The sequence below is a fragment of the Ruegeria sp. HKCCA5426 genome, assembly GCF_013034585.1.
Taxonomy (GTDB): domain Bacteria; phylum Pseudomonadota; class Alphaproteobacteria; order Rhodobacterales; family Rhodobacteraceae; genus Ruegeria.
Genome location: NZ_WQGH01000014.1, coordinates 1 through 89,550 on the forward strand (window position 1 = coordinate 1; position 89,550 = coordinate 89,550).

80 protein-coding genes are annotated in these 89,550 nt (G+C 55.6%); 64 read left to right on the top strand and 16 right to left on the bottom strand.

Annotated elements, in window-relative coordinates; all coding sequences use genetic code 11:
• Positions 1 to 139: 139 nt before the first annotated feature.
• Both GOV87_RS18325 and GOV87_RS18330 read right to left on the bottom strand, forming a co-directional pair.
• On the bottom strand, positions 140 to 1,012 hold the full coding sequence (locus GOV87_RS18325) for an amidohydrolase (protein ID WP_171212736.1): 873 nt from the start codon (positions 1,010 to 1,012) through the stop codon (positions 140 to 142).
• The gene (locus GOV87_RS18330; RefSeq protein ID WP_371808186.1) at positions 1,009 to 2,010 is read right to left on the bottom strand and encodes an ester cyclase; all 1,002 of its coding nucleotides are present in this window, start codon (positions 2,008 to 2,010) and stop codon (positions 1,009 to 1,011) included. The genes GOV87_RS18325 and GOV87_RS18330 overlap by 4 nt, the downstream gene beginning before the upstream one ends.
• Before the next feature lie 163 nt (positions 2,011 to 2,173).
• Here GOV87_RS18330 and GOV87_RS18335 point away from each other — a divergent pair, with 163 nt between their 5' ends.
• The 16 genes from GOV87_RS18335 to GOV87_RS20690 all read left to right on the top strand — a co-directional run bounded on the left by GOV87_RS18335 (position 2,174) and on the right by GOV87_RS20690 (position 18,127).
• Positions 2,174 to 3,220, top strand: coding sequence for an ABC transporter ATP-binding protein (locus GOV87_RS18335; RefSeq protein WP_171124870.1), 1,047 nt, complete (start codon positions 2,174 to 2,176; stop codon positions 3,218 to 3,220).
• A 74-nt stretch (positions 3,221 to 3,294) separates the two neighbouring features.
• Positions 3,295 to 4,506 carry an ABC transporter substrate-binding protein gene (locus GOV87_RS18340; protein ID WP_171124868.1) on the top strand — a complete coding sequence of 404 codons (1,212 nt, stop codon included), beginning with the start codon at positions 3,295 to 3,297 and terminating at the stop codon, positions 4,504 to 4,506.
• A 67-nt stretch (positions 4,507 to 4,573) separates the two neighbouring features.
• Positions 4,574 to 5,596 carry a carbohydrate ABC transporter permease gene (locus GOV87_RS18345; RefSeq protein ID WP_171124866.1) on the top strand — a complete coding sequence of 341 codons (1,023 nt, stop codon included), beginning with the start codon at positions 4,574 to 4,576 and terminating at the stop codon, positions 5,594 to 5,596.
• Between the two features lies 1 nt (position 5,597).
• Positions 5,598 to 6,752, top strand: coding sequence for a carbohydrate ABC transporter permease (locus tag GOV87_RS18350; RefSeq protein WP_171124864.1), 1,155 nt, complete (start codon positions 5,598 to 5,600; stop codon positions 6,750 to 6,752).
• A gap of 127 nt (positions 6,753 to 6,879) precedes the next feature.
• Positions 6,880 to 7,410 carry an ester cyclase gene (locus tag GOV87_RS18355; protein WP_170566240.1) on the top strand — a complete coding sequence of 177 codons (531 nt, stop codon included), beginning with the start codon at positions 6,880 to 6,882 and terminating at the stop codon, positions 7,408 to 7,410.
• A 10-nt stretch (positions 7,411 to 7,420) separates the two neighbouring features.
• The gene (gene hisD / locus GOV87_RS18360) at positions 7,421 to 8,752 is read left to right on the top strand and encodes a histidinol dehydrogenase (protein ID WP_171127097.1); all 1,332 of its coding nucleotides are present in this window, start codon (positions 7,421 to 7,423) and stop codon (positions 8,750 to 8,752) included.
• The gene (locus GOV87_RS18365; RefSeq protein ID WP_171124858.1) at positions 8,749 to 9,804 is read left to right on the top strand and encodes an ester cyclase; all 1,056 of its coding nucleotides are present in this window, start codon (positions 8,749 to 8,751) and stop codon (positions 9,802 to 9,804) included. Before hisD ends, GOV87_RS18365 begins: the two co-directional genes overlap by 4 nt.
• Positions 9,801 to 10,565: an SDR family NAD(P)-dependent oxidoreductase gene (locus GOV87_RS18370; protein ID WP_171212737.1), complete on the top strand. Its 765-nt coding sequence runs from the start codon at positions 9,801 to 9,803 to the stop codon at positions 10,563 to 10,565. Before GOV87_RS18365 ends, GOV87_RS18370 begins: the two co-directional genes overlap by 4 nt.
• On the top strand, positions 10,565 to 11,608 hold the full coding sequence (locus GOV87_RS18375) for a LacI family DNA-binding transcriptional regulator (protein WP_217351012.1): 1,044 nt from the start codon (positions 10,565 to 10,567) through the stop codon (positions 11,606 to 11,608). Before GOV87_RS18370 ends, GOV87_RS18375 begins: the two co-directional genes overlap by 1 nt.
• Positions 11,605 to 12,594, top strand: coding sequence for an ester cyclase (locus GOV87_RS18380; protein WP_171124854.1), 990 nt, complete (start codon positions 11,605 to 11,607; stop codon positions 12,592 to 12,594). Before GOV87_RS18375 ends, GOV87_RS18380 begins: the two co-directional genes overlap by 4 nt.
• A gap of 154 nt (positions 12,595 to 12,748) precedes the next feature.
• Positions 12,749 to 13,708, top strand: a complete 960-nt coding sequence (locus GOV87_RS18385; protein ID WP_171124852.1) for a cupin — start codon at positions 12,749 to 12,751, stop codon at positions 13,706 to 13,708.
• Positions 13,705 to 14,061 carry a trans-aconitate 2-methyltransferase gene (locus tag GOV87_RS18390; RefSeq protein WP_171212738.1) on the top strand — a complete coding sequence of 119 codons (357 nt, stop codon included), beginning with the start codon at positions 13,705 to 13,707 and terminating at the stop codon, positions 14,059 to 14,061. Before GOV87_RS18385 ends, GOV87_RS18390 begins: the two co-directional genes overlap by 4 nt.
• Positions 14,062 to 14,135: 74 nt before the next feature.
• Positions 14,136 to 15,260 (top strand): cobalamin-independent methionine synthase II family protein, encoded by a 1,125-nt coding sequence (locus GOV87_RS18395; protein WP_171212739.1) that lies wholly within the window; start codon positions 14,136 to 14,138, stop codon positions 15,258 to 15,260.
• Positions 15,257 to 15,952, top strand: coding sequence for an alpha/beta fold hydrolase (locus GOV87_RS18400; protein WP_171127102.1), 696 nt, complete (start codon positions 15,257 to 15,259; stop codon positions 15,950 to 15,952). The genes GOV87_RS18395 and GOV87_RS18400 overlap by 4 nt, the downstream gene beginning before the upstream one ends.
• Entirely contained in the window at positions 15,949 to 16,644 is a 696-nt protein-coding gene (locus GOV87_RS18405; RefSeq protein WP_171212740.1) for an RraA family protein, read from the top strand. The genes GOV87_RS18400 and GOV87_RS18405 overlap by 4 nt, the downstream gene beginning before the upstream one ends.
• Positions 16,645 to 17,971: 1,327 nt before the next feature.
• Positions 17,972 to 18,127 carry a hypothetical protein gene (locus GOV87_RS20690; RefSeq protein ID WP_171212741.1) on the top strand — a complete coding sequence of 52 codons (156 nt, stop codon included), beginning with the start codon at positions 17,972 to 17,974 and terminating at the stop codon, positions 18,125 to 18,127.
• Between the two features lie 181 nt (positions 18,128 to 18,308).
• Here GOV87_RS20690 and GOV87_RS18415 read toward each other — a convergent pair whose 3' ends face one another.
• Complete coding sequence (locus GOV87_RS18415; RefSeq protein ID WP_170412909.1) at positions 18,309 to 18,806, bottom strand: lactoylglutathione lyase family protein; 498 nt, start codon at positions 18,804 to 18,806, stop codon at positions 18,309 to 18,311.
• A 559-nt stretch (positions 18,807 to 19,365) separates the two neighbouring features.
• On the opposite strand from GOV87_RS18415, the gene GOV87_RS18420 reads away from it, so the two are divergent.
• The 3 genes from GOV87_RS18420 to GOV87_RS18430 all read left to right on the top strand — a co-directional run bounded on the left by GOV87_RS18420 (position 19,366) and on the right by GOV87_RS18430 (position 21,581).
• Positions 19,366 to 19,887 carry a glutathione peroxidase gene (locus GOV87_RS18420; protein ID WP_171123528.1) on the top strand — a complete coding sequence of 174 codons (522 nt, stop codon included), beginning with the start codon at positions 19,366 to 19,368 and terminating at the stop codon, positions 19,885 to 19,887.
• Between the two features lie 138 nt (positions 19,888 to 20,025).
• Positions 20,026 to 20,925, top strand: coding sequence for a hypothetical protein (locus tag GOV87_RS18425; protein WP_254447413.1), 900 nt, complete (start codon positions 20,026 to 20,028; stop codon positions 20,923 to 20,925).
• Between the two features lie 143 nt (positions 20,926 to 21,068).
• Positions 21,069 to 21,581 carry a GFA family protein gene (locus tag GOV87_RS18430; protein WP_171134973.1) on the top strand — a complete coding sequence of 171 codons (513 nt, stop codon included), beginning with the start codon at positions 21,069 to 21,071 and terminating at the stop codon, positions 21,579 to 21,581.
• 123 nt (positions 21,582 to 21,704) lie between these two features.
• Here GOV87_RS18430 and GOV87_RS18435 read toward each other — a convergent pair whose 3' ends face one another.
• From GOV87_RS18435 to GOV87_RS18465, 7 genes are all read right to left on the bottom strand, one after another.
• Positions 21,705 to 22,649 carry an aldo/keto reductase gene (locus GOV87_RS18435; protein WP_171212742.1) on the bottom strand — a complete coding sequence of 315 codons (945 nt, stop codon included), beginning with the start codon at positions 22,647 to 22,649 and terminating at the stop codon, positions 21,705 to 21,707.
• A gap of 376 nt (positions 22,650 to 23,025) precedes the next feature.
• Positions 23,026 to 24,306 carry a serine hydrolase gene (locus GOV87_RS18440; RefSeq protein ID WP_171212743.1) on the bottom strand — a complete coding sequence of 427 codons (1,281 nt, stop codon included), beginning with the start codon at positions 24,304 to 24,306 and terminating at the stop codon, positions 23,026 to 23,028.
• 456 nt (positions 24,307 to 24,762) lie between these two features.
• A complete protein-coding gene (locus GOV87_RS18445; protein ID WP_171212744.1) occupies positions 24,763 to 25,749 on the bottom strand; it encodes a zinc-dependent alcohol dehydrogenase family protein in 987 nt (328 codons plus the stop codon).
• 83 nt (positions 25,750 to 25,832) lie between these two features.
• The gene (locus GOV87_RS18450) at positions 25,833 to 26,678 is read right to left on the bottom strand and encodes an enoyl-CoA hydratase/isomerase family protein (RefSeq protein WP_171124931.1); all 846 of its coding nucleotides are present in this window, start codon (positions 26,676 to 26,678) and stop codon (positions 25,833 to 25,835) included.
• A 92-nt stretch (positions 26,679 to 26,770) separates the two neighbouring features.
• Complete coding sequence (locus tag GOV87_RS18455) at positions 26,771 to 27,559, bottom strand: SDR family NAD(P)-dependent oxidoreductase (RefSeq protein WP_171124929.1); 789 nt, start codon at positions 27,557 to 27,559, stop codon at positions 26,771 to 26,773.
• 12 nt (positions 27,560 to 27,571) lie between these two features.
• Positions 27,572 to 28,537 carry an LLM class oxidoreductase gene (locus GOV87_RS18460; RefSeq protein ID WP_171212745.1) on the bottom strand — a complete coding sequence of 322 codons (966 nt, stop codon included), beginning with the start codon at positions 28,535 to 28,537 and terminating at the stop codon, positions 27,572 to 27,574.
• 12 nt (positions 28,538 to 28,549) lie between these two features.
• Positions 28,550 to 29,326 (bottom strand): CmcJ/NvfI family oxidoreductase, encoded by a 777-nt coding sequence (locus GOV87_RS18465; RefSeq protein ID WP_171212746.1) that lies wholly within the window; start codon positions 29,324 to 29,326, stop codon positions 28,550 to 28,552.
• Between the two features lie 107 nt (positions 29,327 to 29,433).
• On the opposite strand from GOV87_RS18465, the gene GOV87_RS18470 reads away from it, so the two are divergent.
• The 8 genes from GOV87_RS18470 to GOV87_RS18505 all read left to right on the top strand — a co-directional run bounded on the left by GOV87_RS18470 (position 29,434) and on the right by GOV87_RS18505 (position 40,909).
• Positions 29,434 to 30,345 carry a LysR family transcriptional regulator gene (locus GOV87_RS18470; protein ID WP_171212776.1) on the top strand — a complete coding sequence of 304 codons (912 nt, stop codon included), beginning with the start codon at positions 29,434 to 29,436 and terminating at the stop codon, positions 30,343 to 30,345.
• 394 nt (positions 30,346 to 30,739) lie between these two features.
• Positions 30,740 to 31,786 carry a GFA family protein gene (locus tag GOV87_RS18475; RefSeq protein WP_171212747.1) on the top strand — a complete coding sequence of 349 codons (1,047 nt, stop codon included), beginning with the start codon at positions 30,740 to 30,742 and terminating at the stop codon, positions 31,784 to 31,786.
• Between the two features lie 455 nt (positions 31,787 to 32,241).
• A complete protein-coding gene (locus GOV87_RS18480) occupies positions 32,242 to 33,333 on the top strand; it encodes an SDR family oxidoreductase (RefSeq protein WP_254447414.1) in 1,092 nt (363 codons plus the stop codon).
• Positions 33,334 to 33,705: 372 nt separating this feature from the next.
• Positions 33,706 to 34,488 (top strand): DeoR/GlpR family DNA-binding transcription regulator, encoded by a 783-nt coding sequence (locus GOV87_RS18485; RefSeq protein ID WP_171126973.1) that lies wholly within the window; start codon positions 33,706 to 33,708, stop codon positions 34,486 to 34,488.
• A 77-nt stretch (positions 34,489 to 34,565) separates the two neighbouring features.
• On the top strand, positions 34,566 to 36,254 hold the full coding sequence (locus GOV87_RS18490) for a Na/Pi cotransporter family protein (RefSeq protein WP_171212748.1): 1,689 nt from the start codon (positions 34,566 to 34,568) through the stop codon (positions 36,252 to 36,254).
• Positions 36,255 to 36,611: 357 nt separating this feature from the next.
• A complete protein-coding gene (locus tag GOV87_RS18495) occupies positions 36,612 to 37,634 on the top strand; it encodes a putative 2-aminoethylphosphonate ABC transporter substrate-binding protein (RefSeq protein ID WP_171126971.1) in 1,023 nt (340 codons plus the stop codon).
• A 135-nt stretch (positions 37,635 to 37,769) separates the two neighbouring features.
• A complete protein-coding gene (locus GOV87_RS18500; RefSeq protein WP_371808269.1) occupies positions 37,770 to 38,900 on the top strand; it encodes a putative 2-aminoethylphosphonate ABC transporter ATP-binding protein in 1,131 nt (376 codons plus the stop codon).
• Entirely contained in the window at positions 38,900 to 40,909 is a 2,010-nt protein-coding gene (locus GOV87_RS18505) for a putative 2-aminoethylphosphonate ABC transporter permease subunit (protein ID WP_171212749.1), read from the top strand. Before GOV87_RS18500 ends, GOV87_RS18505 begins: the two co-directional genes overlap by 1 nt.
• A 33-nt stretch (positions 40,910 to 40,942) precedes the next feature.
• On the opposite strand, the gene GOV87_RS18510 is transcribed toward GOV87_RS18505, so the two are convergent.
• The gene (locus GOV87_RS18510) at positions 40,943 to 41,833 is read right to left on the bottom strand and encodes a LysR substrate-binding domain-containing protein (RefSeq protein WP_171126969.1); all 891 of its coding nucleotides are present in this window, start codon (positions 41,831 to 41,833) and stop codon (positions 40,943 to 40,945) included.
• A gap of 118 nt (positions 41,834 to 41,951) precedes the next feature.
• On the opposite strand from GOV87_RS18510, the gene GOV87_RS18515 reads away from it, so the two are divergent.
• From GOV87_RS18515 to GOV87_RS18535, 5 genes are all read left to right on the top strand, one after another.
• Complete coding sequence (locus GOV87_RS18515) at positions 41,952 to 43,139, top strand: 2-aminoethylphosphonate--pyruvate transaminase (protein ID WP_171126968.1); 1,188 nt, start codon at positions 41,952 to 41,954, stop codon at positions 43,137 to 43,139.
• Positions 43,140 to 43,158: 19 nt separating this feature from the next.
• Complete coding sequence (gene phnA / locus GOV87_RS18520; RefSeq protein ID WP_171212750.1) at positions 43,159 to 44,406, top strand: phosphonoacetate hydrolase; 1,248 nt, start codon at positions 43,159 to 43,161, stop codon at positions 44,404 to 44,406.
• A gap of 18 nt (positions 44,407 to 44,424) precedes the next feature.
• The gene (gene phnY / locus GOV87_RS18525) at positions 44,425 to 45,867 is read left to right on the top strand and encodes a phosphonoacetaldehyde dehydrogenase (RefSeq protein WP_254447415.1); all 1,443 of its coding nucleotides are present in this window, start codon (positions 44,425 to 44,427) and stop codon (positions 45,865 to 45,867) included.
• A gap of 99 nt (positions 45,868 to 45,966) precedes the next feature.
• Complete coding sequence (locus GOV87_RS18530; protein ID WP_171212752.1) at positions 45,967 to 47,322, top strand: aspartate aminotransferase family protein; 1,356 nt, start codon at positions 45,967 to 45,969, stop codon at positions 47,320 to 47,322.
• Complete coding sequence (locus GOV87_RS18535; protein ID WP_171126964.1) at positions 47,319 to 48,158, top strand: EamA family transporter; 840 nt, start codon at positions 47,319 to 47,321, stop codon at positions 48,156 to 48,158. Before GOV87_RS18530 ends, GOV87_RS18535 begins: the two co-directional genes overlap by 4 nt.
• On the opposite strand, the gene GOV87_RS20695 is transcribed toward GOV87_RS18535, so the two are convergent.
• Positions 48,115 to 48,348, bottom strand: a complete 234-nt coding sequence (locus GOV87_RS20695; protein WP_171212753.1) for an HAD hydrolase-like protein — start codon at positions 48,346 to 48,348, stop codon at positions 48,115 to 48,117. The two genes, GOV87_RS18535 and GOV87_RS20695, sit on opposite strands and share 44 nt — an antisense overlap.
• Before the next feature lie 362 nt (positions 48,349 to 48,710).
• Positions 48,711 to 49,046 carry a hypothetical protein gene (locus GOV87_RS18545; protein WP_171212754.1) on the bottom strand — a complete coding sequence of 112 codons (336 nt, stop codon included), beginning with the start codon at positions 49,044 to 49,046 and terminating at the stop codon, positions 48,711 to 48,713.
• A gap of 528 nt (positions 49,047 to 49,574) precedes the next feature.
• Between GOV87_RS18545 and GOV87_RS18550 the strand changes: the two genes are divergently transcribed.
• The 16 genes from GOV87_RS18550 to GOV87_RS18625 all read left to right on the top strand — a co-directional run bounded on the left by GOV87_RS18550 (position 49,575) and on the right by GOV87_RS18625 (position 68,345).
• Positions 49,575 to 50,591: a substrate-binding domain-containing protein gene (locus GOV87_RS18550; RefSeq protein WP_171124768.1), complete on the top strand. Its 1,017-nt coding sequence runs from the start codon at positions 49,575 to 49,577 to the stop codon at positions 50,589 to 50,591.
• Between the two features lie 94 nt (positions 50,592 to 50,685).
• Entirely contained in the window at positions 50,686 to 52,215 is a 1,530-nt protein-coding gene (locus GOV87_RS18555) for a sugar ABC transporter ATP-binding protein (protein WP_217360902.1), read from the top strand.
• A 14-nt stretch (positions 52,216 to 52,229) separates the two neighbouring features.
• Positions 52,230 to 53,225, top strand: coding sequence for an ABC transporter permease (locus GOV87_RS18560; RefSeq protein ID WP_171212755.1), 996 nt, complete (start codon positions 52,230 to 52,232; stop codon positions 53,223 to 53,225).
• On the top strand, positions 53,225 to 54,205 hold the full coding sequence (locus GOV87_RS18565) for a sugar-binding transcriptional regulator (RefSeq protein WP_171212756.1): 981 nt from the start codon (positions 53,225 to 53,227) through the stop codon (positions 54,203 to 54,205). Before GOV87_RS18560 ends, GOV87_RS18565 begins: the two co-directional genes overlap by 1 nt.
• Positions 54,195 to 55,190 carry an aldo/keto reductase gene (locus tag GOV87_RS18570; RefSeq protein WP_171212757.1) on the top strand — a complete coding sequence of 332 codons (996 nt, stop codon included), beginning with the start codon at positions 54,195 to 54,197 and terminating at the stop codon, positions 55,188 to 55,190. The genes GOV87_RS18565 and GOV87_RS18570 overlap by 11 nt, the downstream gene beginning before the upstream one ends.
• A gap of 33 nt (positions 55,191 to 55,223) precedes the next feature.
• Positions 55,224 to 56,945 (top strand): glycerol-3-phosphate dehydrogenase/oxidase, encoded by a 1,722-nt coding sequence (locus GOV87_RS18575; protein WP_171212758.1) that lies wholly within the window; start codon positions 55,224 to 55,226, stop codon positions 56,943 to 56,945.
• Complete coding sequence (locus tag GOV87_RS18580) at positions 56,936 to 57,778, top strand: class I fructose-bisphosphate aldolase (protein ID WP_171124751.1); 843 nt, start codon at positions 56,936 to 56,938, stop codon at positions 57,776 to 57,778. The genes GOV87_RS18575 and GOV87_RS18580 overlap by 10 nt, the downstream gene beginning before the upstream one ends.
• The gene (locus tag GOV87_RS18585) at positions 57,771 to 59,291 is read left to right on the top strand and encodes an FGGY-family carbohydrate kinase (protein ID WP_171126957.1); all 1,521 of its coding nucleotides are present in this window, start codon (positions 57,771 to 57,773) and stop codon (positions 59,289 to 59,291) included. Before GOV87_RS18580 ends, GOV87_RS18585 begins: the two co-directional genes overlap by 8 nt.
• A complete protein-coding gene (locus GOV87_RS18590) occupies positions 59,288 to 60,298 on the top strand; it encodes a zinc-binding alcohol dehydrogenase family protein (protein ID WP_171124747.1) in 1,011 nt (336 codons plus the stop codon). The genes GOV87_RS18585 and GOV87_RS18590 overlap by 4 nt, the downstream gene beginning before the upstream one ends.
• Positions 60,299 to 60,317: 19 nt before the next feature.
• Positions 60,318 to 61,931, top strand: coding sequence for a GMC family oxidoreductase (locus tag GOV87_RS18595; RefSeq protein ID WP_171212759.1), 1,614 nt, complete (start codon positions 60,318 to 60,320; stop codon positions 61,929 to 61,931).
• 3 nt (positions 61,932 to 61,934) lie between these two features.
• Complete coding sequence (locus GOV87_RS18600) at positions 61,935 to 62,219, top strand: putative quinol monooxygenase (protein ID WP_171126955.1); 285 nt, start codon at positions 61,935 to 61,937, stop codon at positions 62,217 to 62,219.
• Between the two features lie 356 nt (positions 62,220 to 62,575).
• A complete protein-coding gene (locus tag GOV87_RS18605) occupies positions 62,576 to 63,592 on the top strand; it encodes a substrate-binding domain-containing protein (RefSeq protein WP_217351022.1) in 1,017 nt (338 codons plus the stop codon).
• A 208-nt stretch (positions 63,593 to 63,800) separates the two neighbouring features.
• Positions 63,801 to 65,327, top strand: a complete 1,527-nt coding sequence (locus GOV87_RS18610) for a sugar ABC transporter ATP-binding protein (RefSeq protein ID WP_171212760.1) — start codon at positions 63,801 to 63,803, stop codon at positions 65,325 to 65,327.
• Entirely contained in the window at positions 65,324 to 66,352 is a 1,029-nt protein-coding gene (locus GOV87_RS18615) for an ABC transporter permease (protein WP_171212761.1), read from the top strand. The genes GOV87_RS18610 and GOV87_RS18615 overlap by 4 nt, the downstream gene beginning before the upstream one ends.
• A complete protein-coding gene (locus GOV87_RS18620) occupies positions 66,352 to 67,374 on the top strand; it encodes an ABC transporter permease (protein WP_171124735.1) in 1,023 nt (340 codons plus the stop codon). Before GOV87_RS18615 ends, GOV87_RS18620 begins: the two co-directional genes overlap by 1 nt.
• Positions 67,371 to 68,345 carry a sugar-binding transcriptional regulator gene (locus tag GOV87_RS18625; RefSeq protein WP_171124733.1) on the top strand — a complete coding sequence of 325 codons (975 nt, stop codon included), beginning with the start codon at positions 67,371 to 67,373 and terminating at the stop codon, positions 68,343 to 68,345. Before GOV87_RS18620 ends, GOV87_RS18625 begins: the two co-directional genes overlap by 4 nt.
• 251 nt (positions 68,346 to 68,596) lie before the next feature.
• Here the strand turns inward: GOV87_RS18625 and GOV87_RS18630 are convergent, their stop codons facing one another.
• Complete coding sequence (locus GOV87_RS18630; RefSeq protein WP_171124731.1) at positions 68,597 to 69,232, bottom strand: TetR/AcrR family transcriptional regulator; 636 nt, start codon at positions 69,230 to 69,232, stop codon at positions 68,597 to 68,599.
• Between the two features lie 127 nt (positions 69,233 to 69,359).
• Here GOV87_RS18630 and GOV87_RS18635 point away from each other — a divergent pair, with 127 nt between their 5' ends.
• The 7 genes from GOV87_RS18635 (at position 69,360) to GOV87_RS18665 (ending at position 77,397) form a co-directional block, all read left to right on the top strand.
• Positions 69,360 to 70,412 carry an extracellular solute-binding protein gene (locus GOV87_RS18635; RefSeq protein WP_171126952.1) on the top strand — a complete coding sequence of 351 codons (1,053 nt, stop codon included), beginning with the start codon at positions 69,360 to 69,362 and terminating at the stop codon, positions 70,410 to 70,412.
• A 2-nt stretch (positions 70,413 to 70,414) separates the two neighbouring features.
• Positions 70,415 to 71,260 carry an ABC transporter permease gene (locus tag GOV87_RS18640; protein ID WP_171124726.1) on the top strand — a complete coding sequence of 282 codons (846 nt, stop codon included), beginning with the start codon at positions 70,415 to 70,417 and terminating at the stop codon, positions 71,258 to 71,260.
• The gene (locus GOV87_RS18645) at positions 71,257 to 72,030 is read left to right on the top strand and encodes an ABC transporter permease (protein ID WP_171126950.1); all 774 of its coding nucleotides are present in this window, start codon (positions 71,257 to 71,259) and stop codon (positions 72,028 to 72,030) included. Before GOV87_RS18640 ends, GOV87_RS18645 begins: the two co-directional genes overlap by 4 nt.
• Entirely contained in the window at positions 72,027 to 73,076 is a 1,050-nt protein-coding gene (locus tag GOV87_RS20700; protein WP_171212762.1) for an ABC transporter ATP-binding protein, read from the top strand. Before GOV87_RS18645 ends, GOV87_RS20700 begins: the two co-directional genes overlap by 4 nt.
• Positions 73,076 to 73,810 (top strand): MBL fold metallo-hydrolase, encoded by a 735-nt coding sequence (locus tag GOV87_RS18655; RefSeq protein WP_171124720.1) that lies wholly within the window; start codon positions 73,076 to 73,078, stop codon positions 73,808 to 73,810. The genes GOV87_RS20700 and GOV87_RS18655 overlap by 1 nt, the downstream gene beginning before the upstream one ends.
• A 248-nt stretch (positions 73,811 to 74,058) precedes the next feature.
• Positions 74,059 to 75,684 carry a bifunctional aspartate transaminase/aspartate 4-decarboxylase gene (locus GOV87_RS18660; protein WP_171212763.1) on the top strand — a complete coding sequence of 542 codons (1,626 nt, stop codon included), beginning with the start codon at positions 74,059 to 74,061 and terminating at the stop codon, positions 75,682 to 75,684.
• Between the two features lie 39 nt (positions 75,685 to 75,723).
• The gene (locus tag GOV87_RS18665) at positions 75,724 to 77,397 is read left to right on the top strand and encodes an aspartate:alanine exchanger family transporter (RefSeq protein ID WP_171212764.1); all 1,674 of its coding nucleotides are present in this window, start codon (positions 75,724 to 75,726) and stop codon (positions 77,395 to 77,397) included.
• 153 nt (positions 77,398 to 77,550) lie between these two features.
• On the opposite strand, the gene GOV87_RS18670 is transcribed toward GOV87_RS18665, so the two are convergent.
• Positions 77,551 to 78,609 (bottom strand): LacI family DNA-binding transcriptional regulator, encoded by a 1,059-nt coding sequence (locus tag GOV87_RS18670; RefSeq protein ID WP_171212765.1) that lies wholly within the window; start codon positions 78,607 to 78,609, stop codon positions 77,551 to 77,553.
• Positions 78,610 to 78,790: 181 nt separating this feature from the next.
• Between GOV87_RS18670 and GOV87_RS18675 the strand changes: the two genes are divergently transcribed.
• The 7 genes from GOV87_RS18675 (at position 78,791) to GOV87_RS18705 (ending at position 86,022) form a co-directional block, all read left to right on the top strand.
• A complete protein-coding gene (locus tag GOV87_RS18675; RefSeq protein ID WP_171212766.1) occupies positions 78,791 to 80,107 on the top strand; it encodes an ABC transporter substrate-binding protein in 1,317 nt (438 codons plus the stop codon).
• 123 nt (positions 80,108 to 80,230) lie between these two features.
• Complete coding sequence (locus GOV87_RS18680) at positions 80,231 to 81,178, top strand: carbohydrate ABC transporter permease (protein ID WP_171124711.1); 948 nt, start codon at positions 80,231 to 80,233, stop codon at positions 81,176 to 81,178.
• Positions 81,175 to 82,113: a carbohydrate ABC transporter permease gene (locus GOV87_RS18685; RefSeq protein ID WP_171212767.1), complete on the top strand. Its 939-nt coding sequence runs from the start codon at positions 81,175 to 81,177 to the stop codon at positions 82,111 to 82,113. Before GOV87_RS18680 ends, GOV87_RS18685 begins: the two co-directional genes overlap by 4 nt.
• Positions 82,110 to 82,298, top strand: coding sequence for a hypothetical protein (locus tag GOV87_RS18690; protein WP_171212768.1), 189 nt, complete (start codon positions 82,110 to 82,112; stop codon positions 82,296 to 82,298). Before GOV87_RS18685 ends, GOV87_RS18690 begins: the two co-directional genes overlap by 4 nt.
• A 4-nt stretch (positions 82,299 to 82,302) precedes the next feature.
• On the top strand, positions 82,303 to 83,400 hold the full coding sequence (locus tag GOV87_RS18695; protein WP_171212769.1) for an ABC transporter ATP-binding protein: 1,098 nt from the start codon (positions 82,303 to 82,305) through the stop codon (positions 83,398 to 83,400).
• Complete coding sequence (locus GOV87_RS18700; RefSeq protein WP_171212770.1) at positions 83,393 to 84,388, top strand: ABC transporter ATP-binding protein; 996 nt, start codon at positions 83,393 to 83,395, stop codon at positions 84,386 to 84,388. Before GOV87_RS18695 ends, GOV87_RS18700 begins: the two co-directional genes overlap by 8 nt.
• Before the next feature lie 11 nt (positions 84,389 to 84,399).
• Positions 84,400 to 86,022 carry a dihydroxyacetone kinase subunit DhaK gene (locus GOV87_RS18705; protein ID WP_171212771.1) on the top strand — a complete coding sequence of 541 codons (1,623 nt, stop codon included), beginning with the start codon at positions 84,400 to 84,402 and terminating at the stop codon, positions 86,020 to 86,022.
• 50 nt (positions 86,023 to 86,072) lie between these two features.
• Here the strand turns inward: GOV87_RS18705 and GOV87_RS18710 are convergent, their stop codons facing one another.
• Entirely contained in the window at positions 86,073 to 86,837 is a 765-nt protein-coding gene (locus tag GOV87_RS18710) for a DeoR/GlpR family DNA-binding transcription regulator (RefSeq protein WP_171212772.1), read from the bottom strand.
• Positions 86,838 to 87,018: 181 nt separating this feature from the next.
• Between GOV87_RS18710 and pyk the strand changes: the two genes are divergently transcribed.
• Together pyk and gap are read left to right on the top strand one after the other, a co-directional pair.
• A complete protein-coding gene (gene pyk, locus GOV87_RS18715; RefSeq protein ID WP_171212773.1) occupies positions 87,019 to 88,467 on the top strand; it encodes a pyruvate kinase in 1,449 nt (482 codons plus the stop codon).
• Between the two features lie 17 nt (positions 88,468 to 88,484).
• Positions 88,485 to 89,486, top strand: coding sequence for a type I glyceraldehyde-3-phosphate dehydrogenase (gene gap / locus GOV87_RS18720; RefSeq protein ID WP_171212774.1), 1,002 nt, complete (start codon positions 88,485 to 88,487; stop codon positions 89,484 to 89,486).
• The last annotated feature ends 64 nt before the right edge of the window (positions 89,487 to 89,550 follow it).

The following is an 89,550-nucleotide window of genomic DNA, read 5'->3' on the forward strand; positions in this document are numbered from 1 at the left end:
CTCTGTTCAGCTCATCACTTTCTGCGTCAGCAACACGTTGTTTTTCAACAGAATCGGCGGAAAGCGGCCATTCGCTGCGGCTGCAAAGCTGACACTCTTGAAACTACGCGGAAGCCTTTTAGTTCGCGTGCGTCCTACCCTAATCGATGTAGTAAAAGTGCCTTGATGAGTTGCAGAAAACGTCGATGTGGTTCTCCCTCGGAATAAGGAGTTGATATCGATGAGCAAGCTCTTCGTAAGTAGACGAAAGGCTATCAACCGGAAAATTTGATCCGAACATGCAACGATCTGCGCCGAATTTTGACAAGCAGGTCGAAACGATGTGGGAGACGCTTTCTGCGCTCCAGTTGTGGTCAAACATCCCGAGGCCAGAAAGCTTACAATAGACCTGTGGCAGGTTCGACAGTGCCGTCAGCGCGTCCGCCCATTTCTGTATCCCCGTTGCGGACCGGTCATGGGGCGAGCCAGCATGGCAGAGCGCGATCTGCGTATCCGGGGCCTTCGCAAGCACACTTGCGGTTTGTTTCATCAGCTCGGGCAACAGTTGAAGATCAAAGGACAAACCGCGCTCGCCCAGTTGCCTCAGGCCAGACAGGAACCTTGGGTCCTGAAGCAGCGCATTCGTGCCCGTTTTTGCATCCTCTCCCGGGGCGCGGCCAATGATTTGACGCACGCCGCGCACAGACGGCAACGTTTGGAGGCGGTCAAGCTGTTCGCTCAAATCACCAGCAGTCAGGTCGCAGAAAGCAATCTGAACCAACGGCCAATCCGGGGACTGATCGGCCACTGACTGCACCCATTGCGCCTCGGCCCAAGGATCGGCTGCGCCGACCTGAACGTGAACCGATGCGGTGAAGCCTTGAGCCTGGGCATCTGCGCGAAACTCCGGCAACAGATAGTCCCGTTGAATCGAGGCTGGGTCGCCGAAAAAGCGGACGGCACCTTTTTCCATGAGCCAGGGATAGGTTACGGCCGTAAGGTCCCACAGATGGTGGTGCGCATCTATTCTCATGGTGTTTCGATTCCTGTGGTGCGGCCCAGAATGTCTACCCCTTGCCCTTTCCAGAAATGCAGCAAGTCGATGAAAATCCAATTCTCGGCCAGCTTGTCGCCTGCGCGGCGATAGATATCAATCACCCTGAACTCACCGGGTTTTCTGGTGGCTGGCATTCCCATAAACCCACCCGAAGGAATTGCAGTGAAATTGGGCCAACCAAAAAAGCCGCCATAGTGCCCCTCGGCCAAACGGCAGATATGGCTGGTTTTTGTCCGGTCTGTGAAAGTGGCCCGGAAGGGGCCCGAATGTTGCCTTGCGTATCGGTCGATTGAGTAGGTCGCGCCAATCCCCTCTGGGCCCCACCAGATCATGTCATCATGCCAGGCTCGGGCCAGTTCATCCTCAATAGATAACCCGCTGTCCCATTGGCCGAGATCCGATATCATTGCGTTGATGACTGCTAAGGTCTTTTCGCCCTCGTCGACAGGTTGTTTGTTCCATAGCAGACCGTCATGGGTCATTGGTCCGGGCTGAACCAGATGCGCCGCCGTTTGTGGTGGAAAGGGGTTCTGTCCGGCCTGAACCATCAGATGCGGTATATCAAAATACATTGCCGTTTCGACAATCCTGTCACCGACAATTTTGTAAAATGCGCAATAGCGCAGGAAAGCCAACTTGCCAGTGGGGCGGATGCCCAGCCACGGCTGGTCGAACAACCCCATCAGATGCCCCATGGATACAACCCAAACATCCGCATCGTCCCGCAGCGAGTTTTGCCCTGCAAATAGGATATCTATGCGGTTTTGCAGCCGTGTCAGGCTGCTTTTCAACGGTTGCCAGAAATACCGGGCAACTTGGTTGGCACCGATGATCTGGTTGAAGGGATGAAAGCCGCGCCAGAGCAAATCAGGGGCGCAGAATTGGCTCAGGACATTTGAGGTTTCTTCCTGTGTCGCGGTTTCCAGCGCGTTGTGAAATGCAGAGACAAGGCTTTTTTCTGTCTGAAAGGTCACGGTATTTACCATTGCGATCAAGTTTTACGGTTGGTTTACAGCCGTTGTGAGTCGGGTGTTCCGCGCATTCTTGCATACGTATGCAAAAATGTCTTGCCAGAATTGATAAGTGCATATTACAGTTTTGCAAACGTATGCAAAACGAATCCTTGCAGGGGGCATCATGGCGGAAATTCAATTGCGCAACGTCGGCAAGCGCTGGGGCTCGTTCGTTGGGGTTCATAATTTCGACCTGACAATTGCGGATCGTGAGTTTCTGGTTCTGCTGGGGCCGTCGGGCTGTGGCAAAACCACGACGATGAGGATGATTGCCGGGCTTGAAGACGTGACCGAGGGTGAAATTCTGGTTGATGGCAGAGTCGTCAACGATCTTGAGCCCAAGGATCGGGACGTGGCGATGGTGTTCCAAAGCTACGCTCTGTATCCGAACATGAACGTCTATGAAAACATCCGCTTTCCTCTGAAAGTGCGCGGGATTGATCCCTCGACCCATGACGAAAAAGTTCGCCAGGCCAGCGCGATGGTGGAATTGGATGACTTCCTGCATCGCAAACCTGCCGAACTGTCTGGTGGACAGCGTCAGCGCGTGGCGTTGGCCCGCGCCATTGTGCGCGAGCCGAACGTGTTCCTGATGGATGAACCGCTGTCCAATCTGGACGCCAAGCTGCGGGTGTCGACGCGGGCGCAGATCAAGAACCTCAGCCATGAACTGGCGGTGACGACGATCTATGTGACCCACGACCAGATCGAGGCGATGACGCTGGCTGACCGCGTTGTCGTCATGAAACAGGGCGTAGTTCAGCAGGTCGGCAGCCCGACCGAGATTTACGACCGGCCTGCCAATACATTTGTCGCCAGCTTTATCGGCTCGCCTGCGATGAACCTCATGGACGGAGAGGTGTCGGGCGGTGTGTTCCGCGCCGAGAACGTCCAGATTCCGGTCGATGCCCCCGATGGCCCCCTGACCTTGGGTTTCCGGGCCGAAGACGCGGGCCTTGCCGAAGGACAGGGCGAAATTACGGCTCCGATCTACACGCTCGAACTGCTGGGTGACGCGACCATGATCTCGGTCCGCGTCGGTGGTGCGCTGGTGTCCGTGAAAGCCGACAAAGCATTCCGCGCCGAGATCGGCGAAAGCGTCTCGTTCTCGGTGCCGAAAGACATCTGTCACCTCTTTGAAGCTGAAAGCGGTGCGCGGATCGGGGCATAGCCCCACAACAGCCCAACCGGGCACACAACCGGTCCGGACGTCGACGACGGACCGATCCTGACAGGGAGAAACGCATGAAACTCAAAACAATCCTCTTGGCCGGTGCCATGTCCTTTGCCGCCGCAGGCGCGTGGTCGGACTGTGCCTTTGAAAACGATGTCCCGCTAAAGTCGCTCTCGGCCGGGTTTGAAGCCTGGAAAGCCGTGACCGACGCGATGGCCGAGTGCGGCAATTTCAGCGCCTCGCTCGATCAGGAATTCCGCGAAAAACAGCCCGAAGCGTTTGCGGCTGATCCCGCGCTCTACCAGATTGGCGGCGTCTCGAACGCCACGCTGGTGCCGCTGCTGAACGCGGGCACTATCCGGCCGCTGGATGATCTGGTTGAGAAATACGGACAGGACCTTCTGCCGAACCAGTTGATCAAGGTGGACGGCAAAACCATGGCGATTGCTATGATGGTGAACGCGCAGCACCTGATGTATCGCGACGACGTTCTGGCCGAGCTGGGCATCGAAGAACCCAAGACCTATGCCGACGTTCTGGCCGCAGCCGCCAAGATCAAGGAAGCGGGCGCCATGGACTATCCGATTGGCGGTACGTTCAAGACCGGTTGGAATCTGGGTCAGGAATTCGTCAACATGTACCTTGGCGAAGGCGGCCAGTTCTTTGGCGACGGCAACATGCCCGCGATCAACAACGAACAGGGCGTAGCCGCGCTTGAGACAATGAAGGCCATGACCGAGTTCATGGACCCGGAATATCTGGTGTCGGACTCGACCTATGTTCAGCAGCAGTTCCAGCAAGGCAAGATTGCGATGGCGAACCTTTGGGCCAGCCGCGCGGCTGCCATGAACGACGAAGCCGAAAGCCAGGTGGTTGGTAAGGTTACGATGGCCGCAGCCCCGATGGGATCGGCTGTTCCTGCGACCACGATTTGGTGGGACGGTATCGTGCTGGCCTCGAACATGAGCGATGAAGAGGCCGACGCCGCCTTCCGTGTCGCACTGGAAGGTATGGATGGTGACATGGTCAGCGCCAACAACGACACGGCGGTCTGGCTCAGCACTGCGTATACCCCGGGCGATCTGGCCGCCGGTGCCGCGGCCTCGGCCGAAGGTGGCGCCAAAGCCTATCCTGCGTCCGGTCCGATGGGCATCATGCACACCTCTCTGGGCAATGGTCTGGCGGACTATCTGACCGGTGCCAAGGATGCGCAAACCACACTGGCCGACATTGAGGCGGATTACATCACCGCTGCGAAAGAGGCTGGTCTGATCAGCAACTGATCCTCTCTGGGGAGGGCCCTGTGCCCTCCCGCTTTTTCCACCCGAGAACCATGAGAAAGGCAGAGCCATGAATTTCCGGACATTTGCCGCCTTTGTCGGCCCCTCTGTCTTTATGATGCTTCTCTTTATCGCGTTCCCGCTGGTCAGCGTGTTCAAGCAGAGCTTTTACGTCACCCAGCCGATCTATGAGACGGTTGAGAAGGAAACCTGCACGCCGGGCTTTCTCACGCAGACCTGCGTGACCGAGCTGGTGTCGCAGCCGAAACTGGATGAACACGGCGAGATTATCACCCAGACCCAGTATGTCGGATTGCAAAGCTACCGTAACGTGCTAGAGCCCGAGCGAGCTTGGCGCGCGATCAGCGACGGGAATTGGCAGGTTCTATCCACGATCAACTTCTGGAAAGCGCTGCGCTTCACGCTGACCTTCACGCTGATCACGCTGCCTTTGGTGGTCGGATGCGGTCTGGGTATCGCGGTTTTGATCAACAATGCGGCCCGGTCGATACGAGGCCCCGTGATCTTTATCTCGCTGCTGCCCTTCATCATCACGCCTGTGATCGGCGTCTTGTCGATCAACTGGCTGTTTCGCGGCGACGGGATCATGACAGCGTTGATCGAATGGTGGTTGAACCGCGACATCGCGTTGTTTGCCCAGGCGTGGACGATCGAAATCCTGATGATGCTTTACCGCGTCTGGCACGTCGCGCCGTTTGCCGCCATCGTCTTCTATGCGGGTCTTCAGACCGTCAATCAGGACAGTCTGGAAAGCGCCGTCATCGACGGGGCAACGCGCTGGCAGCGGATGAAGTACATCGTGATCCCGCATCTGATGCCGCTGATCATCTTCGTGTCGATGATCCACCTGATGGACAGCTACCGGGTGTTTGAAGAGATCGTCGGCTTCTCGAGCCAAGGCTACGTCATCTCGCTGCAATGGCTGACCTTCGATTATCTGACGCCGGATCAGGCGGGTAACCGGTCGATCAGTCGGGCCTCGGCCAACTCGATGTTGACCATGATCGGTGTTGTCATCCTGCTTATCCTGCCGCTGCGCCGTACATGGCGCGATCACAAAGGAGGCCACTGATATGTCCTCACGCGCGCTTCGCCAGCCTTTCAGCCTGCGGCTGACCTCGAACATCTTTCTGGCGCTTTGGTGCCTGATTGCGGCCTTCCCGATCTTCTGGATCGTGGTGATGAGCTTCAAGTCACCCGTCGATGCCTTTGACAGCAACGCGCTGAACGTGATTTTTGGCCCCGCGACCTTGGGCGTCGGAAAGGGATTGTCCCTGCTGGATATCATTCTGGGTATCGCGATGATCTGGGGAACGATCACTCTGGCAACCAAAAAGCTGCCGTCGATGATCAAATCCTACACCAAGCCCAGGCAGGAGTGGTTTGGCTGGCTGATCGGCGTGCTGGCTTTGCTGGTTGGCTTCCTATTGGTGTTTTTTGTTGTACTTCCCGCCATTCTGAATGTGCTGAATCCAGTATTCGGTCCTTTGGGGCGGGACGTGCTGGGCCTGACCACCGAACATTACAAAACGGTCTGGATTGACCGGGGGTTCTCGAACAACTTCAAGAATTCTCTGATCGTTACGACCGGGGTGGTTACCGTGTCCCTGACCGTCGGAACGCTGGCCGGGTACGGTCTGGCACGGTCCGGGTCCACGCTGGCATTCTGGATTCTGATTGTGGCTTTGGTGTTCCGCGCACTGCCGCATTCGGTTCTGGTTGCGGGCTACCTGCCAGTTTTCATCAATTCGGCCGAATGGCTCAGCCCCATTCTGGGGGAAAACGCGCCGACCCTGTATGGCAAACCCTTCGCGGTCATCGCGGTTCTGGTTGCGATCAACCAACCCTTTACAATCTGGATGCTGCGGTCCTTCTTCCAGAATATCCCTGCCGAACTGGACGAGGCCGCCCGCGTCGATGGGTGCAGCCATTTTCAGGCGTTCCGCCGTGTGATCATGCCGGTGATGTGGCCGGGGGTCATCACAACCGGACTGTTCAGTTTCCTTCTAGCCTATAACGACTTTCTCGTCACCGCGCTGCTGCTGGATGCACAAAACCAGACGATGGTTCCCGCTATCGTCGGCATGTTCAACCGTGAGACCACGACCACCGATCAGGTTGTCGCCGTGGCCGCCGCCGTGTCGATCACCGCGCCGCTGATCTTCCTTGTCCTGATCTTCCAGCGTCAGATCGTCAGCGGTCTGACAGCAGGGGCGGTGAAAGGCTGATGAGCAACCACGCCCGCCATAACGCCATGTCGCGCCACCCGGCGCTGAACAGGATGCCCAGAGATTTTCTGAGTGTCGGGGGTCACGCCCCCAACACCACTCTCTGGCAACCTGAAAGGATATGGAAATGAAAGGTTCGCGCCCCGAACAAGCGGTTTTGACCCGTGACACTGACCTGAGCAAAACAGACGACACGCGCCGGGTTATCGAAACCATGGTGGATGGTCTGAATGACCATCGCATTGACGACATTGGCGAGTTTTTCGCGCAGGGCTTTCGCTGGATGGGCAATCAGGGCTGCGGCACGAAGACCGGCCTGCAGGAATTCCAGAACAACTGGCAGCGCCCGTTTCAGGCGGCGTTTTCCGACAAGGTCTGCATTGATGAGGCCCGCCTTTACATGGGGGAATGGGCTGCCGCCTTCGGCCGTCAGGAAGCAACCCATTCCGGCGAGTTTCTGGGCATCGCCGCGACAGGAAAGCGGGTCGAGATCCGGTACATGGATTTCTGGAAAGTCGTCGACGGCAAGATTGTCGACAACTGGGTGAACGTGGATTTTGCCCATGTCGCAGCCCAACTGGGCGTTGACCTGTTCAACGGTCAGGGCTGGGAAGCATTTGACCGAGGGGAAAAACTTCCACCTCGGCCCGAAAACTGAGGATTGAAAAATGGCAATCGAGTATCTCAAACGCGGTAAATCTGACGCTGACCGGGCCGAAGATGACGCCAAAACCCGTGCCGTGGTCGAAGCGACGCTGAAAGACATTGAAACCCGCGGCGATGTCGCCGTGCGCGAGCTGAGCGAGAAATTCGACAATTATTCACCGGCCTCGTTCCGGCTGTCGCAGGACCAAATCGAAGACCTGATCAGCCAGCTTTCCGACCGTGAGCTGACGGATATCAAGTTCGCCCAAGAGCAAGTGCGTAACTTTGCGCAGGCGCAACGGGATTCGATGCTGGATATCGAGGTCGAAACCCTGCCGGGCGTTATACTGGGCCACAAGAATATCCCTGTGCAGTCCGTTGGTTGTTACGTTCCCGGCGGTAAGTTCCCGATGGTGGCTTCGGCGCATATGTCGGTGGCGACGGCGTCCGTTGCGGGGGTTCCACGCATTATCGCCTGCACGCCTCCGTTTCAGGGCAAGCCAAACCCTGCGGTCATCGCGGCCATGCATCTGGGCGGAGCACACGAAATCTATGTCATGGGCGGCATTCAGGCCATTGGCGCAATGGCGCTTGGCACTCAGACAATCAACCCCGTTCATATGCTGGTCGGCCCCGGCAACGCCTTTGTCGCCGAAGCCAAACGCCAGTTGTTTGGCCGTGTCGGCATCGACCTGTTCGCAGGCCCGACCGAAACCATGGTGATTGCAGATGAAACCGCGGCCGATGCGGAACTGTGCGCGACCGACCTGCTGGGTCAGGCTGAACATGGATATAACAGCCCCTGCGTGCTTTTGACCAACTCGCGCAAACTGGCCGAGGAGACTTTGGCCGAAGTTGATCGGCTGCTGGACATTCTGCCGACGGCGGACACCGCCAAAGTGTCGTGGGCGGAATATGGCGAGGTCATCGTTTGCGAAACCTATGACGAGATGCTGAAGGTGGCCGACGACATTGCCTCGGAACATGTGCAGGTGATGACGGATCGTGACGATTGGTTCCTTGAGAACATGACCTGCTACGGGGCGCTGTTCCTTGGGGCTCGCACCAATGTGTCGAACGGGGACAAGGTGATTGGGACGAACCACACCTTGCCCACAAAGAAAGCAGGGCGATACACGGGCGGTCTTTGGGTCGGCAAATACCTGAAAACGCACTCGTACCAGAAGGTTCTGACCGACGAAGCGGCAACTCTGATCGGTGAATATGGCTCGCGCCTGTGCATGCTGGAAGGGTTTGTGGGGCACGCTGAACAATGCAACGTGCGCGTTCGCCGGTATGGGGGCATCAACGTGCCATACGGAAAGGCCGCGCCGTATAGGGATGCGGCGGAATGAGTGACCAGCACAGTCTGCACAAAGACCTGATCGCCCCGCTGAGGGCAGCGATGTACGACTTTTCCGAAGCCGGGGTGCGTCGCGTCCTGGCTGATCTTTGTGCGCCCGATGCCTTGTTCCGCCTGTGTCATCCGTTCGGAGACATGACCGGCAGCGAAACCTACTACGATGGCGTTTACAAGGGCTTGCTGACGGCGTGGCCCGATCTGGAACGGCGCGACTATATCGTCATGGCCGGACCGGATGAGTTTGGCGCTGATTGGGTCGGTTGCGGCGGGTACTACACCGGCACCTTCACCGGACCATGGCTGGATATCCCGCCAACAGGTCATCAGGTCACGATGCGGTTTCACGAATTCTATCGGTTCGTGGACGGTAAAGTGGTCGAGATGCAGGCGCTTTGGGACATCCCCGAGGTGATGATGCAGGCAAATGCGTGGCCCATGGCCCCCAGCCTTGGCCGCGAATGGCACGTGCCCGGTCCTGCGACCCAAGATGGGTTCGTGCCCGGCCCCTATGATGCGGCCAAGGGCAAGGAAACCTGTCAGCACATCATCGACATGCTGGAATACCTCAAGAAACACCCATCAGAGGGCGGTCCCGAAGTGATGGAGATGGAGCGGTTCTGGCATCCCCGTATGAACTGGTACGGCCCGTCCGGGATCGGCACAGGGCGGGGTATTTCCGGGTTCCGCAACTGGCATCAGATCCCCTTCCTGAATGGCATGCCAGATCGCGGGCAATATGTGGATGACATCACCTATCACTTCTTCGGAGATGGAGAGTATGCGGCCGTCACTGGTTGGCCCAACATGATCCAGACTGTGACCCATGACGGCTGGATGGGCATTGCGCCTTCAGGCAAAAAGATCACCATGCGCAGCCTCGATTTCTGGCGTCTCGAAGACGGCAAAATTCGCGAAAACTGGGTGCTGGTCGATCTTCTGGATGCTTTTCGGCAGCTTGGCGTTGACGTCTTTGCCCGTCTGCGGGAATTCAATAAGGCCCGCAATCTGGGCCGTATCGAAATACCTGACGGAATGAGCCAATGACAGACCTGCCCCGAACGCCATCCTTTTCCCTGAACGGCAAAACCGCCCTGGTGACCGGAGCGTCATCGGGCATCGGGCAGGGATGTGCCGTTGCTCTGGCCGAGGCCGGGGCACATGTGGTGTGTGCGGCGCGCGGGGCAGATCGGTTGCAAGACACGGTGGCCGCGTTGCAATCGAACAGCTGGTCCGCAGAAGCATTGGTCGTGGATCAAACGGATCTGGAGGCGCTGAAAACCCTGTTTGCGTCCCGTGTGTTTGACGTCGTCGTCAATTCCGCGGGATTGGCGCGGCACAGCCGGGCGACCGAGACAACGCCCGAGGATTTCGACGCGGTCGCAAATCTGAACCTGCGATCCGCGTATTTCCTGTCGGCCTATGCAGGCAAGGCTTTGATCAACGCGGGCAAACGCGGCTCGATCGTCCATATCTCAAGCCAGATGGGTCATGTCGGCGGGATTGACCGGGCGGTCTATTGCGCGACCAAGCACGGGCTGGAGGGTATGGTTAAGTCGATGGCCATCGAATGGGGCAAACAGGGCGTACGGATCAACACCGTGTGCCCGACCTTCATCCGCACGCCGCTGACGCAATCGACCTTCGACAATCCCGACCGCGCCGCGTGGATCATGGACATGATCAAGCTGGACCGCGTGGGCGAGGTCGAGGACATCATGGGTGCCGTGCGCTACTTGGCGTCGGACGCGTCGGCGCTTGTGACCGGCACCTCCATGTTGATTGACGGCGGGTGGACGGCAGACTGATGGCTGAGAAAATTACATCCCTTCAGGTCGCGCAGCGCGCAGGCGTCAGCCAGTCCGCCGTCAGCCGCGTCTTCACGCCCGGAGCATCCGTCAGCAAGAAGACCGAGGAAAAAGTGCGCAAAGCCGCTGAGGAGTTGGGATATCGCCCAAACGTGCTGGCCCGCGCCATGGTCTCTGGCAAAAGCCGCATCATCGGTTTGGTGGTCGGTTATCTGGACAACTACTTTTATCCCGAAGCGTTGGAGAAACTGTCGAACGGTTTGCAGGAGCATGGCTATCACGTTCTGATATTCATGGCCTCTCGGTCGGCTGGCAACATAGACGACGTGATGGAGGAGATTCTGGATTATCAGGTCGACGGCGTCGTTCTGGCCTCGGTCCCGATGTCTTCCGATATCGCGACGCGGTGCCAGCAGGCAGGTGTCCCGGTTGTCCTGTTCAACCGTAGTCAGGATATCGAGGGGATCACTACCGTCACGTCGGATAACTACGCAGGCGGCCGAAAGGTGGCCGAGTTCCTTCTGGCGGGTGGGCACGAACGGATCGGCTATATCTCGGGGTGGCAGGGCGCCTCGACTCAGCGTGACCGCGAGGCGGGTTTTCGGGCGGTGTTGTCCGAAGCGGGTCGATCCGTGTTTGCGGTGCAGGACGGGATGTTTCACACCGAAAACGCCCAAGCCGCTGCGCGTCAGATGTTTGATGTAGACCCCGACGAACGCCCCGACGCGGTATTTGTGGCCAACGACCACATGGCATTGGCCGTGATGGACGTAATCCGGTTTGAACTGGGGTTGCGCATCCCCGAAGATGTCTCGGTCGTTGGTTATGACGACGTTCCTCCGGCTGGATGGCCAGCGTATAACCTGACAACGATCCGACAACGGGCCAATCTGATGGTCGCGGAAACCGTCGCGGCCCTGCTGGACCACATTCAAAATCCCGATGCAGCCGAGCCACGCAAGGTCGCGATTGACGGCCCGCTGGTCGTGCGAACCTCGGCGCGGCTGCCGCGGGGCTGGACTCCACAAAGGACAGAAACATGAAGGGCTTTGATCCGAAATTCCGGGATTTCCCGGACTATATCGTCGGTATCACCAAGGAAATCTGGGAAGATCGCGGTATCGCGACCTTGCACGACTACTACGGTGAGGACATCGTGGTCCGGTCGCCCGGTTCCGTCGTTTTGGGGAACCAGAACGTGATCGGCGCGACCATGGCGACCTTGGCAGAGTTCCCGGATCGCCAGCTTCTGGGCGAGGACGTGATCTGGTCCGGCACCCCGGAACAAGGCATGCTCAGCTCTCATCGCATTCTGTCCACGGCCACACATTTGAGCGAAGGCGTCTATGGCAAGCCCAAGGGAAGCAGACTGCAATACCGGATCCTCGCGGATTGTCATGCGAAAGATAACAAGATCGATGACGAATGGCTGATCCGGGATCAGGGGGCGATCGTCCGTCAGTTGGGCTGGGATCCCAAGGGCTATGCGGCCGATCTGATCGCGCGGGAAAGCGGCCCTGAAAAATGCGTCCGGCCCCTGACCCCATCCAACGATGTCGAAGGTCCCTATAAGGGAAAGGGAAACGACAACGCGTGGGGCCAGCGCCATGCCGATCTGCTGACCCGGATGATGAACGCGGATATGGGCGCGGTCGAGCGTGACTATGACAGGGCCGTTCAATCCGAATACCCAGGTGGTGTGACAGGGCATGGGTGGGATCCGGTTGACCGGTTCTGGATGTCATTGCGTGCCGCGATGCCCAACGCCACGTTCACCATCCATCACCAGATCGGGCGCGACGATCCCAACATGCCGCCGCGCTCGGCCCTGCGGTGGAGCCTGCACGGAACCCATGACGGTTGGGGCACATTTGGCGCGCCGACAGGGGCCGAGCTTTATGTTCTTGGCATCAGCCATGTCGAGTGGGGAGAGCTGATTGGCGGCGACATCAGGGTTCGGCGCGAGTGGACCCTGTTCGATGAAACCGCTGTTTGGAAACAGGTGCTGCTGGCCACAGGGGACGTGTAATGCCGCAAAGCCTTGCCTTGCTCGACACCAGCGAAGGAACCCGGCGACTGCATTGTCACCGGGCGTCTTTGCGGGCAAGGCGGCTGAACAATCGTCCTCCGGGCGCAATGGGTTCGATCGACCTGCCGCACTGCTATTCGTTTCGGAGACTATCATGAGCACAATACAACACCGCATCGTTCGATATGGCGAACTTCGGCCCTGCAAAACCGCCTTTATCGACGCCCACACACCGGGATCGGACCAAAAGGAAAACTTCACGATCATCGGCGGCGGGGTGTCCGAGTCGCCTGATCAGCACGTCCACATCACCGATAAGATCGGGTTCAACATTGGCGCGGCGGGACAGCCGCCCAAGTGCCGCAACTCGCTGCACAGCCATACAACTGCCGAGGTGTTCTTTGTTGCCAAGGGCTGTTGGCGCTTTTTCTGGGGTCGCTATGGGACAGCGGGCGAGTTCATCGCCGAAGAGGGTGATATCTTCAACATTCCCACGGGTATCTTCCGTGGTTTTGAAAATGTCGGCCAGGACTACGGCATGATCATGTCGATCCTTGGCGGGGATGATGCAGGCGGCGGGGTGACATGGGCTCCGCAGGTGATCGAGGACGCGCAGGCGCATGGGCTGATGCTGGGTGACAACGGGGTTCTTTATGACTCCAAGAAAGGGCAGGAACTGCCTCACAACGTGCATCCTATGCCGGTGCTGACCGACGAACAGTTGAAAGACTACCCTGAGGTTCCGGTCGAAGATGTGGTTGGCAAATACGTTGCTCGTTACTGGGACCTGATGGCGCTGTCAGCCAATAAACCGGCCCAAGTGATCGGTGAAAACGGTCTGATTAAGGATAAGCCCGGGTTCGAGGTCGACTTCCTTGGGCGTGGATCTAGTGTGACCGATCCGGTTGTCGCTGAGAAACCGGTTGTTCTGATGCCCGCAAGCGGACACTGGCGGGTTTCGGTCGAGGGGTTTGAAACCACAATATCAAATGGGGATACTGCCTTGGTTCTGCCGGGGGAACGCTATAGCGTTGAACCGTCGATGACCGGGCAGGCGGGTCTGTACCGGATCAAGGCGACTGACGACCCGGCAGGAGCAACCTGGACTGGATGATCGCGGATCCCAAAGATACCCACGCCGTCTACGAGCGTCAGGCCAAGGCTTATGACGATCAACGGTCGCGTGAGCGCTGGCCAAATGCTGATTGGCGCCAGGCGGACGGGCGTACTTTTGAGTTGGATCAACTTTTCGATGGGATCATTGCCTGGAACAATTTCTCCCACCTGACTGCAGACCAACAAAAAGAAGGTATCGCCCGCGTGGCGCGCCATGGTGGAATGTTGTTGCAGACCGTTGGCCCCAAAGCGGGGGTAGAGCACGGCACGGTTGGAACAGAAAGCGTTTATCACGCCTCGTTGTCTCCGACCGGCTATCCCGTGTGCCTTGATAAAGTGGTCTGCGTATGACTGGGCTCCTTGCAAAGAAAAAGGAAACCGAAAGCCACAGCGTGCTGATGGCGCGAAAGAATTAGGAGGGCTCAATGTCGGTCCAAACTACTCATGTCGGGTCTTTGCCGCGTTCGCAGGACGTGGTGGATTTCATCTTTGCCAGGGAACGGGGCGAACCCTATGACGCAGCCGCGTTTGATGCCTGCATGTCCGACGCCGTAACTGAAACGGTGAGCAAGCAAGTTGAAGCCGGGGTGGACATTGTCAGTGACGGCGAGACCTCAAAGATTTCATACGCGACTTACGTAAAGGACCGTTATACAGGCTTTTCCGGTGACAGCCCGCGTAACGCCCCCGCCGACCTGAAAATGTTCCCCGGCTTCCTGCAACGGTTGGCTGATGACGGTGGCACACCACAATACGCGCGCCCCATGTGTACCGGAGAGGTGCGCTCGAAGGGGCAGGGCGAACTGGAAAAAGATATAGCCAATCTCAAGGCCGCGATGACGCAGCATGGGGTGAAGCGCGGGTTTATGAACGCTGCGTCGCCGGGCGTGATCTCGCTTTTCTTGCAGAACGATTTCTATTCGACGCGAGAGGCCTATCTGGCCGCCCTGGCCGATGCGATGAAAGAGGAATACGAAACTATCGTTGCAGCCGGTTTGGACTTGCAAATGGATTGCCCCGATTTGGCCCTGTCTCGCCATATGCTGTTTACTGATTTGTCTGATGAGGAGTTTGTCAGGGTCGCCAACATGCATGTTGAGGCCCTGAACCATGCGCTGCAGAACGTGCCGCAGGATCGCGTCCGGGTGCATATCTGCTGGGGTAACTACGAGGGTCCGCATTGCTGTGATATTGCGATGGACAAGGTTTTCAGCACGCTGATGGCCACCAAGTCGCGTTATGTCCTGTTCGAAACGTCCAACCCGCGCCACGCGCATGAATGGACCGTATTCCGCGACCGTAAAGCCGAAATCCCCGGTGACAAGGTTTTGGTGCCGGGCGTGGTCGATACCACCACCAATTTTGTCGAACATCCAGAGCTTGTCGCCCAACGGATCGACCGATTCACCAACATCGTCGGTACGGATCGTGTGATCGCAGGCAGCGATTGCGGCTTTGGTACTTTCGCCGGGTTCGGCGCGGTGGACCCGCAGATTGCCTACGCCAAGCTCATCGCACTGTCCGACGGCGCAAAGCTGGCCAGTGCATGACGCCGCTTATCTTCTTACCGGGCATGATGTGCGATGCCCGCCTCTTCGGTCCTCAGATCCAGGCTTTGTCGGGCAGGGTGCCCGTGATGACCTTCCCATTGAGCCAGCACGACAATGTAGAGGCGATGGCGGTCGATACCCTGAATCATGCGCCACCAAACTTCGCCCTCGCTGGCCTGTCCATGGGCGGTATCGTGGCGATGGAGGTGGTGCGTCAAGCACAAGACCGGGTCACGCAATTGGCTCTGCTCGACACCAACCCGCTGGCCGAAAAGCCCGAGGTCAAAGCCCGCCGCGCGCCGCAGATGGCGGCTGTAAGTGAGGGTCGACTATGGGATGTGATGCGGGATGAGATGAAGCCCAACTACCTTGCTGACGGTCCCCGGCAAGGGGCTATTCTTGACCTGTGCATGGCAATGGCAACCGATCTGGGCCCGGATGTGTTTCTGCGCCAGTCGCAAGCGCTGATGGGCCGTCCAGACCAATGCGCGACCCTTTCATCCTACGCCGGCAAAACACTGGTCCTGTGCGGGCGGGACGACGGACTTTGCCCGGTTGAACGTCACCAGATGATGCATGACCTACTGCCGCAAAGCACGTTGGAGATCGTCGACGGGGCAGGTCACTTGCCCACACTGGAAAAACCCAAGGAAACCACAGCGGCCTTGATCCGCTGGCTGGAGGACACATGACACCATCCTTATTGTCTCTGCTTCGCAAGGTCGACACGCCCACCGTCTGCAACGCCATTGAGGTGGCGCAGGGCAAACGCGGGTTTGACCGGTTCACGCGTGGCACCATGCTCAGTTCGGCACCGAACGAACCGGCAATCGTCGGCTATGCGCGCACCGCTAAAATTGCAGCGGTCCATCCGCCGACCGAGCCACAGGAGCTCATCAAATGCCGACGCATGGCCTATTATAAATATATGGCCGAAGGCCCAAACCCATCAGTCGCGGTGATTGAGGACGTAGATTACCCGGACTGCATCGGAGCTTATTGGGGTGAGGTCAACACTACGGTTCACAAAGGCTTTGGCATGTCTGGCGTGGTGACCAATGGTGTCATGCGCGACCTCGGAGACCTGCCCGAAGGTTTCCCAGTTGTCGCCGGTTCGATCGGGCCGAGCCATGGTTTCGTCCATGTCCGCGAGATCGACACGCAGGTCTCGGTATTCGGTCTGACGGTCAATTCGGGAGAACTGATGCACGCCGACCGACACGGTGCTCTGGTGGTTCCCGAGGATGTCGTCGATCAATTGGAAGCCGCAGTCCAAAAGCTATTGACAACAGAGCACATTATCCTCGACGCGGCGAGCCAGCCGGGATTTGATTTTGAAGTATTCGAAACCGCTTGGTCAACCTTCGAGAAAGCGAGGGTATGAATTTAGGTCACTTCGTCTTTGCGTCAGCAATGGTTTGCCAAAAGTGAGCCTAAGTGAGGGTTAGTACTGAGGCTATCAAAAACCACTTTAGAATTAGAGCATGCCGCGCTGCGGCAAAAGCTGAGCCCCGAAGGTCGGCTTTGGGCAGTTTTCATACATCCCAACAAGCTGACTTATCGGCAGCTTTGTCCGCAGAGCGGACATTCATGCAAGCTGTGGCGGATGGCTGTTTCGAGCCCAGTGCGGTCTTTCGGTATTGAACAGGACGCCCGCTTACTGAAGTGACCTTATCTGAGCCTCGTTTCAACAATTCCCATTCCATGGGTAAGAAGTGCCGCAGGCCACAAATCCTAGCCGCTCAAACGTGGCATATTTCGCTCCTAAGTTTGGTTTGGGCAATTGCCTTGAAAAACTTTTCTGCGAAAAAACACTGTAGATTGAACCGGGAAATTGGGAGACACGTATCGCTATCCGGGCGTTACCCGTCAGTCATCGAAGCGGAATTAGTTTCGTTTTGACGCAGTTTACCCAATCTCGGTTACGCACTTGGCCCGAAGATAGACCAGCCTGTGGCACGAACTGGTGGACCTGAGATCTATGCAGGTAAGGATATGGCTAGCGCGCTTCGACACATGAAGATCAGCGGAGACGAGTTTGTCGCAGTATTGGACGACGCCGTGAACGCACTAGAGGCAAACGACGTTGGTCAACGGGAGCAAGAGGAGGTCTTTTGGGCAAGTCATTGGGATTTGAGTATTGCGTGAACGGAGTGCGTACAGAAAAGTGAAAATACGGTCATTGGATTATTTTTGTGTGGAGCAAGTATCGCCCGGGTCTTGTTGAACGTCCACTGATGGTACCAAATGACAGGAGGTTGAGAGCATTTTCTTGGTCTCATTCTAACCGTCGTACTGCGTACGATCGCGGAGGGAAAAAGTGGTGTGTTATATGGCAAAACTATCTGCAGGAACCTTCTTCCTTGCTGTGGCAGTTTCAGCCACTAACGGTGCGGCAGCCACAGCGGTGGAGTGTAGCAACGCCGGAGGGTTAACTGAAAGGATAGATGGAGAAGCGGTATGTTCTTTTCCTAGCAGAACTTGCCCAAGTGGATGGAAAACATATCAGTCGCTCAGAAAATGGCGCCCCAAAACTTGTGGAGGTACGCAATGCACGGGCAAAGATGAATGCACAACGAAGCAGGGTTGGTCAACAAGTCCACCAATGTGTGTCTATGAGAGCGGTAGAAATTCTGAAGGCGATTGCACCAAGAAAAACAAATGCGAGGCCGATCGAGTTGTTCGGGTAGCCTGCACCAAATGAGTTTGAGGTGTTACTCCAGCCACCGGTGGCTGTTTCCTATGAACTGACGCCGTTGGGCCGCAGCTTACTCGAGATGCTAAAACCGCTCGTATTCTGGTCGCATGAACAGATGGACGAAGTCAGACAGTTTCGCATGCAGTTCGACCGCGAACAGGCAAGTTAACTTCAAAGCGGACCTAATACTGACAACCTCGGACGTCTGCTTTGTCCGCAAAGCGGTCGTTGAAGCGAATTGAAACTAGCGATCGCTCAGACCTCAAAGCAGTCGCTCAAAAACTTGAGAGGCGCTGCAACGCTGAGAACGGTTATTTGGAGCCAAAGCAGTCTTCAAATTGAACTGTTTCTCAATTGTAAGCACCGGACGAATAGGTCAATTCATAGGAATGGCTGTACAGTTCGAACACAATACCGAATGGATCTTCAACATAGACCATCCGGTAAGGTTTATCGCCCGGATAATAGTAACGAATGGGCATCCGCTGCTTTCCACCTGCCGCTACGATTTTTTCCACCAGACCTTCCACGTCGGGATCTTGGATGCAAAAGTGAAATGTCCCATTGCGCCGGTAGTCCATGTTGTTTTCAGGCGCATAATTCCCGTCGAACTCGAAAATCTCAATCCCAACGCGATCCGCAGTCGCCATGTGAGCTATGCGCAGTTTTTTCCATTCTGGTCCAAAGACGTCCGTGCACATTACACCAATATCGCTATCATCCTCGAGAACGTCTGTCGGCGGCATGATGACGTAGAAGCCAAATACCTCGGAATAAAATTTTACGGCTTCATCAACGTCTGGCACAGAAAGCCCTATGTGAGAAAAGGATCGAGGTGTGTGCGACATTGTAGTTCCTTTCAACTATTTTGGACCAAGGTTCAGTTTCAATAAAATGATCTGCAAGTAGAAGTCTGCCTAACAAAGGAAAAGTCAAATTGTGATTGCCGAATTCACAGCTTCTGCCAGCAAATTGATTGACACTTCAGCGTTGATCCGCGGGTAAATATTTGCCCGGAATTGAGAGCGGCCACGTCAGCAATGCAGGCGTTGTTTAGGCTGCAGAATACGTCTTCTTCACTATTGCGTTTGGAGCCCGTCGCAACGCGGATGTTCAAAGTGCAAAGGTGCCAAAAACAGTATTGCGCTTCGCAAAATGTCGAGCGCATTCAAAGTTCTGGTATGATTTTCTGCGTCTCAGCAACGACCGATTTCAAAGACATTCGGAAGAAGCCGTTTTAACATTGCCACTGAGGAACCAGATAATTTCTGATCATGGACTTGTATTGAGCTTTCGCACATCCCCAATTTCTATCTCGGAGTTGCGCGCGGCCCGCTCGCTATGTCCACAAAATGAAATCCGTCCGCATTGTTCTTCCGTATCCAAATATGAAACTGGAGGTTTGGAATGTTGCGGATAATTGTGCTTTGCGGCTTGCTATTGCTAGGCGAACAAGTGCGCGCCCTTGAACTTGACGCGAAGTTTGACTCGATTGACGGGGGAACCTTGTCTTTGTCAGATTGGAACGGTCAACCGGTTCTAGTTGTCAATACGGCATCCCAATGCGCGTTCACCCGTCAATACCGGGGGCTTCAAGACCTTTATGATAGGTATCGCAACCACGGATTGGTTGTTGTCGCGGTCCCTTCGGATGACTTCAAGCAAGAACTGGCCACCAACGACGAAGTGCGCGATTTCTGCGAACTGCAATACGGAATCGATTTGCCGATGAGCGTGATAACACACGTGACCGGCCCTGACGCTCACCCTTTCTTCCGGTCCTTGAAAGAGGAGGAAGGATTCATGCCAAGGTGGAATTTCAACAAGGTCTTGATCGGCCCCGATGGCACAGTCGTAGAAACCTACAGGTCAACCGTTGATCCGCTTTCGGCGTCCATTACGAACAAGATCGAGGAACTCCTGCCATGAAAAACCGCTCCAGACGGATCACACTACCCATTCGTCACAAAACGCAAGCACCCAGATGATTGTGCGGGTATCGGACTTGAACCGCTCGTCGAGCAATGGCATCCCAAAAGGAAACCAGTCTCACGTGGAAAATGTCAGATGAAAAATCTTCTTCTAACGTGCTGCTTTGGATTTGTTTTTCTTGGGTTCACCGTGTTTCCGTCGGCTGCCCAGCCTCGGTTAGGATGGGCGTACCAGGTTGATGGGCTTGCCGCGTTTCAAGGGGATGCGGATTTGAGTGGCGGTGGGAAGTTCTCTGCAAGTCGAGCGTTTCTACGTGCTACCGCACTTTACAATCTAGAAGGCGGAAGCAGCGTTGGGCTTTCCACCAGCTTTGGCAAGCTGGATTATAATTTCAGCCAATCTAACAACCAGCCTTGGGAAAACATCCGGGACCTTCGCGTAGCTGTTCCTGTCCGGTTTCGTGCGGGGGATACAACAACGGTTTTTGTTTCGCCACAGATCAGGTGGGACTACCAAAGCGGGGCCTCCTCATCTGACGGTAGAATCTACGGTGTTTTTGCAGGTATTGCATGGCAACTGAACGAGCGCCTAACGATAGGTCCGGCCTTTGGCGCGTTTTCTGAATTTGACGAAAGCGGTACTGATTTTTTTCCGGCTCTGCTTATCGACTGGGACATAAATGACCGCTGGAATTTGAACACTGGCTCTGGTGTCGGAGCAACGCAAGGCCCCGGGTTGTCGCTGAGCTACGCTCTAAATGAGGCTATCGACCTTTCGTTGACCGCACGCTCAGAGAGAATTCGTTTCAGGTTGGATGGGGATGGCCTCGCCCCGGATGGGGTGGGTGAAGATAAGAGTATTCCTGTGGTTCTTTCTCTTGGGTACAATCCGAATCCTGGAATTTCATTGAGTGTATTTGCGGGAGCAGAATTTGATGGCCGCCTAACGCTAGATGATGCGAACGGAGTAGAAATCAGTCGGCAAAGGTATGACACTGCACCATTGGTTGGGCTGGCGTTTAGGGTCAGGTTCTGATCGCAGCATTGAGCCTGTTTGCCAGATGTGTGCGGAGGTTTTTTCGCGGCTGAGCTGAACCACTGCATTGTCCGCAACTCGGTCACAGGTGGATGCTGCAGCGAGAGGCGGCTTCTTTGAGCCCAAAGGAGACTGTTCAGCGAATGTATGTTAACCTTGGAAGGCAATCTCAAAATATAATTCTACGCATTTCCTTAGGAGGAGAAGTGACAGACTATCCAAACAAAGCCGAAGGGGGGTGCTTTTGCGGGAATATCCGATTTGAGGTTGCTGTAGGACCCGACTACGTCGCGTACTGTCATTGTAAGTCCTGTCGGAAGTCCACCGGTGCGCCGGCTGTTGTCTATGTCACGTACCAGCAAAAGGATGTGATATTCACGAAGGGAAAACGAAAGAAGTTTGCTTCAAGCGAAGGCGTTTCACGTACCTTCTGCAAGGACTGTGGGACGCCTATATCTTATGAGGCCGAGTGGAACGGGAACAACGTTATTGGTTTCTTCGTTGGAACGATGGACGAACCCGACTTCTTTCCGGCGCAAAAGCACGTGGCGCATAGGGAGAGGCTGACCTGGTTTGATGCGTCCGACAATCTGCCAAGGTTTCTGGAGTTTCCCCGTAAAGACCAAGTGCCTGACAGCAAAAATCCTGCAGTTTAGAGCATTATTTGATTATATTGCGGTATTGCCTGCATAGCAGCCATTCAGGCGAAACGCGGCGAACAACTGTTCCGAGCCCAAAGCGGTCAATTGGAAGAATAGTATTCTATCTTCAAATCGACTCTATGCTTCTGGGTCGCTCGAAGTTTTGTCGAGCTCAGCGAGTTCCTCCCAAACGCCTTCAGGGATGGACCACTCTGCCCATTCCATCGCCTGTTGAACATGCTGAGGCCACGTAACTCCGCAAATCGTCGAAGTGATATCTTCGTCTTTTAACGAGTATTGCAAGGCTGCAGCACCGACTGGAACATCGTAATGACCGCATATCTCTTCGACTGCTCGTATTGGCGCAAGTATGTCATCATCTGCTGGTCGATAAACGTAGAAGCGGTGGATCGCACTGCCTCGGGCCAATACACCTCCTGAAAAAGGTGCTGCGTTCAATATCGAACAGCCTCGTGATTTTGCGAATTCAATCAGAGGTGCCGCATTGTTATTTACTAGCGTGTGCCTGTTGTGTGTCAGGACTACGTCAAAATCCCAACCCTCCAAAATTGGCATCATCAAATCGACACGTCCCGCAGCAATTCCAACGGCCTTTGCCAAACCTTCGTCTTTGATACGAAACAACTCTTCAATCGCGCCACCGCTTTCTTTGACCTCCGATAAGTCGCTGGCGTATTCGACATCATGGATGTGGAGAATATCAACTCTGTCGACACCGAGAGCTCTAAGGCTTTCCTCAAATGATTTTCGTGCTTGGGATGCATCGAAAGCGCCGGTTTCCAGATTTCTGTCGATCTTGGTGGAAAGCACTCGTCCACCCGGCCACCCGCCAAGCTCACGAATGACTTTCCCGATGCGCTCTTCACTTCGGCCCATGGCATAGCAACGCGACGTGTCCAAGAATGCATTTGGCTGCGAAAGAATTGCCTTAATGGTACCAATCGCTCGGTTTTCGTCGACTTCATAACCATAAATTTCCGGAATACTGCCTAATCCTGTAGACCCAAACCCGATCCGAGGGACCCGTATCCCAGTCTGACCAATCTCGCGCAACTCCGCCATGCCATCCTCCCAATAGGTTCTGGAATTTGCAAATGTTGCGCGATCAAATTCTCAGAAACAAGTCAGTCTTGCTGTCGGAGTCATTCGTGGGAGGCGTTGCACTCGTTCATGCAGTCCTATTATGAAGCTTTTCCGCAAAATGGCAGCTTTGTCCGCGCAGCGGTCATTCAGACGGAACGCAGCGAACGGCCGCGCTGAGCCCTAAGTTCAAATTTCTGCACCGTTCATCAATGCCCGAAGTGCAGACAAAAGCTGCCGTTGGTTTTTCAATTCCATTGGCAGTTTAACGATCAAGTCGCAGCGTTCTCTGAGAAAGCTACTAGTACATCTTCTTCACTTTTCGAGTTGTGCTTTAGAGACTAAGGCGCTTTGGAATTCACTTGCTCAAAGTCTCTGCGATTCCTTTCATCGCAACCATCGAGTCCAGGTACATAGGTGTGTTTTGAACTTCTGGTTGGCTTGATAGCTTCACCATAACCACATTGTCTTCCTGGTTCACATACAATAGCTGCCCATAGACACCGATACCATAGAACGCACCTTTTTCTCTATCTTTCACCCAAACTTGATTACGGTAGTGGAAGCCTTCAAACACCTCCGCATATGCGCTTTTCTCATAAGCTGCGATCACATCGTCATTTGCTTGAATCGTGTCAGCTATCCAATCCGGAGGAATAACTTGAGTGTCGTTAACCTTTCCGTTGTCCAGCATCATTATGCCAAATCGCAATAGGTCACGAGAGCTGGTAAATAACCCACCACTCGTTTGCACAATCCTTTTGGGCCCTAGTTCGGTGTATGCGGGGTCCTGAGCACCGATGTCCTGCCACAACTCGGCCAGTACATCCAGATAGCTTTCTCCAGTTGCCGACTCGATAACCATACCCAGCAGCGCAGATAGCACCGAACGGTAACTATAAACTTCACCGTCTTTTACCAGGGTCTCGCGATTACTCAGAGAGATCATGTACTCCTTAACGCCAGATTCTGTATCACAAATTTCAACTTTTTCAGAGAGGTCCTGACCAAACGCACAAAACAGATCACCGGCATCGTCTAAGTAGCCGCTAGAAGCATCTTTCCAATCAACAGCAGCGGTCATATCAAGTAGGTGTCTAACCGTTGTATTTTTGAATGCTGGGCCTTCCAACTCTGGCAGGTATTCGGTGATCAGCTTTTTAGGATCTAATTCTCCCGCCTCAACCGCCAGCCCAGCTGCCATACCCAACACTGTCTTGGTGATCGAGTGAATGCGGTGAGGCGTATCAGCTCTCATGCCATTGAAGTACTTTTCAGCGACCAATTTGCCATCGTGATAAATCAAAAAGCTATCGGTATGCGTTTGATGCAACCAATCGTTGATGTTCTGTTCTTCACTATTGCTAGCTGTGAAAACAAAAGTCTCAAGCTCAGTTGGGTATGCCGCTTTTTCCAAAGTACGCACCCAATCTGACGGTGGAACTCGTGCTAATTCGCCAAAAACATTTGTGCCTTCAAATATCCAAGGGCTTCTATCTAAAGACTCAACGGTTTCGTCCCAGAAATAGCCAGCCTCTGCGCTTGCTGGTTTTGTAGAAGCAGTAAATATCGTACCGGAGGCCAAAAGAGCGATAGCAATAGCGGAAGTCACTAACAGCTTGTTTGCATTTCTTTTCATTTTGGGAATCTCCGTCCGACTAGACAATCTCTAAGCAATCCAGCCATGCTTCAGCTCTGGTGTCTAGCCTCTTGTGTTTGGGCCACAGGCTGTCAGACGACTGCGAACTAATCTCTGGAAGGACAGCTTAGTAGTCGCAAGCGGCGGATGGCAGATACTGTGCGTTAGTCGCCTTGAGCAATGCCCGCTTCGTACGCATCTCGGAGGATGTAAAGCTCGAAATGAAGGTCCGCTTCGGATGTGAGACCAGCCGTCAGAAAGCGATGAGCATAAGGCGGCTTTGTCCGCAAAGTGGACATACATCGAGATTTTGCGAATGACCGCGTGGAGCCCAGAGTGACCAATGCTGAAATAAGCACTAAGGTCAGCTAAGCACCGATAGCCGACATCAATTGCAGTTTAAACTGAGATAGCGCGCAAGGTCATTGCACGCGCACCATTCCCAGCTAAATCTGATTACATCTCCACAACGACTTTTCCGACTGCAGCTCCATTTGTCAGGCGCGCATAGGCGGCACCGACATTCGTCCACCCAAACGCCTGTTCGTCAACAATCGGTTTGAGCCCGCCGGCGTCTGCCAGTTCCGCTAGCGTCCGCAAGATGTCCCCATGGGTTTGCCGTTCGACATCGTGCATCATCGGGATCAACATGAAAACGACATGCAGAGACAGACCTTTGAAATGCGCGGGCGTCAAATCAATCTCGACCATCGCAACCGTTGAAGCGACTTGACCATTGAGTTTCGCCGCTTCGAACGAGTTAGTCATATTCGGTCCACCCACGCTGTCAAACACCACGTCGAAGCCTACACAATCGGTGTGCTCAGCCACGTAGTCCTCAACCTTTTGCGTTGTGAAGTCTAAGGGACGCGCACCGATACTCTCGATCAGGGCCATCTGATCTGCGCCACGACCTGTCGCCGAAACGGTGGCGCCGAGGTGTCGGGCGATCTGAACGGCGACATGACCAACACCACCGGCGCCGCCTTGGACGAGTACGGTTTGCCCTTGGCCAACATCGGCGCGCGTCAATCCTTCGTATGCGGTGATGCCAACGAGAGGCAGCGCTGCGGCTTCTCGCATGCTCAGCGACTTAGGTTTGTGGGCAATCAGGCGGGCATCCGCATTAATGTACTCTGCCAAAGAGCCCGGCAAGTCCATTAAGCCTCCGGCACAGCCATATACCTCATCGCCCTTGGCAAAACCCGTCACACCTTCGCCAATTGCGACGACTGTGCCAGCAAAGTCCATGCCGAGCACCGCGGGTAGTGCGGGGGAAAGGGGTAGGTCAGCGCCCATACTTCGGATCATTGTGTCGACCGTGTTGACGCTGGCGGCGGCTACTTTGACGATCACGTGTCCAGAAGTCGCGACCGGGTCGGGCATATCTACAATCTCGAACGGCGCATCTGGCCCGTATGAATTTAGAACCATTGCTTTCATTGGTTTGTTCCTTTTTGTGACGTAATATCAGGGGCACGTTGCAACAACGCACGCCTGACGAGATCGATGTATTGGGGGGAAAGTCAGTTGATGTCCTGCACCTGCATCACCAGATCGCCCCATTTGCGCTGGTTCTCGATGTCGTGCTGTAACCCTTGTTCATCCGCGATGGTGAAACGTTTGACCGCCGGGGTTTTGCTGGTGGCCTGATAGAGCCAATAAGCCTCGGCTTTCAGCGCCTCATCAATGGGTTTGTCGATTGATTCGTAGACCATCTTCTTGCAGGCATTGATCGACTCAGCTGGGAATTTTGCAATCCGTTCGGCCAGTGCGGTTACATATGGGCCAATTTCGTCCGGCTCCAACGCCTTATTGATGGTGCCCAAACGCTCTGCATCATCCGCGTCATAGTCCTGCGCGCTCAGGATGATCTCAAGTGCTTTGCCAAGACCGGTCTGGCGCGCCATGCGAGAGGCGCCACCGCCGCAGGGTAAGATGCCCATGCCGACCTCCATCTGCATGAACTTGTACTTTCCTCGCGCGGCAAAGCGCATGTCGAGCGCCAACGCCAATTCGTGTCCGCCACCGCGTGCATACCCTTCCAGTTTTGCGATGGTGGCCTGCGGCACCTTGCTGATCCGTTCGCAAACCGATTGCAGGTCCAAAAGCTGTGCATCGTCGCGAGATACCGCCTCGGTCGACATATCCTTGAGAAGCTCGGTGTCGTAGTGGCAGACCCAGATTTCCGGATTGGCGGATTGGAAGATTACGACCTTGGTTTCGCGGTCACGCTCCAACCGCATTGCCAGGCTGTTGAGATCGGCCAGCATTGCCTGGCCTTGCACGTTCACGGAACCAAAGTTGAACGTCACGGTGGCGATGCCGTATTCAACGTCTACGTCAAAGGTTTGAAAGTTCTCGTATTTCATCAGGCAGTCCTTTCTTGGGCCTCGACGCGGCATGCGTGAGGGGTGTCGGAGAGTTAAAGGTGGAAGTGTGGGGCGCTTTCGCGCCGCGAGGGTTAGCCAGTCCGGCCAATCAAGTCCCTGATCGTGGTCATGACGTCGGCAACGTGATCTTTGTCCCGTGCTGCGGCATGCGGATTTGCGAAAGCACCAATATCATTGTCAAAATAGGCACCTGACGCATCGGTGAACCTCTCGCCTAGCGCCGCTTCAATCAGGATATCGGCGCCAATGCTCATGTCGTTGCCGGAAACGCCAAAGCCTTCTTTCACCATCTTTGAGGCCAAAAGTGATCCGGGATTTACAGCAACGATTACCGGTGTTTCGGCTCGCGACTTGGCCCAATCCTGAGTCCAGATGGTGATAGCTAATTTGCTTTGCGCATAAGCTTCCATATCCGCAAGCGGCACATTGCCTTGCATGGCTTTGATGTTTACCGGGGCTTGCGCTGCCGATGACAGGTTCACAACGCGACCGTCAGCGGGAATGACCGGCAGCAGCAATTCGGTCAGCAGATAAGGTGCGAGCGTGTTCACGACAAAACGGATGTCCTGCCCATTCTCAAGGACGGATTTCGGGGCTTTCAAAACACCTGCGTTGTTGATCAACACATCCAGTTTGTCATGCTTGGCCCGTACGCTTTCGGCTAGATCTCGCACCGCGGACAGATCGCTTAGATCGGCGACATAGGTTTCGACATCACCGCCGACTGCGGCAGCAGCACTCTCCAATTTAGATACGCTACGACCATGCAAGAGCAATTTGTGCCCGGCGGCTGCTAGCTTCTTTGCAGTGAGCAAGCCAATGCCGTCTGTTGAACCTGTAATGAGAATAATCTTGGTCATTGGTCTGATCCTTTAAGAAAAGTCAGGCAGCAAAGTATCCGCCAAGTGTTCGAGGGTCGCCTCGATAGGCGCTTGATTGAACCTAAGGTTCAGTGCGACGTGATTGACCCCAAGCATTTCAATCTCGCGCAGATAGCTGCGAAGGAAGCCAGTGCCAGATTGAAACCCAAGATGGATCGGGCGAGGAGGGGCAGCTGGATCAGCAACGACATCGACGTAAAGCGATTGCATGACCGGCTTGTCCGATTGGCCCGCGGCCTTCACCCGTCGCCGATAATCCGCGATGACCTGCCCCTGAGCTGCGGCGTTGCGCGGATAGGTCATCCAGCCGTCGCCGTTCTGTGCCACCCAATTGGGCGTTTGCTGGCTACCACCGGTAATGAGCATCGGCAGGCGGGCTCCATGCGGTTTTGGCAATAGGTCAACCCCACCATACAGCGTGCCCTGAGCGCTTTCATGCTTGGGATAGTCCGATCCAACAGCGCGGATGTAGCCAACGCTGTCGCGGAAACGTTCATCCCTGTCATCATAGCTCTGGTTCATCGCCGGGTACTCCTCGGGGCGGTCGCCCGAAGCTACACCCAACAACAACCGTCCACCCGACAGCACATCTGCGGTCGCCGCTGCCTTGGCCACATGTGCCGGGTGGCGCAATGGTAGAATTACACTCGACGTTCCAAGCGCAATCCGGTCTGTCGCCGTTGCAAGTGCACCCAGATAAACAAAGGGATCGAATACCTGTCCGGGATCACCAAAGCTTGGAACATTAAACGGTATGTCCCGCAGCCACAGTGCTGCAAACCCAAGTTCCTCTGCCCTCTGAGCCGCTTCCAGATGTTCCCGCAGCGTCGGCTCTGCGCCGACTGCGTATGCTTCAAGCGGTAACACAAGGCCTACGCTTAGACGCCCCGGGCGAAACACCCGGTTGTAGGCCACGTTGATTTGGGAAAACTCAGTCGGCTGCGTTTCATCCAACATGTCAGGACCCCCTTAATAGCGCACCAAAGTGCGGCTCTCGATGCTCTTGCGAATGGTAGTGACATTTGGATCCTCGACCATATCAAGCGCGCTATGCGCAATCGATGGAAGGCCGCGATTGTCGTAGATGTTAAAGATCGCGACCTCATCTGGCGTCATCTTGGATTGATAGATCCACTCATGTTCGGGGTTTCCCACCAGCCCCATGATTTGCCCTTTGCGTTCGGGGTAGATCAGGTCCAGCAGGATCCAGTCAGACGGATCAACCGATGATGGGCAAACAAAGCCAAGAGGTGCTGAATTGATAGGATGACCCACAGGGCGCCACACATTGACAAAAGCATAGTGACCTTGCGCCCATTCCGCTGCGGTTTCGGCGCCCAACAGGTCGACAAGCCGCTGTTCGGCTCCGTCCTTGCTATAGTCACTGTGGACGTTGCGCGCGGGTTTGCGTGTCGCACCAGGATCATCGGTGCGAACGGTATGATCAAAAACCACAACTTCGCACACACTCAGCCTGTCCAATAGCATTGATGTCAGTTCTGCATCGTATGTTGGTTTCCAAGCATCCCTGGCAAAGTCTTGGACTTGCGTTTTCAGCGGCATGAATTCGACAGCATCGAACGCAAATGTAACTGTGTTGGTCGTAGCGCGGGTATCTTCTAACGTAACGGCTGTGGAGACCAGTTCGGGGGCAACCAGATTACCGGAAATCCCGCCTGCATCTAGTTCAAAGGCTTGCCGGTAAGGCTTGTGAACGTGGTAGTTGACAGTGGCTATCCGCGTCATTTGCGCCTCCTTCCTACGCTTTGTTGCATCGGTGAAAGGGATTTAACGCCAATCTATTTACATATAAACTGCCCATCCATGGATTGATAATTCGGGTTTTCGATATAATGGGACTTGATACAGATGCGCTGCGATTGTTTGTAGCAGCAGCGGAAATGCTGAACATAAGCGCTGCTGGGCGCGCACTGGGTATGGCTCCAGCGGTCTCGAGCGCAAAGCTAGCCAAGTTGGAGCAGAACCTGGCTTCCGAGCTTTTGCATCGCACAACGCGCAAAGTGTCACTGTCCGTCGAAGGTGCCGATTTCCTGCCTTTTGCCCGAGAGATCATCGCACAGGAGGAAGCGGCGCTTACGGCCTTGGGCAAGCAAACAACCGCCATCCGAGGCACATTGCGCTTCGCTGCGCCTAGCACTTTTGCACAGCGATACATCGCACCGATCTTGCCTAAATTTCTTCAGCAAAACCCCGACCTCACACTCGATTTACGTCTGTCAGATGTTCAGTTCGATCTTATCGAAGGGAGTTATGACTTAGCACTGAGGAACGCGCCGCTAGTGGACACCAGCTTGAAAGGTCGGAAACTGGCAGATGACCAGCGCGTTCTATGTGCCGCGCCGCATTATCTCGACAAACACGGCATCCCCAAAACTCCCAGCGATCTAACAAACCACCACTTAATTGCTTTCCAAAATCGCCAACCACGCCCGCTTACAGGACCTGCCGGCAAGGATGCGGTTTTCGATCCCGCATCCGCCAAGGGTCAATTGATTATCGATGACGGCCAAAGCCAGGTCTGTGCAACGCTGGCCGGGGCCGGTATTTCTCTGAACGCTCTGTGGAGTGTGCATGAACACCTGAAGTCAGGCCAGTTAACCCAAGTTCTGCCTAACTTTGTGGCCAAAGAAGATAATGTTCTTTGGCTTATCTATCCCAAGTCCAATGTATTATCTCCTAAAGTGCGGGTGTTCATGGATTTTCTGATCGCAGAGATTGGGGCAAAACCACCTTGGGAAACATGAGCGCAAAACATGTCAAGTGCGCTTTCAGACATCCTGAAGCCAAGGTCGGGAACAGGCGCTAAGCAGACGTGCCTTGTCCAATCACAAATGTCTGGTTTGTCCACATAGCAGTCGTTCGCTGTGGAGCACACTAATGACGGCTTTGCGGACGATACGGCCATCTGAGAATGCTGGGCCAATGTCGCGTTGGAGCCCTGAGCGGACTGAAGATTCCACGCGACCATTTGTCGTTCTACAGTTACCGGTGGGAAATTTTGATGGCTGCATGTGATCCGAAAGCGTCTGCGGACTTGTCGTAGAGCAGTTCGCCAACTGTTGGGTTTAACCTGCCGGATAGGAGAATAGTGGCGCTTGGGATATGGTGTGCTTTGGTCAATATCGAGGAGAGGACACGATGGAACGTAGACTTGCTGCAATACTTGCAACCGACGTGGTCGGGTTCGCTGCTTTGGTTGACAAAGACGAAGACGGGACGCTGCGGCAAGTGGAACGTCTGCGTCGCGAAGTTATCGAGATGCTCGTTCAAGCCAACCGGGGACGACTCTTCAAATTCATGGGCGATGGATTTCTCGCGGAGTTTTCCAGCACTTTGGAAGCAGTCAAATGTGCTATCGGCATTCAGCGCACAATGGAGCGGAGCCAGTTTGTTGCAGGAGGTGATCAGCTAAGACTACGTGTTGGGGTTTCCGTGGGCGACGTTGCGGTTCAGGGTGACGATTTGATGGGCAGCGGCGTCAATGCTGCAGCCCGTCTTGAAGCACTCGCAGAGCCCGGCGGGATCGCCGTATCTGGAGAAGTCATGGCCCAGGTCCGCGGTAAAATCGATATTGAATTTGACGATGCAGGCTTCAAAAAACTCAAGAGGGGCGACGCGCCGCTTCATGTCTACAAGACGCACGCAAAACGCGGACCATCAGGCGGCTTTATGGATCTGGACCCTGACGCGCTGCAGAAGACACTCGTTACGGGAGGTTGTTTGTGTGGTGAAATCCGCTTCGAGATCAACGCGCCACCCCTGAGCTCTGGCTATTGTCATTGCCGCATATGTCAGAAATTCTCAGGCTCCACGATGAGCGCCTATACCGCCTTCCCTGCGTCTGCGGTGAGGTTTACTGATGCTGAACCAAAATACTTCACCTCATCACCGATCGCGCGTCGGGGCTTTTGTCCTACTTGTGGTTCGAGCCTTGTGTACCATATGAAACGCCCGCACGAAGCGGCCCACCTCGTGATTTTCACCACTAGTCTCGACAACCCGCAGGATTACGCACCGGCGGCGCATAATGGAATGGAAAGCCGGGTTTCGTGGTTCGATATCCTTGACGATTTGCCCAGGACACGTTCCGAGGACTCGCGTGTTTTGCAAGAAGCATGGTCCAGCGTCGGTCTTCCTGATCCTTTGACATGGGGCCCGGGCGCAAGGGCGCCCGATATCTTCTGAGACTGATAGGGAGAACAACGCATGAGCTCCTTGAAAGTATATTAAGGCCGGCATTTTTCGGACGACGAGACGGCCGTTGACTACGCAATCTTGACGCTCGGCCCTAATTTGGGAACTTCTACCTTAAGGATTGGCGACCCGATGTTTAGAACGCGATCAGGCGTTTTGCCTGACTACCGCAAGCGCGCTACAAGCCGCTCCGCCCACCCACGCTGTACTTGCTTCGGGTTTTCTGGAACACCGTGGAAACGGCAGAGGATCATACCTGACAGGTCGATCCGGGCGTCTAGAACTCCGAACCATTCAGGGTTTGTGGAAGGCAGCTCTGGGCGGGAAGCGAGACCTGCGAATATGGTATTGCGCGGCTGGCTGAGTGCCGCCTCCTCAGGTAGAACGCCGCCGGTATCGAGTGTGTGGGTGTTAAGCCCCCCTAATCAAAACCGGTCACCCCTTCGTTGCCTTTTCCCGCCTTTCATGGCGAAGACCCGGCCGAAGGACTGGCCGTTTTTGCGAATGACTACCAAGCCTATTTCGACCGGGCGTGCGACAAGACATTGCAGCGCCTGCCACTCAATCCACATTGGGCGGTCAGCACCACTGGCAACATTCGCAGCTTTGGTCCAAATCTGAAGCGCGCCAATATTTCTGCCGATGTTGCGTGCACAACCGCCAAAGCCCTGCTCTATGCAGACAAAACCGGTGGTTGGCAGGGTCTCAGCGAAGATGATCTGCGCGGATTGGAATATTGGGAGTTAGAGCAAGCCAAGCTCAAAAAGCAACCAAAAGGCCCGGAACTGACGGGCAAGATCGCAGTAGTCACAGGAGCCGCTACGGGCATAGGTCGGGCCATTGCGCAAAAGCTGCACGCCGCGGGCGCGGTCGTAGTCGGTTTTGACATCAACCCTGCAATTGCCGAAGCGCTTTCTGCATCGGGGCTGGAAGGGGTTGTTGTGGATGCGACGGACGCCTCTTCTGTTAAAGATGCGCTGGCGCGCGTCGCGCGCTCTTACGGGGGCCTCGACATCCTTATTTCGAACGCGGGCATATTTACTGCCGGCGCACATGTTGAAGACATGAACGACGACAACTGGTCGCGTTCGATGCGGGTCAATCAGGACGCGCACATGATCCTTGCGCGCGCCGCGATTCCCTATCTGCGCCATGGCTTCGATCCGTCGATTCTGTTCATGGCGTCGCGAAATGTGCCTGCACCCGGAGCCGGAGCGGCAGCCTATTCCGTCGCCAAGGCAGGTCAGACGCAGCTTATGCGGGTTCTTGCGCTGGAATTGGCCGAAGCGGGGATCACGGTAAACGCGCTGCACCCGGATGCAGTTTTCGATACGGACCTTTGGACCGATGAAGCGTTGGATCGATCCGCGAAACGCTATGGTCTTTCGGTCGAAGCCTACAAGACCCGCAACCTCATGAAAGCTGAAATTACCTCGGATCATGTTGCCAAGGCTGCGCTAAGTCTGGTCGGGGAGGGATTTCGTAGGACCACCGGTGCCCAAATACCGTTGGACGGGGGGAACGACCGGGTGATTTGATCGCTTTTTCACGGCCAAGTCGCGGCCGCGTTGAGCAAAAGCGGGCAAACTGACTCAGTGTTGTATGATCGACCGATACGTCCCGCTTGGCTTTGATTTCTTCAAGATCGCCGCACGAGACGCCGTATCGAATGTAGAAAACACAACGAACAGGATAACACCGTTCGGGTGCCCCGCGCTTTTGAAGGCGATCGCGAGCAGACTTTCCAATTGTCGACACGAAAGTCAAGGAACCATCGCTTGTGCGTATGGTCGCAAGGGTCAGTGAGGAAATATCCTCATTTTTGTGGAATATTTTGCCAAAAGCGACAGAATTGTGTATTTATGTTAGGATTGGTGCAAGTGTTTGTGGATTGATGGCGGTGTTTGGATATGGCGGCTCAGAAAAAGGTACTCTCTCCCAGAGAATTGCAGCTGACAGGCGCTCTGCGCCAGTTGGGTGGTCACGCACGCAACATCGAGCTGGCAGAAGTGCTGAGTGTTTCGGAAGAAACCATTCGACGTACCATTAAGTCGCTTTCCAAGTTGGGCATCGTAGAACGAAATCATGGGGTGGTACGTTTACTGGAAGAACAGGGTGAAATCGGTTTTTTCCAGCGCTTAGGCGCGTTCACCAATGAAAAACTCAAGGTTGCAAAGACGCTTTCCCCCCTGGTGCCGAACGGCGCAACTGTGTTTATGGACGTCGGCAGCACGACAGTCTTCGTGGCCGAAGCCCTTAGAGTCAAAAGAAACCTGCTGGTTGTCACCAATTCGATGAATGTTGCGCACAAACTTCTCGAACATAACGGGAATCGTGTGTTCGTGCTTGGCGGTGAAATGAGGAAAGACGAAATGGGGACTTTCGGCTTTGTCGCTGAAGCTCAGGCGCGCCGCTATACCTATGACATCGCCATCCTGAGCCCGGATGGCTTGGATTCCAAATTTGGGTTTCAGTACCAAAGCGCAGTCGAGAGCGAGCTGGCTTCGGTTGTTGTCGAGCGGAGCAGTTCGACGACGGTCGCCATGGTCCACCAGAAATTCGAAACAACTGGACCACATCAGAGTTTTGAGCCGCAGTCCGTGGACCAATTGGTGACGGATGCTGCGCCTGGAAAGAAACTGGCAGCAAGTCTTGCGCGCTGGGAAATCAAAACTTTCGTAGACCCGGAATAACATCACCCCAGCAAGGTGCGGGCCTAAACTGACGATGCTTTGCAATACGCAAGCGAAATGAATGCGTGGACTGAAGAATGGCGATATTGACTTTCATAATGCAACTTGCGGGCGCGACAATGCTTCTGCTTTTTGCGGTTCGGATGGTTCGCACCGGGATCGAGCGAAGCTATGGCGCCTCGTTCCAAAGAGTTCTTACACGCAACAATGGTGTTTTGGGCGCAAGCTTTACCGGCTTAGTACTTGCGGTGGTTTTGCAAAGCTCGGCGGCTGTCGCGCTGCTTGCTTCCGGTTTCGCCGCCGGTGGGTACCTGTCGTTTTCCGCTGGTCTGGCCATCGTGTTGGGTGGTGATTTGGGCTCGGCGCTTGTTATTCAGATTCTGTCTTTTCGGCTGGACTGGCTGGTACCACTTTTGCTGGCCGTCGGGGGTTGGCTGTTTGTCAAGACAGAACGCAAGAAACCGCGCCAGATCGGGCGCATCCTTATGGGCGTTGCGTTCATACTGATTTCTCTGCGCTTTCTCCGCGAGGCTATGGACCCGATCCGCGACAGCGCCTTTCTGCCTGCAATCGCTGATTACCTTGTTCGTGACTATGTGACAGCCTTTCTGGTTGGTGGTGCGTTGGCATTTGTCATGCACAGCTCGGTGGCGGCAATCCTGATGTGTGTGACACTGGTACAGATCGGAGCGCTGCCATTTGCTGCTGGTTTGTCGCTGGTCTTGGGGGCCAATCTTGGCAGCGCGCTCATCCCAGTTTGGTTGACCCGAGGGATGGAGGTCAGCGCCAGGCGCATTCCTTTTGCCAATCTGCTGTTGCGCGGGGCCTGGGCCGTTTTATGTCTGTTTGCCGCCAACCTGGCGATACGATCGGGTTTGCTTGGTTCAGACTACCATGGTCAGATGTTGATCGGAGCGCATCTGGCTTTTAATGCCGTATTGCTTGTTTTGGCGCTGCCATTTTGCAGGGTGCTTCAGGCGCCTTTCGAAAGATTGCTCCCCGAGGCCAAACCCATGGTCGAGGCGGACCCGATGGGTCGACCAGTCAGCGCACTTGATGCTTCGGCCTCAGAAAATCCCATGCTGGCCGTTTCCGCTTTGAAGCGGGAACTGCTGAGGATGACAGACCTGGTGCAAATGATGTTCACCCCTTTGCTTGAACTCTATCGTTCCGGGACTGAAGAACAGATCAAGGCTGTTCAGGATGTCGACCTGGAAGTCAATCAATGCCTGACAGACATCCGCGCTTTCGTGGCCGCTCTTCCTGCTGACAAGATGGATTCCAAAAGCTCGGATATTGCGAGGGATGTCCTGGAGTACGCGGTTCGTCTGGAAACTGCCGGAGATGTGGTTGCAAAACGCCTTACGGTCCTTGCGTTGGAACTCCGGGAATCCAGGAAACAGTTTTCGCGTGAAGGCTGGGCGGAACTGCAGGCAATACACGAAAAGATTCTGGCAAACATAAAGCTGGTGAGCAATGTGATCATCTCGGAAGATCTGGAAAGTGCGCGTTTGTTGAATTCTGAAAAGACCGAGATCAAGCGCGCCGAACGAGATAGCCGAAAACGCCATTTTCGACGTTTGCAGAACGGTGCGGTTGACAGTTTTGAAACCAGTGACGTTCATCTGGAGACTTTGCGGGCTTTGCGCGAATTCAACAGCCACGTCGCCGCCATATCTACGCCAATTCTTTATTCCAGCGGACAGCTTCTGGAAACGCGCTTGATCGAAACTCTACCCGCACGCGACCACAAAACGAGTGCTTGAACACAGTCTTTAGGACCAAAGTTCTGAACCCGCGACTGCCGCACGCCTAAGGCGCGCGAGCCTTTGAGCACATCTCGAAAAATGGCAGTCGATAATACGCATACGCTGCTTGGATGGGGCGATTTTTTAGGTGCCCGGACAGTTGAATGGCATATTTGCTCAAATTTTCGGCGGAATGGCCAGATGCCGCTACATTTCCCGCGCGCTTGAAATACATAAATATTTTTTATGATGTAGTAGAAATTATCGACTTTTCTTGTTCTAGATTTCTGTCAACATTATCCGCGCCGAGAACAGGTAATGGAAGCGCCACGCAAGAATGGTGCCTACGTCAAAATCTACACAACAGAGGAAGACATGAAAAAAAATACGTCCAAGTTCGTCGCCACTGTCGCGGGCGCCCTGATCGCCACCGCCGCCGCTGCCGAAACTGAATTGACTGTCTATACTGCGGTTGAAGCAGAAGATTTGGCCCGCTATGCCGAAGAATTCAACGCGGTTCACCCAGATATCAAGATCAATTGGGTACGGGATTCCACAGGCATTATTACCGCCAAGCTGCTGGCCGAGCGCGACAACCCACAGGCTGATGTGGTCTGGGGTCTGGCCGCTACATCGCTGCTGCTGCTGAAATCCGAAGACATGCTAGAACCCTATGCACCAGTTGGTGTTGAAAAGCTGGATCCCAAATTCGTCGACAGCGGCGATGTTCCCAGTTGGGTGGGTATGGACGCTTGGGTCGCCTCGGTCTGCTACAATACGGTCGAGGCCGAAAAGGCGGGCCTGACGCCGCCGACATCGTGGAAAGATCTGACCGACGCACAGTATCAGGGTCATGTCATCATGCCGAACCCGAACTCGTCTGGGACCGGATTCCTCGACGTTTCAAGCTGGTTGCAGTTGTTCGGTGAAGAAGGTGGCTGGGAATACATGGACGCGCTGCATGGGAACATTGCGCGTTATACCCACTCTGGTTCAAAGCCGTGCAAGCTGGCCGCCGCCGGTGAGATTCCGATCGGGATTTCGTTTGCGTTCCGCGGTGCCAAATCCAAGGCCGCGGGCGCGCCACTGGAAATCATCGTGCCAAGCGAAGGCGTTGGCTGGGATATGGAAGCGACCGCGATTGTTGCCGGGACGGCCAATCAGGAAGCAGCACAGAAACTTGTTGATTTCTCGGTCACCAAAGAAGCCAACGAAATGTACAACGTGGGCTATGCCGTTGTCGCAATGCCGGGCGTTGCCAAACCGGTTGAACACTTCCCCGACGGTTTGTTGGACGCGATGATCGAGAATGACTTTGAGTTCGCAGCCAATAATCGCGCCGCTATCCTGAAAGAATGGCAGTCGCGCTATGATGGTAAGTCCGAGCCCAAAGAATAACCACTCAAGCCGGAGGGGCTTAATGCCCCTCCGTCCGCTGGATACGCGTCCCCTAATAATTCATATGACCGACGCGGCGAATTTCTGGCCATTCTTGCGTCATGGCTGCTGCGCAAAGCTCAAGGACCACTCCCCGTGCTCAAGAAAACCTCTCCCGGTGATCTCTATCTGAGTATCCAAGACCTCTGGAAAGCGTTTGGCGAATTTCTGGCCCTCCGGGATATCTCGCTGGACATCAACGAAGGCGAATTCATCTGTTTTCTGGGCCCTTCCGGTTGCGGCAAGACAACCCTGCTGCGCGCGATCGCAGGTCTGGACCTGCAAACCAAGGGTACTGTGATGCAGGATGGCAAGGATGTCTCGAACCTGCCCCCGTCCGAGCGCGATTTTGGCATTGTGTTCCAGTCCTACGCGCTGTTTCCGAACCTGACGATCGAAAAGAACATTGCATTTGGGCTAGAAAACACTGGCCGCAGCAAATCAGAAATTGCAGTGCGCGTGGCTGAACTGCTGAACCTCGTGGGTCTGCCGGATCAGGGCAGCAAATACCCAGCCCAGCTTTCGGGTGGACAGCAACAGCGGATTGCGCTTGCGCGCGCCATTGCCACCAATCCTGGTCTGTTGCTGTTGGATGAGCCGCTGTCGGCGCTTGATGCCAAGGTCCGTGTACATTTGCGGCACGAGATCAAGGAACTGCAGCGTAAGCTGGGCGTGACCACCGTGATGGTGACACACGACCAGGAAGAGGCGCTGGCCATGGCTGACCGGATCGTTGTCATGAACCATGGCGTGATCGAGCAGGTTGGCACTCCGACCGAGATCTACCGCCACCCAGCCAACCTGTTCGTGGCCGATTTTATTGGTGAAATGAACCAGCTACCCGCCGTCGCGGGCGATGCCGAGACGTTGGAATTGGGCGGTTCAATACTGAAATGCGAGCCGCACAGCCTGCAGAAAGGCAACCGGATCGTCGCGGCCGTTCGCCCCGAGGATATCATTCCGCATGGCGAAGGCGCGCGTTCACCGGACGCGCCGGACGTCATCACAACGCCGGAAAATGCGTTTGAGGTGTTGATCACTGAAATGGAGTTCCTCGGTTCGTTCTGGCGCTGCCGCCTGTCGCATCAGACTTTCGGTGCGAAGGAGCTGATCGGTGACTTCTCGATCAATGCGGTCCGTCGTCTGGGTCTTGAAGCGGGCGAGCAGATGATGATCGAACTGCCCCGCAACCGTCTGATGGCCTTCACGCCGGCGGAGGAGGGCTGATGACTGACACCACCTCTCTCCCCGCTGGCCCGCTGATCAAGGGCAAGCTGAGCCGCGACGACCTCATCATGCGCGGTGGCATGATGGTCATCGCCCTGTACCTGGTCGTGACGCTGGCGTTTCCGCTTTGGGCGATGCTGTCCAAGTCGTTCTCGACCTATCGGATAGAGCTGTCGCAATACGAGTTTCAGGTCAGTGACGACAACGGTGTGTTCAGTGGAACCATCCTGAACGGCACCCAATTGAATACGGAAACCGGGGCCTATACCGATCAGGAACTTTCGACCGGCTCTGATGGGCGGCTGTCGGTTACGCCATTCTTCCCCGATTTCAGTTTCCGTAGCCCGGTGATGTATAAAATCCGAAACACGGTGCCCGATGGTCGGTTCCTGATCGGGTCGAACCTGCAGAAAGGCACAGACTGGGTCGAGCTTGATTCGAATACCTTCCGGCGCGTGCAACTGCGCCCGGTAAAAGCGACTGGTATAGAAAACTTCGCCAACTATTTCTCGACGCCGGCGTTGTTCAACTCGGTCAAGAACTCGATATGGATTGCGATCGTAAGCACGATCATAACCGTCACGCTGGCCTTTTGGTTTGCCTATGCGCTGAACCGCAGCTGTATGCGGTTCAAGGGCATGTTCCGGCTGGTCGCCATGGCTCCGATCCTTGTTCCCTCGCTGTTGCCTGGCATCGCACTGGTTTATCTGTTTGGCAATCAGGGGATGCTGAAAGAGCTGTTGTTTGGGGCAAGTATCTACGGCCCCATCGGCATCGTCATCGGCTCGGTCTTCTTCACTTTCCCACATGCTTTCCTGATCATATCGACGGCTTTGGCAATCTCAGACGCTCGACTATATGAGGCCGCGTCGAGTCTTCGCTCAACCCCTTGGCGTACCTTCTGGACCGTGACCATTCCGGGTGCGCGCTATGGCCTGATCTCGGCGGCTTTTGTTGTGTTCAACCTTGTGATCACCGACTTTGGCCTGCCGAAGGTAATCGGTGGTCAGTTCAACGTTCTGGCAGTGGATATCTACAAGCAGGTGATCGGCCAACAAAACTTTGAAATGGGCGCTGTCGTCTCGGTTGTTCTGGTGGTTCCGGCTATTCTGGCATTTGCCATCGACCGTCTGGTGCAGTCGAAACAGGTGGCGCTGCTGTCGGCGCGTTCGGTGCCGTATCGGCCGAAACCCAACCCGAAAACCGATCGCATCATGCTGATCTATTGCAGCATGGTTGCCCTGTTTATCGTTGGAATGCTGGCGGTTTGCCAATTCGCCGCGCTGATCAAGTTCTGGCCATATGACCTGAGCCTGAGCCTGAACAACTATCAGTTCGACAAGATGGATGGCGGTGGCTGGGGGTCGTACTTCAACTCGATCAAGATGGCGCTGTTGACGGCGGTGATCGGCACCTCGATCATTTTCTTCGGTGCTTATCTGGTGGAAAAGTCAAACGGCTTCAAAACCGGGCGGGCGCTGTTCCAGATGTTTGCCATGTTGCCGATGGCGATCCCCGGAATGGTGCTGGGTCTGGCTTATATTTTCTTCTTCAACAACCCCTCGAACCCGCTAAACGCGATCTACGGTACGATGGCCATCCTTGTAATCTGCTCGGTAACCCACTTTTATACCGTGTCGCACCTGACGGCGGTGACTGCTCTCAAGCAGATGGATACAGAGTTTGAATCTGTTTCGGCTTCGCTCAAGCAGCCAACTATGAAGCTGTTCGCGCGGGTGACGGTGCCGGTATGTCTGCCTGCGATCCTGGATATCTCGATCTATCTGTTCGTCAACGCGATGACGACGGTGTCGGCGGTGGTGTTCCTGTATTCGCCCAAGACGACGCTGGCCTCAATTGCGGTGCTGAATATGGATGATGCGGGAGATATCGCACCTGCTGCCGCGATGGGAATGATGATCTTCTACACCAATGCGGCGGCCCGAATCCTGCACCTGATTGCATCAAAAGGCATTCTGAGCCGCACTCAAGCCTGGCGCAGCCGCTGAGCCCGGGCCAGATTTTCCAACCTCCGGGGCTGCTTACACCGCTTCGGAGGTTGGCTTTGTCGCCTGTACGCGCTTGACGAAATCCATAAACGTGCGGATGACTTTGACCTCTTGGCGTTGTGAGAGGTAGATCATACTTTCACCCATACGCAGGTCCACGTCCTTGAGTTCAATCTGCCTGAGGCGATCATCGCGGCCAAATTCGGCTTGGGAGACAAATCCGATCCCGGCGCCAGATGCGACCAGTTCGCGTACCGCCTCGCGTCCTTCGGCCACAATAGCCGGATTTAGTTTCGTCTTTCTTCTTTCAGCTTCTTCTTCCAGTTTCTGGCGAGTTTTTGAGCCGCTTTCTCGAAACACCAATGGCAAAGTGTCCAGCTCGTTGAATCTTAAACTGGTCGTGGCCTTTGGTAACAATTCACGGTTAGCGAAGGCTATGATGCTCGACTCACCCAAATTCAAAAGCGTCATGTCATTGCCAGGAGAGGGGCTGCCGACGATACCGATTTCGGCGTTATAGGCCCTAAGCTCGTCCAGGACTTCGTTGGTGTTGCCAGATCTCACAGTAAGCTTGATCAAAGGAAATGCGGCCCGGAAAGGCCCAAGGAAATCGGTTAGATGGTGTGCCGAGTCCGCGATGATGCGAAGCTCGCCTTCTACAGCGGCCTTGGATTCAGACAGGTAATCTTCGATCTGAGTCTCAATCTCAAAGTACTGTTTGGTGTATCGGAACAAACGTTCGCCCTGAGGCGTTAGAAAAACGCGTTTGCGTTCACGTTGAAACAGCAACAGGTCGTGTTCCTGCTCCAACCTGCGTACCTGTTCCGAAACAGCCGGCTGGGTCAGAAACAGGACTTCGGCTGCACGGGAAAACCCACCGTGCAAGGCCACATAATGAAACGCTCTCAGCTGGCTATGTCGCATTTTTTTCCCTTCCTGATTTTCCATAAGTTCTACCTATGATCAGATTGATTTTAGCGATTTTACATATGGAAATTCGTGATGCAAATGTAGTCCTAAGATGACCTCCCGGAGCGCCAAAATGATCCAATCAGATCCAAAAATCCCGTCGCCGAAACTGGGCGAACCATTTCTTCTGACGCCAGGTCCATTGACGACATCTTATGCTGTAAAACAAGCGATGCTGCGCGATTGGGGGAGCTGGGATGATGATTTCCGCGCCATGACTCGTGACATGCGCACCCGGTTGCTTGCCTTGCTTGGCGAAGGCGGTGACGCCTATGATTGTGTGCCGATGCAAGGCAGTGGCAGTTTTTCCGTTGAGGCGATGTTGGCATCGTTCATCCCGCGGGAAAGCAAGACACTGGTTCTTGCGAACGGGGCTTATGGCCAGCGCTCGGCGCAGACGCTGGAATACCTCGGACGTGATCATCTGGTTCTAGACAAGGGCGATTACCTGCCTCCGCGCGGTTCGGAAGTGGCCGAAATCCTCGCCAACGATCCGGCTATCACCCACGTGGTCGCGATCCATTGCGAGACTTCCTCGGGCATTCTGAACCCGGTCGAAGAGATTTCCGAGGCGGTCTATGCGGCGGGCCGGAAGCTGCTGATCGATTCGATGTCTGCCTTTGGCGCTATTGAACTGAAGCCGTCAGAAATCCGGTATGAGGCGATGGTGTCCTCGGCTAACAAATGCATCGAAGGCGTGCCTGGCTTTGGCTTTATCATCGCCCGGAAGGATGAGTTGGAGGCCGCAAAGGGCAACAGCCACTCGCTGTCGCTGGATGTACATGCGCAATGGGCGCATATGGAAAAGACCGGCCAGTGGCGGTTTACTCCGCCGACCCACGTGGTTGCCGCCTTCCTCGAAGCACTTAGGGCGCACGAGGCCGAAGGTGGTGTTGCAGGACGCGGTGCGCGTTACGCGAAAAACCGCGACGTGATGGTTGCAGGTATGCGCGAGCTTGGGTTCGAGACGCTGCTTCAGAACCGCTGGCTAAGCCCGATCATTGTGACGTTTTTCTGCCCCGCGGACGAAAAGTTCGTGTTCTCGCGCTTCTACGATCTGATGAAGGACAAAGGCTTTATCATCTATCCGGGCAAGTTGACGGTTGTGGACAGTTTCCGCGTCGGCTGCATCGGGCAGATGGACGAGCAAGTTATGCGGCAGGTTGTTGCTGCTGCCAAGGAAACTCTGGCCGAGATGGGGGTCGCCAGCGCGGCTCCTCCGGCACTCGCACTTAAAGAACGCGCCAAGTTGGCTGCATAAGAAACAAGGACACCCCTAAATGACTATTCAAACCCCCGTGACGGCGAATGAGCGCGTTTACCCGGCCCCCAAAGTCCCTGCCATTGCCATCTGTCTGGACGGGTGCGAGCCGGAATATCTGGATGTAGCCATCGCCAAAGGGCTGATGCCGACGCTCAAGCGTATCCGTGAAACCGGCACCGACCGGCTGGCGCATTCGGTGATCCCGTCCTTCACCAACCCCAACAACCTGTCGATCGCCACCGGTCGCCCGCCCATCGTGCATGGGATTTGCGGCAACTTCCTTTATGACCCGGAAACTGGTGAAGAGGTGATGATGAACGATGTGCGCTTCTTGCGTGCGCCAACCATCTTCTCGCAGTTTTATGAGGCGGGTTATCGCGTCGCAATGGTCACCGCCAAGGACAAGCTGCGCGCGCTGCTGGGGGCTGGCCTGAAGTTTGACGAAGACCGCGCTGTTGCCTTCTCGGCTGAACGCTCGGGTGAGACCACCAATGCAGAACACGGCATCGACAATGCCAGCGCTTGGCTGGGGATGCCGGTTCCGGAAGTGTATTCCGCCGAGTTGTCGGAATTTGTCTTTGCCGCCGGTGTGAAGCTGCTCAAAGAGATGCGCCCGGACGTGATGTACCTGTCGACCACCGACTATGTGCAGCACAAGTTCGCCCCGGAAGAGCAGGGTGCGCTGGATTTCTACGCCATGTTTGACAAGTATCTGGCGCAGTTGGACGAAATGGGTGCCGCCATTGTTGTGACCGCCGACCACGGCATGAAGGCCAAGCACGAACCGACCTCGAAAGAGCCGTCGGTCATCTATATGCAGGACGTGTTTGACGACTGGCTGGGTGAGGGCAAGGCCCGTGTAATCCTGCCGATCACCGATCCGTATGTGGTCCATCACGGGGCGTTGGGATCGTTTGCCACGGTCTACCTGCCCGAAGGTGCCGACCGTGCAGAGGTCAAGGCCAACGTGGCTGCTCTTCCTGAGATGATGGAAGTACTGACCAAGGAAGAGGCGGTTGCCAAATACGAACTGCCCGCCGACCGCATCGGGGATCTGACTATGGTCTGCACCGGAGGGATGACCATCGGCACCTCGGCGGACCGGCACGATCTGGCGGCCCTGGGCGAGCCGCTGCGCAGTCATGGTGGCTTGACCGAGCAGGAAGTGCCCTTCATCGTCAATCGCGTGATTGATCTGGGCAACGCGCCCGATCTGCGCAACTTTGATGCGTTTTTCTACGCCACGACAGCGGCGGCCCAGTAAGCCATGAAAGATCAACCGATGACCGAGATCAGAAATGAGGGGATGCGCATCGGCGGCGAGATCGTCTTTACCGACGAGACGGTGCCCGTTCTCTATCCTTACACCAACGAAGTGATCGGCCATGTCCCTGCGGGCAAGGCCGAGCACGCCCGCAAGGCGTTCGAGATTGCGGCGAATTACGAATCCAAGCTCACCCGGTACGAACGCAGTCAGATCCTGCAACGCGCCGGAGAGTTGATCGGCGAGCGGCGCGAATACCTCGCCAAATGGCTGGTGCTGGAGTTGGGCATTTGCCACCAGCACGCGATCTACGAGACCAAACGCGCGCAGGATGTCTATCAGTTCGCCGCCGCCGAGGCGCTGAAGGATGATGGCAAGATCTTCTCGTGCGACCTGACCCACAATGGCAAGGATCGCAAGATCTTCACTACCCGCGAACCCGTAGGCGCGATCAGTGCGATCACGCCCTTTAACCACCCGCTGAATATGGTCAGTCACAAGATCGCGCCATCGATTGCCACCAACAACTGTATGGTCTGCAAACCGACTGAACTGACGCCGATGACCTGTCTGACATTGGCTGACATCTTGTATGAGGCCGGTCTGCCGCCCGAGATGTTCCAGGTGGTCACCGGCTGGCCGCAGGATATCGGTGACGAGATGATCACCAATGACAAGATCGACATCATCACCTTCACCGGCGGGGTTCCGGTCGGCAAGATGATCGCGGCCAAGGCGGTCTACAAACGCCAGGCGCTGGAATTGGGGGGTAATGATCCCCTGATCGTGCTGAACGATTTGACCGATGCCGATCTGGACAAGGCCGCGACCATTGCCGTGGCCGGTGCCACCGGCAATTCGGGCCAGCGCTGCACCGCGATCAAGCGCATTCTGGTTCAGGACAGTGTGGCGGACAAGTTTGTTCCGCTGGTGTTGGAAAAGGCCAAGAAGATCAAGTTCGGCGACCCCCAGGACCCCGAGACTGAGCTGGGCTGCGTGATCCATGACAAGGCGGCGGAACTGTTTGAGAACCGCGTCTACATGGCCGAAAAAGAGGGTGCTGAAATCCTTTATCACCCCGGTCGTCAGGGCGCGCTGCTGCCGCCCATCGTGGTCGATAAAGTGCCCCATGACAGCGAGCTGGTGATGGAGGAAACCTTCGGCCCCATCATTCCCATCGTCCGCGTACCCGACGATGATGATCAGGTGATGGCGATCTCGAACTCGACCGAGTTCGGCTTGTCGTCTGGCGTCTGCACCAACGACCTGAACCGTGCGATTGCCTATATCAACGGCCTCGACGTTGGCACCTGCAATATCTGGGAACAACCCGGCTACCGCATCGAAATGTCCCCCTTCGGCGGCATTAAGGACAGCGGCAACGGCGTGAAAGAAGGCGTGATCGAAGCGATGAAGTTCTTCACCAACGTCAAAACCTATTCGCTGCCGTGGCCAAGGTGAGGGAATAAGAGAAACCAGAAATTCTCCCCAGCTCGCGGGGCCCCAAACGGGGCCTCGCGCATTTGACTTCACCGGATGCGAGCCAGAATCGAGGACCATATGTCAGTCAGCATTACCCACACTGAAGGTGAGTCCAACACCTCGGATGCGCGTAGGTCTTGGTTAAAGTCGTCGATTGGCCTTCGGTCCGCGCCGTTGCTGAAACGGGACTCGGATGCGTTTTTGCATCAAAGTCTGTCCAGCCCCTGCGTTAGCACCATCGCCAAGGCAGAAGGTATCTGGATCGAAGATTTGGATGGCCGCCGGTACATGGATTTCCATGGCAACTCGGTCCATCACATCGGCTATGGTCATCCGCGTCTGATCAAGGCGATCAAGGCACAGTTGGATGACCTGCCCTTTGCCCCGCGTCGCTTTACCAATGATCCTGCGGTGGAACTGGCTGAGAAGCTGGCCGAGATCGCGCCCAGTGATCTGGGCAAAACCCTGTTCACAACCGGCGGATCGGACGCCAATGAGGTGGCGCTGAAAATCGCGCGTGCTGCGACGGGCCGGTTCAAGACCGTCAGCTTTTGGGATGCTTTTCACGGCGCAGGTTTTGGTGCGGCTTCAGTCGGCGGAGAGGCCACGTTTCGCAGCCATATCGCAGGCCCTCTGATGCCGGGGGCCGAGCACGTCGCACCCTTCGCCTGCTATCGCTGTCCGTATAACCACGCCGGGCCTGAAACCTGCGGTCTGGCCTGTGCCAAGATGGTTGCGTTCGCCTTGGAACGCGAAGGCGATGTTGCCGCCGTGATCGCGGAACCCATGCGTGCGGTGCCTTATGTGCCCCCGGCGGGATTCTGGAAATCGGTGCGCGAGGCCTGCAATCGGCATGGCGCGTTGCTGATCATGGATGAGATTCCGACTGGCCTGGGCAAGACCGGTAAGATGTTCGCCTTCGAACATGATGAGATCGTGCCCGACATCGTAACCCTTGGCAAAGCCCTTGGCGGAGGCATCTTGCCCATTGCCGCCTGCATCGCCCGCCGCGATCTGGACGTGTGCGGAGATTTTGCGATCGGGCATTACACGCATGAAAAAAACCCGGTTACGGCGCGCGCCGCTTTGACCACGATCCAGATCATAGAAGATGAAGGTCTGGTCGACCGGTCCTCCGAACTGGGGGCCCACGCGATGGGGCGGCTGGAATCCGAACTGGCTCAGGTTGAGATCGTAGGGGATATCCGGGGCCGTGGCCTGATGTTCGGGGTCGAGATCGTCAAAAGCCGCAGCACCCGCGAGGCAGACGATGCCAGTGCCGAACGCATCTATTATGATTGTCTGAACGGCGGTGTAAGCTTCAAGATCAGTCAAGGCTGCGTGCTGACGCTTTCTCCGCCGCTGACCATTTCGCGGGATGATCTGGATCGCGCGCTGGATACCGTCATTGCGGCGATAAAGGCGCAAGCTTGACTCTCTCGATTGTGCTGATCGTTTTGACTGCGGCAATTCTTCACGCGTCCTGGAACGCAATCGTCAAAGGCGCACCTGACAAAGCCATCGTTCTGGGGTTGGTGTCGCTGGGTCACGCTATTCCGGCATTGTTTGCACTGCCTTTTCTGGGCTTGCCGGTCTGGGCAGCGGTTCCGTTTATCGTCGCCTCAACCCTTATCCACTGGGGGTATTATTGGTTTTTGAACGCCGCCTACAAGCATGGCGACTTGTCGGTGGTCTATCCGATCTCACGCGGAATAACACCGATCCTGGTTGCACTGGGCGCGATCTTTTTCGCAAATGAGTTTCTTTCGATCGGGGCGTGGATCGGGATTCTTTGTATTTCTGTGGGTATTGGATTTCTGGCTCTTGCCGGATTGGGTAAACACACCAATTGGATCGCAATAGCGGCAGCGCTCGGCACCGGGCTGATGATTGCGTCTTATTCAATTGTTGATGGAATAGGCATAAGATTGTCCGAAAACACGCTGGGCTATATCGCGTTACTGTTTGTCGCAGAAATATTTGTTGCCTTCTTTGTCTTTACGACTCGTTGGCAAAGACTTGTAGCCATGCCCAGAAACTTCGTTTGGGCTGGTCTCACTGGCGGGGTAATATCGGGACTGGCGTATGGTCTTGTATTATATGCCAAGACGTTTGCACCTTTGGGCATGGTTTCCGCACTGCGCGAGAGTTCTGTAGTCTTCGCCGCCATAATCGGCGTTATGTGGTTTGGCGAAGGGCCTAAATCCAATCGACTTTTTGCGGCGATCACCGTTGCCATTGGAATTGTCGTATTGGCGTTTTCGCGGTGACTGGCCCGGCTGCTTGCGCCGATGCGACGTCAGTCGACATTTGATAGCCAATCGTAATATTAGACTGCTTTTCAGTTCCCAGGGTTTCCAGCGCGCAATTGAGTAAGAAAGGCTCGGGTTTTTCAACTTTGATTGGTGATACACCAGAGGCCGTTTCAATTGCCTGTAACAATGAAACTGTGCCGGGCACAACTCCGGTTTCCTATGGAGCCATCGTGTCCGGATTGGTGCCGATAAAGAGTGCGCCTCGTAAAGTAGCGGATTGCGCCCTGGACACTTTTCATAGCTGAAACCAGGATCAATTCGCGCGAGAAAGGCAGAAACATCTTCGTCAGAAACAACGAAGCCTTGATCCCGAACCCAATTGGCGAGATTGGCAGACCCCAAAACCACTACCAGCGCGTTTGGTTCCAGAAGTTGCGCCAACTTCTCGGCTGCAACGATCTTGGTTGTATGGATTCCTGCTGGGCTGGTTGCTATCCCGAGCCGGTTATCTTCGTCTTGGCAGCCATATGGGGACTTCCGTATCTCGGGGCTGTACTGGAAAAGAGGTCACTTTTTCTTAACCAGCGCATAGATCGAGACAGCGATCGTGTTCGTAAGACCATAGATCAGTTGGGTATAGAAGCCCTGCACGCGCATTGCGACGATACCGGCCTCAAGCGATCCGATGATCAGGATGCCTACGAAGGTGCCATACATCGAACCACGCCCGCCAAAGACCGACGTGCCTCCGATAAACACCGCCGCCAACGCGGGCAACAGGAAGCCGTCGCCGGTGGGCCAGAAATAGGTGACTTCGGACTGCAGGAAGACTGCGGACAGGCCCGACATCGCATCCAGTGTGCTCTGAGGCCATGACAGCTCCGTTATACACCACAGACGCAAAGGTTCCTCCTTCTGGACCTCCGGGAAAGAAAACGAAATTCAATCCCTCACATTCTTCAGCGGCAGAGGAAGACGTCGCCGCAAGAGTCGCCAGTGTTAGTCCGAAAGCCGACGCCAATAATCTGTTCATAGTTATCCTCCCAAATACCTCGTGCGGCACTTTTGGCGCAGATCCAACTGCGCGTCGCCGAGCGATATTCGACCGAGCGTGCAAAAAAGGGATTGGCGGGTTAAAGGATATTTGAATTTAGTACGTCTTATGAAATATTTTTCATTAGAGCATTGTTGATCCCTGACGTTTTACGTGGGTTGGAGCCAGCCTTAATTTTGACGGCACTCCTATAAACAATGTATGAAAAAAATTTCATCAGTACCAAAAATTTTCACAAAGCTGTTGACGGGTGTTTTGGCTGACCTCTAAAACAACTTTACTGCAATAACACGCAATTAATGAAATTTCTTGCATTTGCCACGCAATGGAGGAAAACTACGAGGCAGGTGCAGGGACACGCTCTTGGGAGGAGTTCTATGAAGTACAAGAAAATCAATGGGTTTGTTGCATCTGCCGCAATTGCAGTTGCTGGTGTAGCGGCGGTTCCGGCACAGGCCGAGGGCATCATGTGTGATCCGGGCGAGACCTATATCATGAACGTCATGGTTTCGGGTCACCCCTATTGGGTACCGGTCTATCAGGGCTTCAAGCAGGCCGCCGAAGCCTTCGGATGCGAGACCGTTTTCTCGGGAACCCCGGATTACGACATCACTAAGCAGATCGCCTCGTTCGAGCAGGATCTGGTGAAATCGCCTGCGGGAATTCTGCTGCACCCGATGCAGTCTGACCCGTTCATCGAGCCGATTGACCGCGCCATCGGCAACGGAACCGAGATCGTGACCTTTGCCGCCGATAGCCCGAATTCCAAGCGGACCGGCTATATCACTTCGGACAACCATGCCGAGGCAAAATTCGCAGCGGAAGAAATCGTCAAGCAGGTAGGCGACAGCGCCGAATATGCGGTTCTGGAGAACCCCGGCCAGTCGAACCATGACCTGCGCGTGACATCGCTAATCGCGTATATGGAGGCCAACTATCCGAATATGAAACTGGTGGGCCGTCAGGCGACCAATCAGGACAGCAACGCGGCTTATCGTGCGACGGCTTCGATCATCCAGGCCAACCCGAATGTCGCGGCAATCTGGATCCCAGAAGCGGGGTCTGCTGAAGGTGCCGTGGCCGCCAAGCTGGAAGCTGAATCGGACATCCTGATCATGCATGCGGACGTCACGCCCACAACGCTGGAGCATATTCGCGCGGGCAACATCCACATGTCGCTGAACCCCAATCAGGGTGTGCAAGGCTTCATGGGCTTCATGGCGGTGCATCTGGCCAACCGGGCGGACATCTTTGATCCGTTCAACGACTGGCAGACCAGTGGATTCAACCCGGTTCAGATCCCGTTCATGGACAATGGCTTTGCGGTCATCACCAAGGACAATGCCGACAGCTTTGATCTGAACGTCTACATGGAAGGCCGTGACCCGGCCTGATCGGGAAACATGCTTCTCCCCGAGGACCGTTTGCTGCCTAAAGACGTCTTCTAAGGTGGGCGGTCCTCAACTCTAAGACTTAGTTAGCCAAGAAATGAACATCGTGATGTGGGATGTGATCCTCAAAATCGAAAACCTCAGCAAGTCCTTTGGTCCGGTCAAGGCGCTGCGAGGGGTAAATTTCGAACTTAAGAAGGGTGAGATTCACGCGATTGCAGGCGAGAATGGCGCGGGCAAGTCGACACTAATGAATGTGATCGACGGGATTTTGCAACCGGACAGCGGGGATATTGTGCTGGACGGTAAAGCGGTCAAAATCTCGTCGCCCACAATGGCACAGCAACTGGGCATTGGTTTCGTCCATCAGGAAATCGCCCTGTGCCCGGATGTGTCGGTGGCCGAGAATATCTTTATGGCCACCACGAATGTCAGCCGGTCGTGGCTGATGGACTACAAGAAACTGGAACGCGAGGCGGTGGATGTATTTCGCCAACTCAGCGATATCGACCCTTCGGTTCTGGTAAAAAACCTATCTATCTCGAATCAGCAACTGGTCGAGATTGCCAAGGCCCTAACGCTGGATTGCCGCATTCTGATTTTGGATGAGCCTACAGCCGCACTCACGGAAACCGAGGCTCAGACCCTGTTTGGGATCATGCGCAATCTGGCAGATCAGGGAATTTCGATCATCTACATTTCGCACCGGATGGTCGAAATATTCGACAATTGCGACCGTGTGTCGGTGTTCCGCGATGGGCAGCACATTGTCACGAATGACGTAGCAGATATTCAGCCCAGCGATGTCGTCAACGCGATGGTCGGCCGGGTGATCGACAACCTGTATCCCGATAAAGCCGCCGAAGGCGCGATTTCGGAGGAAACCGTCCTTAAAGTTAAGGGTCTATCCGAAGCGACGCGGTTTCAGGACGTCAGCTTTGAGCTGAAGAAAGGCGAAATTCTGGGCATCGCGGGATTGATTGGTGCCGGACGAAGCGAGATCGTCAAAGGCATTTGCCAGCTTGAGGGGGATGTCACGGGGGATGTCTGGCTCAATGGTGAAAAGTTAGCGCTACGCAACTATCAAGACAGCATCGCCAAGGGAATGGTGTACCTGTCTGAAGACCGAAAAGGCGACGGCGTTTTCCTTGATATGTCGATTGCGTCGAATGTGTCAGCCTTGAAGGTCGAACAAGTGGCAGGGCCGCTCGGATTGATCCGGACCGGCACCGAAGAGGCTCAGGCCGAGGCTTTGGGGCGTAAGCTGAACCTGAAATGCGGGTCGTTGAGTGATCCTGTTTCGTCCCTGTCGGGGGGGAACCAGCAAAAGGTGGCAATTGCTAAAATGCTCTCGGTCAATCCGCGGCTGATCTTTCTGGATGAGCCGACCCGAGGTGTCGACGTGGGCGCGAAATCGGAAATTCACAAGATCCTGAGAGACTTGGCAAGCGATGGTGTCGGGATCGTTGTGATTTCGTCCGAGTTGCCCGAACTGATTGGTGTCTGTGACCGGGTGCTGGTGGTGCGTGAAGGGCGTATCAGCGGCCAAGTCACAGGCGATGAAATGACAGAAGAAAACATCATGCATCTGGCCTCGGTCACGGACGCGCAGGCATCAGTCGCATGAGTGGAGAAGCGAAAATGGACAACACCGTAAATCTGGCCCAAGCGGATGCGGCCGACAATATGCCGTTTCTGAAACGGCTGTTTCGGATGCGCGAAACCGGATTGATCGTGATCATTCTGGCGTTGTTCCTGATCATGTCCTTTGCCTCACCGTATTTTCTGACCTGGGCTAATATGCGGGCAATGTCGATGGCCTTTGCGGTGGATGGCTTGCTGGTGATCGGGATGACGATCCTGCTGATATCTGGAGGCATTGACCTTTCGGTGGGCTCGGTCACGGCACTGGCCATGGTGATCGCGGGCTGGCTGTTTCTGAGTGGAGTAAACCCATGGGTGGCCTCGGCCATGGCAATTGCACTCTGTACGGGTATTGGCGCGTTCATGGGGTTCTTCGTGACGCGCGTAGGGCTGCACCATTTCATCGTATCGCTGGCGATCATGGTGATCGCGCGGGGCGCATGCCTGCTGTTCACTGGAGGGCGTCCGCTGGGCCTTTATACCCTACCTCCCGAGTTCAAGTTCATCGGGCAGGGCACCATCGGGCAGATCCCGATCGTGATCGTCATTTTTCTGGTCTTCGTGATCGCCTTTGACTTCATGCTGCGGCGCACGACTATGTTCCGCAAAGTGTTCTACACTGGCAGCAACGAAAAGGCCGCCGCCTATTCGGGTATCCGCACCAGAAAGGTGATCTTCCTGACCACCACGCTCTGTTCAACTCTGTGTGGCATTGCAGGCATTATCTACATGGCGCGGTTCGGCTCGGCCCAACCGACCTTCGGGCTGGGGCTGGAGCTGACCATCATTGCCGCCGCCGTCATTGGCGGGGCCAGCCTGAATGGCGGGTCGGGGTCAATCCTTGGCGCAATCCTGGGCGTGATCCTTTTGTCGTTGGTCTCCAGTTCCTTGGCGCTGCTGGATGTGTCGGTCTACTGGCAGGACATCATCCGCGGCTCGATCCTGTTGGCGGCAGTGACCATCGACCATTACCTGAACAAAAGGCGAGGGTGATGGTCGACAAGAAGAAAGACTTTGAGCTGATCCGGCAGATCCACACCGTTCTGGTCCTGCACTATCTGGAAGGCCAGAAACAGGCCGATATCGCGCGGGCGCTGAACCTGTCGAACTCGAAGGTCAACCGTCTGATCACACAGGGCCGCAAGATGGGCATGGTCAAGATCGACATTGAAAGCCCGTTCGAGACACTGATGGATATCGAACGGGATTTGACAAAGTCGTCGGGCCTGTCTGAGGCCATCGTCACCCCTTCGGTTGCGGGTAGCGAAGAAACAACTCTGCAACAAGTCGGGCGGGCCGCTGCCAACCATTTGATCGAAAACCTTAGCGAAGGTGATGTTATTGCGATCACTGGCGGAAAAGCCGTCAGCGCCACGGTCGAAGCGTTGGAGGTCGAACGCGCAGTCGATGTTACTGTAGTGCCCCTGACCGGCGGCATTCAGGGCAAATACTATACAGATGTGAATCACTTGGCGACGCAGATGGCAGAGCGGTTGGGCGGCAAGACAATGTTGTTGCATGCGCCGCTATTTGCGGAGAGCCGCGATCAGCGGGACATGTTGGAACAGGTCTCTTCGATCCGCGAGGTGCTGGATCTGGCCCGCCACGCCAATGTAGCGCTTGTAGGGGTTGGGTCAATCGAGCCGGAAGGCTCCAGCTACTACGACCTTCACCCAGTGCCCGAAGCAGATCGTAAGATGCTGATGGGCATGGGCGTGATCGGAGAGTTTCTGGCCCACCTGATCCATATCGACGGCTCGGTCTCGAACTATGCGCTGAACTCGCGGCTGGTCTCGGTGTCGCCAAACGATCTTGCGCATTGCAAGCGGGTGATCGGGGTGACCGCAGGAGCGCAGAAAGTGCTGCCGATCAAGGCGGTACTGAACGGAAAGTTTCTCAATTCGCTGATCTTGGACGAGAGCACAGCGACTGCAGTCTTACGGGAAATGGAAGGAGCACGAAATGTCGCCTGAAATGTTGACGCGGGAAATCGGAAACTCTGGTATCGAGGCCTCTGTGATCGGTCTTGGAACCTGGGCCATCGGCGGGTGGATGTGGGGCGGAACGGATGAGGCGAAATCCATCGCCGCAATCCAGGCCTCGGTCGATGCGGGGATTACGTTGATCGACACGGCCCCTGCCTATGGGCAGGGCGTAGCCGAAGATATTGTTGGCAAGGCATTGAAAGGGCGCCGCGACAAGGTGGTGCTGGCCACCAAATGCGGGTTGGTTTGGCATACGCAGAAGGGCAACCATTTCTTCGACTATGACGGCAAGCCGGTGCATCGCTATCTGGGCAAGGACGCGATTATCTATGAGGTCGAGAAAAGCTTGACCCGACTGGGTACCGATTACATCGACCACTACATCACCCATTGGCAGGACCCTACCACCCCCATCGCTGAAACGATGGAGGCGTTAGAGACCCTGAAACAGCAGGGCAAAATCCGCTCTATCGGGGCCAGCAATACTTCGGTCGATGAGGTCAAGGCTTATGTCGCCTCCGGTCAGTTGGACGCCATTCAGGAAGAATACTCGATGGTCAAGCGCTACATCGAAGGCACGCTGCTGCCTATGTGCCGCGAGAATGGTGTGTCGGTCCTTAGCTATTCATCGCTGGCGCTAGGGTTGCTCAGTGGCAAGATCGGTCCTGATCGGGTGTTCGAAGGCGACGATCAGCGCAAGGACAATCCGCGTTTCTCGATGGCTAATCGCCAGAAGGTTGCCAATCTGATGGGGACCATCGCGCCTATTGCCGAGGCACATGGCGCGACGCTGGCGCAGACGGTAATCGCTTGGACCGTGCAACAACCCGGTATCACATTCTCGCTTTGCGGCGCGCGTGACGCGGCACAGGCGGCCGAGAATGCCAAGGCGGGCCAATTGCGCCTGACCGAAGCTGAAACCGCTGACATCAGTGCGCAAGCTATCGCGCACCTGAGCGATCTCGACAGCTAAGACCCCAAGGCCCCCGCAACGAACAGGACCACCATGTCAGAACAAAGACAACAATGCCTGACAAAGCTGCACGAGAACGCTGTTTTTGACGCCGTGGTTATCGGCGGGGGCATAAACGGGATTGGAGTTTATCGGGATTTGGCCTTGCAGGGGCTGCGGGTCTTGCTGGTTGAGCGCAACGACTTTGCCTCGGGGTGCAGCGCCGCGCCGTCGCGGATGATCCATGGTGGATTGCGTTACCTAGAGAATGGCGAATTCGATCTGGTGCAGGAGTCGCTGCGCGAACGCGATGCACTGCTGTTGAACGCTCCTCATATGGTGCGGCCTTTGCCGACGGTCATTCCGATCACTTCGGTGTTTTCGGGTATGTTAAACGCGGTGGCCAGTTTTGTCGGTTGGCAGGGCAAACCCTCTAGTCGTGGTGCGATGCCGATCAAGCTGGGGTTGTCGCTGTATGATTGGGTGACGCGCAAGCGGCGTATCCTGCCAAAGCATCATTTCAACAGCGCAGGGCGAACGCGCAGCGACTGGCCTGAGCTAACGCCCAAGGCCACTCGATCAGCCGTGTATTATGACGCGCAGATCACGCATCCAGAACGTCTGTGTGTCGAAATGATCCGCGATGTGCAGATCGCCGCGCCTGATTGCATAGCTTTGAACTATGCCGAAATGACGCGGGACGGTGAAGATTATGCTGTGACAGACCGGCGCAGCGGTCAGCAATTGCCAGTTCAGCCCAAGGTGATCGTGAATGCCACTGGTGCCTGGCTGGATGATACAGTCCGCAGCCTGGGCGGCGAAGCCAGTCAGCAGATGGTCTCGGGCACCAAGGGTTCGCACCTGATCATCGACAACCCGGCGCTGTTGCAGGCGCTTGGCGGTCATATGGTCTATTTCGAAAATACCGACGGGCGGGTCTGTATCGTGTTTCCCTATCAGGGAAAGGTGCTGGCGGGTTCAACCGATATTCGCGTCGACAAAGCAACGCGCGTGCGATGTGAGCCGGAAGAGTTCGACTATATTCTCGGTTCACTGCGGTTGGTATTTCCTGAGATTCAGATCGCTGCCGAACAGGTTGTGTTCAGCTATAGCGGGATCCGCCCGCTGCCGCACAGTGATCAGGATTTCACCGGTCGGATTTCGCGTGGTCATTACACGACGCGGCTGGACGGATCGGTGCCGCAGTTCTGCATGGTTGGTGGTAAATGGACGACCTTCCGCGCATTTGGTGAACAGACCACGGATAAGGTTCTGGCCGCGCTTGAAAAACCGCGTAAGACGTCGACCCTTGGATTGCCTATCGGGGGCGGAGCACAGTTTCCCGATGATGCGAAAACGCTGCAAAACAGGCTGGTCGAGGACTTTCACATTTCGCCCGACCGCGCGCTGCACCTGATGGAACATTACGGCACGCACGCCGACGATGTGGGACAGTTCTGCCAATCGGTTAAGGATACGCCACTGTTGGCTGGCTGCCTTTATACCGAGGCCGAGATTATTTGGCTGCTGCGCACGGAATTTGTCGAAACCCTGTCTGATATCGTCCTGCGCCGGACCGCTTTGGCGATCACAGGGCAGATTTCGGATGCGCTGCTGGGCCAGTTGGGAACTCTTGTGGCCGCCGAACGCGGTATCAGCCCGCAGGAAATCACTGATCAGACCCAAACGCTTATACATGAATTGTCCGAGTATTACGGCGTGTCCGCCGAAACTCTAACCGCACGAAACAAGGAACGGAGAACAGAATGCGTGTAAGTACCAAAGCCCGAATGAACCGGATGTTTACCAATGGCGGATGTCTGGACGTGGCGATCGACCACGGGGTCTGCAATGAGCCCAGCTTTATGGTCGGGCTTGAGGATATGGCGGGTGTCATGGACACGCTGATTGGGGCCAAGCCGGATGCCATTCAGTGTGCCTATGGGCAAGCCGACCTGCTGCAATCGCGCCCCGAAAAGGACAAGCCCGCGCTGGTGATGCGGATCGACATGGGCAACCCCTATAACGATCAGCGCCACCGGGTGATGTGGTCGATGCTGCAAAACGCAGACGAGCCGATTATCGGCGCACTGGAAATGGACGCCGCCGCCGTTGTCGTCAACCTGTTCATGCTGCCGGACGAGCCTGAACTGTTTCGTCAGTGCGTCGAGAACATCAGCAAGGTGCGCGCGGCCTGTCACAAATACGGTATGCCGTTGATGATCGAACCTCTGGTCATGCTGCCCAATGAAGTGCGCGGTGGTTATCAGGTGGATGGTGACGCCGAGAAGATCGTGACGTTGGTGCGACTGGCCTCGGAAATGGGGGCTGATATCATCAAGGCAGACCCAACCGAAAACCCCGAGGACTTCCACCGCGTGATTGAGGCTGCGCGCGTGCCCGTTCTGGTGCGCGGCGGTGGTAAGGAAGAACTGAAGAACGTGTTGATGAAATCGGCGGCACTGATCGCGCAGGGTGCGCAAGGGATGGTTTATGGCCGCAACATCTATCAGCACGACAATCCCAAGGCGGTTGTGGCAGCATTGATGGCGATGATCCATGATAAGGCCAGCGGCGAAGAAGCGTGGGATATCTATAACCGTGGCTAACAACCAATACATATTGGGCCTGGATGCGGGGAATACGGTCATCAAGGCCGTGCTCTTCGACCTAAACGGGCAGCCCGTGGCGATGCAGGCGCTGGACGGTCAGTCTTCGACCCCGCAACCGGGACATGTGGAGCGTGACCTGAATGAGCTTTGGGCCAATGCACGGCAGGTGATCTCTGGTTGCATCGACAAGGCCGGGGTCACGTCGGATCAGATTATTGGCGTCGGTTGTGCCGGGCATGGCAACGGGCTGTACCTGCTGGACAAGGCGGGTGAACCGCTTGTCGGCATCCAGTCGCTTGACACGCGCGCTGCCGGTCTGGCCGAGGAATTGTCCGAAGCCGCAGGGGATGCTCTGCACGCGCTGTGTTTGCAAAAACCGTGGCCGTCGCAAACCCCGGTTCTGCTGGCTTGGATCAAACGCCACCAGCTCGAGATTTATGTACAGACCGGCACTGTGCTTCTGTGCAAGGATTTCATTACCTACAAGCTAACAGATGAGCAGGTCAGCGAGATATCGGACATGTCGGGCAGTGGTCTGACCCGGATGCCGGACTGCACCTATGACGACACACTGTTGGCGCTTTACGGTTTGGAAGACGCGCGCGAGATGCTCCCGCGCTTGATCGACCCGGCGGATATCGCCGGAACCGTCAGCGCCGAGGCCGCCGCAGCAACCGGCCTGGCCGAAGGCACACCGGTGATTGGGGGCTATTTCGATGTGGTCTCCAGCGCAATGGGCTCGGGCGTCGTGCGTGCGGGCGAGGCGTCGATCATAGCAGGAACCTGGAGCATCAATCAGGTGTTTTCGGACAAACCTGCCGTCAACGATGATCTGTTCATGGTGTCGGGCTTTGGCCCCAACCGGTTCGTGAACATCGAGGCCAGCGCGACGTCGGCCGCCAATCTTGAATGGTATGTGCGTGAATTCGTCGAACGCGGCGCGCATCACGACGATCCTTTTGGGTTCTGCAATGACAAGGTGGCCGAGGTCACCCCTGCGGCGGATGACCCGTTCTTCCATCCGTTCCTTTATGGTTCGGGGCAGGGGGCGTCGTTCCGGGGCGGGTTTTATGGTGTTGCGGGCTGGCACGGTGAAAGCCACATGTTGCGCGCCTTGTTCGAGGGTGTTTTGTTCGAGCACCGCCGCCATATCGAGGTTCTGAAAACCGCAGGCGTCAGCTTTGATCAGGCGGTTCTGTCTGGCGGTGGCTCGCGCAGCCCTGTCTGGCCGCAGATGTTCGCCGATTGCCTTGGTGTACCGATCTATGTGGCCGAAGCGCAGGAAACTGGTGCTTTGGGTGCGGCGATTGGTGTGTCGGTGGCAACGGGCGCGTACGGCTCCTACGAAGAGGCCATCGGTCAGATGACCCGCCGCAAGGCCGAGTTCCAGTCGAATGCGGACATGAAAGCCCATTACGATAACCGCTACGCGCAGTACCTTGCGCTTATCGAAGCCATGCGCGGGTTTTGGGACAGCGCTCAAACTTCAACCGAAAGGAAATCAGCATGAAAGCCGTGGGATTTCTGAAATCACTTCCAATTGACGCGCCTGACAGCTTGATGGATGTCGACCTGCCAGAGCCGGTTCTTCGACCCAACGATCTGCTGGTCGAGGTCGAGGCAATCTCGGTCAATCCCGCAGATGCCAAGCGCCGCATCCGAACAGCAGCCGAGCAGGACCATGCCGAGCCGTTCATTCTGGGATATGACGCCGTAGGTATTGTGCTTGATATGGGCCCCGACGTTACAGGATTCACCAAAGGTGACCGGGTGTGGTATGCTGGCGATGCCGATCGCCCAGGGTCTTATGCTGAGTTGCAGGCGGTCGATCATCGCATCACATCACTTGCTCCGAAGTCGATGGGCCCCGCCGCGGCGGCCTCTTTGCCCTTGGTGTCGCTGACCGCGTGGGAAATACTGTTTGACCGATTGCAAGTTCCCACAAATGAAACGCCGGCCAGCCTGCTGGTTATCGGCGGGGCCGGAGGGGTGGGTTCGATTACCCTGCAACTTGCACGTAGGCTGACTGGATTGAATCTGATCGCCACTGCATCTCGCCCTGAAACGGTCGATTGGTGCAAGGACATGGGTGCGCATCAGGTGGTTAACCATCGCGATCTGATCGCCGAGGTGCAGGCCGCAGGGCATGAAACCGTGGACTACATCACGCAATACGCCGACACCGCACAGCATTGGGATGCCATGTGTGAACTGATCGCGCCGCAGGGCCGCATTGGAACCATTGTGGAAACGTCGGAAAAGCTGGATATCTCGGCATTGCAGGGCAAGTCCGCTGCTCTGATGTGGGAACTGATGTTCACCCGTTCGCTGTTTGGAACGGCAGATATGGCTCGGCAGGGGCAGATTTTGGCTCGTGTTGCCAGTATGGTCGATGACGGGATCATCCGAACGACCGAACAAAAAACACTGAACGGCTTGTCAGCGGAAACGCTGAAAGAGGCTCACGCGCTCATCGAAACCGGTCGCATGATCGGCAAACTTGTCGTCGCATTCTAACCAGAAAGACCAGAATTTCATGACACACGCCCGGAAACTTGATGGCGAATACGACTATATTATCGTCGGTGCAGGCACGGCGGGCTGTGTTCTGGCAAACCGCCTGACTGAAGACCCCAAGACGCGGGTTTTACTGCTAGAGGCGGGCGGATCGGACAATTACCACTGGGTCCATGTCCCCGTTGGCTACCTCTATTGTATTGGCAATCCGCGCACTGACTGGATGATGAAAACCGCCGCTGAGCCGGGGCTAAACGGGCGTTCCCTGGTCTATCCGCGCGGCAAGGTTCTGGGCGGCTGCACCTCGGTCAATGGCATGATTTATATGCGGGGGCAGGCGGCGGACTACGATCATTGGCGTCAACTGGGCAATGCCGGTTGGGGATGGGACGACGTGCTGCCCTATTTTCTGAAGTCCGAGGATCACCATGCGGGCGACAGTGAGATGCACCGCTCAGGTGGTGAGTGGAAGGTTTCAAAGCAGCGTTTGGAATGGGATATCCTGAAGGCTGTGCAGGAAGGGGCCAAGGAATTTGGCATTCAACCACGCGCGGATTTCAACGATGGCAGTAACGAAGGCACCGGGTTCTTCGAGGTCAACCAACGCAAAGGCGTGCGCTGGAATACAGCGAAAGGTTTTCTGCGCCCGGCGATGAAACGCCCGAACCTGCGCGTAATGACTCATGCAGAAACACAGACGTTGTTGTTCGACGGTAAGCGAGTGACAGGCGTTTGCTTTCAGCAAAAAGGCGTTCGCTATGATGCCTTCGCAGGGGCCGAGGTTTTGCTGGCCGCCGGGGCGATCAACTCTCCCAAAATTCTGGAACTCTCGGGTGTTGGCCGAGGTGATGTGTTGGCCGAACATGGCATTGCTGTGCATCACGAAAGCACAGGCGTGGGTGAGAACCTTCAGGATCATCTGCAAATCCGCACCGTGTTCAAAGTACAGAACGCGAAAACGCTGAATACGATGGCTAACTCGTTGGTCGGCAAGGCGAAGATCGCTCTGCAATACGGGTTAACGCAATCGGGGCCGATGTCCATGGCACCCAGTCAATTCGGGATGTTCACCAAATCCAACCCTGATCTGGCGACGCCCGATCTGGAGTATCACGTTCAACCCTTGTCTACTGACAAACTGGGCGATCCGTTGCATCCGTTTCCGGCCATTACCGTTTCGGTCTGCAATCTGCGCCCTGAGAGTATTGGAACCTGCCATATTCAGGGAGCGGATACCTCGGACCAGCCCGATATCCGTTTGAATTATCTGTCCACGGACAATGACAAGCGTGTTGCCGCGAAATCAGTGCGCCAGGCGCGGATGATCATGACGGCGAATGCCCTCAAGCCTTATCAGCCCGAGGAAGTTCTGCCGGGTCCAGCCATGGAAACCGAAGAGGATCTTGTGAAAGGTGTTGGTGACATTGCCACCACGATCTTCCACCCAGTCGGGACATGTAAGATGGGGTCTGATCCATCGGCGGTAGTGGGTACGGATCTCAGAGTGCATGGCCTTGGGGGGATTCGGGTTGTTGATGCGTCAATCATGCCGAAAATCGTTTCGGGCAACACTGCATCTCCTGTTGTTATGATCGCTGAGAAAGCGGCCGACATGATCCGCAACAGGGCCTGAGACATGTCGGAGATTGTGATCATCGCGCGCATCGAGCCGGAAGAAGGCCAGTCAGAAGTGGTGCGCACCGCAATCGAAGATCTCGCAAATGCCAGTCGTCAAGAGGCAGGTAACCGGGGCTATGATGTGTTCTTATCACCCGACAAAAAGACCGAATTTCTGATCCACGAGATTTGGTCCGGGGGTGAGGCGATTACCAGTCACGGGCGCATGCCGCACATGGTCCGGTTCAAAGAAATCGTGAAGGGAAAAGCGCGAATTTCCGTTCAGAAGCTGGCGAAGCTGTAAGCTCGGCGGGATTCTTTTCACCAAAATCTAACAGTGATTCAGAGCATTTTTCTTTTCGGTCACCATTGTGCTGACCAGGATACGTCTGTGCTGCAACGCCCTTCTAAAGAGAATGAACTTTATGTGTTTATTTTCAAATATTTATGAGATTATTGCAATAGCGGATCCACAAATTTCTTAAGCTTATCGGGCGCCAAAAACAGTTGACTAGGCAAGCAAAATGATAATAATAACATATACTGCAATATATTTCAGCATCGATTCCTGAGGAGAGGTTCGGGCTGGAATTGCGGCTCTGATGCCTATTGTTTCAGATCAGCCGCGCTCTGGAGGAAACAAAAAGGGAAGAGATGAAAATGCAGCGGAGGAATGTACTCAAGGCGGGTCTGCTGGCCACGACACTGACTTTTGTTGGTGGGGCCGGGGCTTTTGCTGATGATGGGAAGCGGATCGCATTCTTTGTGTCCGACTTGTCGAACGTATTTCACCAATCTCAGGCGGCCGAGGCCGAGCGCTATGCAAAAGAAAAATATGGTGCAGAGGTTGTGGTCTTTGACGGCCAGGCAGATTCTGCTGTCATGACTCAAAATGTCGACCAGATCGCCGCCGGCGGTTTTGATGCAGCCACTCTGCACATCTGGGATGCTGAGGCCGCGACGCCCGGCGTCGAAGACGCGTTGGCCGACGATATTGTCATGACCTCGTTCTTCAGCCCGATCACCGACACGGGCATCCCGACCGCACGCAGCGATGAAGCCGCAGTGTCGTTCGAAATGGGCGCACAGATGGCCAAAGCGTGGAAAGAGGCACATCCTGACAAGTCGATCGTCATGGTGCAACTGGGTTGGCCGAACCACACCGAGGTAAACTCGGGTCGGACAGCGCCTTTTGCTGAAGGTGTGCTTTCGGTTGATCCTGACGCTGAAAACCTGGGCGCGCTGGATTCCAGCAAGGGTCAGGAAGCGGCCAAGCAGATCATTGTCGACCTGCTGACCCAACGGCCCGAGGTGAACTTGATCTATTCCGAAGCCTCTAACCTGACCGTCGGTACTATGGCCGGCCTGGCGCAACTGGGTCGTGGCAAGTTCGACAACGGCAAACCGCTGACTGAAATCGTGGCAAGCGTCGATTTTGACTCGGTCGAATTCGAGCAGGTCTATGATCCGAATTCCAGTCTGAAAGTCTCGATGGGCCTGCCGCCGGTTGAAACCGCACAAGGCCGCATCGACCTGATCATGGATGTTCTGGATGGCAAGGTCGCACCAACCTCAGACACAGCGGAAGAGTTCTTCTATAAGGCCTACACTGTATCTTACTGGTCGATGCCGAAAGATGAGGCAGAACAGTGGCTTAAGGACCAGTTCGGCGGCTAACCGACCCTGACGAACCTATCGTTGCGATCAGGCCTAATACCCGACTTTTGACCTGATCAGCCCGGTTGGTTCTTTAATTGCTGCCAACGTCGTAACCTCGTCCTCCCTACTGAGGCCGGCGTTGGTAGCAACCTATTCAAAATCAGATAAGCTTGGCCCATGGAAGCGACCAGTTCGCTGCCACTGTTGTCTTGCGAAAATAAAGGGAATGATCGTGCAGACTGCCTTTGCCGACAATGCACAGGAAAAAGCTCTGTCCGTCAGGGATCTGACCAAGGACTACCCCGGTGTACGCGCCGTGGACACCGTGTCGTTCGATATTGACCGGAATACGGTGCATTGCCTGGTCGGCGAGAATGGGGCGGGGAAGTCAACTATCGTCAAGATGCTGACAGGCGCGCTTGCCCCGACAAGCGGATCAATGGCCATTCTGGGTCGTGATCATGCGCCCAGCAGCACGCAGGATGCACGCGAAAGCGGTATTGGCACGCTGTTTCAGGAACTGCACGTTGTTGATCAACTGACTGTCTTGGAAAACCTGACCCTCGGGATGGAGGCCAGTCGGCTTGGTTTCCTGGTCAAGTCCGATCTAGAGGAGCGGGTGACTAAAACACTCGCGGCAATTGAACCGACGATCGACCCCAGTGCGCGCGTTTCATCGCTGAGTGTGGCGCAGAAACAGATTGTCGAGATTGCCCGCGCGGCCTCATCAGGGGCCAGTATTATCATCATGGATGAACCCACCGCCGCCTTGTCAGAACGCGAGGTCGAGCGCCTGTTCGGAGTAATCCGCAGGCTTCGGGACTCGGACGTGACGGTCATCTATATCTCGCACAAGCTGGATGAGATTTTTGAGCTGGGCGACAACGTCACCGTCATGCGTGACGGCAAGCACATCGCCACCAAACCTCTGGCGGACGTGAACGGCCGGCCCGAGTTGATAGAGATGATGGTGGGGCGCGCGATCACCCATGACTACGAACCGCGTGATGAAATTGCCGACAAACCGGTGCTGACGGTCAAAGGGCTTAGCAATCACCTTCTGAAGGACGTTTCATTTCATGTGAATGAAGGCGAAATCGTTGGTTTTTATGGCCTCGTTGGCGCGGGCAAGACCGAAGTGGCGCGCGCCATATACGGGGCCGACAAAGCGGACGGGCAGATTGATTTTCTAGGCCGAAAACGTCCCTCCTCGCCGAAAGAGGCCATCGCGGCAGGGATTGCTCTGGTCCCAGAAGAGCGGCGCACGCAAGGTCTGTTCACGGAACTGACGATCCGGCGCAACATTCCGATCATGAACATCCGCAAGCTTGCCAGTTTCGGTGTGTTTAAGGATGAACGCGAAAAGGAAGTTGCCCGGGAATATGTCGGTAAACTGGGGATCGCGACCAATTCGATTGAGAAGTACGCCGAAAAGCTTTCGGGTGGGAACCAACAGAAGGTCGTTTTGTCCAAGTGCCTGTTCGCGGATGCAGATATGCTGCTGCTGGACGAACCAACACGCGGCGTCGACGTCGGGGCAAAGTCCGAGATTTATGATCTGATCCGCGATCTGGCCAATAATGGTCGCGCGATCTGTATCTTTTCATCCGAACTGGAAGAGGTGTTGGGCATCTGCGACCGGGTGTTCCTGATGTATGACGGGCGGGTTGAAGCTGAAATCCAAAACGAAGCAGAGGTCGATATTCCTCAGATTCTGAATGTCGTAACCGGCGGAGGCGGAAAGAAGCCATGACCGACCAAGCAATTGCGGGCCGCAGGCTGGCCGCACGGGACAACAGGTTAAGTGATGAGATGTTCATCACGTCGCTTGTCGCCGGAGCTGCGGTGGCGTTGTTCCTATTAGCCTCCATTCTGGTGCCGAATTTCTTTCAGTTTCAGAACGTTGTGAACCTGGTGACAAACAACTGGGCGGTGATCTCACTCGGGGTCGGTGTGACGTTCTTGTTGGTTTCGGGGAACTTTGACCTGTCAGTCGGAGGCATCGTCGCACTGTCGGGTGTTTTGGCCGTGTGGTTTGCGCAGTCGACCGAAGGTGCGAACGCTTTGTCCTCGGGCTGGGGAATGCCGACTTGGCTGGCGATGGTCTGCGCCCTGATCGGCGCAATGCTGATCGGGGCAATCAATGCGGTATTTGTTGTCGCGCTGCGGGTGCCGTCAATCATCGTCACGCTGGGCACGATGATGCTGGCGCGGGGGATCGCGCAGGTGGTCACGCAAGGCTCGCAACGTAACACAAACCTGCCGTCAGATTTCGGTGTGCTGGGGAACATGACCATGTTCGGCACTTCGATCAAACTGCCGGTTGTGCTTATGACGGTCCTGATCCTTGTGGCCGTTTTTGTAGAACGCAAGACGGTGTTTGGCCGGTTGACCTATCTGATCGGAGCCAACCCTGTCGCATCGCGGCTTTCGGGGGTCGATAACGCGCGGCATGTCATCAAGCTGTATCTGTTCAGCGCGGCCATGGCCGGAGCTGTTGGCATTTTGCTGGCCTCGGAATTCAAATCCGGGTTCTCAAACCGTGGCATGCTGATGGAGTTTGACGCGCTGGTCATCTCGCTGTTGGGTGGCGTCGCAATTGCAGGCGGGTTCGGGTCAGTGATCGGGATGTTCTTTGGAGCAATCATATTGGCGACCGTGACGTCTGCGGCTACCGGGTTGGTTCTTTCGCCTGACTGGCAATTCACCCTCAAGGCCATCGCGGTGTTCATCGCAATCATGGCTCAGACTTGGGCTCTGGCCCGGAGACATGCATAATGACCGATCTGACCCAAAACCCCAGTTCTGGCGATCGTGTAAAACGGTTCCTCAAGGACTATTACATCTATCTGGTCCTGATCCTTGTTGTGGTTGTTCTAAGCACCGCCAATCTGGACAAGTTTCCCCTGTTCGAGCGTGGCAACTTCCTGAGTGAGCGCAATATCATCAACATCCTGCGTATTTCGGCACCGATCCTGACGCTGGCCGGGGCGTTCACGTTGTTGATGATCTCGGGCTATATCGACTTGTCCGTGGGCAGCGCCATGAGCCTGAGCGCGGTTGTCTATGCTATGCTCGTAATCAACGGGGTACCTTTCCTGCCGGCTTTTGTTGCGACCGTTGTATTGGGCGTTCTGCTGGGGGCTATTAACGGGTTTCTTGTGATCCAATTAAAGATCACGCCAGTCATCGCCACGCTGATCACCCTAAGTCTTTATAAAGGCATCGCATTGTTGCTGGTTGAGGATGGTGTTTCGGCGATCAAATCCGGCGGCGACCTGAAAATGCCCAGTTGGTTCAACGATTATGGACGAGATGGTGTGCTGTTTGGTCTGCCGTGGGCCTTTTGGGTGGCCATACTGGTTACGATTGCAATGATCATCGCGCAGGATCGGATGAAACTGGGCAAATACGCCGCTGCAACCGGGGGCAATCCGACGGCTGCGAAATTGTCAGGTATCAATACGGCGCGGACGGTGATCCTGCTTTATGTGCTGGTCGGGGTTTGTGCGGCGCTGGCGGGCATTGCGCGGTCCAGTTTTATGTCGCTGGGCGACCCACTGTCGGGCGACGGGATGGAACTAACCGCTATACTTGTGGTTCTGTTGGGTGGTACAGCCTTCAGCGGCGGCGAAGGGCGGGTTCTGAAATCCTTTATCGGGGCGCTGATCATCATGTCTTTGACTGTGGGCATGTTGACACTGGTGCCCGCCTATTTCCAAACTCTGGTCGTTGGCACCGCGTTGTTGCTGGCGGCGGCATCGAACCATTTGGTGAGCAGAAGGGACAGTGAAAATTGAACGCATCCGGACCCGATCCCGACACGCTGCGCCTGATCGCCCGTGTCCTGACCCTGCATTTTCAAGAGGGGCTGCTTCAGGCTGACATTGCCAACAGCTTGAAATTGTCGACGGCCAAGGTGAACCGGCTGATCAAGCAGGGCCGCGAGATGGGCATGGTCGAATTTCGCATCCACAGCCCGTTCCAACGTCTTTTCGAGCTGGAACGCCAGATGAAGGAGCGCTGGCCGCTGTCCGCTTGCCTTGTGGTCAACACCGTAACCGAAAACGCTGAAATCACGCTGGATCAGGTCGGAAAATCGGCGGCGCAGCATCTGCAGCATATTCTTGGACCCACCGACGTTTTGGCAATATCTGGCGGCAAAACGCTCAGCGCCGTCGCGGACCATTTGAAGCCGGGCGGAGCAGCGTCGAATGTCGTGGTGCCAATGACCGGAGGGGTGCAAGGCCAGCATTATACCGATGTGAACCACATCGCGACCCGTATCGCCGACGGTTTGGGAGGTTCGGCAACCCTGATCCACGCGCCCTTACATGCTGATACGCAGGACGAACGAGATGTTCTGCTGTCAGTGCGTGCAGTGAGCGATGTGCTCACCCAAGCGCGGAACGCAAATGTCTCTCTCTTGGGACTGGGAGCTGTAACCGAAGAGGATGCGACTTATTACAAAGCGCACCCCCTGTCCGAAGAGGACCGGTCGCAGCTCTACGATAGCGGGGTCAGGGCGGAACTGCTTGGGCACTTGGTCGATTGCGAAGGTGAGCTGTGCAGCACCGCGCTTAACTCCAGACTTGTCAGCCTGCCGCTGAAGGATGCCAAATTAGTTCCGATCCGCATTGGTGTTGCCTCCGGTATCGATAAGGCTGAACCGGTACGTGCTGCACTAAATGGGGGCCATATCAGCACTTTGGTCATTGATGATGTTACAGCGCAGGCGGTATTAAACGAGGCAAGCGAAAACGCCGTTTGAGAAAACACTGGTTTTGTCTGATTTTGCTGCCAAAGACTGAACATCTGGCTGAAGTCACCGACTGAACTTTGTGCCGTCGCTGACCCTGTGGTCGCCGGATCTGACTAATGCTGGGATGCAAATCTTTCGCTAGATCAGCAATGGTCAATTCACGCGCAGACTCCGCCCGTTACAGCAGTTCACACAGGATGCAGGAAAATTGATTCTCCTGCTCAACCTGCGTTGCCTTCAAAGAAATTTGCGAAAAAACCCTATTGATTTGTCACTGGGGCATCTCCTGACATGAGAGACGCGACAGGTGCGATCTGTGCCGCGATTTGAGTTCTGAGCTGAACGAGTGTGATGTCATCTTGTTTGACGAATTCAATGAACGCCTGATTTAATGCGCCAAATATTAGTGTGCCCAGGTCTGTGGCGATTAGGTTCTGGCGCACCAGCTTCCGGCCCTGCAGAACCCTGATCAATTCGGTCACCTGTGCTGCAAGCCGACGATCCTGTTCCGCGTAACGCCGACCACTTGGTGTGTTGGGGTGTTCGATGGAATGGGCAATCGCCGCGCGCCACATTTCCTTGGATAGGTACTCGAGCGAGTGATCGTAATATTGATAAATCAACGCCAGAAGCGCGTCGTCTACGCGCTGTGGTGGGTTGGCCAGAATCGGAGCGCCTGCGGCGATGACTTCTTCGACCTCCATGGCGACGGTGGCAATCAGAATGTCGCCCTTGGTCTCATAATAGTTGTAGACCGTGCCGACCGACACTTCGGCCATTTCTGCCAGATCTTCGATTTTCACCGACCGATAGCCGTGTGACCGGAATTTCGCGGATGCGGCTTCCAGAATGCGACGCTCGCGCGCTGCTTTTTGCCGCTCTCGTAATCCTGCCATGTGGAAAAACGACCTCGTGTAACACAAATCCAAATTTAGAGTTGACTTAAAAGATGAGGCTGTTCAAGTTTTTTCGGACAGACCCACACAAAAACCGGGCGATCCGTAATCAACAGGAGATGAACGAATGCAAACCGGACGTAAAATCCTTGGCGCGTCGACGCTGGCCTTGATGGCTGGCACTGCCTGGGCCGAGGGCGAATTGAATGCGTTGGTGTGGTGCGACCATACTGATCCCGAACTGATCGCGCCGTTTGAGGCGGAACATAACGTCAAGGTCAACCTTCGCGAATACGAAGGAACCGGCGCGGCGCTGGCATTGCTGGAGCAATCCAGACCCGGCGACTGGGATGTGCTTGTGGTGGACGGGATCGACGTGTTCCGCGCAGTCGAAGCCGGTGTTCTGGCCCCGCTGCCCGAGGGCGCGATCTCGACTGCGGATTACTTCCCCGAAGTGGTCATGGCCGAAAACAACTCAGTCGACGGCGTGACCTATGCCGTGACCGAGAAATTTGGCTACAACACGATCTCATACAACTCGGCCAAGGTCGATCCCGCGGATATGGAAAGCCTGACCAGTGTCTGGTCCGAGAAATATGACGGGCGGATTTCGATCTATGACTACTACCTGCCCGTGATGGGGCTGGCTGCTATTGCCGAAGGCATTGCAACGGATGCGATTGGCCCGGGAGATTTGGCAAAGATCGATGGTGTGCTGTCAACCATGCGAAGCCGAGCGGCCTCGGTCGCGGGGGTGGTTGCGGCGCAAACGGCGCTGGCGACAGGCGAGGTGGATATCGTTGTCGGTGGGGGTGAGTGGCTGACGGCCGTGCTGGCCTCGGAACAGCCGGAACTGACATGGACCATCCCCAAGGAAGGCGCGGTTCGCTGGGCACAATCCATCGGCGTGGTTGAAGGGGCCAGTAACCCAGATCTGGCGGTTGAGTTCATCAAATATATCACCAGCCCGGAAGGGCAGGCTCGTTTGGCGACGTCTTCGTGCTTTTGGGGAATGCCCGCAAATGCCAAGGCCGGAGACGTTCTGACCGATGCGCAGAAAGACATCCTGCGCTGGGATCAGCAGCCTGACTATTTGGCGCTGACACAGCTATATCCTGCACCGGATGCGGATCTGGATATCGAGATGCAGGATCTGTGGCTGGAAACTCTGCAGCAGTGAGCATGTCCAAGGACCAGATCCGGGGCTGGGGCTTTGTGACTCCGGCCCTGCTGTGGACCATCGCTTTTTTCATCGTGCCTTTCGTCGTGATGGGCGCGATGAGCCTTGCTTCGCTTGAAGGGCGCACGCTTGTCTGGGACCTGTCGCTGGCCAACTATGCCGAGCTGCTTGAAAAGAAGTATCTGTGGCGCGCGGTTCTGGTTTCGCTTGAAATCACGCTGGCGGTGACTGTGATCTCGGTCGTGCTGGCTTATCCGCTGGCCTGGATCATTGCCTTTCGTGTGTCGCCGCGCTGGCAGCGCCTGGCCCTGCTGCTGGCGATCCTGCCATTCTGGACCTCCTATGTGGTGCGGTCCTATGCGTGGCTGCTGGTTCTGGCGCGCGAAGGCGTAGTGAACGAGACCCTGATGTGGATCGGCGCCATCGCCGAGCCGATCACGCTGGCCAATACGCGCTTTGCGACGGTGACGGGCTTTGTGCATTTCTTTGTGATGCTTCTGACCCTGACGATTTATGCCAACCTGATCCAGCTATCCCCGAACTATCGCCGGGCGGCAATGGACCTTGGCGCCAACGCCTTTCAAACCTTCCGGCACGTGATCTTGCCGCTCACGCTGCCCGGTATTGTCACCGGAGCATTCCTGACCTTTGTCCTGTGTATCGGCGATTACGTCACGCCGCAGATTCTGGGCGGCAATACCGAACTAACCGTGCCACAGGTCATCATGGTGCAATTGGGACGACGTGCGGATTTCCCGCTGGCCTCGGCGCTGGCCATCGTCTTGATGAGCATCGTCGCGCTGGCCTACCTGCTATCTGCCCGCTGGTTAAGGCTTGACCGGCTATGATGCGTTTTCTGCCGTGGGCTTACCTGATTGCCGCTTTTGTCTTTATCTACCTGCCGGTGGGTGTGCTGGTCCTGTTCTCGTTTCAGGAAGGAACGCTGCCGGTGCCGCCGTTTAACGGACCGTCCCTGCAATGGTACCAGACCATTCTTGGGGACGAGGATTTGATGGCAGCGCTGCGCAACTCGATCCTTGTTGCCTTCGGGTCGTCTGCGGTTGCCGTAACGCTTGGATTTCTGGCCGCATACGGTTTGGCGCGGCACGTTCTGCCGGGATCGACCCTGATCCGAGGGCTGCTGATTGCCCCCCTGACTGTCAGCTACCTGATCGTCGGGCTGGGTCTGCTGATCGTTCTGACGCGGTCGGGCTTTGGCGTTTCGCTATGGACCGCCGCCATCGGGCACGTGGTTATCAACCTGCCGCTGGCTTTTGCCATCATCTACGCCTCGATGGGGGCGCAACAGCAAAATGCCGAACGAGCGGCCCGTGATCTGGGCGCGTCCGAGCCCAAGGTGATCATGCTGGTGACGGTTCCGATGTTGCTGCCGTCGATTGCGGCGGCCTTTTTCCTGTCGGTCACGCTCAGTTGGGACGAGTTTATCATCTCCTTCCTGCTGACCCGCTTTGACGTCACCCTGCCGGTTGAGATCTGGTCGCTGCTCAGGTCTGGCCTGTCGCCGCAACTGAATGCAATCGGCAGCTTCGTCTTCCTGATCTCGGTGGCGGTTGTGCTGCTGCTGGAACTCACCATCTTTCGGAAAGGCCGCCAATGACCGCGTCTGTCACGTTTTCAGGTCTCAATCACCGGTTCGGTCAGTTTCAGGCGCTGTCCGGGATCGACCTACAGATCGAGGCCGGTGAATACGTAACCCTGCTGGGGCCATCCGGCTGCGGCAAGACCACCCTTTTGTCTATCCTTGGCGGGTTTCTGGAACCTACCGAAGGCCGCGTGCTGATTGGCGGTCAGGATTTGACCCGTGTCGCGCCAGTTAAACGCCCCACGACCACGGTGTTCCAGGACTATGCCCTGTTTCCGCACATGTCCCTGCGGGACAATGTGGGCTTTGGGCTGCGTATGAGCGGTACGGGCCGGAAAGCCCGCCACGCCCGCGCCGAACAGATGTTGGATCTGGTCGGTCTGAAGGATGCGGCGCTCAAACGTCCCCATGCCCTGTCCGGCGGTCAGCGTCAGCGCGTTGCGCTTGCGCGGGCATTGGCCGTAAACCCGGACGTTCTACTGCTGGACGAACCGCTGGGCGCGCTGGACCTCAAGCTGCGGCGATCCATGCAGGATGAACTGAAATCCATTCAGCAACAGATCGGAACAACCTTTGTGCATGTCACTCATGATCAGGAAGAGGCCATGGCCATTGCCGACCGGATCGTGGTCATGAGTAAGGGCCGGATCGAAGATCATGGCACGCCCGACCGGGTTTATCGTCACCCCGCAACACTGTTCACGGCGGATTTCATGGGTGAAAACAACCATATAGAAGGTGTGAAATCTGGGGCTGGTGTAGAAACACCCTTTGGGCTTCTTCCCGCACAGAATGCTCCAGCGTCTGCGGCGGCCGCAATCTGCCTCCGCCCCGAGGATATCCGCGCGGACGATCAGGGCTCGTTCCCGATGGGGCAGGCCACCGTGACTACAGCGGCGTTTTTCGGAACCTATTGCCGGGCGCATCTGTCACCGGCCTGTGCCCCGGACCTGAACCTTACGGCCTATCTGGCGCCCGACCGCGCGTGGGCGCAGGGGGATGTGCTATCGTTATCCGCAGATGTCGAGAATTTTCGTCTGTTCGAACCGGAGACCCCCTGATGCAACGCGCGCAACCGCAGGATTGGTACCGCACCACCCGCAAAGGCGAAGACGTCACCCTGATCGATGAGCCTTTCATCACGCCGTTCTATCGCTGCAACATGTGGCATGTGCGTGGGCGTGACCGCGATATGCTGGTCGACAGCGGTATGGGTGTTGTGTCGCTGCGAACATGGGTGCCTCTGGTGACCGAACGTGCGTTGACGGCGGTCGCAAGCCACACCCATTTCGACCATATCGGCTGTCATCACGAGTTTGAGGACCGCGCGGTTCACAGGGCCGAGGCCGATATTCTGGCGAACCCAACCCGCGTGGCGACGTTGGCCGACCCCTATGTGACGGACGAGATTTTCGACTGCCTACCGCCCTTGCCCTACCGATCCGATACATATGCGGTCAGCGGCGCGCAGGCGACGCGCCTGCTGGACGATGGCGATATCGTCGATCTTGGGGACAGGCATTTCGAGGTGATCCATACACCAGGTCATTCGCCGGGCGGAATTGCCTTGTGGGAGGCCGCGACAGGCATCTTGTTTTCGGGCGATATTGTCTATGATGGCGAGTTGATCGAAGACACTTATCATAGCAATGCGGACGATTATTACCGCTCGATGGTACGTCTCTATGATCTACCTGTACAAACTGTGCATGGGGGTCACTTCCCAAGCTTCGGGCGCGATCGCCACCGCGCAATCATTCGCGCGTGGTTGGATGGAAAGAACACGGCGCGATGACAGCAATTCCCGCAAAGATGGCCTGTTCGCGGGACACGTTTATCCTGCAGCCCCAATGAAACCCCACAGGCCGGAAACCGTTGTCCTGATGGGCCGAGTACCAGCCATGCGCCAACAAAACAAACAAGCGGGGCTGATCGCTTGGAACATAATTGGCTAATAATCCTGAGTTTTTGTTTACAGATGCCGTGACCCGTTTTTACTATCAAATTGTAATTTCTGATATTGATAAACATGGATAAAAACCGATGTCCGAAACTCTTGATTTACACAAGTTCGAAGATCTTAGCCCATTTGAGATCAAAGATGAGCTTATCAAGCTGGCTCAGAAAGAGTCACGCGCCTCGACCCTGCCGTATCTGAACGCTGGTCGGGGAAACCCGAACTGGATTGCAACCAAAGCGAGAGAAGTCTTTTTCTTTTTGGGGCAATTCGCGATCACCGAGGCGCAGCGAGACCGGAATGAACCACAAGTCGGGTTGGCGGGAATGCCACAAGGGCCGGGGTCTTATCATCGTTTGATGGCTTATTGTGCCAATGCGGAAAGTACGAATCCTGCCGCGGCTACCTTGGCCAGTGTCGTGGATTTCGCAATTCAGAAGTTCGATTTTAATGCGGATGACTTTGTGCTGGAACTGACCGACAGCATCATTGGCGATCATTATCCTATGCCGGACCGCTGTCTCGTTCACAATGAACAGATTGTTCATGAATATTTGATGTGGGCAATGTGTGCGGGCCATCGCCCTGATGCCAAGTTTGACATCTATGCGGTCGAAGGTGGAACCGCTGCAATGTGTTATATCTTCAAAGCGTTGAAAAACCAACGGCTTTTGAACGCGGGCGATACGATCGCGTTGGGGACACCTATTTTTACGCCCTACCTCGAAATGCCAGAACTTGAAGACTATTCCCTGAATGTCGTGCATGTCTCATCCGAGGAAGAAGATCACTTTCAATTGACGGATGAAGATCTGGAGGCACTGGCAGATCCCAAGGTCAAAGCCCTGTTTCTAGTGAACCCCGGAAATCCTTCGTCGGTTGCAATAAGCCCTGACGTATTGAAGCGATTGGTCAGTTTTGTAAAAACCCGGCGGCCAGATCTGATCATCTTGACGGATGACGTGTACGGAACCTTTGTGCCAAACTTTGAATCCGTGATGGCGCATCTGCCTGAAAACACAATCGGGGTTTACTCATACTCTAAGTATTTCGGCTGCACGGGCTGGAGGTTGGGTACCATCCTCGTGGCCGAGGATAACATTTTTGACAAAATGATCGCCGAGGCCCCGGCCGAGACTAAAGCGGTCGTCGAAGCACGCTACAAAACCCTGACACCCGATCCCTCGACACTCAAATTCATAGACAGAATTGTTGCGGACAGCCGGGATGTCGCCCTGAATCACACGGCTGGCCTTTCACTTCCTCAGCAAGTGATGATGACGTTGTTTTCTCTGGTCGAGATGATGGACGAAGACAAGGCATATCAAGCGCTTTGCATGAGCATTCTTGAACATCGCTTCACTGAATTGGTCGAAGGTATGGGGATCGAAGTACCGGATAACCCCTTGTACGACAGATACTATGGAATAATTGATTTTGAGTTCTGGCTTCGGAAATATGTAGGTGAAGAAGTCGTGGATTGGATAAAAGAGAACGTCCACCCGCTCGATATTTCGTTCAAACTTGCACAGGACCACGGGATTGTCCTTTTGAACGGATCGGGGTTCGACGCGCCCAACTGGTCTGCACGTGTGTCCTTCGCAAATCTTGATGATGATGCATATCGGAAAATCGGGCGTGCGGTGCGTGCCGTTGCGACGGGATACGTGCAATCGTATCGCGCTTCAAAAGGTCTACCGATTCACGGTTGAACTCGCATTACAGGATAGGGCCGAGGGACAGTCGTTTTCATGGAAGCAATCATTTCGATATTCAGAACTCACCCTGAATTGGCGCTGTTTTGCAGCCTGACCCTTGGTTACGCGATTGGAAAAATTTCCGTCGGCTCTTTTACTGTTGGTTCGGTTGCGGGATGCCTGCTGGCCGGTGTTTTGGTCGGGCAGACCGGAGTGGTCGTGTCCGACGACCTGAAGCAGACTTTTTTCCTGTTGTTTCTGTTTTCGATTGGCTATCGCACCGGGCCTCAGTTCTTTCGTTCCTTGAACCTGGGTGCCCTGCCTCAGATCGGGATTACTGTTCTACTATGCGCAATTGCATTGTTGGTTGCGGTCCTTCTAGCGCCACTTATGGGTCTTTCGGTTGGTGTCGCGGCGGGGCTTTTGGCAGGTGGGGCGACTGAAAGCGCAACTTTGGGTGTGGCCATTGATGCATTTGCGAAAACAGGTGCTGACGCAGCAAGCCAGCAGATATTTGAAGCCGAAATCGCGACAGGTTTCGCGGTTGCATATTTTGTTGGTGTCATCGCCACGATCGTGTTCCACACGCAGATTGCACCGCGTTTTTATGGGCGATCCCTGCGGGACGCATGTGCTGAATATGAATCTGAACTGCAAGATGACGATGCCCCGTGGCATTCCGAGCATCGTGACTTTGAAGCGCGGGCCTATCGCGTAAATCCTGATTTTGCAGGACACACTGTGGCCGAATTGGAAGCTCGGGTTCCGATCCACGTGCGGGCTTTCTTTGATCGCGTTCGCCGAGGCAAAAAAATCCTGCCGACGTCACGGGATATGGTCCTGCAAAAGGGAGATATCGCAGCGATCGCCGGGATGCGGTCCTATCTTATTGACCATGGTGGCCTACTGGGGGAAGAGGTCGAAGACCCTGAACTTTTGGATCTTCCCGTTGAAACCAGCGACATTGTTGTAACGAACAAAGAGTTGGTCAACAAAACCCTAGGTGAACTTTCCGTCCGCCCCGAAGCCCGAACTATCTTTCTTCGTGGGATCATGCGCAGCGGTGAACGGCTACCGGTTTTTCGGGGTGTCCCATTGCACATGGGAGATGTCCTGACAGTTTCCGGTACGCGCAGCCATATTCAGGACGCAGCAAGCAAGTTGGGTTATCTGGACCGGGAAACAAGTAAAACGGACATGGTATTTGTTGCGTTTTTTATCCTGTTGGGTGGTTTGATTGGGATTCCAGCCCTGCATTATGGCGCAGTTGAGCTTGGTCTGGGCACTTCGGTAGGGGTGTTGTTGGGGGGGCTGGTCGCAGGTTGGTTGCGCTCGGTTCGCCGCACATTTGGATTTGTTCCCGAAGCCACGCTTTGGATATTCGATTCAGTTGGCCTGTGTGTCTTCGTCGCATGTGTGGGAATTACCTCGGGGACAAGTTTTGTGGCTGGTGTACTGGAAAGCGGCCCGTCCCTGATTTTTGGTGCGCTGGCAATTGTTTTTCTGGCGCATGGATCAGCGATCTTTGTAGGCCGCAAGATATTCAAGATCAACGAAGGGGTCCTGGCCGGAACATGTTGTGGGGCAGGGACGTCCGCACCCGCTTTGGCAGCCGTACAAGAGGCCGCTCAGAGCCAAGTACCAACCCTCGGTTATGGGTTGGGTTATGCAGTTGGCAACGTCCTTCTCGCTCTATGGGGTTCAGTGATTGTGCTGTTATTGGTCTAAAGCCGAAAGCGTGGCACGCCCAAGCCGTGCGCTGAACTGAAGTAAAACTGCGCAAAACCGCAGTTTTGGACAGCGAGAGCTTTTGAACAAGATTATGCGGGTAATCGTTCGAAGATAATTCGGCAGGATCAAACATCCGATCCCGCTGGCCGTCTATTGGGCGCTATAGCTTGCTGCAAATCCGTCGGGTATCAAATTCTCTTGGATGAGAATTTCAATGCGTATTTGCTCTTGCGACTGCATGATCTCGCGGTTGTCACACCTTGCGCGCAACAACCGGACCGAGCTGCGCACCAGATGACCGGGATTTTGCGCGATGATTGCATCCACTTCTTTGTTCAACAGCGCGCTGCGTGTACGCTCCGTCAACTCATGTGCGATTACGACCAACTCACCGGGATCAGTTTTGCAATGCAGGGCATTCAGGGGTGAGCGCGCCTCGGAACTCATGATATACGCAGCGATAACGTCTTGATTGTTTCGCAGCGTGTTCAAGACGATTTCTTGCGCTCGTGACTGATCGCCATGCGTCTCAAGCGAGGGCAGCGCAATCAGATTTGGATAGTCCTGCTTGAGAACCTGATCGAACCCGTGACGCCGTTCCAAACTGTCACGTGCGTTCATGGTTTCTGACACGACCATGACTTTTCCCTGCCGCCCGCAAATGAAACGGCCAATCAGGCGGGCCGCAGTTGCACCCGCGGCGCGGTTGTCGATGCCAACGAAATCCATATCGGACATTTCAAGCTGACCGGATATGAGGTGCACAACCTGAACGCCTTTTTCCTGAAGTCGAATAGCGGCATCCCGCACCTGAGGTGATTCAGGCGCCATCAGCGCAATCCCGTCCACCTTATCTGGCGACAGCTTCAACAATGTGCGTGCAATCAGATGCGGATCGGCCTGCGAAATTTCCTGATGCGAAATTTCGATCCCTTCGGCCGAAAGACCTCGGTCAGTTTCGGAAATGCGTTCGCGCAGCTCTGAAATAAACAAATCCCCGCGGCGCGGAAGCATGAACCGAAATCTATACCTCTTGCTTTTGGCCAGATTGGCAGCGGACAGGTTGCGCACAAAGCCGATCTTTTCGATTGCTTCATTCACCGCCTTCACGGTTTTCTTGCGCACGCCCGGGCGATTGTTCAGGACGCGATCCACAGTGGCCAGACTGACACCGGCAGCTTTGGCGAGGTCTTTGGTTGTTGGTCGCATCGAGTCGGTTTCTATCCTTTGGTGTTCAAAAATATTTGCCCAGTTTCAAGGCACATGCAAGCAGAATGAGGCACGTACCTCAGAAAAAGCTTGATCTGAGGTACGTGCCTCATTTACGACTGTCCCATCAATGAGTCGCCGTCAGAGGAGTCGGCGCCAAACAAATGGGAGGAGCTTTCTGATGAAGACGCAGCTTAAACTTTCTGTTGCAACTGCCGCAGTGATGGCCGTTTCCGGTGCCGCCAGCGCCGAGGACCTGACCCTGTGCTGGGCATCTTGGGACCCGGCCAATGCGCTGATCGAACTAAGCAAGGATTTCGAGGAAAAATCCGGCCACACCATGAATTTCGAATTCGTGCCATGGCCCAACTTTGCGGACCGTATGCTGAACGAGCTGAACTCGGGCGGCAAACTATGCGATCTGATGATCGGTGACAGCCAGTGGATCGGGGGCGGTGCCGAAAATGGGCACTATGTCAAACTGAACGATTTTTTCGATGCCGAAGGCATCACAATGGATGACTTCATCCCGGCAACCGTCACAGGTTACGCAGAATGGCCGAAGAACACCCCCAACTATTGGGCGCTGCCTGCGTTCGGAGATGTTGTCGGCTGGACCTATCGCAAGGATTGGTTCGAACGCCCCGAACTGCAGGCTGAGTTCAAGGAAAAGTACGGCCGCGATCTGGATGTTCCGAACTCTTTGGACGAACTTAAGGACATCGCGCAGTTCTTCCAAGGCCGCGATATTGACGGAACGACGGTCTACGGTGCCGCGATCTATACCGAGCGCGGGTCCGAAGGCATCACGATGGGTGTGACCAACGCGCTGTACAACTATGGGTTCGAATATGGTAACCCCGACAGCCCGTATGAACTGGATGGCTTCGTCAATTCTGAGGATGCGGTCGCTGGTCTGGAGTTCTACAAGGACCTTTATGATACCGCCACACCGCCGGGATCTTCGAACTGGTACATGGGCGAGAACATTGACGCTTATAAGTCTGGTCAGGTCGCATTGCAGATGAACTTTGCCTTCATCTGGCCGGGTGTTGAGGCTGACCCGAATGTGGGCGGTGGTAAGTCCGGTTATTTCCCGAACCCCGCTGGTCCGAACGGGCAGTTTGCCCAATTGGGCGGGCAGGGGATTTCTGTTGTCTCTTACTCGGACAAACAGGATGCTGCACTGGAATACATCAAGTGGTTCGCACAGCCGGAAATTCAGTCTCGCTGGTGGGAACTGGGCGGCTATTCCGCGCTGAAGGCGGTCGTTGAAGACCCCGATTTTGCAACCAGCCAGCCCTATGCGCAGACCTTCCTGGATTCGATGGCGATCGTTAAGGATTTCTGGGCGGAACCAGCCTATGCCGAACTGCTTCTGGCCATGCAGCAACGTGTGCATGACTATGTGATTGCGGGCAATGGCACGGCCGAGGAAGCCTTGAATGGTCTGGTCGACGATTGGACCGAGACTTTCGAAGACGAAGGCAAAATCTAAGCGTAAATCTTGCCGGGCAATCCCGTTTGCCCGGCGCTCTCTCTCCGGATTGGCAAAATGCTAATTCGGAGCACTCCGCCACCTTCGGAGACAGTATCGCTGTCGCCGATGAAGGATCAAACAATGATACACACACCGATGGATAAAATCGCCAAAGCGACACCCGAGCCGATGGCTCGGAAAGTGCGCGGGCTGTCAGATCGAACCATCGCCTGGATTTTTGTCGCGCCGTCCATTTTCCTGCTGTTGGCCGTCAACATCTTTCCGCTGATCTGGACCATCCGGCTGAGCTTTACCAACTACAAGGTGAACCGTCCCAACCGTGAGATCGATTTCGTCGGCCTGCGCAACTACGAGCGCATCCTGACCGACAGCGACACATGGATGACGATGCAGGCCACGGCGCATTTTCTGATCTGGACCATCGTTCTGCAGGTTCTGATCGGCTTTGCGCTGGCCTACCTGCTGAACATGAAGTTCAAGGGCAATGATATGTGGACCACGATCATCGTGTTCCCCATGATGTTAAGCCCGGCCGTTGTAGGTAATTTCTGGACGTTCCTCTATCAGCCGCAAATCGGCCTATTCAATTATGTAGTGACGTTCTTTACCGGTGGTGATCCATCCAGTTTTTCAATGATCGGAGATGTGCACTTGGCGCCTTGGGCCATTGTGATCGCCGACACGTGGATGTGGACGCCGTTCGTGATGCTGATCTGTTTGGCGGGTCTGCGTTCGATCCCGGACTCGATCTATGAGGCTGCGGAATGCGACCGCGCCAGCAAATGGCGGCAGTTCTGGACGATTACGATCCCAATGGCGTTGCCGTTCCTGATGCTGGCTGTGTTGTTCCGTGGGATCGAAAACTTCAAGATGTTCGACCTTGTGGTGCAATTGACAGGTGGTGGGCCGGGCAACACGACCACGCTGACCTCAATCGACCTGAAACGCGAGGCGTTCGAGAAATGGCGCACCGGCTATTCCTCGGCCTATGCGGTCATCCTGTTCGTCACCGTCTTTGGGCTGGCTTCGATCTACGTCAAAGCCCTGAACAAGGTAAAAGAAAGATGAGCTTTTCTGTTACAGAGCCGTCCAATCGGACGAAGTGGGTCGCTGGTACCGCTGTGGTACTGTATGCGGTCATCACGATACTGCCGCTGATGTGGATCATCGCCACCGGGTTTAAGTCGCCTGCCGACTCAATCTCATATCCGCCCAAAATCCTGTTCGAGCCGACGCTGGAAGGCTACGTCAACGTGTTCACGCAGCGCACGCGCCTGAATGAAGAAGACCTCGCAGCGCTGCCCGCGCCAGAGACATGGTATGATGAAATGGTTCGCGAACAGGGGCAAGTTATCACCGGCGCGTCGCGCTATGGCGAGCGTTTCATGAACTCGGTCATCATTGGGTTCGGCTCGACCTTTCTGTGTATGGTGCTGGGCACCGCTGCGGCCTATGCGTTCAGCCGGTTCCGGGTGCCACTCAAGGATGATTTGCTGTTCTTCATCCTGTCGACCCGGATGATGCCGCCGATTGCGGTGGCGATCCCAATCTTTCTGATGTTCCGGCAACTAGGGTTGAACGACACGCATCTGGGTATGATCCTGCTGTATACAGCCGTGAACCTTTCCCTGTCGGTTTGGTTGCTAAAAGGGTTCATCGACGAGATCCCGGTGGAATATGAAGAGGCCGCATTGATCGACGGATACACCCGCTTTCAGGCCTTCTACAAAGTGGTGCTGCCGCAGGCCGCGACGGGCATCGCCTCAACCGCGATTTTCTGCTTAATCTTTGCCTGGAACGAATACGCTTTTGCTGTTCTGCTGACCTCGGGCACCGCACAAACCGCACCGCCCTTCATTCCGACCATCATCGGTGTTGGCGGCAAGGACTGGCCCGCCGTGGCCGCCGGGGCGACGATCTTCCTAGTGCCGGTCATGGTCTTCACCATTCTTCTGCGCAAGCATCTGCTGCGCGGCATCACATTCGGAGCGGTTCGCAAATGAGTACCTTCATCAATGGCCTGCTGCGGCTGCGCCGTGGTCCTTGGGAAATGGTGGCCTCCATCCTTATCGCGTTGGGTGTGATCATGCTGATGCAGCCTTTCGTGCTGGCCCTGTTCACCTATTCCTTCATTGTCACGCTGATTGGCACGGTGATGTTCATCATCGTCAGCCACTTCCCGGAGTAAGAACATGGCACAGATCAGAATTGAAAACGTGCGCAAGGAATTCGGGACGTTTACCGCCGTGCAGTCGTCGAGTTTCACCATCGAAGATGGCGAGTTCTTTATGCTGCTTGGCCCTTCGGGCTGCGGCAAGACCACGACTTTGCGTATGATGGCCGGGCTTGAGCTGCCCACCAGTGGCGAGATTTACATCGACGGCGAAGAGGTGGGTATGAAGCCTGCCAGCCAGCGCGATATCGCCTTTGTGTTCCAGATGTTCGCGCTCTACCCGCATATGAATGTCGGCAAGAACATCAGCTATCCTCTGCTGAGCCAAGGGATGCCCAAAGCACAGGTAAAAAAGAAGGTGGACGAGGTCGCCCAGATTCTGGGGATCACCGATATTCTGAAGAAACCTGTTGGCGGCTTGTCCGGAGGCGATCGTCAGCGCGTGGCCTTGGGGCGCGCCATCGTTCGTGACCCCAAGGCGTTCTTCATGGACGAGCCGCTGGGTGCGCTGGATGCAGAATTTCGCGAACATATGTCCGAAGAGCTGCGCGCCCTTCATGACCGGATGGGGGCGACCACGGTTTACGTGACCCACGATCAGCTAGAGGCGATGCAGATGGGCGACAAGATCGTGGTCATGAACCACGGCGTTGTTGAACAATTTGGGGTGCCGCAAGATATCTATGACTGGCCCGCCACGATGTTCGTTGCCAGCTTCATCGGCTCACCTTCCATGAACTTCCTGAATTTTCATGGAATTGTTGGCAGCGGCACTCACTCGGTCGATCTGGGTGACAGTCAAATTCGTATCCCCGAACAGCATGGTGGCGCGCGTGGCGATCTGGCGCTTGGTGTGCGACCTGAACATGTGCATCTGGATGACAGTTCCAGCTATCGCGGCGAAGTGACGGCGACGGAATACCTTGGCACCACTCAGATCGTGACACTGAATACCCCGAATGGCGAGATCAAGGCGCGCATCCCATCCAGCGATCGCGTTCATGTAGGTGAAAAAACGGGCCTGCGCTTTGATGAGCGTACAATCACGGTGTTCGAAACGGAAAAGGGCAGGGCACTGTTGTCCGCCGGAAACGAAGGAGTTCTGAACCATGGCTGAGGTTGAACTTCGCAATGTGACAAAAACCTTTGGCGACACGGTCGCTTTGGACAACGTATCCATGACAATCCCGGATGGGGCTTTTGTCGTCCTTCTTGGGCCAACCGGGGCCGGCAAGACAACGACGCTGCGCATGGTGTCCGGGCTGGACAAGCCGGATGAGGGTGACGTCCTGATGAATGGCCAGTCTCTGACCGGATTGACCCCGGCGCAGCGCAACGTTGCCATGGTGTTTCAGCAATACTCGCTGTACCCGCATCTGACGGTCTATGAAAATCTGGCATTCCCGCTGCGGTCCCCGTTGTTGAAGACGCCCGAGGACGAGATCAGGATCAAAGTGCAGCGCGTCGCCGAGACACTGCAGATCGCACACAAGCTTGAAAACAAGGCGACCGCCCTGTCTGGCGGGGAAATGCAGCGTGTTTCGATCGGTCGTGCCTTGGTGAGAAATCCCGAAGTCTATTTGATGGACGAACCCCTCAGCTCATTGGATGCCAAGCTGCGCGCCGATTTGCGGATTGAGCTGAAAAGCATTCAGGCGGATAGTGGCGCGACGCTACTTTACGTGACACACGATCAGGTCGAGGCGATGACCATGGCGACCCATGTCGGTGTTCTGGATAATGGCAAGCTGATCCAGTTTGGCACGCCGCGGGAAATCTACGAGGCCCCAGTCAGCATCTATGCGGCCAGCCGCCTTGGCCAGCCCCGGATCAACATTCTGCCCGCCGATATCTTTGGTCACGCCCCAAGTGGTGCCAAGTCCATCGGCCTGCGCCCCGAACAGATCGGACAGGGGGACGGACAGGACAGTCTTGTCACGCGGGTCGAACATCTGGGCGATCAGACCAGATTGCATCTGTCTTTCAGGGATCATGATCTGATTACTGTAACCGACGCGCACACCTCGCTTAAAAGCGGCGATATCGTCAAAATCGCTCCGAACAACCCGTTTTTCTTCGACGCCGAAGGCGTCCGGATTCAGTAAAAGAGGCTGAAATGACCCATTTTATCAACAAAAAAGAAGACATCGTTGCCGAAGCCGTTGACGGCGTGATCGCAACATCGGGTGGTCGCCTTGCCCGGCTGGACGGTTATCCACATATCAGGGTGGTGGTGCGCACGGACTGGGACAAGTCGAAGGTTGCGCTGGTGTCTGGCGGGGGGTCGGGTCACGAGCCCGCGCACGCCGGGTTCGTCGGCGAAGGTATGTTGACCGCTGCGGTGTGTGGTGACGTATTTGCCTCACCTTCTGTCGATGCGGTTCTGGCCGGGATTTTGGCCGTGACCGGACCGGCAGGTTGCTTGCTTATCGTCAAGAACTACACCGGCGATCGCCTGAACTTTGGCCTTGCGGCTGAACGTGCGCGCGCCTTTGGGCTCAATGTGAATATGGTCATCGTGGATGATGACGTCGCGCTGCCTGATCTGCCCCAGGCACGCGGTGTTGCGGGGACGCTGTTCGTGCATAAAATCGCCGGTGCATTGGCCGAGAATGGCGCCGACCTCGATGCGGTGACAACCGCAGCAGAGCGCGTTATCGCAGGCACATCGTCCATCGGCATGTCGCTTGACACCTGTACGGTGCCCGGCGCACCGAAAGAGGATCGCATTCCAAGCGGTAAAGCTGAACTGGGCCTCGGTATCCATGGTGAGGCCGGGATTGATCAGGTTGAATACTCGGATGCTAAAACTGCCATCGCCATGATGGTGGAAAAGCTGGGTGCAAAGATGGACCCTGACCAGCGCTATGTTGCTTTGTTGAATAACCTTGGCGGGGCTTCCGTTCTGGAAATGTCCATTCTGGCGCATGAGCTCAAGCATTCGTCGATCGGGCAGCAGATTAGCCATATCGTTGGACCTGCGGCTATGATGACTTCCCTTGAAATGCGTGGATTTTCGATCTCGGTCTATCCTGCGCCGACCGAGGATCTGATGGCGTTGCAGACCAAAACGCACCTGAGCGCATGGCCCGGTGTAAACGCATTGGTCGACGTTCCCGTGCTTGAACTGCCCGATGGCCTGAAGCCAATTAAGCCTCTGGCCTCGGATCATGCAGAGACCCGTTCGTTCCTGACACGGTGCTGCGAGATACTGATAGCGGCCGAGACTGACCTGAACGCGCTGGATGCCAAGTCCGGCGATGGTGACACTGGCTCAACGCTTGCAGGCGCGGCGCGCGCCCTGATTGCAGCGATGGACAAGCTGCCTTTGGCGGATCACACACAACTGTACCGCGCAATCGGTCAAGAGCTGAGTCAGACTATGGGCGGTTCTTCAGGTGTTTTGCTCGCCATTTTCTTTGCAGCGGCGGGGGATGCGGCATCAAGTGGTGAAACGATGCAGAAGGCGTTGCATGTTGGTTTGCAGCGGATGCAGGATATTGGTGGCGCCCAACCCGGTGACCGGACAATGATTGATGCACTGAAACCGGCACTGGACAAGCTGGAAGGCGGATTACCCGATGCAGCAGTTGCCGCGCGGGCGGGGGCTGACAAAACGGCAACGATGCTGCGCGCCCGAGCGGGCCGCGCGTCATATATCAACGCAGAACAACTGCGGGGCCATGTCGATCCGGGTGCCGAAGCTGTCGCGCGGCTGTTCGAACGATTGGCCAGCTAAAAATGACCGCAATCGGTCGCAGGGCGTCACCTTGGCCTTGCGACCGCGCCTCAGGATTGCACGACGCTGATGGACGTGCCGAGTTCGCGGGCCTTCTGCATCATACCGTCCGGCAGCGGTGCATCGGTGAAAAGGATATCGGTGTCGACAAGATTCCCAATCCGCCCAGGGGCTGACCGCAGCATTTTTGAACTGTCGGCAACCACAAAAGTCGACTTTGACTGTCGTATGATAGACTTCGTTGCGCGCACTTCCTGAAAATCGAAATCCAGCAGATCCAAGTCCGCGTCAATCCCGGCGCAGCTTATGATTGAATGGTCGAATTTGAACAAATCCACCACCTGTGTTGTCAAGTTGCCAAGCAGGCCGCCGTCTGTGCGCCGCAACGAACCACCAGCGACAACAATCTCGATATCAGGGTTCGCCGCAAGGATGTTGGCGGTGTTCAGGCTGTTGGTGACAACCAACAGGTCTTTGTGGGTTAGCAATTCATGGGCAACAGCTTCGGTGGTGGTTCCAATGTTTATGAACACAGTTGCACCGTTTGGAATGCTGCCAGCGCATTCTCTGCCAATTCTTGCCTTGCCTTCGGTATTTCGATTACGGCGCTGCACATAGTCGAGATTCCCCGCCCCTGAAGACACGACAGCGCCCCCGTGAACGCGTTCCAGTTGGCCGGTATCAGATAGCTGCGCAAGGTCGCGGCGGATGGTTTGCTCGGCGACCCCAAAGCGTCGGGCAAGATCCTCAACCCGGATCGTTCCTTCGATTTGAGCGATGTGCAAAATCTCAGATTTTCTGTTCTTGCCAAGCATGTTTTTGATCCTTTGCGCTCAAAAATAGATGTGCGGTTTTTGTGTGCTTTGCAAGATATTTTGATAATATCGAACATTATTCGCCAAAAAAGAACGCTTCAATGCGCGAAAATGTTGACTTTAGGTTTGAATGGTGATTGTTAGCGATAACAAATGAAAATGGTTCAGGGGCAAGGTCCGAATGATCCGAAACAGAAACATCAAAGTTGTGGCGACACTTGGGCCAGCCTCAAGCAGCTATGAAACCATCCGTGCCCTAAAAACCGAAGGGGCGGATGTGTTCCGCCTCAACATGAGCCACGGACAGCACGAGGATATCGCCCGGTTGCATGCCACAATCCGCAAGGTTGAGGCGGATATGAATGCGCCCATATGTATTCTGGCAGACCTTCAGGGCCCCAAGCTGCGCTGCGGAGTATTCGAAGGCGGTGGCGCGTTGTTGGTCGATGGGCAGAGCTTTCGGTTTGATCTGGAGGACACTGCGGGAAGCCAAAACCGTGTTCAGTTGCCGCATCCGGAAATCTTCCGGGCTCTGACCCCGGGCGCAACGCTACTGGTTAATGACGGTCTCATTCGTATGTCAGTTATTGATTGCTCAGACCTACATGCCGAGTGTCGCGTTATGGTAGGCGGGCGTATTTCCGACCGCAAAGGCGTGAACGTCCCTGATGTCGTGCTTCCTTTGGCTGCGTTGTCTGACAAGGACCGGGCAGATCTTGAATTTGTGTGCGAGCTTGGTGTCGAATGGCTTGCCTTGTCATTTGTGCAAAGGCCCGAAGACATCGAAGAAGCGCGCAAGCTGGCAAAAGGCCGGGCGCGCATTCTGAGCAAGATTGAAAAACCGGCGGCGGTAGACTGTTTTCCCGCAATTCTGGATGCGTCGGATGCGATCATGGTGGCGCGTGGCGACCTGGGTGTGGAACTGCCTATCCAAAAGGTTCCGGCAATTCAAAAACAGTTGGTGCGGGGGTGCCGCGCGGCCGGAAAGCCTGTGATAGTCGCAACTCAGATGCTGGAAAGCATGACCGGCAGCCCGGTTCCCACCCGCGCCGAAGTGTCCGATGTCGCGTCGGCCATTTATGACGGCGCCGATGCGGTCATGTTGTCGGCAGAATCCGCAGCGGGACAATTTCCGGTCGATGCAGTTCAGATGATGAACGCTATAGCCGAGGAAACGGAACAGGATCCCGGTTACCTTGAAGCGATCGAAGCGGCACGCACCCCCTGCAAGAGCACGGTGTCCGAAGCGATTACATCTGCGGCTCGGGAAATCGCTGAAACGACCGCGCTGAAAACGATCTGTTGTTACACTATGTCCGGCTCGACGGCCACGTTGGCCGCACGGGAACGCCCGCGCGTGCCTATTCTGGCGCTGACCCCTGATCCGTCCGTCGCCAGAAGGCTGGGCTTGGTTTGGGGTCTATCCTGTGCTCCGGTCGATCCCGCCATCCGTTTCAAGGGCGCGGTAAAAGCGGCAGTCTGTGCCGCGCGGGATATGGGGCTGGCCGGTCAGGACGACCGCATCGCGGTTACGGCGGGCATTCCTTTCAACACTGCAGGCACCACGAACATCCTGCGCGTCGTGTCGATGTCAGAATCCCTTGATGCGCAATCCGAAGCGGCATTCTAAATTTTTGGAGAAGTAAAATGACGGTAAAAGTAGCAATCAACGGGTTTGGTCGCATCGGTCGCAGTGTCCTGAGATCTTTGGTTGAGGCAGGGCGGAACGATGTCGCCGTGGTGGCCATCAATGATCTTGGCCCTATTGAGACGAACGCGCATTTGTTGAAATACGACAGCGTTCATGGGCGGCTGGATTCGGATATTCAGGTTGATGGAAACACATTGCTTGTTGGTGGGCGCGAAATACGCGTCAGTGCAGAACGCGACCCCGCAAAGTTGGCTTGGCAGGATGTCGACGTCGCACTTGAATGCACTGGTTTGTTTACAAAACGCGAAAGCGCCATTCAGCACGTGAGCAATGGGTCAAAGAAAGTTCTGGTTTCCGCCCCGGCTTCGGGTGCTGACAAGACCATCGTTTATGGTGTGAACCACAAAACTCTGACAGGCAACGAGATTGTTGTGTCGAATGCAAGTTGCACAACCAACTGCCTGTCTCCGGTTGCTAAGGTTCTGGACGACGCCTTTGGAATCGAAACCGGTTACATGACGACAGTGCATTCTTACACAGGGGATCAGCCCACTCTGGATACTATGCACAAAGACCTCTACCGCGCCCGAGCGGCCGCGATGTCGATGATCCCGACCTCGACAGGAGCGGCCCGTGCCGTCGGTGAGGTTCTTCCCCAGCTCAAAGGGAAATTGGACGGTTCTGCCATCCGGGTGCCGACACCGAATGTTTCGGCTGTTGATTTTTGCTTTATGCCGAAACAAGACGTAACCCTGGATCAGATTAACGACGTAATTCGCGCCGCAGCAGACGGCGAAATGCGTGGGGTACTGGCGGTGACAGATGAGCCGTTGGTTTCCGCAGATTTCAACCACGACCCTCATTCGTCGATTTTTGCCACCCAGCAGACCCGCCTGACCGAGGGTGGAATGGTTCGGATTCTGAGCTGGTACGACAATGAATGGGGTTTCTCCAATCGAATGCTGGACACCGCACGAGTGATGGCAACCAAAGTCTGAGGGCCACACAATGAGCACAATCATCGACATCCACGCCCGTGAAATTCTTGACAGCCGGGGCAAC

What these genes read in the sequence shown, in the direction of transcription:
- GOV87_RS18325 (WP_171212736.1), bottom strand. Translation starts at nt 1,012, where the DNA reads ATGAGAATAGATGCGCACCACCATCTGTGGGACCTTACGGCCGTAACC.
- GOV87_RS18335 (WP_171124870.1), top strand. Translation starts at nt 2,174, where the DNA reads ATGGCGGAAATTCAATTGCGCAACGTCGGCAAGCGCTGGGGCTCGTTC.
- GOV87_RS18340 (WP_171124868.1), top strand. Translation starts at nt 3,295, where the DNA reads ATGAAACTCAAAACAATCCTCTTGGCCGGTGCCATGTCCTTTGCCGCC.
- GOV87_RS18345 (WP_171124866.1), top strand. Translation starts at nt 4,574, where the DNA reads ATGAATTTCCGGACATTTGCCGCCTTTGTCGGCCCCTCTGTCTTTATG.
- GOV87_RS18350 (WP_171124864.1), top strand. Translation starts at nt 5,598, where the DNA reads ATGTCCTCACGCGCGCTTCGCCAGCCTTTCAGCCTGCGGCTGACCTCG.
- GOV87_RS18355 (WP_170566240.1), top strand. Translation starts at nt 6,880, where the DNA reads ATGAAAGGTTCGCGCCCCGAACAAGCGGTTTTGACCCGTGACACTGAC.
- hisD (WP_171127097.1), top strand. Translation starts at nt 7,421, where the DNA reads ATGGCAATCGAGTATCTCAAACGCGGTAAATCTGACGCTGACCGGGCC.
- GOV87_RS18365 (WP_171124858.1), top strand. Translation starts at nt 8,749, where the DNA reads ATGAGTGACCAGCACAGTCTGCACAAAGACCTGATCGCCCCGCTGAGG.
- GOV87_RS18370 (WP_171212737.1), top strand. Translation starts at nt 9,801, where the DNA reads ATGACAGACCTGCCCCGAACGCCATCCTTTTCCCTGAACGGCAAAACC.
- GOV87_RS18375 (WP_217351012.1), top strand. Translation starts at nt 10,565, where the DNA reads ATGGCTGAGAAAATTACATCCCTTCAGGTCGCGCAGCGCGCAGGCGTC.
- GOV87_RS18380 (WP_171124854.1), top strand. Translation starts at nt 11,605, where the DNA reads ATGAAGGGCTTTGATCCGAAATTCCGGGATTTCCCGGACTATATCGTC.
- GOV87_RS18385 (WP_171124852.1), top strand. Translation starts at nt 12,749, where the DNA reads ATGAGCACAATACAACACCGCATCGTTCGATATGGCGAACTTCGGCCC.
- GOV87_RS18390 (WP_171212738.1), top strand. Translation starts at nt 13,705, where the DNA reads ATGATCGCGGATCCCAAAGATACCCACGCCGTCTACGAGCGTCAGGCC.
- GOV87_RS18395 (WP_171212739.1), top strand. Translation starts at nt 14,136, where the DNA reads ATGTCGGTCCAAACTACTCATGTCGGGTCTTTGCCGCGTTCGCAGGAC.
- GOV87_RS18400 (WP_171127102.1), top strand. Translation starts at nt 15,257, where the DNA reads ATGACGCCGCTTATCTTCTTACCGGGCATGATGTGCGATGCCCGCCTC.
- GOV87_RS18405 (WP_171212740.1), top strand. Translation starts at nt 15,949, where the DNA reads ATGACACCATCCTTATTGTCTCTGCTTCGCAAGGTCGACACGCCCACC.
- GOV87_RS18415 (WP_170412909.1), bottom strand. Translation starts at nt 18,806, where the DNA reads ATGTCGCACACACCTCGATCCTTTTCTCACATAGGGCTTTCTGTGCCA.
- GOV87_RS18420 (WP_171123528.1), top strand. Translation starts at nt 19,366, where the DNA reads ATGTTGCGGATAATTGTGCTTTGCGGCTTGCTATTGCTAGGCGAACAA.
- GOV87_RS18425 (WP_254447413.1), top strand. Translation starts at nt 20,026, where the DNA reads ATGAAAAATCTTCTTCTAACGTGCTGCTTTGGATTTGTTTTTCTTGGG.
- GOV87_RS18430 (WP_171134973.1), top strand. Translation starts at nt 21,069, where the DNA reads ATGTATGTTAACCTTGGAAGGCAATCTCAAAATATAATTCTACGCATT.
- GOV87_RS18435 (WP_171212742.1), bottom strand. Translation starts at nt 22,649, where the DNA reads ATGGCGGAGTTGCGCGAGATTGGTCAGACTGGGATACGGGTCCCTCGG.
- GOV87_RS18440 (WP_171212743.1), bottom strand. Translation starts at nt 24,306, where the DNA reads ATGAAAAGAAATGCAAACAAGCTGTTAGTGACTTCCGCTATTGCTATC.
- GOV87_RS18445 (WP_171212744.1), bottom strand. Translation starts at nt 25,749, where the DNA reads ATGAAAGCAATGGTTCTAAATTCATACGGGCCAGATGCGCCGTTCGAG.
- GOV87_RS18450 (WP_171124931.1), bottom strand. Translation starts at nt 26,678, where the DNA reads ATGAAATACGAGAACTTTCAAACCTTTGACGTAGACGTTGAATACGGC.
- GOV87_RS18455 (WP_171124929.1), bottom strand. Translation starts at nt 27,559, where the DNA reads ATGACCAAGATTATTCTCATTACAGGTTCAACAGACGGCATTGGCTTG.
- GOV87_RS18460 (WP_171212745.1), bottom strand. Translation starts at nt 28,537, where the DNA reads ATGTTGGATGAAACGCAGCCGACTGAGTTTTCCCAAATCAACGTGGCC.
- GOV87_RS18465 (WP_171212746.1), bottom strand. Translation starts at nt 29,326, where the DNA reads ATGACGCGGATAGCCACTGTCAACTACCACGTTCACAAGCCTTACCGG.
- GOV87_RS18470 (WP_171212776.1), top strand. Translation starts at nt 29,434, where the DNA reads ATGGGACTTGATACAGATGCGCTGCGATTGTTTGTAGCAGCAGCGGAA.
- GOV87_RS18475 (WP_171212747.1), top strand. Translation starts at nt 30,740, where the DNA reads ATGGAACGTAGACTTGCTGCAATACTTGCAACCGACGTGGTCGGGTTC.
- GOV87_RS18485 (WP_171126973.1), top strand. Translation starts at nt 33,706, where the DNA reads ATGGCGGCTCAGAAAAAGGTACTCTCTCCCAGAGAATTGCAGCTGACA.
- GOV87_RS18490 (WP_171212748.1), top strand. Translation starts at nt 34,566, where the DNA reads ATGGCGATATTGACTTTCATAATGCAACTTGCGGGCGCGACAATGCTT.
- GOV87_RS18495 (WP_171126971.1), top strand. Translation starts at nt 36,612, where the DNA reads ATGAAAAAAAATACGTCCAAGTTCGTCGCCACTGTCGCGGGCGCCCTG.
- GOV87_RS18505 (WP_171212749.1), top strand. Translation starts at nt 38,900, where the DNA reads ATGACTGACACCACCTCTCTCCCCGCTGGCCCGCTGATCAAGGGCAAG.
- GOV87_RS18510 (WP_171126969.1), bottom strand. Translation starts at nt 41,833, where the DNA reads ATGCGACATAGCCAGCTGAGAGCGTTTCATTATGTGGCCTTGCACGGT.
- GOV87_RS18515 (WP_171126968.1), top strand. Translation starts at nt 41,952, where the DNA reads ATGATCCAATCAGATCCAAAAATCCCGTCGCCGAAACTGGGCGAACCA.
- phnA (WP_171212750.1), top strand. Translation starts at nt 43,159, where the DNA reads ATGACTATTCAAACCCCCGTGACGGCGAATGAGCGCGTTTACCCGGCC.
- phnY (WP_254447415.1), top strand. Translation starts at nt 44,425, where the DNA reads ATGACCGAGATCAGAAATGAGGGGATGCGCATCGGCGGCGAGATCGTC.
- GOV87_RS18530 (WP_171212752.1), top strand. Translation starts at nt 45,967, where the DNA reads ATGTCAGTCAGCATTACCCACACTGAAGGTGAGTCCAACACCTCGGAT.
- GOV87_RS18550 (WP_171124768.1), top strand. Translation starts at nt 49,575, where the DNA reads ATGAAGTACAAGAAAATCAATGGGTTTGTTGCATCTGCCGCAATTGCA.
- GOV87_RS18555 (WP_217360902.1), top strand. Translation starts at nt 50,686, where the DNA reads ATGAACATCGTGATGTGGGATGTGATCCTCAAAATCGAAAACCTCAGC.
- GOV87_RS18560 (WP_171212755.1), top strand. Translation starts at nt 52,230, where the DNA reads ATGGACAACACCGTAAATCTGGCCCAAGCGGATGCGGCCGACAATATG.
- GOV87_RS18565 (WP_171212756.1), top strand. Translation starts at nt 53,225, where the DNA reads ATGGTCGACAAGAAGAAAGACTTTGAGCTGATCCGGCAGATCCACACC.
- GOV87_RS18570 (WP_171212757.1), top strand. Translation starts at nt 54,195, where the DNA reads ATGTCGCCTGAAATGTTGACGCGGGAAATCGGAAACTCTGGTATCGAG.
- GOV87_RS18575 (WP_171212758.1), top strand. Translation starts at nt 55,224, where the DNA reads ATGTCAGAACAAAGACAACAATGCCTGACAAAGCTGCACGAGAACGCT.
- GOV87_RS18580 (WP_171124751.1), top strand. Translation starts at nt 56,936, where the DNA reads ATGCGTGTAAGTACCAAAGCCCGAATGAACCGGATGTTTACCAATGGC.
- GOV87_RS18590 (WP_171124747.1), top strand. Translation starts at nt 59,288, where the DNA reads ATGAAAGCCGTGGGATTTCTGAAATCACTTCCAATTGACGCGCCTGAC.
- GOV87_RS18595 (WP_171212759.1), top strand. Translation starts at nt 60,318, where the DNA reads ATGACACACGCCCGGAAACTTGATGGCGAATACGACTATATTATCGTC.
- GOV87_RS18600 (WP_171126955.1), top strand. Translation starts at nt 61,935, where the DNA reads ATGTCGGAGATTGTGATCATCGCGCGCATCGAGCCGGAAGAAGGCCAG.
- GOV87_RS18605 (WP_217351022.1), top strand. Translation starts at nt 62,576, where the DNA reads ATGCAGCGGAGGAATGTACTCAAGGCGGGTCTGCTGGCCACGACACTG.
- GOV87_RS18610 (WP_171212760.1), top strand. Translation starts at nt 63,801, where the DNA reads ATGATCGTGCAGACTGCCTTTGCCGACAATGCACAGGAAAAAGCTCTG.
- GOV87_RS18615 (WP_171212761.1), top strand. Translation starts at nt 65,324, where the DNA reads ATGACCGACCAAGCAATTGCGGGCCGCAGGCTGGCCGCACGGGACAAC.
- GOV87_RS18620 (WP_171124735.1), top strand. Translation starts at nt 66,352, where the DNA reads ATGACCGATCTGACCCAAAACCCCAGTTCTGGCGATCGTGTAAAACGG.
- GOV87_RS18630 (WP_171124731.1), bottom strand. Translation starts at nt 69,232, where the DNA reads ATGGCAGGATTACGAGAGCGGCAAAAAGCAGCGCGCGAGCGTCGCATT.
- GOV87_RS18635 (WP_171126952.1), top strand. Translation starts at nt 69,360, where the DNA reads ATGCAAACCGGACGTAAAATCCTTGGCGCGTCGACGCTGGCCTTGATG.
- GOV87_RS18640 (WP_171124726.1), top strand. Translation starts at nt 70,415, where the DNA reads ATGTCCAAGGACCAGATCCGGGGCTGGGGCTTTGTGACTCCGGCCCTG.
- GOV87_RS18645 (WP_171126950.1), top strand. Translation starts at nt 71,257, where the DNA reads ATGATGCGTTTTCTGCCGTGGGCTTACCTGATTGCCGCTTTTGTCTTT.
- GOV87_RS20700 (WP_171212762.1), top strand. Translation starts at nt 72,027, where the DNA reads ATGACCGCGTCTGTCACGTTTTCAGGTCTCAATCACCGGTTCGGTCAG.
- GOV87_RS18655 (WP_171124720.1), top strand. Translation starts at nt 73,076, where the DNA reads ATGCAACGCGCGCAACCGCAGGATTGGTACCGCACCACCCGCAAAGGC.
- GOV87_RS18660 (WP_171212763.1), top strand. Translation starts at nt 74,059, where the DNA reads ATGTCCGAAACTCTTGATTTACACAAGTTCGAAGATCTTAGCCCATTT.
- GOV87_RS18665 (WP_171212764.1), top strand. Translation starts at nt 75,724, where the DNA reads ATGGAAGCAATCATTTCGATATTCAGAACTCACCCTGAATTGGCGCTG.
- GOV87_RS18670 (WP_171212765.1), bottom strand. Translation starts at nt 78,609, where the DNA reads ATGCGACCAACAACCAAAGACCTCGCCAAAGCTGCCGGTGTCAGTCTG.
- GOV87_RS18675 (WP_171212766.1), top strand. Translation starts at nt 78,791, where the DNA reads ATGAAGACGCAGCTTAAACTTTCTGTTGCAACTGCCGCAGTGATGGCC.
- GOV87_RS18680 (WP_171124711.1), top strand. Translation starts at nt 80,231, where the DNA reads ATGATACACACACCGATGGATAAAATCGCCAAAGCGACACCCGAGCCG.
- GOV87_RS18685 (WP_171212767.1), top strand. Translation starts at nt 81,175, where the DNA reads ATGAGCTTTTCTGTTACAGAGCCGTCCAATCGGACGAAGTGGGTCGCT.
- GOV87_RS18690 (WP_171212768.1), top strand. Translation starts at nt 82,110, where the DNA reads ATGAGTACCTTCATCAATGGCCTGCTGCGGCTGCGCCGTGGTCCTTGG.
- GOV87_RS18695 (WP_171212769.1), top strand. Translation starts at nt 82,303, where the DNA reads ATGGCACAGATCAGAATTGAAAACGTGCGCAAGGAATTCGGGACGTTT.
- GOV87_RS18700 (WP_171212770.1), top strand. Translation starts at nt 83,393, where the DNA reads ATGGCTGAGGTTGAACTTCGCAATGTGACAAAAACCTTTGGCGACACG.
- GOV87_RS18705 (WP_171212771.1), top strand. Translation starts at nt 84,400, where the DNA reads ATGACCCATTTTATCAACAAAAAAGAAGACATCGTTGCCGAAGCCGTT.
- GOV87_RS18710 (WP_171212772.1), bottom strand. Translation starts at nt 86,837, where the DNA reads ATGCTTGGCAAGAACAGAAAATCTGAGATTTTGCACATCGCTCAAATC.
- pyk (WP_171212773.1), top strand. Translation starts at nt 87,019, where the DNA reads ATGATCCGAAACAGAAACATCAAAGTTGTGGCGACACTTGGGCCAGCC.
- gap (WP_171212774.1), top strand. Translation starts at nt 88,485, where the DNA reads ATGACGGTAAAAGTAGCAATCAACGGGTTTGGTCGCATCGGTCGCAGT.